This window comes from Streptomyces sp. NPDC058812 (assembly GCF_042744565.1).
Taxonomy (GTDB): domain Bacteria; phylum Actinomycetota; class Actinomycetes; order Streptomycetales; family Streptomycetaceae; genus Streptomyces; species Streptomyces thinghirensis.
Map to the genome: position 1 here is coordinate 167,591 of NZ_JBHYOB010000005.1, position 113,535 is coordinate 281,125.

The following is a 113,535-nucleotide window of genomic DNA, read 5'->3' on the forward strand; positions in this document are numbered from 1 at the left end:
CCCGCTCGTACGGAAAGTAACCGACCGGGAACCCGTCCTCCCGCAGCACCGCGACCCCGGCCCGCGGCCTGACCAGTCCGACCGCCGCGGTGAACGCCGGGTCCAGGAACGGATTCGCCGGGGCTCCGGAGGCGGCCCTGATCTCCCGCCAGATCTTCCGGTCGTCCACGCCGAGCTCTGCCGGCCCGACCACGTCTATGCGCTTATCGGACATTCGCCTGCCTCCTGCGTCATCGGAACTCCGGACACACGAAGGCCTGCTGGACACCGCGTCTCGGCGGGCAGTACTCAGGCCGCGCGGCGCAGGCCTTGTCGGTACTGCGTTGCTCAGCAGCGAAACGTCTGCAGCTCGGGTGCGCCGCGGGCACCCCCGCCCGCTCCCGGCCCGCCCGCCGGTCCCCTCGGGCCAAGGTCCGTGCCGCCCGGCCACGCGGCGCAGTCCGGCGCCGGGGCGCAGACGACGGCGCCGTCGTCGGCCCCGACCGCTTCCGCGGCCCTCGGCGACCGGACGGCGACATGGCGGAGCACGGGGTCCTCTTCGCACGGGCCCGGCTCCCCGGCCTCTTCGACCGTCACTGCCACCGTCACCGCTGCCGATACCCCCGCGGAGTCCCGGGCCGGACCCGGCTCCGCGGGCCCAGGCGGCCGAGGGGCGACGAGATGCAGCAGCGCCCATGCCAGCAGAACTGCCGCCGCTGCCCATCGACGCCGCACTGTCGCACTCCTGACCTGCGTCCCGGTCGGGGGCTGGCATACGGGCCGGCACTGGACCAGTCCCCCGAATTCGCCCAGTCGTGCCTCCAGTAGGCCGAGCGTGAACCGCTCAGTCAAGCCCGCGTGACACGAACCGGTACGCCTGGCCGGGCTCGGGGGACGCAGTGCTCTGTTGCCGCTTCGCACCGGGCGTCCACGGCGGGTGGACGCCCGCCGGGGCCGCGCTACCGCGTCAGGACCGACTCGGGGCCCATGACGACGACCGGCTCCTTGTCCGGGTCCAGGGCGTTGAGCAACGCGCGCATGTGCTCCTCGCTCAAGGACACGCAGGCGTTGGTCGGCCCGTCGTGGTCCACGTGGATCCAGACGCCGCCGCCCTTGTCCTCTCCCAGCGGGCGTGTCTTGTCCAGCGGGGTGGTGCCGGGCACCCGGTTGTAGTCGATGGCGATCACGTAGTCGAAGGAACCCTCCAGCGGTTCGCCCAGATGCCCGGTGCCCGACACGGCGAACTCGGGATCCTGGTCGTAGGGGAGCCGGCTCCCCGGGTCGGGCAGCCGGCCCCCGGCGTCACTGAGCCGGAAAACGCCGATGGGTGTGTGCAGGTCGCCCGCCTCGTGGTCGTCGGTCCAGCCGCGCAGACCGTTGTGGGCGGGCCAGGGACCGGCCACGGCGCGCCAGCCCTGTGCGGGGTACCGCTCGTAGAGCACCGTCTGCGCCTCGTACGAACTCTCCGTGGCGCCCGTGACCACCAGCGCCTGCCGGGAGGCGTCGGGGACCCGGGCCCGCATCGCCGGTCCGAGCCCGGGAAGAGGGCGTGGAAAGGAGCGCGGGGGAGCGGGCCGCGGGGAGGCCGGCTGTGACGCGGATCTGCCGGGCGTCTGCGCGTCCTGGGAGGAGGCGCCCGACTGCTGCTGGGCGCAACCGGTCCCCAGCACGCCGGTGCACATGACAGCGCCGATCACCAGGGCCAGCGCTTTCCTGACGGTCATATCGATCTCCGACTCCGTGTGTGGACTACTCATTGCTAGACCACTTACGGAACCGGGTTGTGCGGCCGCCTCGCCGTCTCCCCCGTTTGGCGCAGGGAAGTGAGGACGCGGCCGCCCCCACGGATCACTGCGGCGCGGCCGCCGCGGCTGCCTGCTCCTTGGCCTCCAGGCGCAGAACGGGAAGCTCCCGCCGGAACCCGCGGGTGAGTACGCCCAGAGAAGCGATGCCGAGGACGAGCCACGCGCTGCCGAGCAGTACGGCGGCGCGGTCCGGCTTGGTCAGCAGGTACACGTCGGCGGCGGCGCCGAGGACCGGCAGGACGACGTGGGTGAGGACGGGCCGCGCCCGGCAGCGGACCTTCGTCGCCCAGCAGACGGACCTGTACCGGCGTGTCCTCGACGAGGGCGCGGACAGCGGCGAGTTCCGTCTCGCCGCCCCCGCGGAGCAGGTCGAGGAACGACTCCTGTGCCATGCGCGGCTGATGACCGGAATGTGACGACACTCCGGCACGCCGTCACGGGCCCCGGCTCGCAACATCGTTGCCGCTCACACCCCTTACTCACTGGTGGGGCTCGGACATGCCGTGTAGCGTCAGTAGCAGATGTCGTGGTTCGCCCAGACCGCCCGCGCCGGAGTGCGGGCGGTTTGCTGTGCAATGCCGGAGGACCAGGACGACCACCTCCGGGTTCGCACGGTGCGGATCCGATATCGGCTGAAAGGCAAAGGCATGGCCAGCGGAACCGTCAAGTGGTTCAACTCTGAAAAGGGCTTCGGCTTCATCGCGCAGGACGGCGGCGGTCCCGACGTCTTCGCGCACTACTCCAACATCAACGCCTCCGGCTACCGCGAGCTGCAGGAAGGCCAGGCCGTCACCTTCGACATCACCCAGGGCCAGAAGGGCCCGCAGGCGGAGAACATCACCCCCGCCTGACCGGGAGAGCGCCGAACACGGGCACGGTGTGGGGAACCGATCGGTTCCCGGCACCGTGCCCGTTGCGGCGCCCCTCGCGCCGCGGCCCTCAGTGCAGGTGCCGCAGGAAGGCGAGCAGCGCGGCCGTCAGCTCGGAGGGCGCGTCCTCCTGGACGAGATGGCCCGCGTGGGCGATCGGCTCCCATCGGGCGCCGGGGACGGTGGCGGCGAGTTCGCGTCCCTTCGCCACGGGAATCCACGCGTCGTCCTCGCCCCAGCAGATCAGCGTCGGGACACCGATCCCGGAGTATCGGTCCTGGATCTCGTCGGTGTAGCACTGGTCGGCCTGGGCGATCTGCCGGTAGAAGGCAGGCTGCCCCGACTCGCCGAGCCAGGGCTCGACGAGCCGGTCCAGCACCGTGGGATGCAGCCCAGGGCCGCTGGCGGAACCGACGTACTCACGGACGAGAGCCCGATGGAGCGCCGGCGGCAGCTCCTCGAAGACCTCCGCGTGGTCGCGGACCAGCCGGAAGAACGGCGACCCCCAGGGCGCCAGCGCGACCGGATCGACCAGGGCGAGGGCCCGGTAGCCGACGCCGTGCAGCAGGTGGGCCCGCAGGGCGACGGCGCCGCCGAAGTCGTGGGCGACCACAAGAGGATCCTCCAGGCCCCAGTGGTCCAGCAGCTCGGTGAAGACCCGGCCCTGGGCGGCGAGGGACACGTCCTGGCCCGCGGACTTCTCCGACATCCCGTAACCGGGCATGTCCCAGACGAACACCTGATGGTCACGCGCCAGCGAACGGGCCACCGCACGCCAGACGTACGAGGAGAACGGCGTGCCGTGCAGCAGGACCAGCGGCGGCCGGTCCGCTCCGCCCAGCCGGTTCCAGCGGACGGTCCCGGAAGCGCTGGGGAACGTCTCGGGCAACGGCCATTCGGCCATGGGTACCGCTCCTCTCGGTGGCGTCGGTCGAGCGCCGGTGCGCGGCGGCGCACCGGCCCCGATCCTTTCAGGGGGGGACCGCGGACGGGTGTCAGGGCTTGCGGGCGAGGCCGCCGTGTTCGCCGATGAGCTCCGGGGCCGCGGAGCCGGCTTCCGGACGCCAGCGGGTGACCGGGACGACCCCGGGCTCCACGAGTTCCAGGCCGTCGAAGAACGCCGTGATCTGATCGACGGTGCGCAGCACGTAGGGAGCGGCGCCGCTCTCGTTGTAGGCGTCCTGGGCCCGGTCGAATTCCGGATCGATGCCCCGCGAGCCATCGTTGACGGAGAGGTAGCTGCCGGACGGAAGCGCGTCCATCAGCCGGGTGACGATGGAACGGGCCTGGTCGTAGTCCGCCACGTGCCCCAGGATGTTGCTGAGGATGAGGGCGATGGGCCGGTCGAAGTCCAGCGTCTTGGCGGCGTCCCGCAGAACGCTGTCGGGGTCGAGCACGTCGGAGTCGATGTAGGCGGTCGCCCCCTCGGGGGTGGAGTAGAGCAGCGCGCGGGCGTGGGCGAGCACCATCGGATCGTTGTCGACGTAGACGATCCGGGTCTCGGGGGCGATGCGTTGTGCGACCTCATGGGTGTTGTCGGCGGTCGGCAGACCGGTCCCGATGTCGAGGAACTGCCGGACACCCGCCTCGGCGACCAGGTACGTGATGTTCCGGCGCAGGAAGGCGCGGCTGCTGCGGGCGATGGTGACGATGCCGGGGAAGACGGCGGTGTACGCGTCGCCGGCCTCCTCGTCGACCGGGTAGTTGTCCTTTCCGCCCAGCCAGTAGTTCCAGATCCGGGCCGAGTGCGGCACCGAGGTGTCGATCTTCTGGTGCGCTGCGTTGCCGGGTGTCGTCACAGGGTCGCTCATGGGTACGGTCCGTCTTTCAGCCGAGGCGTGGGTGCTTGACCACAACCTACGTCGCAACGGCCTTCTCCTGTACACCGGTTCGGAGCCCGGCGGAAAACGGGGCGCGGAATGCCGGCGGTTGTGCCAGGGTGGCCGGTCGGTAGACCGTCGTCCCCCCGGGGCTCGTCCCGCTCGTGTCAGGAGTGTCCGATGACACCGTCTCGTCTGGTTCCGTTGCTGGAACAGTTCGACTGGGCGTGCGAGCGCCTCACCGGCCGCATGGCCGGGCCGGTCATGGACAGCGGGGACGGTTCGCGGACCGGGGTGGGCCCCCTGACGGACGAGGAGTACTTCTGGGAGCCGGTGCCGGACTGCTGGTCGGTCCGGCGGCGGGCGGACGGTCCGGGACGGCACGCGACCTCTCTGGCCGGCGCCGGTGACTGGGGCAGGGACACCGCGCCCCACCCGCATCCCTCACCGCCGCCCTTCACGACCCTCGCGTGGCGGCTGAGCCACCTCAGCGAGATGCTCTTCCTGCGGGCCGATCACACGGTGGGCACCCACAGGCTCACCCGCGACGACCATGCCGTCAGTGGAGGCGCGGCGGAAGCGGTCGCGGCCTTCGACACGGGCGCGAAGGCCTGGCGGAACGCGCTGCTGAACATCGACGACGCCGCGCTGGACACCGTCGGCCGGTGCACGTACCCCCACGGCAGTGACGCCGAGGACCCCTTCATCGACATCGTCTGGTGGGTCAACCAGGAGGTACTGCACCACGGAGCCGAGATCGGCCTGTTGCGCGACCTGTACCGTGCCGGAACGTCGTCCGGCACCCCCTAGAGGCGCGGCGCGCCCGTCACCGACATCATCAGTGAGTACAGGGACGTGGTGGCCGTGATGAACAGGCGGTTGTTCTTCGGGCCGCCGAAGGCGATGTTGGAGACGGGCTCGGGCACGCGCAGCCGGCCGATGAGGGTGCCGTCGGGGTCGTAGCAGTGGACACCGTCGTCCAGCGCGGCGGCCCACAGGCGGCCCTCGTCGTCGAAGCGGATGTTGTCGAAGTGCACGTCCCCGCGGGCCTCGGCGAAGACCTTCCCGTCGGAGAGTGTGCCGTCCTCGCGGATGTCGAACGCGTGGATCCGGGCGGCCCGGGAGTCGGAGACGAACAGCCGCTTCTCGTCCGGGGACAGGATGACGCCGTTGGGCCCCTCGAAACCGTCGGCGGCGAGCCGCACGTCACCGGACACCGGGTCGATCCGGTACACGTTGCACGCGCCGATCTCGGACTCGGCGCGGTGGCCCTCGTAGTCGCTGGTGATGCCGAAGTCCGGGTCGGAGAACCAGACCGTGCCGTCGGAGCGTACGACGGAGTCGTTCGGGCTGTTGAGCCGCTTGCCGTCGTAGCGGTCGGCGAGGACGGTCACGGTGCCGTCGGGTTCGGTGCGCGTGACGCGGCGGTTGCCCTGCTCGCAGGTGACCAGGCGGCCCTGACGGTCGAGGGTGTTCCCGTTGCTGTGGCCGGCCGCAGTGCGGAAGACGCCGACCGTGCCAGTGGCCTCGTCCCAGCGCATGATGCGGTCGTTGGGGATGTCGCTCCAAACCAGCTGGCGCCAGGCGGGGAGGTACAGCGGGCCCTCGGCCCAGCGGCAGCCGTCGTGCAGGACCTCCAGCCTGCTGTCGCCGTTCGCGCAGCGTCCGGTGCGGAAGCGGTCGTCCAGGATCTCGTACGGGCCGTCGGTGGACATGGTGTCCTCTCAGCGGAAATGATCAGGATTTCATTCAACCTAACATGGCTATTACCGAATCAGATACTGTTCATACATGAAGTCGGTAGATGAGATTGACCGTCGGCTGATCGCGTTGCTCCAGCGGAACGCCACCCGGCCGTACGCCGCTCTGGGCAAGGAGGTCGGCCTGTCGGCGGGCGCCGCCCACGAGCGCGTCCGCAAGCTGCGCGAACAGGGCGTCATCAGGGCCACCACGGTCGACGTCGACCCCGAGGCGCTCGACCGCGGCGTCCTCGCCTTCGTGCTGGTGGACTCCACGGCGTGGATGGGGGACCGGGCCGAGGACTTCGCCGCCGTGCCGGAGATCCAGGAGGCGCACGTCATCGCCGGCAGCGCGGCCGTCCTGGTCAAGGTACGCACGGCCACCACCGAACGGCTCCAGGACGTGCTGCGTCGCCTCTACGCGATCGACGGGGTCAGCGGGACCCAGGCGACGGTGGTCCTGGAGACGTTCTTCGAACGGCCGTTGGACGCCGGTTAGAGACCTGTGCGCGCCCGCTCACGGGGCCGCGCCGACGCCGCGGAAAGCGCCCCGAGCCAGTCGGCCAGGGCCTCCGGCACGATGGGTGAGGCCAGCTGACCACGCGGCACGGCGGCGGCCTCCGGCACGGCCGGTGCCAGGCCCATGCGGTCCCAGATCTCAAGAGTGCGTGGCTGGACACCTGCGGCCCTCGCGTACGGGAGGCGGGCCGGCAGCCGGTCGACGATCCGGCAGCGCACTCCGCGCCGGCACGGTTCGGCGGCCGCGCCGGGGCCGGCCGCGCGCTCCCACGGCCTCCGGAGAGCCGGGACTTCCGGTCAGCCGAGCGCGAAGGGGAGTCCTGCGGCCGGCTCCCCCAGTGCCGCCGCCTCCGCTTCGGTCGGAACGCGCCGGCCGGTGCCGATCAGCAACGCGTCCTTGTCGGTGAACGACGGGGCAAACGTCACGCCGACGATCTTCTCCAGCAGCTCGCGCGACCGGGCGAGCCCTTCGGCGGGCGGTTCCACCGGGTCCGGGAGGTGGGCGATCGGGTCGAGGTGGTGCAGTGTCCATTCCAGGACGTACGCGGAGAGGTAGTCGCCCGCGGTGAGCACCTCGTCGCGGGTGCCGACCCGGGCCGCGGGATCCGCGAGTCCGGCGGCGCGACCGGCGGCGGAACCCACGTCGTCCAGATGGAACCTGAGCAGCCACGGCTCCTCGTACGCCGCGGCCAGGCGGACGATCAGCGCGTCGAGCGGGTCGTCGCCGGTCGGGGCTTCGACGATGTTCCAGTAGGTCACCGCGTCCCGGGTCGGTTCCGTGGCGGCGGGGGTGGCGAGGGTGATCAGGACGTCCTGGGCGTCGATGATCAGGTGGCACACCAGGTCGCGTACGAGCCAGCCGGTGCAGCCGGACGGCCGCGCGAAGTCCTCGTCGGGGACTTCGGCGACCGCGGTGCGCAACGCCGTCCAGGAGCTGGAGAAGAGATCCACGGCCGCAAGCTGGAAGGGCCGACCGTTCGGCTGCGACCGACTTCGTTCGCCCGAGATCGCGCCGCGGTACTCAGACCCGGGCCACGAAGCTGACCTCGACCAGCAGTTCACGGAAGGCCAGCCGCGGGGTGCCGATCATCGTGCTGGTCACCTGTGGGTCCGGTCGGCCGTAGGCTTCCTTGCGCACCGGCCCCGCCGCGGCGTCGGCCGCGTCGACATCGATCGCGTAGATGACCTCTTCGACGACGTCGTTCATCGACGCGCCGAACCGCTCGAGCAGCACTGCCGCGTTGGCATAGCATTGGCGCAACTGTTCGCCCGTGCGGGAGAAGTCGGTGACCAGCCCGGAGTCATCCACCGGAGCGGGGGCGATGAGATCCGTCCCGTCGTGCGCGACCTGTCCGGAGAGGTGAATGGTGTCGCCGCGCTTGACCGCCTGAACGTATCCGTAATCCCTCTCCCAGGGGACTCCGAAGTTTTCCACCTGACGTGCGTTGCTCATGGGCACTCCCATCATCAAAAGCGGGTCGAAGAGTGAGACTGCCGAAACCGTAGGAGAACCGGGCCCGACCGAACCAGACTCGGTCGTGCCACTTACGGCAAGGATCGTGCCAGGACCCCGAACCAGGCCGAACGGCCGTGGACGTAAGCTGGATGAGAAGCAGGGGAGGGAGGGGGCGTCATTGCGATCCGAAGGTGTGCACACGGTCGTCGCGATCCTCGCGGTGCCGCGGTCCTATGCGCTGGACGTCAGCATCGCGGCGCATGTATTCGGCCGGCACCCGGGTTATCGCGTACTCGTCTGCGGAGGCCACGATGCGACCGCGGAAGTTCGCCCGACTCACTCGCCGGCTGAGACCGAATACGCCGATATCGTCGTCGTTCCAGGCTACGAGGACCCACTTCGCCCGGTCCCGGAGGAATACCTGGAAGTGCTGCGGACGGCCGCCGAGCGAGGTGCTCGTGTCGTCGCCGTCTGCACCGGTGTATTCGCTCTCGCCGCCGCCGGAATACTGAAGGGAAAGGCGGCTACGACTCATTGGCGCCACACGGACGAACTTCGAGTGGCGTACCCCGAAATCGACGTCGTGGAGAATCGACTGTTCGTCGAGGACGGGTCGATTCTCACGTCCGCGGGCGCGGGCGCGGGAATCGACGCGTGTCTCCATGTCGTCCAAGCGGATTTCGGGACCACGGCCGCGGACGGTGTGGCGAAGGACGTGGTCTTCTCCTCCGTCCGTGGCGCGGACGAGCCGCAGTACAGGGACGGGCCAGCCCCTCCTCGGGACAGTCTGCGCGCGACTCGGGAATGGGCGGTCGAGAACATCGGGTCGTCGATCACCGTGCAGCGGATGGCGGACCACAGCCTGCTGTCGCGGAGGACCTTCATCCGGCGTTTCGTGGGTGAGACTGGAATGCCTCCCATGCAATGGGTCGCCCGGCAGAGACTCCTCCGTGCGCGCCGACTCCTCGAGACCTCCGACTGGTCGGTCGAGAGGATCGCCGCGGAGACCGGGTTCGGTACGTCCGCCAATTTCCGGGCCATCTTCCGCAGAGAGGTGGGGCCGGCCCCGACCGCCTACCGGAAAGCGCACCGCGCGGAGACGGCGCCGGCCGGTGGTGTGGACCGACCCGCCTCTCAGGCGTCGGCGGGCGCGGGTTCCTCCGGCGGGTCGCTGAGCTGCTCGCGGACGTAGTTCCAGACCACCGCGATCAGCGCGGCGACCGGCACGGCGAGCAGACTGCCGACGATCCCGGCCAGGCTGCCGCCGAGTGTCACCGCCAGCAGGATCACCGCCGCGTGCAGACCGAGTCCGCGGCTCTGGATGATGGGCTGGAACACGTTGCCCTCCAACTGCTGCACCACGACGATGATCGCCAGCACGATCAGTGCGTCCGTCAGGCCGTTCGACACCAGGGCGATGAGTACCGCGACGAAGCCCGCGAACAGGGCACCCACGATGGGCACGAACGCGGACACGAACGTCAGCACCGCCAGGGGCAGTACGAGTGGCACGCCCAGGATCCACAGTCCGAGGCCGATGAAGACGGCGTCGAGCAGCCCCACGAGTGCCTGCGAGCGGACGAAGGAACCCAGGGTCTCCCAGCTGCGCAGCGCGACGGTCGGGACATCGGTGGCGAGCCGGCCGGGCAACTGGCGGGCGAGCCACGGCAGGAACCGCGGCCCGTCCTTGAGGAAGAAGAACATCAGGAAGACGCCCAGGATCGCGGTGATGAGGCCGTTGACCACGGTGCTCAGGCCGGTGGCCACCGTGTTGACCACGCTGCCGATGCTGTCCTGGACGCGCGCCATCGCGGAGTCGAGCGCACTGGTGATCTGGCCGTCGTCGATGTTCAGCGGCGGCCCCGCGGCCCAGTCGCGCAGCCGGTCGATGCCTTCCACCACGCCGGCGGTCAACTCGTCGGTCTCGGAGGACATCGGCACCGCGATCAGCGCCACGATGCCCGTGACGGCCAGGAGGAACCCCACGGTCACCACCGCCGCGGCCAACGCGGGACGCCACCCGTGCCGCCGCAGGAAACGGGCCGAGGGCCAGGTCAACGTGGTCAGGAGCAGACCGACTATCAGCGGCCACACGACCGACCACATGCGGCCGAGGAGCCACAGGACCACCGCGAGCATGACAAGTATCAGCAGCAACTCGGCAGAGGTGCGCGCGGTGGTGCGGAGCGCGGCGCGGGTCCTCGCGGAACTCAATCTGGCAGACATGGGATCACCTTATGGCGACGCCTGTTGCCCTCCGCGCCCGAGTCCTTCCTTCAAGGTCCTTCCTTCAAGGGCGAAAGCCGGTTCAGGAAACGTTGACCCAGTCGAGCGTGCGCTCCACCGCCGCCTTCCATCCGGCGTACCCTTGCGCGCGCCGGTCCTGCGGCCACTGCGGTTCCCAGCGCCTGGACTCGTGCCAGTGGGTGCGCAGTTCATCGGTGTCCCGCCAGAACCCCGTGGCCAGTCCCGCCGCGTACGCCGCGCCGAGTGCGGTGGTCTCCGCGACGACGGGACGGCTGACCGGTACGCCGAGGACGTCTGCCTGGATCTGCATGCAGAGGTCGTTGGCGGTCACACCCCCGTCGACCTTGAGCACGTCTAGGTGGACACCGGAGTCCTGTTCCATGGCTTCGACGACGTCGCGGCTCTGGTAGCAGATGGCTTCCAGGGTCGCCCGGGCCAGGTGCGCGTTGTCGTTGTACCGGGCGAGGCCGACGATCGCCCCCCGGGCGTCGGAACGCCAGTAGGGGGCGAACAGGCCCGAGAAGGCGGGGACGAAGTACATGCCGCCGTTGTCGTCGACGGTACGGGCGAGCTCCTCGCTCTCGGCCGCCGTCTTGATGATCTTCATCTGGTCGCGCAGCCACTGCACGGCGGACCCCGTCACGGCGATGGAGCCCTCGAGCGCGTAGACCACCGGGCTGTCGCCGAACTGGTAGGCCACGGTGGTGAGGAGGCCGTGCTGGGAGCGGACCAGTTCCGTGCCGGTGTTGAGCACCAGGAAGTTGCCGGTGCCGTAGGTGTTCTTGGCCTCGCCGGGCGCGAAGCAGACCTGTCCGACGGTGGCCGCCTGCTGGTCGCCCAGGACCCCGCCGATGGGAATGGCGGCGCGCAACGGCCGGGAGGTCCGGGCCGCTCCGTACGCCTCCGCGTGCGACGAGGCGTTGATGGTGGGGAGCATCGACCGGGGGATGCCGAAGAAGCCCAGCAGTTCGTCGTCCCAGTCGAGCGTCTCCAGGTCCATCAGCATGGTCCGGCTCGCGTTGGTCACGTCGGTGGCGTGGATGCCGCTGTCGGGGCCGCCGGTCAGGTTCCACAGGACCCAGGCGTCCGTGTTGCCGAAGAGGGCGTGCCCCGCTTCCGCCGCTTCGCGGACGCCGTCGACGTTCTCCAGGATCCACTGGATCTTTCCGGCGGAGAAGTAGGTCGCCGGCGGCAGTCCGGCCTTGCGGCGGATGACGTCACCCCGGCCCGAACGGTCGAGGTCCGCGGCGATGGCGTCGGTGCGGGTGTCCTGCCACACGATGGCGTTGTAGTAGGGGCGGCCGTTGCGCCGGTCCCAGACCACGGTGGTCTCCCGCTGGTTGGTGATGCCGATGGCGGCCAGGTCGGTTCCCGAGAGTCCGCTGTGGCGCAGGGCGTTCTGCATCACCGAGTTGGTGCGCTCCCAGATCTCCACCGGGTCGTGTTCCACCCATCCGGAGCGGGGGAGGATCTGTTCGTGTTCCAGTTGGTGCTTCGCCACCTCGTTGCCGCCGTGGTCGAAGACCATGAATCGGGTACTGGTGGTCCCCTGGTCCACCGCGCCGATGAAGTCCGCCATGCTGTGCCGCCTCTCCGGCCGGTGTCAGTCTTCCGGCGCCGGTACGCGCCCCGTGGGCTCCGGCTCCGCCGCGGGCAGGAACCGGCCGATGAGAACCTTGTACAGACCCGCACCGAGCACGCCACCGATCAGCGGGCCGAGGATGGGCACCCAGAAGTAGAGGTTCCCGTACTGATCCCGCCATGCTCCGCCGTATCCGGTGAGGAAGCTGGCCAGCCGGGGGCCGAAGTCACGGGCGGGGTTGATGGCGTAGCCCGCGTTGGTGCCGAAGGCCATTCCGATCGCGACCACGACCAGGCCGATGACGAACGGGGCCAGGTTCGCGCCCGGCGGTGTGTTCAGCATGTCCGTGATGGCCATGATGAGCAGCAGCAGGATGGCGGTGCCGATGACCTGGTCGCGGAAGGCACCCCACTCGTGGACCGGGAGAGCGGTGTTGCCGTTGGCGGGCAGCGTGGAGAACACGGTCTGCGTCTTGATGGTGTGACCGGGGTCGGCCTTCGCCAGCGCTTCGGTGTAGTTCCAGCGGACGAGGAGAGCGGCGACGAAGGCACCGGCCGTCTGGGCCAGCGCGTAGGGCGCCACCTTGCGCCACGGAAACCCCTTGAACGCCGCGAGCGCGACGGTCACCGCGGGGTTGATGTGGGCGCCGCTCAGCCTGGCCGCCACGTAGACGCCCAGGGTGACGCCGAGACCCCACGCCCAGGAGATGCTGTCGTGGTCCCCGAGGCCACCTTCCGGATCCGTGAGGGCGCCGCCCGCGGTCACTTGGGCCACCACGCCGCAGCCGAAGAGGATGAGGACCATCGTGCCGGCGAATTCGGCCGACAGTTCACCGATCAAGCCGGACCTTTTGAGCCGTTCAGCCATGGAAGCTCACCTTCCGCCGGCTGAACCGGCCTCGACTGTCCGAGCCTCTCATTCGGAAGATTAGGGTCGTGAGCGGCAAGTCGCACATAGAGTACGACCGTCTGCCCGAACGTTCGCCGTCAGCCGGCGTGGTCCAGGGCCGGGGCGATCACGGCGAAGGCGCGGTCGGTCAGTTCGAGGGGGTCCTCGGCACCGTCGCTGTCGCTCCAGCGCCGGAGCACGGTGTTGAACGCGGTCAGTGCCATCCCGGCGGCCAGTTGCGGGTGGAGATCGGTGCCGGGGGGGAGTCCCGGGCGACGCGCCAGCTCCGCCGTCAGGTCGTCACGCCACTGCTCCTGACGCTCCAGGAAGCGGGCGTGCAGGGCGGGAGTGCGCAGGATCAGCTGAACTACCCGCAGCGCCCTGTCGGAGTGGTCGGCGCAGTCCGCGATGGGAACCGAGACGGCGTTTCGCAGCGCCGCGGAGGGCGGTTCCCCGCCGGGGCGGGACGCCAGCTCCGTGCGCATGCCGGCGCCCATGTCGGTCAGGAACTGAACGACCACGTCCTCCTTGGACGCGAAGTACCGGAAGAACGTTCGCTTGGACACTCCGGCGGAGGTCGCGATCTCGTCGATGGTGACCGCGTCGAAACCCTTCGACGCCAGCAACTGCAGGGCTGCTTCGGTCAGTTCGTCCGAGACGAGTTGACGTTTGCGCTGGGCCAGGCTGCCTTCGGGGCGAGTGCTCACCATGTCATGGTAACTCAATGCCTTTCATGGCACCAAGAGGCGTATTGACACTTGGTGACACAGACGACAGTCTGTGTCGCATGACCCAGCAGCAGCATTGGACTGCCGAGCGGATTCCGGACCAGACCAAGCGGGTGTTCGTCGTCACCGGAGCCAACAGCGGCCTCGGCCTGGCGACCACCCGGGCGCTCGTCCGCAGGGGCGGGCACGTGATCCTCGCGGTACGTGACGAGGAGAAGGGCAGGCGGGCGGTCGCGGAGATCACCGCCGAGCAACCGGACGCCCGCCTTGAAGTGCGCCGGCTCGACCTGGCCGATCTCGACTCGGTCCGGTCCTTCGCCCGCCAGGTGCACGCCGACCTCCCACGGTTCGACGTGCTCGTCAACAACGCCGGCATCATGGCGCCGCCTCGACGCCTGAGCGCGCAGGGACACGAGATGCAGTTCGCCTGCAACCACCTCGGCCACTTCGCGCTCACCGGACTGCTGCTCGACCTGCTGGCCGCGGGGGACGAGCCCCGTGTGGTCACGACGACTTCGACCAACCACCGGCAGGGACGGCTCTTCTTCGACGACCTCGCCGGCGAGCGCCACTACTCACCCATGGCCTTCTACAACCAGTCCAAGTTCGCCAACGCGGTTTTCGGACGGGAACTCCACCGACGGCTGACCGAGGCCGGCAGCCCGGTGCGCAGCCTGCTCGCGCATCCCGGCTACACCGCCACCAACCTTCAGACGAGTGCGCCGACCGGCATGGTGAGGATGCTGTTCGGCCGCATTCTCATCCCGCTCGCCCAGCCCCCGGGCCGGGGCGCGCTGCCGCAGCTGTACGCGGCGACCGACCCGAGTGCGCAGGGCGGGGAGTTCATCGGGCCGGACGGCCTGGCGGAGCTGCGCGGCGGACCGGCGCGGGTAGGGCTGTCACCCGCGGCGGCGGACGCCGAGACCGGCCGGCGCCTGTGGGAGTTGTCGGAGCGGCTGACCGATGTGCGCTTCCCGCTCCGGACCGTGCCCGACTGAACCCGCCGTCCCGTTCGGTCGGACGACCGCCCCCGCTGCGGCCCGTGCAGGCTGTGCGACGCACGTCTTCGTCACCGGCGCGAGGGCGGACCGATGGGCAGCCGGCGCTTGTGGTCGGTCAGCCGGTAGCGGGTGACGATCTTCTCGAAGGCCTGCTCGTCCACCGGCTTGCCCTCCAGGAAGTCGTCGATGTCCTCGTACGTGACTCCGAGCGCCTCCTCGTCGGCCTTGCCGGGGTCGAGGGTCTCCAGGTCGGCCGTCGGGACCTTCTGCACCAGCTCAGCGGGCGCGCCCAGCGCGTCCGCGACGGCGCGCACGCGACGCTTGGTCAGGCCGGTCAGCGGGACCAGGTCGGCGGCCCCGTCGCCGAACTTGGTGAAGAAGCCGGAGACGGCCTCGGCCGCGTGGTCGGTGCCGACGACCAGTCCGTCGTGCGCGCCGGCCACGGCGTACTGGGCGATCATGCGCTGCCTGGCCTTGACGTTGCCTTGCACGAAGTCCTGGTGCCGGGCGTCGCGGAAGGTCACACCACCGGCGACCAGCGCCTCGAGCGCGGCGTCGCTCGCCGGCTTGATGTCCACCGTCAGCACGTGGTCGGCCTTGATGAAGGAGAGCGCGAGCTGGGCATCGTGCTCGTCGGCCTGGACCCCGTGAGGCAGCCGCATCGCGTAGAAGCCCGCCTCGTGTCCCTCGGCCCGCGCCCGTTCGACGGCGAGCTGGCACAGCCTGCCCGCGGTGGTCGAGTCGACACCGCCGCTGATGCCGAGCACGAGCGTGCGCAGACCGGTGGAGGTCAGCCGCTCGGTAAGGAAGGCCACCCGGCGTTCGATCTCCTGTTCGGCGTCGAAGGTCTCCGCGACCTCCAGTTCCCGGGCGATCTCCAGTTGCAGAGTGATGGACGCCGGCTCGCTCAATTCCGCTCCTCGTTCGATTCCCTGGGGGCTTCTCAGCCACCCTACCCAGGGGGCGCACATCCCCTCCGGCCGGTCCGGCCCCGGGTCAGCGGCCCCTGCGTACCCGCGCCGCCGCACGGGCTTCCGCGGCCTTGCGGGCCTCGGCGGTCTTGCGGGACTCCTTCGCGGGGCGGCCCGAACGGGCGCCGAGGCCGCGGAAGGGAGCGTTGCCGCCGCTGGTCTGCGGCCCGGTCGGCGGGCGTTTGGCACCGGTGATGGTGGTCAGCTTCTGTTCGCCGGAGCGCACCGGGGTGACGGTCGGCCGGATTCCGGCGTCGGACATCATCCGGTTCACCTCGCGCCGCTGGTCGGGGGTGACCAGGGTGACCACGCTTCCGGACTGTCCGGCGCGCGCCGTACGCCCGCCGCGGTGCAGGTAGTCCTTGGCGTCGGCCGGCGGATCGACATTGACGACGAGGTCGAGGGCGTCGACGTGGATGCCCCGCGCCGCGACGTTGGTGGCCACCAGCACGGTGACCCGGCCCTCCACGAACTGGGCGAGCGTGTGCGTGCGCTGTGGCTGGGACTTCCCGCTGTGCAGGGCGGCGGCCCGGACGCCGCTGGCCCGCAGGTGACGGGTGAACCGGTCGACCCCGGCCTTGGTGTCCAGGAACATCAGCACCCGGCCGTCGCGTGCGGCGATCTCGGTCGCGGTCGCGTACTTGTCGGCGGGGTGGATGGTCAGTACGTGGTGTTCCATCGTGGTGACCGAGGCCGACGCCGGGTCGACCGATGCGTGAACCGGATCGTGCAGGTGGCTCCGCACCAGCTGGTCGACGTCGCGGTCGAGCGTGGCGGAGAACAGCAGCCGCTGCCCGTCGGCGGGCACCTGGTCCAGGATCCCCGAGACCTGGGGCAGGAAGCCCAGGTCACACATCTGGTCCGCCTCGTCCAGCACCGTGATCCGCACGTCGTTCAGGTGGCAGTCACGACGGGACACCAGGTCGGCCAGCCGCCCCGGTGTCGCGACGACCACCTCGGCGCCGCCGCGCAGCTGCGCCGCCTGCCGGTTGATCGCCAGCCCGCCGACCACCGTCGCCAGTCGTACGTCCAGCGCCTGCGCGTACGGGGTGAGCGCGTCGCTCACCTGCTGTGCGAGTTCCCGCGTCGACACGAGGACCAGCGCGAGCGGACGCTTCGACTCCGCCCGCAGGCCCGCGGTCCGGACGAGCAGGGCCAGGCCGAAGGCCAGCGTCTTGCCGGAGCCGGTCCGCGCGCGGCCGAGGACGTCGCGGCCGGCCAGCGCGTCGGGCAGGGTCGCCGCCTGGATCGGGAAGGGCTCGGTCACCCCCAGGCCGGTCATCGTCTTCAGCAGCGCCGGCGGAAGACCGAGCGCGTCGAAAGACGCGACCGGCGGCTGGTCCGCCGACTCCGGTGGCGCTGTCGTTCGCTGGGGCTCGCCGGCCCGGGGGGCTCCGGTGGCCGACGACGGCTTCGCGTTCATGGGGGGACCTTCCTGATCAGGCGCCCGGAACGCGACCGGGTCCGTACCCCTCGGTACGGACCCGGGCGCCTCAAAGCGTGGCCCCAGTTTACCAGCGGGCACCCGGAGGCCCGGCGGTCCGGGCCTGCCCCGGTGCCGCGCCCGCCTACTTGGTTTCGACCCGTCCGAGCGGGCCGGGTCCGGTCGTCAGCTCGTCACGCGCCGCCTGCCAGGCGGAATCCCCGGGATACCGCTCGCTGCGCAGATAGGCCCAGGTGAGCCGCTGGACCGCTGACACCCGCTCGGGATCCTCGTCGGTGGTCTCGGCGACGTCGTAGCCGGCGACCCCGCCGAGCCCGTGCTCCGCGTCGAACAGGGTGCGCAGCGACTTGGGGCCGGGGGACAGGAAGTACGGATCGGTGTGCCACTCCGGCCCACGAACGCCACGGCGACCCTGCCGCGGTCCAGGCGTCCGAGGAGCTGCGTGCGGGACGGCGGCTTCCAGCACGTCGAGCTGGTCGAGAACGCGCGTCATGTCGTTGGCGAGGGGAGCGTAGCCGTTCAGTGAGGAGAGGTGGTTCGAGTGAGGACCGGCAGGACGACCGGCCCGACCGAGAGGGCGGGAGCGGGGGAGCCGGCGATGTCGGCTGTGGGGTCAGGGCCTGTTCCGTCAAGGGCTGCGACGCCCGGGGTCATCCCGAAGTCGACGGTGAGCGGTGACGCGCCGCTTGAACGCGGCGGTGGCTCCAGATGAGCAGGGCGAACAGAATGAAGCCGGAGATGATCAAGCTCGCCCCGGTGGCCCATCCGGAGTACGGCACCTGGGGGACGAGTCCCCAGACCACGCCCGCACCGACGAGGAAGAGTCCCGCCAGGACCGAGCCGGCGATACGCCAGGGTGAGGAGACGCTCTCCTCGGCCGCACGCATCGCCTGCTCGCGGACGGGGGCCACGAACCGGTCCAGTGCCGGGACGGCACGCGCCAGCAGCACCACCCCGGCGAACACGAGCAGCAGGCCCGGCCCGGGCAGTACCAGCAGGGCGACGCCGACCAGGACCAGCGCGGCGCCGAGGGTGCCCAGGGCGGCTCGCCGGATCGATTCGACACTGCGCGCCATGTCGCCCCGCCTTTCCGCGGTCGGCAAGAACTCCGGTTCCCTTCGGCCCGCCCAACCATAGGCAGTCATCGTGGCGCGGGCGATCCCGCCGGGTGTTGTTCACCGCTGAGTTGTTCACCGCTGCCGACCGGGTGGCTGAACAATCCGGGCCGCACTGGACTGGACCCACGGTGCGCACGCCGGTCACGCGGAGTAAGGGGCGGACCGCGGCATGGGGAAAGGTCATCGCATGTACAAGAGGCAGGGCGTCGCCGTGGCGGCCGCCGGGCTGCTCGCCGTCGGCGGCTGCGGAGGCGGCGCGGACGAGAAGGCCGACGATTCTGGCAAGGGGCCGGCCGCACCCGCACCGGCACGGCCACCGTCCGAGGAACTGGTGGAGTGGATCGGCGGCATGTGCGCGTCGACGACCGCGCTCCGGACCGTCCGAAAGGACAGCGCGGCGGACCTGGCGGAGATCCGGAAGCCCGACAAGGCCGGCCCGTCTGCCGAGTTCCTCGCCGTCAGTTACCTCTCCCGCACCCCGATGGGGGTGGAGGACGTGGAGCGCGACCTGGAGGACCTGGGGCCGTCCGGCGTTCCCGCGGCCGACCGGCTGCGCGACGCCTGGCTGAAGAAGCTGAACGGCGTCGTGCCCGAACTCGACAAGGTGTCCCCGAGCGCGGCCTTCGACGACGCCGAGGGCAGTGCCGCGGACGTCGACGGACTCGTCCAGTCCCTCACTCCACCCGAACCGGATCTGCCCGCGCTGGCGAAGAAGGACCCGCGGCTGGCGGCCGCGCACCGGCGCGCCGAGCAGTGCGCCCCCGGCTGGAAGCCCCCGGAGGACCCGGCCACGCCCGCGCCCGCCTCCTCCGGTCCGCTGCCCAAGGCGGCGGACGGCAGGAACACCGGCGCCTGCTCGGACGGGGAGTGCGAGGTCCTGGTGACCTCTGCGGTGGACATCACGGCGAACGGGCTCGGCGTCCATGTCACCGCGGGCGACGACTCCGTCACCTTCCGCACGGCCGACACCGTGATGCAGTTGGGCGGTTCGGGCGGCGTGGCCGAGTTCGGCGACGACCTCACTGTGACCGTCGTCGCGCAGAACGAGGACGGTGCCGTACTGAAATTCACCTCTCCCTGAGTCCGGAGACGGCGGTGGCGGCTCGGCCGCCGCCGCCTGATCTGTACGAACACCCTGAGCGTGCTGCCCGAGGCGCCGGGCATGTTCGAGCGCGCGAGCGGGCGCCCGCGTGCTTCGCCTCCCGGGGAGCGGCCCACGCCGGTGCAACCGTTCCGCCTCCTCGTGCTGCGAGCGGACGGCGCCGGGCGTCTCGGCGACGAAGAGACCGCGACGACCGCGCTCGCCGACGCCGCCGCGGTCCCACTCGACGCTGACGAAGGGGAAGACGAAGGGGAATCCGTTCGGGGCGGCCTCCAGCGTCTCGGAGAGCTGCGTGGCTGAGGGCTGCTCAGGCACTGCCGACCGATGTGGACGGTACCCCGGGCGGTGGTCGGCATGACAAGCTGTGGTCCTGTTGTCCGAACCCAGGAGGTCATCATGACTGCAGAGTCTTCATCGCAAGCAGGTTCGGAGTCGGCTGACGACGAGAGCCCTTCCGTTGCGCCCGACGAGAACGGCGAGTACGACCTGAAGGGCAAGTTCCGGGAAGCTCTGGCACGCAAGCGCGGCAAGCAGGCCGAGGCCGCGGCCCTCGCCGGGCACACCGACGCGTCGAAGATCCGCGGCGCGCATGGTCCCGCTGCGAGTCAGCGGTCGTTCCGGCGCAAGAGCGGCGGCTGATCGCCCGGCCGGCCGCTTGGCGGCCGGCAAGACCGCGTCTCTCCGGCCGGGGCCTCGGCACCGACCGGAGAGGCCGCGAGCAGGGTCGAGGCCGACGTGATCACACGCCTGCCCCAAGGGCGGGGTACCGTCAGGGCCGGCTGGTCAAGTAACCGCCCATGGAGGTGAAGTACTCCGTCGCGGACAACTCCTGTCCGTCCTCCGTGCGTACACGCGTGATGGCGAGGCCCCGGTTGCGGCCGGTGCGCGCGTCGGCTCCGGCGACGATCACCACGCCGTCGCCCTCGCGGTAGAAGACGCGGCCGGGCGTACCGCCGTAGCGGCCCTGGGACACGACGGCGGCGAGGACCTCGAGGCGCCTGCCCCTGTGGAAGGTGAAGGCGCTGGGGTAGGGGTCGGACTGGGCGCGCACCAGTCGCTCCAGGTCCTCGGCCGGCCAGGACCAGTCGATGCGGATGTCCTCGACGGAGCGCTTGTGGAAGAAGCTCGCCCGGGACCGGTCCTGCTTGGTGAACTCCGTCTGGCCCGCGGCGATGAGGCCGAGAGCGCCGATGGTGACCGGAGCGATGAGGTCGACCGTCTTGTGGAAGAGGTCGGTGGCGGTGTCCGCCGGTCCGACCGGCACCGCCTCCTGCCGGACGATGTCGCCGGCGTCCAGTTCCTCGTCCATCATGTGCGCGGTGACGCCCACTTCGGTCTCCCCGTTGATCAGGGCCCAGATCAGCGGGGAGAAGCCGGCGTACTTCGGCAGCAGTGAGTCGTGGACGTTGAGCGTGCCGTGGCGCGGGAGGCCGAAGATACGCGGGGGTATCCACGTCCGCCAGTTGTTGGCCACGATGACGTCCGGGTCGGCCTCCTTGAGGCGTTCGAACAGCTCGTCGTCGTCAGGGCGGTTGCGGATGAGTACCGGCACGCCGTGCTCCTCGGCGAGGTCGGCGACGGAGTCGCTCCAGATCTTCTCGTAGGCGTGCTCGCTCTTGGGGTGCGTCACGACCAGCACCACGTCGTGTTCGGAGTCCAGGAGGGCTTGGAGGGTGCGGTGCCCCCAGGTCTGGTAACCGAACATGACGACCCGCATGTGGTTCCTCCTCAAGACAGGGGATGGCCCGGGCAAGTAAAGCAAGCCTTACCTTGGTCCGCAACGGCTGTGCGACGCACCCCAGTTGACCAACCCGCCCGCCGGGCCGCCCTATCGACAGCTGCACGGCATTAGCTTAGGCTCACCTAAGTTTCCGGCGGTGGCTCCGTCGGCATGTCCCATTTCGGCAATCCCCCACGCCCGACAGGTGACTGTCCCGCACGATGGGAGTGACATGTCACAGGTTCTTCCTGATGACGCAACACTGGTCCACGACCTCATTGGCATCGGCTTCGGACCGTCCAATGTCGCCATGGCGATCGCGATCGGCGAGCACAACGCGCGTGTCGGCCGGCAGGAGGCGATCACCGCTCGCTTCTTCGAGCAGCAGCCGCGCTTCGGCTGGCACCGCGGCATGCTGATCGACGACGCGACCATGCAGGTGTCCTTCCTCAAGGACCTGGTGACACTCCGGAACCCGGCCAGCGAGTTCAGCTTCCTCTGCTACCTGCAGAGCAAGGGACGGCTGATCGACTTCATCAACCACAAGAACCTCTTCCCGCTGCGGGTGGAGTTCCACGACTACTTCGAGTGGGCCGCGGCCAAGGTGGACGACATGGCCTCCTACGGTCACGAGGTCGTCGGCGTCGCGCCCGCCGTCCGTGACGGAGCCGTGGAGCACCTGGAGGTGACGGTCCGTTCAGGGGAGGGGCTCGAGGTCCACCGGGCGCGCAACGTCGTCATCGGAACCGGACTGCGTCCCCTCGTGCCGGACGGCGTGGAACGCGGCGAGCGCGTCTGGCACAACTCCGAACTGCTGGCGAGGGTCGACGGGTTGGAGGGCACCTCACCGTCCCGGTTCGTCGTGGTCGGCGCCGGGCAGAGCGCCGCGGAGAACGTCGCCTACCTGCACCGCCGCTTCCCCGAGGCCGAGGTCTGCGCGGTCTTCACCCGCTACGGCTACAGCCCCGCCGACGACAGCGCGTTCGCCAACCGGATCTTCGATCCCGCGGCGGTGGACGAGTACTTCGCCGCGCCCGGCGGTGTCAAACGCCGGCTGATGGACTACCACGGCAACACCAACTACTCCGTGGTGGACATCGACCTGATCGACGACCTGTACCGGCAGATGTACCGGGAGAAGGTCCTCGGTACCGAGCGGTTGCGCTTCCTCAACGTGTCCCGGCTCACCGAGGTCAAGGAGACGCCCGACAAGGTCCGGGCCACCGTCACGTCCCTCGTCACCGGCGAGGAGACTCTCCTGGACGCGGACGTCGTGGTCCTCGCCACCGGCTACCGCCCGGCCGACCCCCTCGGCCTGCTCGGCGAGGTCGCGGATCGCTGCCTCCGGGACGACGAGGGTCTCGTCCGAGTCGAGCGCGACTACCGCATCGCGACCGACCCCGACCTGCGCTGCGGCATCTATCTGCAGGGCGGCACGGAGCACACCCACGGCATCACGTCGTCCCTGCTGTCCAACACCGCCATCAGGGTCGGGGAGATCCTGGAATCACTCCTCGCCCGGGGCCTCAAGTCCGCTTCCGACGAGGCCCGAACGGTCGCCGACGGAACCGGCACCACCGCCCGTTAGTGTACGTCGCCATGACCACGACTGCGGTTGAGCGTCCCCTGCCCAGGGGTACAACGGAGGCCCGCCGAAGGCGGGTTGCGGGTTTGGGTGCACTTGCGGTGATACTCGTGGTCGCGGCGGCGGCGTCACTGGCCGTGGGTGCGCGCGCGTTGAGTCCTGCCGAGGTGTGGCACGGGCTGTTCGCGGCGCCCGATTCCGATCAGCGGCTCACCGAGATCAGACTCATCGTGCGGACCGTGCGGGTGCCCCGGACGGTGCTGGCGATCGTCGCGGGCATCGCCCTGGGGGTCGGTGGGGCGCTGATCCAGGGGTACACGCGTAATCCGATCGCCGACACGGGCCTGCTGGGGGTGAACTCCGGCGCCTCGTTCGCCGTGGTGTCGGGGATCGCCCTGTTCGGGTTCACCAACCCGTTCCAGTACGTCTGGTTCGCCTTCCTCGGCGCGGCGGTCGCGGGTGTCGTCGTGTTCGGGCTGTCGAGTATCGGCCGGGGCGCGGGCAACCCGTTGACGCTCGCACTGGCCGGGCAGGGCGTCACCGTGTTCCTCGCGGCGATGACCACGGCGGTCGCACTGACGGACAAGGCCTCGCTGAACGCGCTGCGGTTCTGGAACGCGGGCTCGGTGGCCGGTGTCGGGTTCGACGTCATCTGGCCGGTGACCGGGTTCATCGCGGTCGGGTTGGTGCTGGCGCTGACCACGCTGCCCGCCATCAACCTGCTCAACCTCGGTGACGACGTGGCGCGGGGGCTGGGCGTGAACATCGCGCTGAGCCGGACCGTCGGCATCGTCGCCATCACCCTGCTGGCGGGCGCGGCGACGGCCGCGTGCGGCCCCATCGCGTTCATCGGCCTCATGGTGGCCCACGTGGCCAGGTATCTGGCCGGGCCGGACTATCGCTGGCTGGTGCCGTACGCGGGGCTGCTGGGAGCCGTCGTGCTGCTGGTCTGCGACATCGTGGGACGCCTGGTGGTGCGGCCGGGGGAGCTGGACGCGGGTGTCCTCGTCGCTCTCCTCGGCGCTCCGTTCTTCGCGGCTCTGGTGTGGCGCGGAAAGTTCAAGAACGCGTGAACGGGGCCGATGTGAAGGTGAACGGGGCCGACGTGCGGCCATCCCTGACGCCCGGCGTGCGGCTCGGACGCGTGTCGTTCGTATGGCGGCCCTGGATCGCGTGCGTCACGCTGCTGCTGACGGCGGCGGCCTTCCTGGTGTTCTGCCTGTCCATCGGCGTCGGGGACTTCCCGATCAGCCTGCCCCGGGTGGTTGCCACGATCCTCGGCCGGGGCGAGCAGGTCGACGAATTCGTGATCATGGATCTGCGGATGCCGCGTGCCCTGGCCGGCCTCGTCGTGGGGATCGCGCTGGGGGTGTCCGGCGCGCTCACGCAGTCCATCGCGCGCAACCCGCTGGCCAGCCCGGACATTCTGGGCATCACCAGCGGCGCGAGCGCCGTCGCCGTGTTCCTGGTGACCGTCTCGGGCGGCACCGCCGCCGCGATCGTCAGCGCCGTGGGCCTGTCCGCGGCGGCGCTCGTGGGCGGTCTCGGTACCGGCCTGCTGGTGTACTTCCTGGCGTGGCGGCGCGGGATCGACGGCTTCCGGCTCATCCTCATCGGCATCTCGGTGAGCGCCGTGATGCAGGCGATCACTACCTGGCTGCTGGTCACGGCCGACATCAGGGACGTGGCCCGGGCCCAGGCGTGGTTGGTCGGGTCGCTGGACAACCGGGGGTGGAACGAGGTCTGGGTGGCGCTGTGGGGGACGCTCGTCCTCCTGGCCGTCGTGTCCTGTGTCGCGTTCCAGTTCAAGCCCATGCACTTCGGCGACGACGTCGCCGCGGGACTGGGTGTCCGGTACTCGATGGTGCGGGCGGTCCTGCTGCTGTGCGCGGTGCTGCTGGCGGGCGTGGCGGTGAGCGCGGCGGGTCCGGTCCCGTTCGTCGCGCTAGTGGCGCCGCAGGTGGCGATGCGTCTGGCGAGGTGCCCCACACCGCCCTTGGTGGCCTCCGGCATGGTGGGAGCGCTGCTGTTGATCGGCTCGGACCTGGTCGCGCGAACGGCACTGCCGGTCTCCCTCCCGGTCGGCGTGGTCACCGCGGCGATCGGCGGCCCCTTCCTCGTCTACCTGCTGGTGCGGGCGAACCGCAGATAGCTGGTACAAAGTAAGGCGAGCCTAAACAAGGGGGCCTTGTGGTCGTTCAGTCCATCACCGCGGCCGAATCCGGAGTTGACGGCGCCTCACGGCTGGCCGCCAGGGGTGTCTCGGTCGGCTACGGTGCCCGGACCGTCATCGACGAACTCGACGTGGCGATCCCGCCCGGGGTGATCACCACCATCATCGGGCCCAACGGCTGCGGGAAGTCGACCCTGTTGCGGACGCTGTCGCGGTTGCTCAAGCCGACCAGGGGCACGGTCGTACTGGACGGCGAGGACATCGTCACGCTCAGGACCAGGGACGTGGCGAAGAAGCTCGGCCTGCTGCCGCAGGCGCCGGTCGCACCGGACGGGCTCACCGTGTCCGACCTGGTCGCCAGGGGCCGCCATCCGCACCAGAGCTGGCTGCGGCAGTGGTCGTCGGACGACGCCGCCGTCGTGGAGCGCGCGCTGGCCATGACCGGGGTGTCCGACCTCGCCGACCGCCCGGTCGACTCGCTGTCCGGCGGCCAGCGCCAGCGCGTCTGGATCTCGATGACCCTGGCCCAGGGCACCGACCTGCTGCTGCTGGACGAGCCGACCACGTACCTGGACCTGGCGCACGCGATCGACGTGCTCGACCTGGTGGACGACCTGCACGAGTCGGGGTGCACGGTGGTCATGGTGCTCCACGACCTCAATCTCGCCACGCGCTACAGCGACAACCTCGTGGTGATGCGGGAGGGGGCGGTCCTGGCACAGGGGCACCCGCGCGACGTGATAACCGCCGAGCTGCTGCACGAGGCGTTCGGGCTGCGCGCCAAGGTGATCGACGACCCGGTGGGCGATCGCCCCCTCATCGTCCCGATCGGCCGGGCCCACGTCGAACTCGACCGGGCAACAACAGAGTTGTAGGGGTGAGGGTAGGCTAACCTCACCCAGGCGCGGTAAGGTTTGCTGCCCTTAGACGGGGGCGCAGTGGACAGCGCGACAGCAAGGGATCTCCGGATGCTCCTCCACAGAACGACGCGTATGAAGACCCGGCAGCGGTTGGCGGCGGTACTGTCCGCCGCCGCCCTCGGCGCCGGCCTCCTCGCGGGCTGCGGTTCCGACTCGAACGACTCGGCGGACAAGGCGGGCGACGACACCTCGGCCGCCGCCTCCGGCGCGTTCCCGGTCACCGTGGAGCACGCGTTCGGCACCACGAAGGTCACCGAGGCCCCCGAGCGGGTCGTCTCCGTCGGCTACACCGACGACCAGACCGTCCTGGCGTTCGGCATCAAACCGGTCGGCATGGTCGACCAGTACCCGAACCCGCCGGGCCAGAGCCCCGACATCAACACCCAGTGGCCGTGGGTGAAGGACGAGTGGGGTGACACCAAGCCCGAGGTCGTCATGAAGAACGGCGACTCCGGCCCCAACTTCGAGAAGATCGCCGCCCTGCGGCCGGACCTGATCATCGCTGTCTACTCGGAGATCGACCAGGCCGCCTACGACAAGCTCTCCAAGATCGCCCCGACGGTGGGCCGCACCAAGGCCGAGAAGGAGCCCTTCAGCGCTCCGTGGCAGGACAACGCCCTCCACATCGCCAAGGCGCTCGGCAAGGCCGAGGAGGGCGAGAAGAAGGTGGCGGACATCGAGGGCAAGCTCGACGCGGCCAAGAAGGCTCACCCGGAGCTGGCCGATCAGACGGCCGTCGCCCTGTCCTGGTACGAGGACTCGGTGGCGCCGTTCACCTCCACCGACGTGCGCGGACGGCTGGTGACGGGCATCGGCTTCAAGTACCAGACCGAGATCGACAAGGTCGCCGACGGCAGCTTCTACACGAAGCTCTCCCCCGAGCGTGTCGACCTGGTCGACGTCGACCGCATCTTCGTCATCAACGACAAGGCGGACCAGGACAAGCTGAAGAAGTTCAAGCTCTTCACCAACCTGGACGCCGTCAAGAACGGCAAGGTGTCGTACCTGCTGGACAGTGAGGGCCCGGCGGTCGGCGCCGCCATCTCCCAGGGCACCCTGCTGTCCATGCCGTACGCGATCGACGAACTCGTCAAGTCGGTCGGGTAGGTGTGAGCAGCACCGACACACGCGTCGCCCCGGCCGTCCTGCGCACGGCGACCGGACGCGAGGCCGGCCGATGGATCGGGGCGCACTGCCGCGAGGTGCCGTGGCTGACGGTCACCACCGTGCTCACCACGGTGGCCGGCGCGGCGCTCCAGGTGCTCCCGGTGCTTCTGCTCGGCCGGGTGGTCGACGGGGTGGTCGAGGGCGAATCGCGATCGGTCCTGGTCACGATCGGGACCCTGATGGTGGCCGCCGCCCTGCTCGGCGCGGTGGCCACCGCGGTGTCGACGTACCTCATCGGGCGGCTGGGCGCCGATCTCCTCGCGCGGCTGCGGGAGGGCGCCGTCCGGGCGGTGCTGGGGATGCCCAGCACTCGGATCGAGCAGGTCGGCCGGGGAGACGTGCTGTCCAGGGTGGGTGACGACGTCGCCGTGATCTCCAAGGGCATCCGGACGGCCGTCCCCACGGTGTTCTCCGCGGGGGTCCTGGTCGTCATCGCAACGGCGGGCATGTTCGGGCTGGACTGGCGGCTCGGTCTGGCGGGCGCCGGCGCGCTGCCCGCGTACGCGTTGGCCCTGCGCTGGTACCTCCCCAGGTCCGCGCCGCTCTACCGGAAGCAGCGGGTGGCGCAGGCCGACCGCGCGCAGGCGCTGATCAGCGGTCTGAACGGGATCGACACGGTCCGGGCGTACCGACTGGAGGGCGCCTTCCGGGAGAAGGTCACCGCCGAGTCGTGGAGAGTGCGCGATCTCGGGATCGAGGTGTTCCGCTTCTTCGGCCGGTTCGTCGGCAGGGAGAACCGCGCCGAGTTCATCGGGCTGACCCTGATCATCGTGGTCGGGTACGCCCTGCTGGAGGCCGACGCGGCCAGCCTGGGCGAGGTGTCGGCGGCCCCGCTGCTGTTCCACCGGCTGTTCACACCGCTGGGCGCCATCATGTTCACCTTCGACGAGGCGCAGAAGTCGGGCGCGAGTCTGACCCGCCTGGTCGGGGTGCTGGGGGAGGACGCGGAGGCCCGGCTGGTGGGGGACGCGTCGGTGGCGGTGGCGGACGCCGCGCCGTACCCGGTGACGGTTCGGGGGCTGACGTTCGCCTACCCCGGCACCGAGGAGCCGGTCCTCAGAGATGTCGACCTGACGATTCCGGCGGGTGGTTCGCTCGCCCTGGTGGGGGCGACGGGCGCGGGCAAGACGACCCTGGCCGCGCTGGTCGCGGGCATCGGGACACCGCGGGCCGGGTCGGTGCGCGTGGGGTCGACCGATCTGGCCGGACTGGACGAGGCGGGGGCACGGGCCCTGGTGAGCATCCTGACGCAGGAGACGCACGTGTTCTCCGGGCCGCTCGCCGACGACCTGCGGCTGGCCGCACCGGAGGCGACCGACGCCGAAATCATGGACGCCCTGCGCACGGTCGGCGCCGACGCGTGGGTCGACGCGCTGCCCGACGGACTGAAAAGCCTGGTCGGCGAAGGCGGCGAGCGCCTCGACGTCACCAAGGTCGCCCAGGTCGCCCTGGCCCGGCTGGTGTTGAGCCGCTCGCCGGTGGTGGTGCTGGACGAGTCGACCGCGGAGGCGGGCAGCGAGGGCGCCGCCGAGCTGGAACGGGCCGTGCTGGCCGCCTGCGCGGGCCGGACCACGCTGTTCGTGGCGCACCGGCTGACCCAGGCGATGGCGGCGGACCGGATCGCCGTGCTGGACGCGGGGCGCGTCGTGGAGGAAGGCACCCACGAGGAGTTGGTGGCTCTGGGCGGCCGGTACGCACGGCTGTGGCGGGCCTGGCGAGAGGGTAGTTAGGTATGCCTAAGTTAGGTTAGCCTGCCGTGATTCCTTGGAAGGGGCGTTGAGTCTTCGATGATGGAACCGACCGCTCGTCTCGTACTGCTTTCTCCCGGGCACCTGACCGGCATACGCCGCCGCACCGGCGACTTCTCCGACAGGACCATCGCCGAAGCGTGCGCCATCGGGCTGTCGTACTGGGCGACGGGCCACAGTCCCGACGGCATCGACCTCGCCCCCGGCACCCTGTTCACCGACGTCCTCGGATGGGTCGCCAACGGCGGTGCGGCACCCCGAGGTTGGGACGTCGCAGCGGACGTACGGAGCATCTGTCTCCCCGAAGGCGTCGTACCGGACGACGCGCAGCTCGCCCTGGACGACCTGGCCGACTTCCCGGACCGGCCCATCGGCACCATCCGTCCGTCCAGCGGGGAGGCGCGGCTGAAGGACCTGGCCGAGTGGAACGACACCGACGCCGACCGGGCCCGCCCGACCCTGGTGGAGATGTTCCGCGAACAGGCGCGGAACAGGCCGGACGCCGTGGCCGTCGTCGACGAGCACCGGACGCTGACCTACCGTGAGACAGCCGTGCTGGCCGCCCAGTTGGCTCACCACCTGATCGAACGAGGACTCACCGCCGAGCAGGTCGTCGGCATCTCCCTGGAGCGCTCCGCCGACATGGTGATCGGGCTGCTCGGCGTGCTCCAGGCGGGCTGCGCCTTCGTGCCGCTCGATCCGCACTGGCCCGCCGCGCGCCGGGCCGTCGTCATCGAGGACGCCCGGGTCGTGGTGCAGCTCAACGCCTCGGGCGAGCACGCGGCGGGCGAACCGGAAGCCGTGGCCGTGGACCTCGGCGACTGGCGATACGCTTCCCTCCCCGCCGAGGGAGCCCCGGTCGGCGTCCTCGGCGACTCCCTGGCCTACGTGATCTTCACATCCGGTTCGACCGGGCGGCCCAAGGGCGCGATGATCCGGCACGAGGCGATCAGCGAGCGCCTGCTGTGGCAGGTGCACGAGATCCTGGGCTTCGGCCACGACGACGCGTCCCTGTTCAAGGCGCCGCTGTCCTTCGACATCTCCATCAACGAGATCTTCCTGCCGCTGGTGTCCGGTGCCCGGCTGGTGGTCCTGCGTCCCGGCGGCGAACGCGACCCGCACCACCTGCTGAGCGTGATCGCCGAGCAGCGCGTCACCTTCACCTACCTCGTGTCGTCCATGCTGGACGTGCTGCTGGAGATGTCGGGCGACTCCGGGCGGCTGGACAGCCTGCGGCACGTCTGGTGCGGCGGCGAGGTGCTGACCCCCGAACTGTACGAGCGGTTCCGCACCCGGCTCGACATCCCCATGTACCACGGCTACGGCCCCGCCGAGACGACGATCGGTGTCTCGCACGTCATCTACCGGGGCGCGGCGGAACGCCTGTCGACGTCGATCGGCAGGGCCAATCCCAACACCCGGCTGTACGTGCTGGACGACGCGCTGCGCCCGGTCCCGGTCGGCGTCGGCGGCGAGCTGTATGTGGGCGGGCTCCTCCTGGGACGCGGGTACGTGGGAGCGCCCGGTCTGACCGCGTCCCGATTCGTGGCGAACCCCTTCGCCGGTGACGGATCCCGGCTGTACCGGACCGGTGACCTCGCGCGCTTCGCCCCCGACGGTTCGCTGGACTTCCTCGGCCGGGCCGACAACCAGGTCAAGATCCGCGGTATGCGGCTGGAGATCGAGGACGTCGAGGCCGCCCTCGCCGAGCACCCCGGGGTCCGGCACACCTGCGTCGTGGCGAAGAAGAACGCGGCGGGCGGCACCTACCTGGTGGGGTACGTGATCCCGGCCGCGGGGCACGACGGCCTGCGGGCGGCCGACGTCAAGGCGTGGGCCGGCGAGCACATGGTGGAGTACATGGTGCCCGCCCACATCGTCGCGATGAAGGAGTTCCCGCTCACCGCGAACGGCAAGCTGGACCGGCACGCGCTGCCCGAGCCCGCGACCGGGCAGGCCCCGGTCGTCCCGCCCGCCACCGAGAACGAGCGCGCGGTGTGTACGGCGGTCGCGGCGCTGCTGCAACTGGACGAGGTCGGTGTCGACCAGGACTTCTTCCAGCTCGGCGGAGACAGCATTCTGGCCATCTCGCTGCTGAGCGCGCTGCGCGACGCGGGGCTCCACGTCACGGCACGGCAGATCTTCACCCACAGCACCCTGGGGGCACTGGCGGCGGTGGCGAGCCGCGAGGACACCTCCACCGTGGACCACCGCGACGTCGCGACCGGCCCCGTCGTGGGATCGCCCGTCGTGCAGTGGCTCGGCGAGACCACCGACGCGATCGACGGCTTCGTGCAGTCGGTGGTGCTGAGCACCCCGGCGGACCTGACCGCCGGCGCCCTCGACGAGATCCTCGCCGCCGTGGTCGGGCGGCACGACATGCTGCGGGCCAAGCTGGTGTGCGGCGACCGCTGGGGCTTCGACATCCCGGACGCGGACCAGCCGCAGCAGGCGGACCGTGTGGTCGCGCGGTGGCAGGAGAGCGACCGGCCGCTCGACGAGTGCGTCGCGCTCGCCACCGACGGGCTGGACCCCACGGGCGGCGTGATGCTGCGCGCCGTCTGGCGCCGCGAGGCACGGCAACTGGTGCTGGTGGCCCACCACGTTGTGATCGACGGCGTGTCCTGGCGGGTCCTGATGGACGACCTGGCCACGGCATGGCGGCAGTTCGCCTCGGGCGACCCGCTGGAACTGCCCCGGGCGGGCACGTCGTTCCGGCGCTGGACGCAGTTGCTGGAGCGCGCGGCGTTCGACGCGGACAGCGCCTACTTCCGGCGCACCCTGCCGGGAGCGGACGAACCGCTGGGCAGGCGCGCCCTGTCCGACTCGGACACCGTCGCACGGGAGCGGGTACGGACCGTCTCCGTCGGCGCCGAGACCACGGCCGCGCTGCTGAGCGAGATACCGGCGAAGTTCCACGCGGGCGTCAACGACGTGCTGCTGACCGCGCTCGCCGTCACCCTCGCCCGCCGGCGCCGCGACCTCGGCCAGGGCCAGACGTTCGCGCACATCGAGCTGGAAGGGCACGGCCGAGAGGGACGGTTCGTCGCGCGGTCGGCCGGCTTCGAGCCGGAACTGTCGCGGACCGTGGGCTGGTTCACCACCCTGTACCCGGTGACCGTGGACCCCGGCGCGGCCCCTGACTTCACCGCACCCGAGTACCTGGCCGCCGCGCTCAAGGCAGTCAAGGAAGACCTCTCCCGAGTGCCGGACAACGGCATCTCCTACGGCGCGCTGCGGTACCTGGCCCGTACCGAGTTCGCCGCGCCCGCACCCCAGGTGCTGTTCAACTACCTGGGCCGCTTCGACGCCGGCGCAGCGGGTGACTGGAAACTCGCGCGGACCACGGGGCAGTTGGGGGAGAAGCGCGATCCGAGGATGCGCCTGCCCCGCGCCCTGGAATTCAACGCGATCGCGGAACCCGCGTCGACCGGCGAGTACGAGCTGGTCACCGCCATCTCCTGGCCCGACGGGATGTTCACCGACGAGGACGTCGCGACGCTCGGCGAGTACTTCCGCCAGGCCCTGTCCGGGCTGGCCGCGCTCGACCGGGGCGGCCACTCGCCCAGCGACTTCGCTCCGGTGCCGCTCACCCAGGCCGACGTCGACGCGCTGGACGGTCCGGCGCTGCGGGACATCCTGCCGTTGACCCCGTTGCAGGAAGGTCTGTACTTCCACTCGGTCTATGACGACGACTCGACGGGCAGCTACGTCGAACAGCAACTGCTGACACTGGACGGCGAGGTGGACGCCGAGCGGCTCGCGGCGGCGGCCACCCGCCTGCTCACGCTCCACCCGAACCTGGCGGCGCGGTTCGTGGCCCTCGCCGACGGCCGTGTGGTGTCCGTGCTGGAAAGCGGTGTCGAGGCTCCCTTCACCACGCTGGACCGCCCCGGCATCACCGACGACGAGATCCGCGAACACGCCGAGCGGGACCGCCGTGCCGGCTTCGACCTGGCCACCGGCCCGCTGATGCGGTACACGCTCATCCGCGGGGGCTTTGGCCGGAACGTCCTGGTGCAGACGGTGCACCACATCATCGCCGACGGCTGGTCGGTGCCACCCATGCTGCGCACACTGCTGGCCGAGTACCACGCGCCGGGGAGCGTGCACGTGCTCGGCGGCTTCCCCGACCACGTCCGCCGGCTCGCCGCACGCGACGACGACGCGGGCGACCGGGTCTGGCGCGAGCAGCTCGCGGAGCTGCCCGGCCCCTCGCTGGTCGCCGAGGGACACACCCCGTCGGACCGGTTCGCGGACACCGCAGTGGAGGCCGAGGACGACATCGACGCCGCCGCCCGGTCAGCCGGCGTACCGCTGAGCGTGGCCGTGCACAGCGCCTGGGCGGTGACGCTGGGCGGCATCCTGCACGGCAGGGACGTGGTGTTCGGCTCCACGGTGTCCGGGCGCGACGCGGATGTGCCCGGTATCGAGGACATGGTCGGTCTGTTGATCAACACGATCCCCGTGCGCGTCCGATGGGCCGGTACCAGCACCGCACGCGACCTGCTCGCCTCGGTCAGGGCACACCAGAGCGCCGTGCTGCCCCACCAGCACGTCTCGCTGGCGAGGATCGCCCGCCAGACCGGCACCGTCCCACTGTTCGACACCCTGGTGGTGTTCGACGTGGCGACCGACGTGGCCGCCCTGCGGCGGCCCGACGACACGCTGGCCATCACCGGCATCGTGAACGAGGGCGCTCCCCATTACCCGTTGACGCTGGTGGTGGAGCGCACGCCCGGCGGCCGCCCGCGCTTCAACCTGATCCACGACGCCGAGCTCCTGCGGGAGGCGAGCGCCCAGGAGATTCTGCACACCTTCACCCGGACCCTCACCGGCCTGCTCACCCGGCCGGACGCCCTGGTCGACGATCTGACGTCCGAGGGGACCCCACGGCGTACGGAGCCGATCACCCCGACGACCCTGGCCGGTCTGTTCGACGCCGCCGCGCACCGGGACCCGGCCGCCACCGCCGTCACCCAGTGCGGTCTCGACGGCGGGACCCGGTCCCTGACCTACGGCGAACTGGCGGACGCCAAGGGCGCGCTGGCCTCGGCGCTGCGCGCGTCCGGTGTCGGACCGGGCAAGCGGGTCGCCGTCGCGGTCCCGCGCTCCGTCGAGCAGGTCGTCGCCCTGGTCGCGATCGTCAGTGCGGGGGGCGCGTACGTGCCGCTGGACCTGGCGTACCCGGACGAGCGACTGGAGTACATACTCGCCGACTCCGCTCCGGAGGTCGTATTCGTGGCCCCGGAGCAGCGTGAGCGCTTCACGCGGTTGCTGGCCCGGGCGGACGTGCCGGCCGGTGTGCTCGTGCAGGGGGAAGTGCCGCCCGCCGCAATCACCGATCCGGGACCCGGGGCCGGTTGGGCAGATCCCGCCTACGTGATCTACACATCCGGGTCGACCGGCAGGCCCAAGGGTGTCGTCGTCCCGCACTCCAGCGTGGTGACGCTGCTCGCGAACACCCGGTCCGACATGGGCTTCGGTCCGCACGACGTATGGGTCCAGTTCCACTCCTTCTCCTTCGACTTCGCGGTCTGGGAGCTGTGGGGAGCGCTGGTGCACGGCGGTGAGCTGCTGGTCCCGGAGTACGGGCTGACCCGTTCCCCGGTCGACTTCCACCGGCTGGTCCGCGAGCGCGGGGTGACCGTGCTCAACCAGACCCCGTCGGCGTTCTACCGGTTCACCGAGGCCGACCGGCAGGCCGGCGAACCGCTGCCCGAACTGCGGCGGGTCATCTTCGGAGGCGAGGCACTGGACCTCGGGCGACTGCGCGGCTGGGTCGAGCGGCACGGCACGGCTTCGCCCGAGCTGGTCAACATGTACGGCATCACCGAGACCACCGTCCACGTCACCCACCGGGTGCTGACCGACGCGGACTTCGGGCCCGGCGGCGACACCAGCCCGATCGGCGGTCCGCTTCCCGGTCTGGTCACCTACCTGCTCGACGACCGGCTCCGGCCGGTGCCGCCGGGCAGGGTGGGCGCCATCTACGTCGCCGGCGACCAGGTCTCGCTCGGGTACCTGGGCCGGCCCGGGCTGACCGCCGGCCGGTTCGTGGCGAACCCGTTCGCGGGCGACGGATCCCGCATGTACCACACGGGTGACCTCGCCCGCCGCACGCTCGACGGCGAGCTGGAGTTCACCGGCCGTGCCGACGACCAGGTGCAGCTCAAGGGCTTCCGTATCGAGCTGGGCGAGGTGGAGTCCGCGATCAGGGAACTCGACGGGGTGACCGACGCGGCCGTCACGGTCGCGGGCAGCGGCGACCACCTGGTGGCGCACGTCGCGGGCCGGGTGCCCGAAGACCTCACCGAGCGGCTGTCCACGAAGCTGCCCGCGCACATGGTGCCGGGCCGGGTGCTGCCGGTGGACGTCCTGCCGCTGACGGTCAACGGCAAGCTGGACCGCAGGGCCCTGACCGAGCGAGCGGGTACACCCCTGAGTGACGCGGGGCCGTATCAATCCGCGGTCCCGCCGCGGGGTGCGACCAGCCGCACCGGACCCGCGGACGACGACGCCACCCATGATTCCGCGCTCGCCGCCCTCGTCGCGATCTTCGCCGACACGCTCCCTGGCCACGACGCCGACCCCGACACCGACTTCTTCCGCGCCGGAGGCGACAGCATCGTCGCCATCACCGTGATCAACCGGGCGAGGGCACTCGGACTGCCGATCACGCCACGGGACGTGTTCCTGCTCAGGACTCCGCGCGCCCTCGCCGAGCAGCTGGGGACGAGCACCCCGCGGACCCCGGTGCCCGCGCCCGCCCGCCGCGCGGACGGCCCGCTGCCGCTGACGCCGATCGTTCTGCGGCAGCGCGAAATGGGCGGCTCACTGGCCCGGTTCGCCCAGGCCAGGACGCTGGTGGCCCCCGAGGGCACCGGCTTCGCCGACGTCGAGCGCGCCGCGCGCGCCGTCGTGGCCGCGCACCCGGCCCTGCGCCTGCGACTGAGCGTCGAGCACGGGGTGTGGTCGCTGCGCACCGAACCCGCGCGCGAGACCACCGTCACCCGGACGGACGCCACGGACGCCACGGACGTCACGGACGTCACGGATGTCACGGATGTCACGGACGCCACGGACACCACCGACGCGACGACCGCGGCCGAGGAAGCCGCCGGACGGCTCGATCCCGAGTCCGGGGACGTCATCGCGTTCACGTGGCTGGAGAAGAGCCGGACCCTGGTGGTCACCGTGCACCACCTCGCCGTCGACTCCGTCTCCTGGCTGGTCCTGCTGGACGACCTGGCCACCGCGATGCGCGGAGCGCCCCTGGCGCCCCCGACCACGTCCTACGCCGAGTACGCCGAAGCACTGACGCTCCAGTCCACCCGCGCGATCGGCGACCTGGACCACTGGATCATCACCCTCCAGGCGCCCGCGCCGCTGCCCCCGGCGAAGGGGCCCCGCGAGACCACGGTCGTACTCGCACCCGAGGCGAGCGACCTCGTGACGCGCACCGCGCCCGCCGCACTCGGCGTCGGTCTCACCGAGTTGCTGTGCGGCGCGCTGCGTGCCGCGCTGACACACATCCAGCCGTCGCCCACCGACCTCGCGATCGATCTGGAGCGGCACGGCCGGGTGCCGGCCCTCGAACACCACGACTACAGCCGTACGGTCGGCTGGTTCACCTCCATCGCGCCCGTACGGCTCACGGCGCACACCGACCCGCTCGCCGCCGCGCGCGAAGTGACGGAACGGCAGCCGGACGAACGCGCGCACGTCGCCTACGGACAACTCAGGTATCTCAACCCGCAGACGGCCCCGCTGCTGACCGCCCGCCCGCAGGTGCTGTTCAACTACCTCGGCCGGGGCGGCGAGTCCCAGGCGCCGCACCTCACGGGCGGCGACCAGGGCAGCCCGTACGCCGTCGAGGTCAACGCGTGGACCGACGCGGCCACCGGCAGCGTGCACGCGGCCTTCACCCTCGCCGAGGGCATCCCCGACGAGATCACCGGGCACTGGCACCGCGCTCTGGAACACATCGCGGACGCCGCCGCGACGGCCGAGCGCACCGCACCGGTCACCCCGCTCCAGCGAGGCCTGTACTTCCAGGCCCAGATGGCGGGCTCGGCCGGACACTACGTCGCGCAGAGCTACTTCACCTTCGACCGGCGCCTGGACACCGACGCGCTGGCCGAGGCGATGGCATACGTGATCGCGCGCCACCCGGTCGTGGGCGCCGGCTTCACCACCGACGACGAAGGAAACCCCGTACAGGTCCTCGCGGCGGGCCGACGAGTCGACGTCCGCACCGTCGAACCGGCGACGGACGCGGAGATCGAAGCCGTACGAGCCCGGGACCGGGACCGGGGATTCGACCCGGGCGAGCCACCCCTGCTCCGATTGACCGTGGTGCGTCTGCCCGACGACCGCGACGGCCTGCTCCTCAGCTACCACCTGCTGCTGTGGGACGGCTGGTCCCGCGAGATCGTCCTGCGGGAGCTGTTCGACGCCTATCAGGCCGTCCTGGCGGGTGAGCCGCCGACAGCGGTTGTGGCCACGCCGAGTTTCGAGGACCACGCCCGAGCGCTCGACGCCAAGGACCCGGCCGAATCGGAACGCTTCTGGGCGCGGTACCTGGCCGGCCTGCCCGGCCCGACGCTGCTCGCCGGCCCGGCACCGTCCCTCTCCGACGACCTGCCGCGCGCGCTCGTACACACGCTCTCCGCCGACCGGTCGGACCTGCTGAGGGAAACCGCCAGGGCACACGGTGTCACTCTGAACTCGGTGCTGACCGGCGCGTTCGGCCTCCTCCTCGGCGCGCACACCGGCCGCGGCGACGCCGTGTTCGGCGTGACCGTCTCCGGCCGGGAGGGCGAGGGACTCTCCGACATCGTCGGCGTACTGCTCAACACCGTGCCCATGTGGACGCGACCACGGCCGGACCAGACGGTCCGGGAGTACCTGACTGCCGTACAGACCGCCAGGGTCGAGGCCATGGAACACGAGCACCTCGGTCTCGGCGAGATCCAACGGGCCGGCGGGCACGACACCCTCTTCGACAACCTGTTCGTCCTCCAGAACTTCCTGGACATGGACGCCTTCGCCGACCTGAACGCCAGGCACGGCATCACCTCGGTGAAGGCCGACGACTCCACCCACTATCCGTTCACCTGGGTCGTCACCCCCGGCGACCGGCTCACCGTCAAGCTGGAGTACCGCGACGACGACACGGACAACGCCCGTCGCCTCCTCGACGACTACCTGCGCGTACTCGACGACCTGGCCCGGTCGACCGGGCCGGTCGGCGGGCTGCGGGGCCCGGGACCGGAACCGGAGTCCGCAGCGCGCACCGACGTCGGCACGGACACCGTCGTCGACCGCTTCGACCGTGCCGCGGACCGCGACCCGCGGCGCGTCGCGCTCGTCGCCCACGGCTCGAAGATGACCTTCGCCGAACTTCGGGACCGCAGTCGCGCGGTGGCGGGTGTGCTGGCCCGGCGCGGCATCGGCCCCGAGGCGACGGTGGGCCTCGCGATACCGCGCTCCCCCGACTCGATCGTGGCGCTGTTCGCCGTACTGCGCGTCGGCGCAGCGTACGTGCCGCTGGAACTGGACCACCCGGACGAGCGGATCGCCGCGATCGTCGCGGACGCCCGCCCGGACCTGATCCTCACCGTGAGCGCCGTGTCGCCCCGGCTGACCGGCGACCTGATCGAGCTGGACCGCCCGCTGCCCGCGGCCGAGCCGTTCGTGACGTTCGCGCCGGACGACCCGAACCGGCTGCGGCACCCCGCGTACACGATCTACACCTCCGGATCGACCGGGCGGCCCAAGGGCGTGGTGACCGAGTACGCCGGACTCACCAACATGCTGGTCAACCACCAGCGCCGGATCTTCGAACCGGTGCTGTCGGCACACGGGCACCGGGTCTTCCGGATCGCGCACACCGTGTCGTTCGCGTTCGACATGTCGTGGGAGGAACTGCTGTGGCTCGCCGACGGCCACGAGGTGCACATCTGCGACGAGGAGCTGCGCCGTGACGCGCCCAGGCTGGTCGCCTACTGCCTCCAGCACGGGATCGACGTGATCAACGTGACCCCGACCTACGCGCAGCAACTGGTGGCCGAGGGCCTGCTCGACGACCCGGCACGCCGGCCGGCGCTGGTGCTGCTGGGCGGCGAGGCCGTCACCCCGGCGCTGTGGCAGCGACTCGCCGAGACCGAGGGAACCGTCGGCTACAACCTGTACGGACCCACCGAGTACACCATCAACACCCTCGGTGTCGGCACCTTCGAGTGCCAGGACCCGGTGGTGGGGGTGGCCATCGACAACACGGACGTGTACGTCCTGGACCCGTGGCTGCGACCCCTGCCGGACGGTGTTCCCGGAGAGCTGTACGTGTCGGGCATCGGCATCGCACGGGGCTATCTCGGGCAGCCCGCCCAGACCGCGCACCGGTTCGTCGCGTGCCCGTTCGGTGAACCCGGCGAGCGCATGTACCGCACCGGGGACCTGGTCGTCCGACGACCCGACGGGAACCTGATGTACCTGGGCCGCACCGACCAACAGGTCAAGATCCGGGGGCACCGGGTCGAACCGGGCGAGGTCGAGGCCGCTTTCGCGGCGCACCCGGCGGTGCGGTTCGTCGCCGCGGTCGCCCAGCCCGACCCGCAGGTCGACGGTGCGTACCGGTTGGCCGCCTACCTCGTGCTGGACGGCTCCGACCTCGCCGAGGTCGCCGCCGAAGTGGGCGCCGGGCTGCCGGACTTCCTGCGCCCGACGCACTACGCCCAGGTCGACGGCATCCCGCTGACGGTGAACGGGAAGGCCGACGCCAAGGCGTTGCCGGAGGCCAAGCCGCTGGGCGCGCTGACCACGGCGGGGGAGCGGAGCCCGGAGACCGAAACCGAGATCACCGTGTGCGAGTTCTTCGCCGAGGCACTGGACCTGGACGACGACGAGGTGAGCGCGGTGAGCGACTTCGTCTTGCTCGGAGGGCACTCCATGCTGGCGGTGCGGCTGACCGGGCTGCTCCGCCGGGAGTACGGTCCTGTGATCACGATCCGCGATCTGTTCACCCTGCGAACCCCGGAAGCGATTGCCCGCCACCTCGATGACAACTCCTGACACCCAGCGGCCCCGCCCGGGGTCCGACATCCTGCGCACCGCGCTGCGCCGCAACGTCGGCGCCATGGCCTGGGGCACCGTCCTCATGGGCCTGTACCAGGCCGGTGAGACCGCCTTCCCGATCGCCCTCGGCCTGATCGTCGAACACACGATGCGGGACCGGAGCCCCGCCTCGCTCGGCGTCTCGATCGCCGCGTTGGCCGTGATCATCACCACCGTGTCGCTGTCGTGGCGGTTCGGGATGCGCGTCCTGCAGAAGGCCAACACGACCGAGGCGCACCGCTGGCGGGTACGCGTCGCGGCCTGCGGACTCCAGCCGGTGGCCAGGGACGTCGACCTCAAGTCGGGCGAGGTGCTGACCATCGCCACGGAGGACGCCGACCAGACCGCCGACATCATCGAGGTGGTGCCGCTGCTGATCAGCTCACTGGTCGCGGTGGTGATCGCGGCGGTCGCGCTGGGCCTGGCCGACCTCCGGCTCGGCCTGCTGGTGATCGTGGGAACCGTCGCGATCCTGTCGATCCTGAGCGTGATGTCCAGAAGGATCGGCTCCAGCACCCGCGAACAGCAGGCCCGGGTGGCACGGGCCGGCGCGAAGGTCGCCGACCTGATCATCGGCCTGCGCCCGCTGCACGGCTTCGGCGGCAACAACGCGGCGTTCCGGTCCTATCGGGAGGTCAGCACGGAGGCGAAGCACCAGGCGATCACCGTCGCCAGGGTGAACGGCGCGTACGCGGGCACCGCACTGGCCCTCAACGCGGTCCTCGCCACCGCCGTGACGCTGACGGCGGGCTGGCTGGCGTTCGAGGGCCGGATCAACATCGGCGAACTCGTCATGGCGGTGGGACTCGCGCAGTTCATCATGGAACCGCTCAAGCTGTTCTCGGAGATGCCGAAGTACGTGATGATCGCGCGCGCGTCGGCCGAGCGGATGGCGCTGGTCCTGACCGCGCCCCCGGTGACGACGCCGGGCCAGGAGCACCCGGCCGCGGGCCGGGACCTCGAGGTCGACTGCGTGCGCCACGGATCCCTGCGCAAGGTGAGGTTCCGGGTGGCCGCGGGCGAGTTCGTGGCCGTCGCCGCCTACCGGCCGCGCGCGGCGGCCGACCTCGCGTCGATCCTGGCCCTGAACGTCCCGTCCGACGCGTACGAGGGAGCGGTGCGGGTCGGCGGCCGGGACCTCGCGGACCTGTCGATCGAGGCGGTTCGTGCGCACATGCTGGTGAACCCGTACGACGGGGAGATCTTCGCGGGCACACTCCGTACGAACATCGACCCGTCGGGCACCAGCCGGACGGTCCCCGAGGCCGTCGAGGCGTCCATGCTGACCGACGTCGTCGCCCTGCACCGCGAAGGGCTCGACCATCCCGTCCGCGACCGCGGCGCGAACCTCTCCGGCGGGCAGCGCCAACGGCTGTCCCTGGCCCGCGCCCTCGCCGCGGACACCGACGTCCTCGTGCTGCGCGACCCGACGACGGCCGTCGACGCGGTCACGGAGCAGCTCATCGCGCGCAACGTCGCGAAGCTGCGCCGGGGCCGCACCACCCTCGTGATCACCAGCAGCCCCGCCCTCCTGGACGCCGCCGACCGTGTCCTCGTCCTGGACGACGGCGTCATCACCGCCGAGGACACGCATCGCAACCTGCTCGCCACCGACGAGGACTACTGCAAGGCCGTGGCCCGGTGATCCGGGCCCTAGGCGAGAGCCCAGGCGACATCCCGGAGCAGGGCGTGCCGCCAGCCCGCCCGGTCGTGGTCCGACGCCGACCGGGAGACCCGCACGGTCGCGCCGGCCTGTTCGGTCAGCGTCTCCACCAGGGCGCAGTGGGGGAGCATCCGCGTCTCGTGCTCCCCCACGTCGAACGCGACCCGCAGACCGGACAGGTCGGGACGCCCCCGCAGCCGCGCGGCGACGGCACCGCCGACCGGCCCGCCCAACGGGTCCGCCAGATCCTGTGCGTCGGGCGACCACCACAACGACGCCGACTGGCAGACGACGCGGGACACCAGGTCCGGGAACTCCAACGCCGCGTACAGCGCGCTCAGCCCGCCGAGGCTCTGCCCCGCGACCACCAGCCGGTCACGGTCGGCGGGCACGCCGGACTCCGCGACCAGCGGCAGCAGTTCGTCCCGGACCGCCTCCCACAGTTCGGGCCGGCACCCGAACTCGCCCTTCCTGTCCCTGACCGGAAGGAAGACGAGTGTGACCGGCGGCAGCTCGCCACAGGCGACGGCCGAGTCGAACGCGGTCGTCGCGGGGTGCAGGTACAGCCAGTCGTCCCCGTCGAGCAGCAGGACCACGGGCCCACCGCCGCCCGCCGGGTGGACGCGCACGGTACGCCGCCCGCCGAGCCGTTCCGCGACCCAGCGCAGCCGGGTGCGGGGGAGGGGCAGGACATCGGTGGCGGTGACCGCCGGCCAGTGCGGCTGGGCCGGCGCGTCCGGGGTCGCGGCGATGGACCGGTCACCGCCCGCACCGACCGGGTTGAACGGGTCGGCGTACGCCGCGTCTCCGACGAGGAACCGATACGTCACCCGCAGCCGCGCGGGCATCCGCACCTCGGCGTACCAGCAGTCGGTGTCGCCCCACCGGCGCAGGGGTACCGGCTCCGACCAGCTCTCGAATTCGATGCTCGCCGCTTCGGACCCGCGCCGCAGGAACAGGGTCGCCCAACCGTCGCCGTCGGCCACCGACGCGGGTGTCCTCGCACTCGCCCAGAACGCGTCGGAGCCGGGCTCGCCGGACAGGCCGAACGCGGCGAAGGTGTCTTCTCCCACCGACCTCATCAACGTCTCCTTGTGGAGCGGAAAGTGAGAAGGCTAAGCTCATTTCCCATTAGGCGAGCCTATCCTAATTCTTCGGGAGGCACCGCAGATGAGCACCAACCCCTTCGACGACGCCGACGGCCGTTTCCTCGTCCTGGTGAACGACGAGGGCCAGTACTCGCTCTGGCCGTCCTTCGCCGAGGTGCCCGGAGGGTGGACGATCGCCTTCGGGGAGAACGGCCGGGCCGCCTGCCTGGAGTTCGTCGAGGCCAACTGGAAGGACCTGCGCCCCCGTTCCCTCGTCGAGTCCATGGGCGCCTGACACCCCGTGCTCTGCACCAGACTGACGAACGCCCGCTTCCTCACCATGGATCCCGACCACTCCGTCGCCCACGACCTGGGTGTCTGGCGGGGCCGGATCGTCGGCCTGGACGAGGCGGCGACCTCCCTGCCCGCGCGTGAGGTGGTCGACCTCCAGGGCGCCACCGTGCTGCCCGGGTTCATCGACGCCCATGTCCACCTGGCCTGGACCGGGCTCAAACAGAACACCCCGAGCATCGCGGGCCGCACGCGGATCGACGACGTGCTCGCCGTCGTGGAACAGGCCGTCACGCAGAAGGGCTCGCCCGGCGCCTGGGTGAGCATCGCCGGCTACGACCAGCGGGCCCTGGGCCGCCACCTGACCGCCGCCGAACTGGACAAGGTCAGCCACGGACACAAGCTCTACGTGACGCACGACTCAGGGCACGGCTGCGTAGTCAACTCCGCCGTCCTCGACCTGCTCCCCACCGACATCCCGCACGACCACGGCTTCCTCGCCGAGGGCGCCATGGGCGCCGCCCGCGCGCTGCGCCTGCCGTACTCCCAGGAGGAGTTGGCCCAGGCGATCGGACGGGCCGCCCGCACCTGCCTGGACGAGGGGGTCACCGCCTGCGCCGAAGCCGGTATCGGCGGCACCCTCCTGGGCCACAGCCCCGTCGAGCTGGGCGCGTACCAACTCGCCCGCGAAAAGTCCCTGTTGCCCCTGCGCGTGCAGCTCATGGTGTCCGCGGACCGGCTGCACTCCGTCGCCGCCCACGAAGCCGACGGCATTCCCAGAGCCCTCGACCTCGGTCTGCGCACCGGGTTCGGCGACGACCGGCTGTCCGTGGGCGCGCTGAAGGTCTTCACCGACGGCGGCATGATGGCCCGGACCGCCGCGCTCACCAGTCCGTACGAAGGGCTGGACCACGCCGGCCAGTTGCAGGACGACCCGGACGTGCTCGCGGACACGATCGTGGACGGCCATCTCGCCGGGTGGCAGCTCGCCGTCCACGCGATCGGCGACCGCGCGGCCGACGTCGCCCTGGACGCCCTGGAGCGGGCCCAGCGAATCCTGCCGCGCCCCGGAGCCCGGCACCGCGTCGAGCACGCCGGCCTGATCCGCCCCGACCAGCTCCCCCGCTTCGCGCGGCTGGGCGTCAGCGCGGTCGTACAGCCCAACTTCCTGCGCCACTTCGGCGACGACTACGCGGCGATCATGGGCGAGACCCGGGCCCCCTGGCTCTACCGGGGCAGGGCCTTCCTGGACCACGGCATCACGCTGGTGGGCAGCTCCGACCGCCCCGTCACGGACGGATCCCCGCTGCGCGCCGTCCAGTTCATGGTCGAGCGCTCCTCCGGGTCGGGCCGGACGATCGGCCCCGACGAGGGCATCACCGTCGAGGAGGCCCTGCGCGCCCACACGGTGGCCGGCGCCTTCGCCTGCCACTGGGAGGACGACCTGGGCAGCCTCACCCCGGGCAAGCGCGCCGACCTCGTCGTGCTCGGCGACGACCCCCGGCGCGTCGAACCCTCGCGCATCGGAGACATCGAGGTGGTGGCGACGTACGTCGACGGCCGAGTGCCGGCTTCGTGACCGGCAGCGGCAGCCGGCGGTCGCGGGACCGCGGCCCAGGGCGGCGCCGGTGAACTCCCGGGTGCCGTCTCCGACCTCACCGGCCCCCGGACCGTCAGCCGAAGCTTCCGGCGGACCCGGGAACGCGTCGCGGGTCGCGGGCGGGTCGGAGCCCCGGAGAGAAGCCGGCCGGAGCGGAAAAGCAGTCGACAGACGAGCGCACGACGCACTGTGATGGCCTCGACCGCCGGCCGCGCACAACGGCCCGACCCCAGGAGCTGTCTTTGACAACCGAGCGAACCCCGGACAGCCCCTCGATCGACTCCTCACTGGTCGCCCGCCTGGTCGAGAGGCAGTTCCCGCAGTGGGCGGAGCTGCCCCTGCGGCCGCTCGAACAAGCCGGCTCGGACCATGTGATCCACCGGCTGGGCGAGGAACTGACCGTCCGGCTACCGCGCCATGCCGGCGCCATCGGACAGGCCAGGAAGGAACTCGAGTGGCTGCCCCGGCTCGCCCCCCACCTGCCGCTGGCCGTCCCGGTCCCGGTGGCGGTGGGAGAACCCGATCTCGGCTATCCCTGGCCGTGGGCGGTCTCCCGCTGGCTCGACGGCGAGGTGGCCACGGTCGAGACCCTCGCCGAGTCGTCCGAGGCCGCCGAAGAACTGGCCGGCTTCCTGACCGCACTCCAACGGTTCGCGCCCGGGGAGGCCTCGGACCTGGGCACCGGCGAGGACCTCACCGTCCGGCCGCTGGCTGCTCGGGACGAGGCGACGCGCGCCGCCATCGCGGAGGCGGGCGGCGTGTTCGACACGGCGGCCATGACCGAGCTGTGGGACGCGGCGCTCAACGCGCCCGCATGGGACCGCCCCCCGGTCTGCTTCCACGGCGACTTCCACACGGGCAACCTGCTGACCGTCGACGGCTGCCTCAGCGCGGTCATCGACTTCGGCGAGTTCGGCATCGGCGACCCGGCCCGCGACCTGACCATCGCCTTCACCCTTATGTCGGCGGCGCCGCGAGCCGCCTTCCGCGCCGCGCTCGGCGTGGACGACGCCACGTGGACCCGAGGCCGGGGGTGGGCCCTGGCCACGGGCCTGAACGCGTACGCCTCCTACGCCGCCGTCAACCCCAGGGTCGCCGCGCAGACCACACGGCAGATCACGCAGGCCCTCGTCGGCTAGGTGAACGAGGTTTCGGACGCCGCACCGCTTCGCCCGAGCGTGCGGCCGGCCCGCCGGCAACGCCTCGAAGGCGAGCCCCACCACCGGCCGCCCAGCAGCTGAGGTTGCCGCCGGACTCGACGTCGAGGAGTTGATGGCGCGTACAGGGCGGCGGCCGCGCCGGTGGCTCCTCCAGTCGATCTGTCAGCCGCCGACGTTGACGTCGACGCAGGCGTAGAACGCGTTGTCGGTGTCGGCGACGTTCCCCACGGCGAGAACCTTCTGCTGTCCGGTGAGACGCGTGTCTCTCTCCCGACGGCACCGACACACCGTTCGACGGTACTGGTCAAAGCAGTGCGGAACCGAGGGATGGCTTGCGCCACACGGAGACGTGCGACCTGCTGGACGCGGTGAACGGCGCCTTGTTCCAGTCGGCCCATCGCCCGGACGGGGTCAGGCCGGCGAGCCGGGCCATCAGGTCGAGTTCGGAGGGCCAGACATAGCGGTGCGGTGAGAGGAACGTGGAGCCTCGTCCCTCCACGACGGAGTAGTGGTGGGAGACCAACCGCTGGTGCACCAGGTCGTAGGTGTCGAAGCCGACGTGCCGTTCGCCGACGTGGAACGGGCGCGGTCTCGCCCGGCGGCAGACGCTGCAGTTCGGGGACGAAGACCTCGACCACGAAACGACCTCCTGGCTCGAGATGTTTCGTGGCGTTGCGGAAGCACGTGACCTGCTCGTCCTGGGTGAGCAGGCAGGTGATGGCGTTGTAGACGAGGTAGACCAGGCTGAACGTGCCGGGCGCCGTCGAGGTCGTCATGTCCCCGATGGTCACGGTCACGTCGTCACCGCCGGGCTTCCTGGCGAGCTCCCGCGCCATGGGCTCCGACTTCTCGATCCCGGCCACCCGAACGCCGCGCGCGCTCAGCGCAAGGGCGACGCGCCCTGTCCCCACCGCGAACTCCAGGGCCGCGCCGCGGCCCACCAGGTGCTGGAGGAAGGAAACCGTGGGTCCCAGGACTTCGGTCGCGTACATGTGCGCGGACGACTCGTCGTAGCCCAACGCCACCTGCTCATTCCACACGTCGGCAGTCATGACGTCGAAGGCTGGCACGGTCCCGGTCGGCGAACCAATGGATTTCCCCCCACCGGCGATCTCGCACACCCGGCGAATCCGTTCCGAAGCCGACGAAACCCGAGAAGGCGGCCACCCCCTTGTCCTCACGGGCGAGCCCGAGCGGGATCGCCATCGCGAAGAGGACGGGCAGGAACGTGAAGGCGACCAGCCCCGTGTTGGCCATCCACGTGAAGACGAGGTGCCAGCCCTCGCCCTTCAGGAAGGCAACGTTGTCAGTGACGGCCTCGCTGGAGAGTGAGGAGCCGACGCCCAGCATGATGCCGCAGAACGCGAGCAGGGCCACCGGCAGCATGAACGTCTTGCCGAGTCCCTGGAGGAATTCCCAGAGCGCGGCCTTGGTCTTCTGCATGTGTACGGAACTTTCGAGCCTGGGGGGACGGACCCGCACGCTCGCCGTGGCGATGCGGGGCCCATGGGCGCAACGAGCGGCGGAGGACATCACGTGGGGGTCGGCCGGCCTCGCGCGGTGTACATGGGGGTCGCCCGGTGACCACGCCCAGCAGGGCCGTTCCGCCGGAGGGATCACATCACAGCGGGTCGGCGACTGTCCATGGAGGCTGGTCAAGGCCAGACGTTGGCCTGTGCTTCGAAGACCGCGGGAGCTCCCTCCACGGGGAGCACGCACACCAAGTGCCCACCGGGTACTCGTAGCACGTGACACTCCTGCCACTGGGCGCTCTGCTCCGCCCCCAGGGCGATCAAGCGAGTGGTCTCCGCCTCGATGTCATCGGTTTCGATGTCCAGATGGATACGGGGTGCGTCGTTGACCGCCTGGACGGCAGTGACGAGCCCTGGCAACGCCTGGTGGAGGGTGGTGAACTGCGGTGCCGGCGCGAACGGTTGCGCTTCGACGCCGAGAGCCGCTGACCAGAAGCGAGCCGCCTGGCCCACCTCGGCTTCGGGTGTGTCGATTATGACGGCGTACACTCGACTTCTGTGCATTTCAGCTACCTTCCATCGTGAGATCACGAATCGCCGTGAATGCCACGGTCGTTGGCTGAGCGATCAGCCTCTCAGGCGGTGCTGCACGATGGCGTCGTCGCGGGCGCCGTCCTTGTGTCGCGCCGTGCGGTGTTCCGGTGGCAGCCGGTGCTCCAGGCGCAGCATCAGTGCCGTGCCCAGTGCGGCGAGGACGCCCACGGCGAGCCACGGGAGCAGACGGTTGTGGCTGAAGAGCAGTCCGAAGAGCCCGGGGGCGAGGATGTTCGCGCCGGCGAAGGAGTACTGGAACGCCGCCAGGTAGCTGCCCCGCGAACCGGCAGGTGCCGCGGCCGCGGCGAGCGCGTTCGACGCGGGGCCGTAGACCATCTCCGCGGCGGAGTAGCACACCACCACCGCCACCAGGAACGGCACCAGCGTCTCGGACGGCACGAGAACGGCCGCCGCGGACGCGGCGCACCACACGACCCACAGCCCGCCGGCCCAGGCCATGGCGCGGGCACGGGTGCAGCGGCGACGCACGAACCGGGTGATGGCTGCCGTGCAGGTGGCCAGCAGGAGAGTGTTCAGGGCCAGCAGGGGGCCGGACAGCCAGTCCGGTCCGGACAGACCCTGAACGATGTAAACGGGCAGCGACAGGGCCAGGAACGAACTGCACAGGGCGAAGATCGTGCACGTCCCGATCAGCGCGAGGTAGGGCGGGTCGCGCAGCAGTGCCCGGTGTCCGGAGCGGCCCTCGGCCGGAGGCGGCGCGTGCGGGACGGACGGCACGGCGAGGACGACCAGCACCGCGGCGACCAGGAAGGCCAGTGCGCTGCCGAGAATCAACCCGTCATAGACGAGAGCGGAGTCGACGGCGAGCACAGCGCCCGCGATCACCGCCCCACCGCCGCCGCCGGCTTCCCTGATCATCCCGGTCCGTGCGAACCAGTGGTCCTTGGCGTCGACCCCCTCGGTGCCCGTTCCCTCGGCGTCCGCCTGGTCGGCGACGAGTGTGAAGACGGACGACCAGTACACGCGCAGGCCGACCGTCGTCACCAGGACGGCGACCACCAGCGAACCCGCTCCGGAAACTGCCAGGTAGAGCAGGAAGCCCGCTCCTTGCAGAGCCTGGCCGCCGGCGACCACCAACCGCGGCCCGATCCGGTCGACCAGGCGTCCGACCAGCAACGGCAACGGCAGGGTCAGGGCGGTGGTCACGCTGACGAGCACACCGAGCGTCGCCAGATCGAGATCAGTGACCTTCACGAAGTACAGAAGCGACAGCGGCAGATACAGGCCCGTGCCCAGTGCGTCGACCGCCACCGCACCAGGAGCGGCCAGCGCCACGTCGTGCCCCGCTCTCGTCGCACCCGCCCACCCGATGACCAGCCCTCGTTTGTAGCAAGGGACGGTGCCGGCCCTCAACTGCTTATGGCTGCCGGAAGCGCTCCTCAGCGGTCCGTGTGGTCCCCCGCCCACACGGTGGGGGTTCGGCCCGACCACGGGTTTGCCCGTTCGAGTTGTCCGGCGAGGCGGAAGAGGCGGCCTTCGAGCCCGTAACCGGCGGCGAACTGCATACCGATCGGGAGTCCGCTCTCGGCGTCGGCCGTCACCGGCACGGACATGGCGGGCGTGCCCGCCACATTGAACGGCATGGTGAACGGCGAGAGGTCGTTGAGGCGGTTGATCCAGCCGAGGCCGTCCAGGGCCTCCGCGCCCTCGGCACAGGCGCCCAGGGGCAAAGGAAGCTCCGGCAAGGTCGGGGTGAGGAGTATGTCGTGCGTGGCGAAGTGTCGTGCCAGGCTTCGAGCGACCCGGTTTCGGATCGTGAGAGCGGTGACGAACTGGGCGCCACTGACCCGCTGCCCGTAGTGGTAGCCGGCGAGGGTCACCGGCTCGAGGGTCGAGGAGTCGACGGGCCGGCCGAAGGCGGCGGCCAGCCCGTCGGCCGAGGCCGCGAGGTTCGCCGCCAGCAGACGGGCGTTGGCCAGCACGAACTCCTCCCAGTCGGCCCCGAGGGCGACCTCGACCTCTTCCACCCGGTGGCCGAGGGATTCCAGCAGACGTACGGTGCGAGCGAGAGCGTCGGCCACTGGCGTGGTGGTGCGGCGGCCACCCCATGCCCGGGTGAGGACACCGATCCGCAGCGAGCCCGGGTGGCGGGTGACTTCCTCCGCGTAGGGCCGGGACGGCTGCTGGGCGAAGTAGGGATCACCCGGTTCGGGGCCGCGGATCTGGTCGAGCAGTGCCGCACTGTCGCGAACGGTACGGCTGACGCCGCCGTGCACGGCGAGGCCGCTGAACACCTCGTCGGCGTCGGGGCCCATCGAGACCCGGCCGCGGGTGGGCTTCAACCCGAAGAGGCCGTTGTGGGCGGCGGGTATGCGGAGCGAGCCGGCCGCGTCGGTGGCGTGTGCGACCGGGACCACCCCGGCAGCGACAGCCGCGCCCGCGCCCCCGCTGGATCCGCCCGCGCTCCGCGCCGGGTCCCACGGATTGCGGGTCGGACCGTACAGCTCTGGTTCCGTCGTGATGCTGTAGGCCAACTCCGGAGTCGCGGTACGCCCGAACGTCACGAGGCCTGCCTGACGGAAGCGCAGCATCAGGGAGGAGTCGGCGCCGGCGACGTTGCCGGCCGCGAGGCGGCTGCCCAGCTCCATTCGCCTCCCGGCCATGGAAACTCCGATGTCCTTGATCAGGAATGGCACTCCGGCCAGCGGTGAACTGCCCGGGTGGGGCTCGTCGTCGGCCGGCCATGTCTCCACGACGGCGTTGATCCGGCCGTTGACCGCCTGTGCCGCCTCGAGTGCGGCTGCCGTCAGTTCGGCGGGGGTCACCTCGCCTTTGGCCACGAGCTCCGCGAGCCCGACCGCGTCGAAGTCCACGTACTCGGCAACTCTCACTGTCACTCCCGGTGGAAACTGGAACGATACCGTTGGGTACCTAGTGATACCCAACGGTATCGCATGGAACGGACTGGTACCGTAACAGCGGATGGGGAGCCCGCAACCGACGGGACGTCACGGAGTAGTCATGGCATCGACCGGCAGAAGGCCGAGCAGGGTGGCGAAACTGCCGCCTCGGGAGCGCATCCTCGACGCGGCGGAAGAGCTGTTCCAGAGCGAGGGGATCCGGCGGGTGGGCGTCCAGGCGATCGCCGAGCGGGCCGAGACCACCAAGATGGCGATCTACCGGCACTTCGAAACCAAGGACGCCCTGGTCGCCGAGTGGTTGCGCATCGTCGCCGCCGACTACCAGGCGGCCTTCGACCGGGCCGAGGCCGAACACCCCGGCCGGCCCGGAGACCAGATCCTGGCCCTGGCCCGCTTCATCGCCGAGGGCCTGCCGGCGATCTCCCACCGGGGCTGCCCGTTCATCAACTCCATCGCCGAACTGCCCGACCGCTCCCATCCCGCACGGCAGGTGATCGAGGAGCACAAGGCCCGTCAGACCCGGAGACTCGTCGGCCTGTGCGCCGAGGCCGGACTGCCCGACCCCGAGCAGACCGCGGCCGAGATCACCTTCCTGCTCGAAGGCGCTCAGGTCAGCACACAGAACGGAAGCATCGATCAGACGGGGGCTCGACTGATGAGCATCGTCGAGGGAATCATCGGCCGGCACCGCTCCGCCTGCGGCTCACCCCGGACGACCACCGACTGACCGCTCCGGCTTCAACTCGGCGTGGACGTCGGCGGTGTCCCCACTCGCGATGAGCGTTGCGCCATTGCCGCGCAACGCTGCGAGGGCGGCTGTGTTGTGCGCTGTGGTGTCCGCGACCACGACCTGCGCACCGGCCCTGGCGGCTTCACCGAGGAGTACGCGGAGTGCGGCGCTGCCTATCCCGCGGCCGCGTTGGGAACGGGCGAGCCACATGCCCGTCTCCAGGACTTCCCGGCTACCCCGGACAGCCAGCCGGGCCGACCCCACTGTCTTCCCCTCGTGGGTGATCGCGAAGGTGGATTCCCGGAGCGGGCCGGCAAGTCCAGGGCGCCGGGCGCGGTGCCACGCCCGGAAGGCTTCCCGCCGTGTCGGCGTCCAGCCGGGTGGACCGGCCACTGGAGGCATGACCTCCTCGGGCTCGGCGTCCTCGACGGCCACGGCGAGGAGTTCCTCGAGGCTCACCTCGTCCATCTGCCGCAGTTCCACCCGACCGACCACGTTGGTTCCCTCCGGTGCGTGTTGGACGCCGCTTGCCGATCCTGACGTCGGCGGCGAGAGGTTCCGGACGGGTCAGCGCGCGACCCGAGGAATACGCTTCTCCCAGGTGCGCCGGAAGACGATGTCCTCTCCGTCGCGGCACACCACCTCGTTGGAGGTGACGAAGTCATCGGCGTCGCAGGTGATCTCCGACCGGGTATCGACCCGCACATCCCAAGCGCGTTCCGGCCGGTGCAGGCGGACGGTCCAGTCGGACCTGGCCCGCGCCGAGAGCGGGTCGTCCTCCCTGATGGTGTAGGTCTCCAGCGCGTCCTCGGTGAACTCCAGGCCGTCCGGGTACACGCGGGTCCCGCCGTAGCGCGGATCCACCTCCAGCCGCCACTCGCCCTCGGCCACGTCGCGCACCACGAGTCGCTCCGGGCGCTGCTCCTCCTGGGCCGCCGGCACCGCGACGCGCAACGGCTCGGACTGCTCGGGCGGCTCGAAGCGGATGCCGGTGTCCTCGGGGTGTTCCCCGGCGTCGCGCACCGGCAGCGCGAGTGCCGAGCCGGCCGGCTCCAGGACGAAGCCGTCGGAACCCGCCTGCGGCCAGATCCACGGCCAGTAGGCGGAGGAGACGGCGAGCCGGATGCGGTGTCCGGCCGGGAAGGTGTGGCCGATGCCGTTGAGCTGGAAGGCCACCGTCTCGGTGGCGCCGGGCTGCCAGGGAACGTTGCGGTCCCGGCCCTGGCGCGCGGCCAGGTTGAGGGCGCCGCGGGTCACCAAGGTCGAAGATCCGTCCGGCGCGACGTCGCAGAGCCGGGCGACGGCCTGCCCGTACGGTACGTCCATCCGAAGGCGCAGGGTCACTTCGGGACGCCCGAGGATCTCGATGGGGCCGTCGGTGACGGGGAACTCGAAGCACGCCGAGCGGGCGTCCTCCTCGCGCTGGTCGGGCGGCAGGTCGGCGTCGTTGCCGAAGGGGAAGAACCGTCCGGCGTCGACGCCGGTGTGCTGGGGAGAGCGTACGACGACCGGGTCGCCCCCGAGGGCGTGCGGCGTGGGGGTGATGTACGGGGACGGCCAGGCCGGGTCGCCGACCCAGCGGCCCGGCAGTTCGGGGTAGACGGTGGCCGGCCGGTGCGACTCGCTGATCCAGGAGCGGAGCAGCGGTTCGTCCATGACGCCGTTGTCCACCCCCTTCAGGTGCCGGTCCCACCAGCGCAGCGTCTCCTGGAGGAAGCCGATCGGCGGGCCCGGCGGCAGTCCGCGGTCCGGGTACTGGTGGGACCAGGGCCCGATCAGCCCGCGCACCCGTTCGTTCGGCAGGTGCTCCACGAGCCGGAGAACGGTGTCCCGGTACGGGTCGTGCCAGCCGCCCACGGCGAGGACGGCGGCGTTGATCGCGGAGTAGTCCTCGCAGACGCTGCCGTGCCTCCAGTAGTCGTCGCGAAGCTGGTGGGCGAGCCAGGTGTGGATGAACGGGTCGACGGCCTCCAGCCGTCGCAGCCACATCTCCCGCCACTCCTGACCGGCGTACTCCGGGTCCGGCGGGCGGCAGACGAACGCCAGCATGGTGGAGGCCCAGGCGTGCATGTCGACGCCGAGCACCGAGCCGCCCATGTAGTGCACGTCGTTGTCGTACCGGTCGTCCGCGGAGCAGACGGTGACGACGGCCTTCAGCGGTTCGGGAGCGAGCGCGGCGATCTGGAGCGAGTTGAAACCGCCCCAGGAGATGCCGAACATGCCCACGTTGCCGTCGCACCAGGGCTGCGCGGCCAGCCACTCGACGACCGCGACACCGTCGGCCAGCTCGGTGGCGTCGTACTCGTCGCCCGGCAGGCCGCCGCTGTTGCCGTGCCCGCGCACGTCGACGCGGACGGAGGCGTAGCCGTGCCCCGCGTACCAGGGGTGGCGCTGGCTGTCGCGGGGCGCGGTCCAGTCGCTGAGCCGGTACGGCAGGTACTCCAGCAGGGCCGGCACCGGCTCATCGGTGACCGGCCGCCAGATCCGCGCGTAGAGCCGGGTGCCGTCCGGCAGGGGGATACGGATGTCGTCGTGGGTCGTCTCGTACGGGAAGTCCGTGCGGATGTGCATGGGGCGGTACCTTCCGGCGGGCCGGGTGCTCAGTGGACGGGGTGCATCGTGCGCCGCAGCCACGGCGCCAGGGCTACGACGACCAGGCCGAGGACGACGGCGATGGAGCCGTTGACGCCGAAGTACACGGGGTGCGAGACGTCGTCGTAGATCTTCACCACCTGGGCCTGGATGCCGTTGGCGAGGGCCAGGGAGAGGAACCACAGGGCCATGGTCTGGCTGGAGAACGCCTTCGGTGCCAGCTTGCTGCTGGCCGAGAGGCCCGAGGTCTCCAGGAGCACGTCGCCGAGACCGAGCAGCAGGTAGGAGCCGACGATCCACCAGGCGGCCATCCGGTAGTCGGTGCCTTCGTGCCCGGAGGTGGGCACCACCATGAGCAGGAACGACAGGCCACCGAGGATGACCCCGAGCGCGATCTTGTTCGAGGCGTGCGGCTGGCGGCGGCCCATCCGTACCCAGACGGCCGCGACCACGGGGGCCAGCGCCACCTCGAAGGCGCCGAGTGCGGAGGCGTACCAGCTGGACGGGAAGTCGAAGCCGAGGATCGTGGTGTCGGCGTTGGTCGACGCGAGCAGGATCATCGTCGAGTACGCCTGGAAGAGGATGAAGTTGAAGACCACCGAGGCGAGGAAGAGGACGATGTAGGGACGCAGCCGCCCGCGTTCCTCCGCGGTGACCCGGGGGCTGGTGAACATGACCCAGAAGTAGACGACCGGTGCGATCACCGAGACGACCGTGAGCACGTCGACGAACCGGTCCATGGTGAGCCAGCCGGCGCCCGCGAGCACGCCGCACAGCACGGCGAAGGCCAGGCCCCCGGCGACCATCAGCCACACGGCCCGGCGCATGGCCGCCGGGGCCAGTGCGAACTCGGCGGCGTGCTTGCGGCCGGCGAGGTGACGGCGCCCGGCGATGTACTGGATCAGCCCCAGCGTCATCCCGAACGCGGCGGCGGAGAAGCCCCAGTGCCAGCCCTGGTGCTCGCCGAGCCAGCCGGTGATCAGCGGACCGGCGAAGGCGCCGATGTTGATGCCCATGTAGTACAGGGCGAAGCCGGCGTCCCGGCGGTCGTCGTCGGTGCGGTAGAGCTTGCCGACCATGGCGGCCACGTTGGGCTTGAGCAGGCCGGTACCGGCGCTGATCAGGCCCAGGCCGACCCAGGTCATGGCGGCGGTGGGCACGGCCATGGAGTAGTGCCCCAGAGCGATGAGGATGCCTCCCCACAGGACCGCCCGGTACGAGCCGAGGATGCGGTCGGCGAGCCATCCGCCTCCGACGGAGACCAGGTAGACGAGGGTCCCGTAGGCGGCCGACACGGACGCGGCGGTGCCGGCGTCCATGCCCAGGCCCTCGTTCGCCACCGAGTCGGCGAAGTACAGGACCAGGATCGCCTGCATGCCCAGGAACGAGAAGCGCTCCCAGACCTCCAGGGCGGACAGCGTGAGCAGGCCCTTCGGCTGCCCGAAGAAGGCGCGGTCGTCCTGCGCCGGAGGCTGCTCGTCGTCGGCTGCCTGGGGATGAGCACGTTCTGTCATGAGTCCTGTCGCCGGTCGGGGGGTGCTGGACTGCTGCACAGCAGAACTGGCGCATACGGAACATACCGGCACCTGTTCGCGACGCGCACAGCGACATGACAGTCAGTCCCACGTCGCCGCTCAGGAGATCAGGGATCACCCCTACTTCGCAAATGCGTACGTCGCCGCCGTCCCCGCTCGAGCCGGGCGACCCGCCGGCCCCGGGCGGGGCCGGCGCGTAGCCCACCCCCTACGGAGGTATCACCTCCGACTTGGCTCCTCAGCGTGACGCCCTGCCTCCCACCGCCTTCCTACCTTCCTCCCCGGCACCACGGACGAGACAGAGGGAGAGGGACGGATGCGCCGCTTCAAGAAGACCCTGACCACTGCCGTACTGACCACACTGCTGGTCGGCAGCACGGCGGGCTGGGCCTCGGCGGGCAGCGAGAGCGCGCCGAGCGGTCCGCTCCCCGGCACCGCCGCCTGGCTGGCGGACGACTTTCCGGGGCAGGGGCTACCGGACCCCACCACGGCCACGCCTTCCGAAGTGGCGGCCTTCTTCGCGGACCTGACCGACGCTCAGCAGCAGCGACTCGTCGAGGACCACCCCACCGTGGTGGGCAACCTCGACGGCGTTCCCGTGCACCTCCGTTACGAGGCCAACGTCCCGGCAGGCGACCAGGTCCTGGCGTACGACCCACGCGGCCGCGGCCTGATCGCGCAGGTCGCGGGCGACCTGGAGAACGCCACCCACGTCTCGGTGATCGTCCCCGGCTCGGACATCGACGTCTCGACGTTCGACCGTACGGCACAGTGGGCCGCCGACCTCCAGGCGGAGGCGGGTGACGACACGGCCGTCATCGCCTGGGCCGGCTACACCACCCCCTCCGGCATCGGCCCCGACCTGGCGACGGGCCGGCTCGCCGAGACCGGCGCCGAGCGCCTCACCCGTCTCACCGACGGCCTGGACGCGGCCGGCCTTCCCGACCCCTCCCTCTTCTGCCACAGCTACGGCTCGGTGGTCTGCGGCCTCGCCGCCCCCGACACCGACGCGAGCGACATCGTCGTCATGGGCTCGCCCGGCATGCGCGCCGACAACGTCACCGCACTCGGCACCGAGGCCGACGTCTGGGCGGCCAAGTCCCCGGACGACTGGATCGACCGCGTCCCCAACGTCGAGGTCCTGGGCCTGGGCCACGGCGCGGACCCCACCTCGCCCGGCTTCGGCGCGACCGTCCTGCCCGCCGACGACGTCCCCGCGCACGACGAGTACTTCACCACCGGCACCTCCACCCTGACCGCGTTCGCGGCGATCGCCGGCGGAGACCTGTGATGAAGACCCCCACGAAGCTCGCGAGGCTCACCGCCAAGATCGACGACCGGACCCCCGCCCACCGCGACCGCGCCGTCGACGGCCTGCGCGCGCTGGCGCTCCTGGCCGTCCCGACCGGCCACTGGCTGCTCGGCGGCTTCACCCTCGACACTGGCGGCGGCCTGCACAACGCCAGCCCGCTGGCCACGTTCGGCGCGCTGGCCCCGGCCGGCTGGTTCCTTCAGATGCTGGGCATCTTCTTCCTGGTCGGCGGCTACTCCTCGTACCTCTCCCACCAGCGCCGCAAGGGCTCGGCCCGCGAGTGGATCACCGGCCGGCTCACCCGCCTGGGCCGCCCGGTCCTCGGCGTCACCGCCGTATGGGCGCTGCTGCTCCCCACCCTCCATTACGGCCTCGGCGTCCCGACCGCCACCCTGCACACCGCGTCGACACTGGTCGTCCAGCCCCTGTGGTTCGTCGGCGTCTACGCCGTGATCACGGCCCTCACGCCGTACTGCCTCCGCGCCTCGCGGCGCCTCGGCTTCTGGTCCGCGGCCCCGCTGCTCGGCTCGGTCGCGGTGGTCGACTTCCTGCGTTACGGGCCGTACGCGGACGCGATGCCGACCTGGCTGAGTCTGCTCAATCTGCTTCCGGGCTGGATGTTCGCCTACCAGTTGGGCGTGTCCTGGGCGGACAAGCGGCTGGGCCGCCGCGAGGCGTGGCTGCTGTTCGCGGGCGGCGCGGCCCTGTTCGCCACCTTGCTGCTCGCCTTCCACTACCCGGCGTCGATGGTGGGCGTGCCCGGCGCGTCCCGTACCAACTCCCACCCGCCGTCCCTGCTGGTCCTGGCGCTCGCGGCCGCCCAGTCCGGTGCGGCGATCCTGCTGCGCGACCGGCTGGCCCGGCTGCTCCGGCGCCCCGCCCTGTGGGCCCCGGTGGTGATCATCAACGTGGCGGCGATGACGATCCTGTGCTGGCACCAGACGGCGATGCTCGCCGCCGCGGTCCCCGCCTCGTACTTCGGCGAGATCCCCGGCCTGACCACCGCGCCGGACACGGCCGGATGGATCCTGGCGCGGATGGCCTGGATGCCGCTCCTCGCGGGGCTGCTGGTGGCGATCACGAAGTTCGCCCGGCCCCTGGAGACCCCGTGGGACCGCACCGGCACGACCCGCCGCGCGGCGGCGGGCGTGCTCGCGGCGGGCTTCGCCTACTTCGCGCTCGCCGCGTGAGTGACGTAGAGGCACCGCCGTACCACCGTGGCCGGATGACGGCTCCACGGCCCGCCAACACGCCGGATCCGTACGTCCGTCCAGCCCGGGCTGACGAACCACCTGCCCCACCGACACCATCCACCGAACACCGGAGTACACCCATGTCCTTGGCCGGCGAAACCGCTCTGCCGCACCCCGAGAAGGCCACCGCCAGGCAATCCCCAGCGGACACGGGCAGCGAGTTCACACCCCTGCTGCGCGACGTCAAGGGACAGGAGCTGCTCGAACGGCGCACCGGCTGGTACGCGCGCACCATAGTGACCAACGCCTTCAGCCTGGCCGCCGTCGTCACCGGCATGGCACTCATCGGCGCTTCGTGGTGGGTGCTCGCCCTCGCTCCCGTCCTCGCCGTCCTGAGTGCCCGCACGGCGTTCATCGGCCACGACGCGGGCCATGCGCAGATCAGCGGCGACCGCGCCACGAACCGCCGCATCGGGCTCATCCACGGCAACCTGCTGCTCGGCATGAGCTACGCGTGGTGGAACGACAAGCACAACCGCCATCACGCCAACCCCAACCACATCGACAAGGACCCCGACGTCGCCGCCGACGTCCTCGTCTTCACCAGCGAGCAGGCCGCCACCCGCACGGGCTTCCGCGGCCGGCTCACCCTCCTCGAAGGCCTCGCCCTGAAGCTCTACGGTTTCCAGGACCTGCGCCGCCAGACCGGCCGTGAACGCCTGGTGGAGGGGGCGCTCCTTGTCGCCCACATCGCCGGGTACGTCACCCTGCTCCTGACGACCATGCCGCTCGCGCACGCGCTCGTCTTCGCCGCGCTCCATCAAGCCCTGTTCGGGCTGCACCTGGGCATGGCCTTCGCGCCCAACCACAAGGGGATGGACATGCCCGACGCTGACGGCGAGAAGTGGGGACACCTGCGGCGCCAGGTCCTCACATCCCGCAACGTCAAGGGCGGCGTCCTCACCGACTGGTTCCTCGGCGGCCTCAACTACCAGATCGAGCACCACCTGTTCCCCAGCATGCCCCGCCCCCACCTGAGGCTCGCCCGGTCCATGGTGCGGGCCCACTGCCGCGACCTCGGAATCCCCTACGCGGAGACCGGTCTCATCGACTCCTACCGTCAGGCCCTGCGGCACATGCACGAAGTGGGAGAACCGCTGCGTGCCGACATCTGAGGATCCGCCGAGTCCGCCTGACAGCTGTGTGTCTCCGGACGCCGTCCCGCCGCACATAAGGTGGGGCCCATGACCTCAGTGGAGGAGGAACGCCCCCGCGCGCTGTTCGCGGGGGCTTCGCGGCGGTGGGTGCGACTGCTGCCGTGGGGCGTGGCGTTCGTGCTGTGCGTCGCCCTGCTGCCCACCACCATCCAGGTGCTCAGCGTCGACTACGGGTTGCACGGCGGCATCGCGAGCGGGCTGGCCATCGCGCAGTCGGCACCGCTGCTGCTCGCGGTCGTCCGCCCGCTGCAGGCCTGGTACGTGATCTTCGTCGCGGACGTGGCCGGGGCCCTCGCCCTGCTCACCGTCGACCTCGGCGAGCGGCAGGTGTGGCCGTTCCCGCCCATGGAGATCGTCGGGTACGTCGCCCTCTGCCTCGCCCTCGGCCTGCGCGAGCGGCGCCGGACGCTGCTGCTGGTGTGGCTGGCGACGGCGGCCGCCAACGTCGGCCTGGGGTTCGTCTCGCCCGACGGCACCAGCGGCAGGAGCGCCCTGCTCACCATCCTCAGCGGCGTCGCACTCCTCCTCGCCGGCGCGCTCCGCGAGCGGTACGAGGTGCAGCGCAGGCTGGCCGAGCAGGAGACGATCAGCGAGGCCGAGCGCGGCCGGCGGACGCTGCTGGAGGAACGCGCCCGCATCGCGCGCGAACTGCACGACGTGGTGGCGCACCACATGTCCGTCATCACGGTGCAGGCGGACACCGCGGCGTACCGCATCGACGGGCTGCCACCGGACGTGCAGGAGGAGTTCACGTCCATCGCGGCGACCGCGCGCGAGTCGCTCGGCGAGATGCGACGGCTCCTCGGCGTACTGCGGAACGAGGAGGCGCACGGCGAGCTCGCGCCCCAGCCTGGCCTGACGCGGATCGGGCAGATGGTGGAGGCGACGGTAAGAGCGGGCGTGCCGGTGGAGTTCACCCCCTGCGACGCCGACGTGCCCGAGGCGGTGGGCCTCTCCGCGTACCGCATCGTCCAGGAGGCCCTGGCCAACGTCGTGCGGCACGCGCCGGGCGCTCCGACGCGGGTGTCGGTGTCGGAGTCCGGTTCGCAGGACAGCGCGCGGCTCACCGTCCTCGTCGTCAACGGGCCGCCGCCCGAGCCGCCCGCCGCGCCGCTCGAGGAGGGCGGCACCGGGCACGGACTCGTCGGCATGCGCGAACGGGTGCGGCTCGCCGGCGGCACCCTCGACGCGGGGCCACTGCCGGCCGGCGGCTTCCGGGTCGCCGCCCAACTACCCCTGACTGAAAAGGACATCACGTGACAACGCGCGTCATCGTCGTCGACGACCAGGCCATGGTGCGGGCCGGTTTCGCCGCGCTGCTGGCCGCCCAGAGCGACATCGACGTGGTGGGCGAGGCCCCCGACGGTGCGCAGGGCGTCGAGCTGAGCCGGCGCACCCATCCCGACGTCGTGCTGATGGACGTCCGCATGCCCGAGATGGACGGCCTCGAGGCCGCGCGCCGCCTCCTCGCGCCCCCGCCTGGCGTGACCCACCGGCCGCGCGTCCTGATGCTCACCACGTTCGACGTCGACGACTACGTCTACGAGGCGCTGCGGGCGGGCGCGAGCGGCTTCCTGCTGAAGGACGCGCCGCCGGCCGACCTCATCGCGGCGGTACGCGTCGTGGCCTCGGGCGACGCGCTGCTCGCCCCCTCTGTCACGCGCCGCCTCATCGCGGACTTCGCCCGGCAACGTCCGGCCGCCCGGGGCAAGCCCGCGCTGCGGCTCAAGGCCCTGACGGAACGCGAGACCGAGGTCCTCACCCTGGTGGCCCGCGGCCGGTCCAACGCGGAGATCGCGGAGACTCTGGTGCTGGCCGAGCAGACGGTGAAGACGCACGTGAGCCGCGTCCTCACCAAGCTGGACCTGCGCGACCGTGCCCAGGCGGTGGTCTTCGCGTACGAATCGGGGCTGGTGGCCCCGGGCGAGTAGGACGGCCCCTGCCCGGGGCTGCGACCCGGAACCCTGAGCACCTTGCCTCGGAGGCGGAGGCGGAGGCGGAGGCGGAGGCGGAGGCGGAGGGGCCCTGCGGCCTCTGGTGCTCGCACGGTGCCGACGCCGGCCTCTGAACCGCGTCGGGCGGGCCGGGCGGGCCGGGCGGAACGGACAGAACGGGCAGGACGGGCAGGACGGGCAGGACGGGCAGGTCAGGGTCTCGTTGGGGGCGACTCGCTCCACAACCTCGTACGGCGCAGGTGGCACCCCGCCACCCACCCGGCGAAGCGGCTCCCTCGCCGGGGCTTCACCCCAGACCCAGGGCGGCAGCCCCGGGCGGAAGGCAGGGCCGGCCTCTCCTCCACCCCCTACCGCGGTAGCACCTCCACTTTGGCTCCCGGGTATGACGCCCGGCGCACAGCCGTCCCCGCACGCTTCACCTCGTCGGCAAGAGAAGATCGCGAGAGGGCGGAACATGAGGCTACGCAGCAACAGGCGGCAGAAGGCGGACCACCGACCGGAGGCCCCGGCCGCCACACCCGGCCTCGCCGTCGAACTGCGGGGAGTCCGACGGCAGTACGGCCGCGGCGCGGGCGCCGTGCACGCCCTCGCGGGCGTCGACCTCGCCCTCCCGCGCGGCACGTTCACCGCGGTCATGGGCCCGTCCGGGTCCGGCAAGTCCACGTTCCTGCAGTGCGCCGCCGGCCTCGACCGGCCGTCGGCGGGATCCGTGCGCCTCGGCGGTACGGAGATCACCGGTATGAGCGAGGACAAGCTCACCGAGCTCCGCCGCAGCCGCCTCGGTTTCGTCTTCCAGGCGTTCAACCTGCTGCCGTCGCTGACCGTGGAGCAGAACGTACTGCTGCCCATGCGCCTCGCCGGGCAACGCCAGGACCGCCGCCGTGCGGCCGCGATGCTCGCGCAGGTCGGGCTCGCCGACAAGGCGCGGCGCCGGCCCGGCGAGCTGTCCGGCGGCCAGCAGCAGCGCGTGGCCGTCGCCCGCGCCCTGGTCACCAGCCCCGACGTGGTCTTCGCGGACGAGCCCACCGGCGCCCTCGACACCGGCACCGCGACCGAGGTCCTCGGCCTGCTCCGGCAGGCGGTGGACACCCTCGGCGCCACCGTCGTCATGGTCACCCACGACCCGGCCGCGGCCGCCTGGGCCGACCGTGTGTTGTTCCTCGCCGACGGCACCTTCGCCGGCGGCCTGGAGCGCGGTTCGGCGGAGCAGATCACGGCGCGGATGGCGCTGCTGGCCGGCCGCACGGGCGCGATGGCCGGGGCCGCGGCATGAGGAGCTTCGCCCCGAACGGCCTCGCTCGCGCGGCCATACGCTTCAAACCCGCTTCGTTCGCGGGCACGTTCGTCGCGCTGATGATGTCCGCGCTGATCGTCGCGGCCTGCGGCACCCTGCTGGAGACAGGCATCCGCGCCTCGGTGCCGGCGGAGCGGTACGCGAAGGCGCCGGTCGTCGCGGCGGCCGACCAGTCCGCGCGACTCGTCTCCGACACCATCGACGGTCCCGAGGAAACCGCGTACCCGCTGCCGGACACCGCCCGCGTGGACGAGGGGCTCGCGGTGAAGGCGGCCCGGGCGCCGGGCGCCGCGGCCGCGGTGCCGGACTTCACCTTCCCGGTGCGGCAGGGCGACGGGGCGCTCACCGGCCACGGCTGGGGCTCGCACGCCTTCACCGGCAGCGCGCTGTCCGCGGGCGCCGCGCCGCGCGCGGGCGAGGTCGTGCTCGACGCCGCCGCGGCCCGTGCGGCGAAGGCCGGCGTCGGCGACACCGTCGCGCTCGAAACGGCCGCAGGCCGCGCGGAGTTCCGGGTGTCCGGGCTGGCCAAGGCCGGGGCCGGTGACACCGCGGCGGCGGGCGCGGCCGGCGGCAAGGCCACGGCCTGGTTCGCCGACGCCGAGGCAGCCACACTGGCCGGGCACCCCGGCAAGGCCGACGCCATCGCCGTGCTGGCCGCGGACGGCACCGACACCAACGCCCTCGCCGCCGCCGTCGAGACGTCCCTCGCCGGCTCCGGCGCGCAGGTGCACACCGGCGACGGCCGCGGCGAAGTCGAGGAGCGGGGCCTGGCGTACGCCAAGGAGACGCTCACCGCACTCGGCAGCTCTTTCGGCGGGATCGCCACCCTGGTCGCCGTCTTCACCGCGGCCGGCACGGTGGCCCTGTCCGTCGGCCAGCGCATGCGCGAGTTCGCGCTGCTGCGCGCCGTCGGCGCCACCCCGCGGCAGATCCGTCGCGCGGTCGCCGCGGAGGCGCTGCTCGTCGCGCCCGTCGCCGGGCTGGTCGGGTGCCTGCCGGGGATCGTGCTGGCGAGCTGGTGGTTCGGGCAATTGAAGGACCGCGGCGCCATCCCGGAGGCGGTCGATCTGCACGTCTCGTGGCTCCCGCTGCTCGTCGCCGTCGGGACCGGACTCCTCACGGCGCTCGGCGCCGGCTGGATGGCCGGGCGCAGGCCCGCGAAGATCAAGCCGGGGCAGGCGCTCACCGAAGCCTCGGTGGAGCGGCTGCGGCCGGGCATCATCCGTACCGTCCTCGGGCTGGGCGCCCTGGTCGGCGGCGCGGTTCTCGCCGGCGTCGCCGCCTCCGCCGCCGGTGCCGACGCGGCCAACGCCTCCCTCGGCGTCGTCATGCTCTTCATGCTCGCCGTCGGCCTGCTCGGCCCGCTGGTGGCCCGGCTGTGCGCGGCGCTCTTCGGCCTGCTGCTGCGCGGCGGCGGCGCCTCGGCGTCGCTGGCCGCCGCCAATTCCCGGACCAACGCACGCCGGTTGGCCTCCGCGATCACCCCCATCGTGCTGGCGATGGCCTTCGCCTCGACGCTCGTCTTCATGCACACGAGCGAGAGCCATGTCGCCGCGGAACAGCTCCGCGACGGCATCACGGCGGACCACGTCGTGACCAACCCGGCGGGCCTGCCCTCCGGCGCCGCCGACCGGGCCGCCCGCGCTCCCGGCGTCGACGCGGCCGTGAGCCTGCTCGACACGCAGGTGCTGGTGCCCGTCGACTCCGGCGGCGAGACGTCGCTGCAGGGGTGGGCGACCCAGGGCATCTCGGGCTCCGGCGCCCAGCTCGCCGAGGTGCAGGACCTGGACGTACGCAGCGGCAGTCTGGACCGCGTGGGAGCGGGCCGTATCGCCATCGACAAGACCCTCGCCACCGCGGCGAAGGTCAAGGTCGGCGAGAAGCTGCCGCTCCACCTCCCCGACGGCGCCGAGGCCCGCCCGGAAGTCGTCGCGGTCTACGGCCGCGGACTGGGCTTGGCGGCGGTGACCATGGACCGCGCGTCCCTGGCCGGCCACGTCACGTCGGGCTTCGACAGCACGCTGCTGGTACGCGGCGGCGACGCGGAGCCGCTCGCCGCACTCGGCGAGGTCACCGACGCCTCGGGCTACGCCGTCAAGCAGAATGTGGACCGCGAACTCGGCGCCTGGGCCAACTACATGATGGCCGCCGTCCTGGGCGGCTTCGCCGCCGTCGCCGCAGTCAACACCCTGGTGATGACGGTCCTGGACCGCCGCCGCGAACTGGCCACGCTCCGCCTCGTCGGCTCCACCCGCCGCCAGGTGCTGCGCATGCTCCGCTGGGAGAGCCTGCTGGTATCGGCGGCGGGCGTGGCCCTGGGCACAGCCATCGCCCTGATCACACTGACCCCGATGATGCGCGGCCTGACGGGCGAGCTTCCGCACGTACCCCCACTGCTGTACGCCACATTCGCCGCGACCGCGGTATCCCTCGGCCTCGCCGCCGTGACTCTCCCGGCCCGCGCGGCACTGCGCGACCGGGAAACCTGAGACCACGACGCGCAACGGGCACTTCGTGCCCGGAGGCCGAGCGCGGCCGCGCGGGGAAGCGCATCACCCCCTGGCAGCGGCCGCCCCTGTTCCAGTCGACAACCCGTCAGACCGTGCCGGCACCGTCGCGCGCCCGTAGTACCCCGTAGTGAAGGAGTCCTCAATGCAGCAGAGCAGGACCGGAAGCACAGACGCCGGACCGCACACGAGATGGAACGGGCGGCTCATCGGCCTGGTGGCCGTCCTGGCCTTGGTGAATTTCGTGGTCGACTCGGCCATCACCGCGCCGCTGCTCGTCCTCCCGGAGATGCTCGACCACTTCGGCACCGACCAGGCGGCGTGGCTCAACGCCACCGCGATGCTGGCGGGAGTGATGTGGGCACCCCTGCTCGGCAAGAGTGCCGACATCTACGGCAAGCGCAGGGTGCTCGTGGCGACGTTGCTGATCAGCTGCGCGGGCGCCCTGCTGTGTGCCGTGGCCCCCAGCATCTGGGTGTTCGTGCCAGGCCGCATGCTTCAGGGAGCCTCTCTGGCCGCCGTGTTCCTCTCCGTCGCGATCGTTCGAGGTGTCTGCGCACCCCGCATCGCGATGGTCACCGTGGGCATCGTCACCTCCAGCTCCGCGGTGCTCAACATCGCGTCCCGTTTCCTCATCGAGAAACTGGCCGTGGAGTTCGGCTTCCAGATCTTGTTCGTCCTGTCGGCCGTCGTCGCGGCCGCGATGGCGGTCTGCGTGCACAACGTCATCCCCGAATCCCCGGTCAGGGCACCGGGCAGGATCGACATCGGCGGCGCCCTCCTCCTCGGCGGAGGCCTCGCCGGGGTGCTCAGCTACGTCAGTCTGGGCGCGGACCTCGGCTGGCTCACCGCCGGCCCGCTGGCTCTCCTCGTCGGGGGCGTCGTGGCATTGGCCAGGTGGTTCCTGGTCTCGAGTCGAAAGCCCGACCCCCTGATCGACGTCAGGGACCTCGATGGGCCATTGGTGCTCATGCTCCTCGTCGTCTTCCTCGGAGCTGGTTCGTACCAGAGCATGCTTCAGCTCATCCCTCTCATCGGTGACGTCTCGGCGGATCAGCAACTCGGGTACGGGCTGGCCGACCAGGGGTCGGTGGCGCTCTTGCTCGCGGCGCCGGGACTCGGAGTCATGCTCGGAGGTCCGGTGGCCGGATGGTTCGCCGCACGTTTCGGACCGGCCTCGACGCTGGCCGGGGCGGTCATGCTCGGAACGGTGGTGACCATCGGGATGTTCCTGGGCGCTTCCCAGCTTCCCGCCGCCCTCTGCTTCGCATTCCTGCTGGGTGTCACGGTAGGAGCGCTCGGGACATCCGGCTTCAACATGGCGGGTGCCTTGGCGTCCGCCGAACGGCAGGGCATCGTGTCCAGCCTGGTCATGGTCATGGTCTCGATCGGGTCGGTGGTGCTGAACTTCGTGGGCGCAGCCGTGCTCAAGTCGACCGCCGTGGTCGTCGACGGCGAGACGACGAATTCGGCCACGGGCGTGTTCAGCTACATCGCGATCGCTTCCGGCGCGTTCGCGACAGCCGCAGTGCTGGTCGTCATGCTCGTGCGAAGCACGCGCCTCAGCCGCAACTCGCCGTCGCCCGAACTCGAGCGGGACGCGGTGTGATGAACCCTCTGAAGAGGTTGACAGAAGTCGGCAGTTTCCTCGCGGCAGGACAAGCCGATTCGGTTCTCGAATGCCGCACAACAGAATGGGGAGTCGGCGAATGGGCTTGAGAAGCGCATCGAAGGGCACAGTCCTGATTTCCGGCGCGAGCATCGCGGGTCCCGCCGTGGCGTTCTGGCTGCACCGGTACGGATTCGCGGTGACGGTGGTGGAGAAATCCACCGGACTGCGAGGCGGTGGGTACCCGATCGACGTGCGTGGCACCGCGGTGGAGGTGGCGCGCCGGATGGGAATCCTGCCGCGGCTCCAGGCAGCGCATATCGATTCGCGCCGGGTGACCTTCCTCAATGCCGATGGCAGTGAGGCGGCGGTGGTTCATCCACAGGCGGTGGTCGGCGGGGTCGAGGGGCGTGACGTCGAGGTACCTCGCGGGGATTTGGCGGAGGTCCTGTACGAAGCCGTCCGTGACGAGGTGGAGTTCGTGTTCGACGACTCCATCGAAGCGCTCACGGAACACGAGCACGGTGTCGACGTCACCTTCCGCAGCGGTGTCCAGCGCGGCTTCGACCTGGTCCTGGGCGCGGACGGGCTGCACTCGCGTACCCGGGAGCTCGTGTTCGGCCCCGAGCGGCAATTCCATCGCGATCTGGGGTACTGCTTCGCCATCTTCACCATGCCCAACACCTTCGGACTCTCCCATGAAGTGCTCATCTGGAACACTCCCGGGCGGGCCGCGGCGCTCTACGCGGTCGGAGACAGCAAGGAGTTGTACGCGTTCCTCAACTTCGTTCACCCCGAACCACCGGGCGAGGTCCTCCGCGGCCCCGAGGCGCAACGTGATCTCGTCGCCACCACTTTCGCCGACGACGGATGGGAGATCCCGGCCATGGTCGCCGCCATGCGCCACGCGAACGATCCGTTCTTCGACACCGTGAGCCAAGTCCACATGCCGTGCTGGTCCAGCGGCCGGGTCGCGCTCGTCGGCGACGCCGCCTACGCCCCGTCGTTCCTGACCGGGCAAGGGTCCAGCCTCGCCCTCGTCGGCGCTTACATGCTCGCCGGCTCGCTGGCCGCCCATCGCGACCACACCGCGGCCTTCGCCGCCTACGAGCGCGACATCCGCGGATTCGTCGAACTGAACCAGGCACAGGTCGGTGAAGGCGACGCGGCACTCTTCCCCACGACCGCCGAAGCCCTGGAAAAGCGCAACAACAAACTTCGCAGTCTCACGGCCCTGCCACCGGAAACAGGGCGCCCGGCCCACACAGCCCTCACATTGCCCGAACACATCGGGGACCGACCCAGGAACGGTCAGTGGAGGGTGGGTCGATAGATGAGCTCCTGAATGTGACCGTCGAGCGTCCGACTCTCGACCAGTTCCAGGTCGAAGTCGGCCGCACCCTGGAAGATCGGGTCCAGCCCGGTCCGACCGGTGACGACAGGGAAGAGCGTCACCTGCAAGCGGTCGACCAGGCCGGCGGCCATCAGCGCCCGGTTCAACGACAGGCTTCCGTGCGAGCGCAACGGCACCTCGGACTCCTCCTTGAGCCGGGCGACGACGTCGACGGCGTCTCCGCTCGCGACGGTCGCGTTCGGCCAGTCGAGAGGGCCTTCCAGCGTCGTCGACACCACCGTTGCCGGCAGGTTCCTCATCCGAGTGACCCATGGGTCACGCACTTCGGACTCCTCGGTGCTTGCGGCCAGCATCCGCGCGAACGCCCGGTACGTGTTGGCCCCGAAGACCATCCGCTGCTCCGCGCCGTACAGGGCAAGACGGTGGTCGAGCAACTCGGGTCCTTGCTTGCCCCAGTAGCCGGTCCAGTCGGCACCGGCGGCCCCGTAGCCGTCGAGGCTGGAAAAGATGTCGAAGGTGTAGGTGGCGGTCATGTCGTTCTCCTCGACTCCGGTTGATCGCTGCGGGGGTACAGACCGGTGGTCTTCTCCGGGTGCGCTTCGGAGACCGTCACATCCATAGACTCAGCACGCTCGCGAAACTCATCGTCATGCCGACCACAAGTGGCCCCGACCACTCGAACGGCATGTGATCAGCGATCGATGGCACGAGGCGGAGACCACGGCCATGACGGAGATCGCGCCCGCCGTCGGCGCGGGACCGCGGCGCGCCGGCGGATGCCTACGTCGACCGAGCCGGGGGCGAGCTGGCGAGTGATCTCGTCCATCGGCGTCGGCGTACTCGCCGCCGGAGGATTCGCTCTTGACGCGGCGCCGGAGTCCTCACATACTGGCGGCCAAATCGATTTGGCCAAATCGATTTGGCTCTCCGTCCAGGGCCGGTTCACTGCTTCACCCCGAGCGTGCTGTATGCCCGAACGGAGTCCATCGTGTCCAGTGCCCACCGTGGCCGGCCGCCGCAGGCCGGCCCTACCGACCAACCCGCGTCGCCCGGTCACGCGGAGCCCGCGCGCCCGGCCCACGGGCCCGCCGACCCTCCCGCCGTGCCCCGCCCCGGCGAGCCTCACCGCCCCGCGGAGACAACCACCGGCAGCACCGGCTCCACAGCCGGGGACGGCGAACGGTCCCGCGTCCACCCCGTGGACGAGTCGCGTCCTCTCCCGCGGATCCTGCTCTTCGGTGTCCAGCACGTCCTCGTGATGGCCGCCACGCCGATATCCGCGATCTTCCTGATGAGCGCCACCCTCGGGCTCGACCCCGGCCTCACCGTCGACCTGCTCTCGGCGGCCTTCGTTCTCTCCGGCATCGGCTCTCTCATCCAGTCGCTCGGTCCCTGGAAGTTCGGGCCGCGACTGCCGTTCATGATGCTGCCGGGCGGGGCCCCGTTGATCCTCTTCCTCGCGATCGCCGAACAGCACGGCCTGCGCACGGCCGGCGGTGCCGTGATCCTGACGGCGGTGTTCTGCTTCGTCGTGCTACCGGTGTTCTCCCGGCTGCTCAGGTTCTTCCCCGCCCTCGTCATCGGCACCATGATCGTCATCGTGGGCGTCAACCTGGTGAAAGTCGGCGCGGTCCTCGTCACCGGACACCCCGGCTCGCCAGGCTTCGCCGATCCGGGCGACCTCGGTCTCGGCATGGCGACGATCGGATTCACCGTCGTCTTCTACCTGCTCTTCAGCGGCGTTCTGCGCCAACTGGCCGTGATGCTCGGCCTGCTGGCCGGCACCGTGCTCGCCGCGGTGACCGGCGCGATCGACTCCGGCCGGCTCGCCGACGGACAGTTGGTGAACCTTCCGCAGTTGATGCCCTTCGGCACGCCGGAGTTCAACCTCGTCGCCGCGCTGCCCCTGATGCTCTACAGCCTGGCCTCGATGGCCGAAGCCACGGGCCAGACCGTCATCAACGCCGAGGCCGTCGGCAAGAGGATCGACAAGCGCACCGACGTGCCGAAGACCGTCCGGGGCGACGCGATCACCTCGCTCATGGGCGGCTTCGTCGGCCTGCCGCTCATGGTCACCAGCGGCGAGAACATCGGCATCGTGCGCGTCACCGGGGTCCGCAGCCGATACGTCACCGCCGTGGCCGGGATCGTACTCATCGTCATCGGACTCCTGGCGCCCGTCACCCGTGCGATCAGTGTGATTCCCGCCGCGGTCGTCGGCGGCACCGCCATGGTCGTCTTCGCCGTCATCACCGTGCTCGGCATTCAGATGCTCGGCCGCTCGGACCTCGACCGACACACCAGCACCTTCATCGTCGCCGTAGCTCTCGCCCTTGGGCTGCTGCCCATCCTGGTGCCCGGCGTCTACGGCGGGTTCCCGCCCAACGTCCGCATCCTCCTCGAAAGCGGCGTCGCCGTCGGCGCCTGCGTCGCGGCCGTCCTCAACGTCCTCTTCCACCACGTCAGGCCCGGCATCGCCGCGCGGCTGGCCTTCACCCGTACGGAAAGCGAACGATGAACCGAATCGACCGCGACGCACTCGCCGCCCCCGGGCCGCTCCTGCTCGCGCCCGACACCGTCCTGCTGCCCGAAGGCCCGGTCGGCGGGTGGGCCGTACTGGTGGACGGCGGACTCTTCGAGGCCCTCGGACCGGTGGACGAACTCGAGGCCCGGTACCCGGAGTTGCGGACCGTACGGCTGCCCGGTCATCTGCTGATGCCGGGATTCGTCGACGCCCACCACCACCTCACCCAGAGCTTCGGCGCCGCGCTCGCCTTCGGTGAGCCCTCGGAGATCTTCCGCCGGGTCTGGGTGCCGCTGGAGGGGACGCTGGACGAGGAATCGGCCTACACGGCAGCAAAACTGGCGGCGCTCGAGGCCCTGCGCGGAGGGTTCACCACCGTCACCGACGCCGGAACGCGCGCCGACGTCGACGTGGACGTGGTCGCGTCGGCCGCGCGGGACGCGGGAATCCGCTGCGTACTGGGTCTCGTCTGCAACGACGCCGACGGGGGAGACGAAGCGGATCACCGGACCGTACTCGAGAACGCCGAGAAACACCTCGCCCGCTACGACGGCGATCCGCTCGTCCACCCCTCCCTCGCCGTCTCCATCCCCGAGGCGGCCACCGAGAGAACCCTGCACCACACCGCCCGCCTGGCCGCCGAGGCCGGGGCGGTCGTGCAGATCCATGTCAACGAGCACCTGGCCGGTGTGGAGCGTTCCCTGGTACGCCACGGGCTGCGGCCCCTCGAACACCTGCACAGCGTCGGCGCCCTCGGCCCGCAGTTGCTCGCCGCGCACGCCACGCTCCTCACACCACGCGAGCTGTCCCTCCTCGCCGACACAGGGGCCGCCGTCAGCTACAACCCGGTCGCCAGCGCGTGGAAGGGCAACGCGGTCGCGCCCGCGACCGACATGACCGAGCGCGGTATCCGTGTCGGGCTCGGTACCGACGGCACCCGGGGCGACGGTTTCCGTCTCACGGAGGCCGCCGAGTTCGCCCAGCGGCTGGCGTACGGTCTGGTCACCGGGGACTCGTCGTGCGGCGCCGGCTGGACCTGGCTGGAACACGCCACAGGTGGGGGAGCGGACGCCGTCGGGCTCGGCACCCGCACCGGTACGGTCGCACCGGGCAGGGCCGCCGACTTCCTCCTCGTCGACGTCGACACGCCCGAGTTGGCGCTCTCCTGGGACCTGCCGTGGGAACTCGTCCGGCGCGGCAACCGCGACCAGATCGCCGCCGTCTTCGTCGCCGGCCGCCTACGCGTGTGGCACGGCCGGCCCACCGACTGGGACGGTGACGCGCTGGTGCGGCGCGCGACGGAACTGGCCCGCACCGCCGTCGCCGAGGCGGACATCGTCCGGGTGCATCCCACCTCCACAGCGGCACGGGCGCTGCGCCGACCACACGAACGGAACGTGATCCGGTGAGCTGGCAGCCACTGATCGTCCTGGCCCTGACGGTGACCGTCGCCGCGTTCGTCCAGGGCAGCAGCGGGCTCGGTTTCGCGCTGATCGTCGCGCCCGTGGCCGGCATCCTCGCCCCGGGCCTGGTCCCGGTCTTCGTACTGGCGTCGATGATCCCGCTCAACCTGTACGTCGCCTGGCGCGAACGGACCTCGCTCGACCTGCGCGGCGCGGGCTGGATCATCGGGGCTCGCCTCGCCGCCACCCCAGCCGGGTTGGCACTGCTCTGGCTGATCCCGGAGCGCAGCCTCGGCGTGTTCGTGGGCGTCGCGACGGTGCTCGCGGCCGTCGTGAGCCTGGCCGCGCCCGTGTTCACGCCGGGCCGGGCCGCCTACGTCGGTGCGGGCGCGGTGACCGGGCTGACGGAGACGGCGACCGGCGTCGGCGGGCCACCGCTCGCCCTGGTCTACCAGCACCGGACACCCGCCGAACTGCGCTCCACCGTCGCCGCCTGCTTCCTCGTCGGCGAGGTCGCTTCCCTGGCGCTGCTGTTCGCGGCAGGGAAGGCGGAGGTCGCGGAGCTCGGCTGGGCGGTCGCACTGCTGCCGGCGGTCGCGGCGGGCGCGTGGCTCAGCCGTCTGGTGCACCACCGTCTGGACGCACGCCGGATGCGCCTGTGCGTGCTGGTGTTCGCCCTGGTCTCCGGGATCGTCCTGATGCTCGGATTCTGAACGGGGCCGGGCCGGCGTCAGGCCCGCGAAGCTCGTACCGACGAGGCACGGGCGATCACCCGCGGCTCCGGGGACACCGCCACCGACGGCGTGGCGGTGTCCCCGCGCAACCGCCCCAGCAGCAATTCCACCGCGTCGGACGCCGCCCGCTCCAGATGCAGATCGACCGCGGTCAGAGGCGGTTCGCAGGTGCGGGCACGCAGGCCGTCGTAGCGGGTGACGACCATGACGTCGTCCGGTACGGAACGCCCGCTGTCGCGGATCGCCCGGACGGCGCCCACGGCGAAGGCGTCGACCAGCGCGCACACCGCGTCGATGCCCGGATGACCGGCGAGCAGGGCGGCGCAGGCCTCGGACCCCGCCTGCTCACCACCCGACTCGGCGACCCGTGCCACGATCGGCGTCCAGCCGTGCTCCTGCGCCATGCGCTCATAGGCGGCGAGCGCGTCGACGGACGAGTGCCGCGAACCGGAGCCCACGATCAGCGCCGGTCGCCTCGCGCCCTGCTCGTGCAGGTGCCGCAGCAGCAGCTCCGCCACCCGCCCACCGCGCAGATCCACGTACGGGACGTCCTCGTCGGGCGACATCGGCCTGCCGAGCGCCACGTACGGCAGGCCGCGTTCGCGCAACTGTGCCGCCGCCGCGTCCGCCGCGTCCGGCTCGACCACGATGGCCCCGTCGATGTCCACGGAGTACAGCGCCGACCCCGACTGCACGGGCGGAACGAGCACGAGGGCGAAGCCGTGCGACAGCGCGCTCTCCGCGGCTGCGGCCGCCACCTCCATGTAGAACCCCAGCCGGGACGGCCCGCCCGCCACAGCGAACGGCATCGAGGACGCGAGCGCGATCGCCTTCGCCTGCCCGCGGCGCAGTCGCTGCGCCCGGAGGTTGGGCCGGTACCCGAGCTCTGTCGCTGCCTGCCTGACCCGTTCCCGGGTCCGGGGGTCGACCTTGCCGAGTCCGTTGAGGGCGTGGGACACGGTCGTACGGGAAACCCCGGCGACGCGTGCGACGTCGGCGATCGTCGGCTGTTTCGGGCCGGGAGCGGAAGCGGACATCCGCGCGGACTCTCCTCGCTGGCGGGAAAGAGTGGACTCGACCATCTTCCCCGACCGGAGCCCACAGGTGTGCACCGGTGCGGCCCTCCGCGGCGACGGGAATTCGGTGCTCAGTCCACCGCGGGACCGGCCGACAGCCGCCCCACTGGCCTGCGGAGGGGCCCCGGCCGCAGGAGCCTCTCCGACGTGGCCCGCCGCCGCGCGTGGACGGTGCTGACCCCCGAGGCCCTGACGGAACCGGTGACCAATACGACCGGCAGTTCTCGCCCCCTTGGCATCGCGCGGCACCGAGCGCCGTAGCGGACGGGTGCAGGAGCGCGGACGGGGAAGCGCCTCCCCGGCTCTGAGCGGGGAGGCGTTCCACGGGCTCGGTTACCTGCCGCCGGACCGCCCGGGTCAGGCCCGTTGCAGTCTCCAGATCTGAGGGTGCAGACCATTGCACGTCCACTGCTGCACGTTGCCGCCAGGTTCCCGCGAGCCCTCCGCCACGTCCAGGCACTGCCCGCTGGAGCGGGCGATGAGCCGGTAGTAACCCCGGCCCACGTTCTCCAGCCTCCAGTCCTGCGCGGAGAGACCGTTGCAGTACCACTGCCGGACGTTCGTACCCGGCACCGTGGAGCCGTTCTCCACGTCCAGGCAGTGGCCGCTGTTACGGCCGGTCAGCGTGAAGTGGCCGCCGTCACGGGCGCGCAGCCTCCAGTCCTGCGGGCCCATGCCGTTGCAGCTCCACTGCTGGACATCGCCGCCGGCCGAGCGGGAGTCGCCGGCGACGTCAAGGCAGTGCCCGCTGTTGGCGTTCACCAGTCGGTAGAGCGCGCCGTCGACGATCCCGGCCGCGTCTTGGCTGCCGGTGAGACCGCCGGTCCCGTAGTAGGCCCGGCACGTCGTGCCGTCGAAGTCGGTGGCGATCTGGAGGACCCGGCGGCCGTCGGCCGACGGAAGCAGCGGCGAGCTGTAGTTCTGGCAGTAGTTCACTTCCGGGTTCGGCACGGCCACCGGTGACTCGATCTCGTACCACGGACCGCTGCCGTTCTCCGTGTTGACGAGGATCGTCCGGCCGCTGTCCACCGCGGGAGTGCCGTCGCGGTTGAGAAGCCGTTGCCCGATCAGCAGCAGCCGTCCGTTCGGAGCGCCGTCCGGCGACGGTGCCCAGGCGATGGTCGGTGCGGCGCGGAAGTACTTGCCGTCGACGGTCTCCGGGCGGAACCCGAGCGATGCGGGATTCCCCCAGTCCCAGCCGTCGGCGGAGGTCCGGAAGTGCACCACGCACTGGTACTGGCCGCCGGGGTTGCAGATCTCGTAGCTCATGAAGTAGGTGCCGTTCGGCAGCTTCCGCACCACCGGCATACCGGGGCGGTCGGCCGACCAGCCACTCGCCACGGTGTTGTGGTGTCCCTCCCAGTGAACCCCGTCATAGCTGCGCGCCGCGACGAGTTTCTGGCTGTGTCCGGGGTCCGTCTCATCGGCGTAGTGGCAGACCAGCGCGCCGTCCTCGGCCACCGAGAACTCCGGTTCCCACAGGCCGCCGGTGCCGCTCGCGACGGCGCACGAGGACAGGTAGGACCAGGTGCGTCCCACGTCGTTGCTGCGCCAGACCCGCAGCGCCATCCGTCGGTCCTGTTCGTCCTGGCCGGCGGAGGAGGCCCAGAGCAGGGTGCCGGCCGGCATCGAGCCCACCTGCCGCGGCAGCTCGAACAGCGTGGCGCAGCACAGCCCTTGGCCTGCGGCGGACTCGGGATCGGACACCCTGCCGACCTCGCGGAAGGAGATCCCGGAGTCGGTGCTCTCGTGAATGGCGCCGACGCCGTTGTCGCCGTCGAAGGTGACGACACTGGCAAGGACGCGTCCGTTCGCCGTACCGCTGTGTGCGAGCCGGATGGCACGCGGGTACAGCCCCGTACCGTCGCGCAACGGTGTGCCCGTTGCCGCGGGGGAGAAGCCGTCAGGGGTCGCTACGGCGGCCGATGACGGGACGGGAGGCGGGGACGAGGTGGGCGCCGACGGAGCGCTCGCAGCGGCCGGGACGGCGAGTCCCAGGGCCAACAGGCCGGTCAGGGCCAGAAGCACGACTCGCGCGCATGAGCCGCCTCGACGTCTGAGGGAGTGTGACAGGCGGAGGAACATCACGGTCTTCCTTCCTGCGGGGAACGAATCCGCGCCAGGCTAGAGCGGTAGTACATCGATGTAAATGGAGTGGGAGTACATCGATGTAAATGGGTCCGCCGGAGTGGTCCGGAAGGTGTAGGGCGCAGCGGTCTCGTGTCATGAGAAGTGCGAGGACGTGCGCGATGAGTTTTGGTGTCTTTGGCTGTCCGTAAGGAGAAAGCATCTCTACCCATGACGGGAGCAGGTGGATTCCATGGACGTCTCGCGCGTGCTGATGGTCGCGCCGGTCGGGGACGTTGACGTGGCGGTGGCTTGGTACGAACGGCTGCTGAGCCGTCCGGCGGACACCCGGCCCATGCCGTCGTTGGCCGATTGGCACCTCACCTCGGGCGGCTGGCTTCAGGTCTTCGAAGACCCCGAGCGGGCTGGGTCAAGCCTGCTGAACCTGGAGGTGCCCGATCTGGACGCGGCTTTGGCCGGGCTCGTGGAGCGCGGTCTGACAGCGGGGCCGGTACAGACCGGCGGGGAGCGCACCCGCTTTGCCGCGCTCGACGACCCCGACGGCAATCGGATCACCTTGATGGAGAACCCGGTGGTCTGACCGGTGGGCCTCGCCCTGTTCCGCCGTCAGGCGCGGCCACGGTCGGCGCGCCGCGCCCGCGGCTGGCGAACCGGCTGCCGAGCCGAGGGCCGACACCCACGACGCTCGCTCTCTGTCAGCAGCCAGTCCTGAGCGCCGCCGGGCCGGGCTGCGTAGCCTTGGCCACAGGAAGAGGGGAAGGAGTTCTGGCATGACGCCCAAGCAGCCCAAGACCGAACTCGACGCCCGCTACAGCTCCGCGCTCAACCCGCGCCCCGGCGCGGAAAGCGTCACCGCCACCGACTGGGACGAGGCCCAGCGCCGCCTGCGGGCCGCCGAGGTCTTCTGGATCACCACAGTCCGGCCGGACGGCCGACTGCACGTCACGCCGCTGATCGCCGCCTGGCACGACGGGGCGCTGCACTTCAGCACCGGACCGGGGGAGCAGAAGGCGAAGAACCTGGCCGGCAACGCCAACTGCGTCCTCACCACAGGGCACAACTCACTCACCGAAGGCGTGGACATCGTGGTCGAGGGCGCGGCGGAACGGGTGACGGACCCGACACGTCAGGACGAGGTCATCGCCGCGTTCGAGGCGCAGTACGGGGATCACATCGTCTCGCCGGAGGGGACCTTCTACGGCTTCGGCGACAGCATCCGAAAGGGCAACGACCTGCTGTTCGCGGTGGCACCCGGCACGGCGTACGGCTTCGGGCACGACGGCCAGGTGTTCAGCCACACCCGCTACACCTTTACCGACCCCGACAGAAGCCGTTGATCACGTGACTGTCGGGCTGCTTACTCGTCGGCGTGACCGTGGGAGAGCGACAGTCGCGCCCGTGGATTGTCGTCCGGTCAGTCGCCGAGTGCTTCGGTCATGGCGTCGAGGTCGGCGAGCAGCGCGGTCAGGCGATCCGGGGGGAGCCCGCTGATCATGCGTTCCTCGATGGCGTAGACGGCGCTGCGGGCGGCGTGCTCAAGCAGCTGTCGGGGCTGACGTACCGCGAACTGGAGGAGCAGGCCGCCCGCAACGGCGAGGTGTTGGCGCGCAGCACGCTGGCCGATGCCATCAGGCGCCCCAGCCTGCCGCGGCCCGACGTCCTGGCCGTGTTCGTGCGTGCCTGCGGGGACGGGCATCGGGTCGGCGATTGGCTGGACGCAAGGGAGCGGATCGCCGAAGCGAAGCCGGAGCCGCACCCAGCCGCCTCCGCGTCCGCGGGGGCGGCTGCGGCGGACGGGGAACCCGCGCCCCCGCGACGACGACAGGACCGGGTGCCCCTGTTCGCGCTCGCGTCCGTGCTCGCGGCTGTCCTGCTCGCCGTGGGACTCTGGACCCTCCTGCCCGACGGGTCCGGCGACTCCGCCGGGCCGGGCCGGCCGGCGGCGGCGGCCAACGCCCTGCCCACCCCCAGCGACGGGTGGGTCACCATCCGCCCGGCCCACGAGACCGACCTGTGCCTCACGGACGGACGGGACCGCGACGGCGCCTACGACAGCGCGGTGGCTGTGCACGTCCCCTGTGCCCGGGCTCCCGTACCGCGCACATACCTCGAACCGGCCGGTGCGGGCCTGTACCGCATCCAGTGGCACCACCCCCAGCAAGGCAAGGGCTGCCTGACCGTCATGGGCGGTGGACCCGTCAGGGGCATGATCGAGCCGCGCGACGACTGCACCCGGGCGACCCCGTTCCGCCTGGAGCCCGCCCCAGACGGCTCCGCCGGGTTCCGGTTCCGGCCGACGCAGAGTGGCCAGTGCGTCGGCACCGCCGGCCGCACCGCCGCCGAGGGAGCCGAGGCCGTTCAGGAACCCTGCGCGTACACTCCCGACCAGTACTTCGTCGTTCGGGCGGGCGGAGCGGTCAGCCGTGCAGTGAGCGGTAGGCGGCGACCGTCCTGAGTGCCGGGGGGCGGCTCCCCGAGGACGGCGTGATGCGCGCTGTCCTCGGGTCCCTCTCCGACGGAGTAGCAGTCGTGGAAGTAGGTGGTGCCGTGGGTGCGGCGGAACGCCGCCGGCAGCCGGTCGGGCCTGGCGCGGTCGCTGAGGAAGCGCGGTATCAAGCCGATGATTGCCCGACGCGGCGTTCTGAAAAGACCAGTTAGCAGGACAGGCTGCGAGTTACCTCCAGTTCACGTGCAGGTGCCAGAGGTGTTCCGCCTCCTCCTCACACATGAACTGGAGAGCGTTGCGGTCGTTCCGCAGCAGCTCACTCCCCGCGGCACTGCAGTTGGTGAAGCTGAAGTACCAGTTGTAGTACTCCCAGCCGGAAGCCTGCGCCTGGACGCCGGTTCCGGAACTGCTCGACTGCCCGGTGTGCTGAGCGGTCCCGGCCTGAGCCGCACTGGCTCCTGCCAGCATGGCGGTACTCAACGCCAGAGCGGAGATTGCCGCCGTGAATGCCTTACGCATGGGTCGTCTCCTGTCGTTGGTGGACGCTTCCCACGAGTACAACCCCGTGGGCGTTTGTTCAGCAGCCCGCTTCAACGGTGTGAACAATGATTGGTGTGCACCGTGAAGTTGCTGGTCACCTGGTCGCGACGGGAATCGGAAGCAGTCCGTGGAGCCCGCGAACCGGCCTTCTCAGCGCAAGGCGGCCCTGGCCGGGGCGGCCCGTACGGAGCTCGTCCCTGACGAAGTGAAAACTGCCCTGAGTAAGGTTCTGGCCTGGGCCTTCGACGGCCTCTGAAGAGGAAGGACCGACATGAACGAAGCAACCAAAGCCGAGGTTCTGGCGGAACTCGACGCGATGCGGCGCGCGAGCGGTGTCGCCGCCGGCCACGCCGACCTGGTGCGCGAGTACTCGGCGGATGGCTCGGAGTGCCGGATCGTCTTCGCCGACCTGGCGGACGGCGAGGTCGGTGAACTGGTCCGCGGGGAGCGGGAGCTCGCCCGGTCCGGCGGCTACACCCTGGAGTGGAAGGTCTACGGCCACGACAGGCAGCAGGGCCTGGCCGCCGCGCTCGAAGCAGCGGGTTTCGAGCCCGACGAGGAGGAGCAGGTGCTGGTGCTCCCGGTCGCCGAGGCATCATCGGCCCTCTTCGACACCTCGGGCTACGAGGTGCGGCAGGTGACCGATGGCGCCGAGCTCGACGACTACGCCGAGATCTCCCGCCAGATCGGTCGGCGTAACGCGGACGAGGAGCATCGGCAGCTGGCTCGGTTGCTCGAAGAGCAGCCTGACGTGATGAGCGTGCACATCGCCTATGCCCAGGGCGAGCCGGTCTCCTGCGGACGGGTCTACTTCCAGGCCGGCAGCCCGTTCGCCGAGTTGGCGGGCGCCCGGACCAAGACCACCCACCGTCGGCGGGGCTTCTTCACCGCGGTGGTCGGCTCCCGGCTGCGGCAGGCCAGGGAGCGGGGCTGCGGGCTGCTGGTCACCGATGCGCTGCCCACCTCCGAACCAATCCTGCGCAAGCGCGGCTTCGAGGTGGTCACCTTCACCCGGCCGTACATCTTCGAGCCCACCGTCGGCTCCGGCTGGGTCCGCCGATCTACGTGATCCTGGACAACCCGTGACTCGTGGGCCAACCCGGTCGAGGCCCACTTCGGACCTTTGCGGCAGTCCACCATCGCCAACTCCAACCACCTGAACCACGCCGTCCAGACCCTCGCCCTGCACGCCCACCTGCGCTGGCGCAACGCCCATGCCCGACACCGCGACGTCCTGGCCGCTGAACGCAAGGAACGCGCTCGCATCCGCAGCGAGAAGGGCATCCGCTGGGGGCGTGCTCTCGCAGCCGTCCCAAGCAATCCGGCGAACCTATGCCGCTCCCCCCCCAGCAGTCGGCGGGGCCAAAGTGCCGGACTGGGCCTCAACGCCGGGCGTGGCGGATCTTCAAACGTCCGAATCCCATGGTCCCGGAGATTCGGATCGTTGGCCCGCCGGGCCGGGAACGCCGCGGCACCTTGTAGCGCAGGTCCTTCCACCCAGTGCTCAAACCCTCGACGTCAACCACCGCGTCACGAGGCACCGTGATTCTGGCCCCGCCGGTTCCGATGTGCAGCTCGATGTCGACGACCGGGTGCTCGATGATCGCCCGGGACAGATTCAGGCGCACCCTTCCATATGCTGACCCGACCTTGAGGACCCGGGGCACCCGCCATGCGCCGCGCCGCTGGATCCGTCCGCCGGCGGCGGCGATCGTTGAGGTGCTTCCCGGGTCCTCCTCCGGGAGCGAGAACAGAGCCGACGCGAGCTCGCTGTGCGCCTTGGCGGTGAGCACCTGATGAAGGCGTTCGTCCAACTCCTCGTGCGAGATGAGCCCTTCGGCGTACGCCTCCTGCAGGCGCTGCACGGCCGTATTGCGGTCGTCTTCACCGATCAGCGGCGGCGAGTCTTCCGGTAAGGAGGTCACCGTTTCACCCTACTGCCGAGCCGGCGATGCGAACCCGTCGAGGTCCATAGCGGGCAACGTATTCGATGGGGAGGCCGACCGCTCGTCATCTGCGGATGACCGCCGCCCAGCGTGCGGACTGGACCGGCGCCCAGCCGCAGAGGCTTCCGGTCCGAACGTGATGTCCGCCGGGTCGGTGTCCGCGCTGTTCACCGAAGAGCCCTCGCGGGTGGGGATGCCTCTACCGCCTCCTCGGACGAGTGAACCCCGTGATCGCCACGCCGGTCAGGGCGCGGCACCGCGGTTCGCCTTCCGGCCCCCGCGGCGGGAAGATGGGACCATGACCGAGATCCGAACACCTCGTCTTGTCCTGCGTCGCTGGCTGGACGATGACCTCGTCCCCTTGTCCGAGATCCATGCTGATCCGGTGGTGATGCAGGGCATCGGCGACGGCAAGCCGCGCTCCCTGGAGCAGACGGCCGAGGACATCGAGGCGTGGGAGGAGGAATGGGACGAGGAAGGGTTCGGGATGTTCGCGGTCGAGCTCCTGGGCTCCGGTGAGGTGGTGGGCGCCGTTGGCCTGTCCGTCGCCGACGCTCCGACCGAGGTCGCTGGTCAGGTGATGATCAGCTGGCGACTCGGGCGGGTGTTCTGGGGGCAGGGATACGCCTCCGAAGCAGCGCACGCGACACTGGAGTTCGCACTGCAGGATCGTTGCCTCGACCGTGTGGTCGCCGTCTGCCGGACGGGCGACCGAGCGTCCGCGAACGTACTCGACAAGCTCGGCATGCAGGCGGAAGGGACGGCACAGCATCCGGTTCACGGCTACGACCTCGCGATGTTCGGCATCGACCTGACGCAGTACCAGGAGTAGCACCCGGACGACTGACTTAGGTCGGGGACAGGGCCGCGACCGCCACGGGGACAGCAGCCGCCAGGTCCGACGCCGGCGACGTCCCGGTCCTGGCGAAGCTCCCTCGCACCGGCGCGGCCTACGTCGTCGTCGGCTACCTGCCGGCGCCACCCGGCGGCCCCCTGTCGCACGGTGCGCAGCGATCGTCGGACTTCGTTCCGGACGCGCGTCGCCCTGGAAGTCCGCGAGCATCTGGACGAGAAGGAGACATCCGTCGTCCGCTCCGGGGCACTTGGCAGTCACGACAACTCGCTGAAACCAGACAAGAGATGAGCGTGACGACGTGTCCTTCCCGGAACATCCCGCGACACCGAACGGGACCTCACAGACGCATCATGACACCGGCATCAAGCGGAGTAACGGACTGGCCATAGCCGCACTGGTTCTCGGCATTCTGGCTGTCCTTCTCTTCTGGACCGTCGTCGGCGGTGTGGTGCTCGGACTCCTGGCCCTGATACTCGGCATCGTCGGAGCCCGCAAGGCACGAGGCGGAAGAGCGCCACACGGCAAGATGTCCATCGTCGGCGCGGTGCTCGGTGTGCTGGGAGTGATCGCATCCGCCGTGATCATCGCGATCGGTGCATCGATCCTCAACTCGGACGAGTTCAAGGACTTCGACGACTGCGTCCAGCACGCCGACACGCAGAGCGAACGGGACGCCTGTGCCGAAGACTTCAACAAGGACGTCAACAACTGACCGGAGTACATGTCGCAGCGGGGGTGGGTTGCCCGCCGCCCCGACAACGCGGCGTCCTGGGTCACCGGCTGATCCGGTCCCGCACATCGCGGCAGCAGGCCTGGCACGTCCTCGGCGGACCCGTAGTAGGACACCGCCGTACGGCACTTCACCGGTATGGCCGGCTGTTCCTCGTCGCGGCCCTGTCGCTGCCGCAGACCTTCAATACCGGCGCGGGCCGCACGCGGAGCTGGTTGCGCGACCCTTATACGCCGACGGGGAAGCGTCCGTACTCCTGCCCGGGCAGCCCGCGTGAAGCGAAGGAGCAGTGGAGTCCGCCGTGCCCACACAACACCGGAGCCACTGCACGGCCCACGTGTTCCGCGGGCGTAAGCCTCCGCGTCCGGCCCCTGCCACTGAGCAAAATGCGACCCGTACGCTGAACGTACGGTGAAGGTACGCAGTTCGTACGCTGCGCCGAGTAGGGTGTCGGTCAGGAGGTGCTCCATGTCCGACTTGTTCGACGCGGTCGACGCGCTGGTCGCGTCCCGCGCTCCGCTGCCACCCGCAAAGGAGCGTAAGCGGTTGCGTACCGCGCACGGCCTGACGTTGGATCAAGTGGCCGCCGCGCTGAAAGTGCGCAGGGCGACGGTGTCGGGCTGGGAGTCGGTCAAGAAGCCGACCGAGCCGCGAGGCCAGGAGCGTGAGGCGTACGCACGACTGCTCAAGCAGCTCGCGGAGCTCTACCCCGCGCCCAGTGTGAAGGAGGAACCGGCCCCCACGGTCCCAGTGCCTGCCGTGTCCACCGGCACGCCCGCCCCTGCGGATTCCCGAACTCCGTCCCCAGGGCCGGCGCCCGAGGGCGAGGCCCCGACGGCTACCGGAAGCACCAGGGTCGCCCCTGGCCGCTCTCCCCTTGGTGCCCCGCCGGCCGCGCCGCGGCCGGCGGGGTCGACCAGGCCGCCGTCGAAGTCGCGCCGCCCTGGCGCGAAGAGGGCGGCCCCGGAGGGTGGCACCGACCCGCGGTTCGAGAACGGACCCCTGGCGGTCGTCGACGTCGAGGACGGGCAGGTACGGGCGTACTGCGTCGGCGGCCTGGTCCTGGACGTGCCCGCCAAGTCGATCCCGGCCCTGGTGGACTGGACGCTGCGCGAGGCGAAGCTGGGGCAGCCGAAGTTGTCCGGACCGGGCAAGGACGCCGATCCGCTGCTGGTACTCACCGAGGCCGCGCTGGAACGATACGGCCTCCCCACCACCCTCTCGGACGAGGAGCGGCTCGCCGGCCGGATCCCGGAGGGCCACAAGGTCATCGGACAGCTGGCCCGCGCCGACTGGAAGCTGACCAAGCGCGGGTTCGGTCCGTGGGCGCGGATCTACCGCCCCGCCACCGGCTCGGAGCGGGCCTGCGTGCAGCTGTGCATCCCGTCGTGGGACGCTCTGGACGTCCGTCACTGGGGAAGCGCCGGGCAGCTTCCGCCGGCGGAACTCGCCCGCGTGCTGGGCGTGTACGCGTCGCGGGTGATGACGCCGCGCGGTTCCACGGCCGTGACCGGCCTGGAGCTGATGACCGCGCTGCACCCGCCGACCCGCGCCTCCGGGCCCGACGCCGACGGCAACCGGCACTCCGAGCACAATCCCGGCTCGTTGGGCAAGGAGCCGGTGGACTGCGCGCCGTGCGAGGCCCCGGACGGGCACCCGCTCCTGGCGGATCTGCCACGGTTCCACGTGCGTGGCCCGGACGAGAAGCTGTTCGAGGAAGCGTATGACTGGGCGCGGCCGCTCACCGACGACGAATGCATGCGCCGTAACCTCGTCGGCATCGACGTGAACATGGCCTTCGCCGCCGGCGCCAACGGCCTGGTCGTCGGCCTCTCAGCGCCCACGCACGTCAAGGCACCGGTGTTCGACCCGAAGCTGCCCGGTTCCTGGCTGGTGGACCTCTCCCACGTCGACCTGTCCCGCGTGAGGATCGGCAAGGACAAGTGGGCGGACCTGGACGCCAGTCTGCTGCCCAGCCCTTTCACGCCGAAGGGCGAGCACCCCGAGGGCCCGGCCTGGTACGTGACGCCGACCGTCGCCTACGCGGTGGAGCTGGGCTACGCGGTGCGCCCGCTTGAGGCGTACGTCCGCTACGAGAACGGCCGCTATCTCGACAACTGGTACCAGCGGCTGCGTGACGCCTATCTCGCCACGATGGCCGACCTCGGCGTCGACGCCGACCTGCCACCGGAGGACTTCCTGACGGCGATGGACGACTACCGCACCCGTGACCCCGAACTGGCGATCATCGTGTCCGCGGTGAAGGCGACGGTGAAGGGCGGCCTGGGCAAACTGCGCGAGCGCCCCCGCGGGGAGGGCTGGCGGCCGGGCGAGCCGTGGCGGGCCCTGTCCCGTCCGACGTGGCGGCCGGACATCCGCGCGGCGGTCATCTCCCGCACGAGGACCAACCTGCACCGCAAGATCGTCAAGCACGCGGCGTTCACCGGTCAGTACCCGGTCGCGATCCTTTCCGACTGCGTCGTGTACGCGGCCGACGGCGAGTCGCCGCTGGACATCCTCCCCTACCGGGACGGCAAGCCGCTGCCGGGCGGATTCAAGCTCGGCATCAACCCGGGGCTGGTCAAGCACGAGGGCACCCAGACCGTCCTGTGGGGCGAGGAAGTCCGCGACCGGTTCAACACCCCGGAGCTCAACCTCGCCCGGTACATCAAGGACGGCACCGTCACCGACGTCGACAACGGAGAGTAGGAGCGGGCGACGATGACCCTGTTCGGGGACGGCCTGGACGCCGCGGTACAGAAGGCCTTCACCCGTCCGGCACCCAAGACCGCGGGCGCGCAGATGCGGTACCTGGTCAAGCAGCTCAAGGGCACCAGGGCCGTCGCCCAGATGCTGCGCGTCTCCCAGCGCACCGTCGAGCGGTACGTGAAAGGCCAGCTCAGGAAACCGCGCCCCGACCTCGCCGCGCGCCTGGAGCGCGAGGTGAAGGCCCGGTGGCAGCCGCAGATCCGGGCGAAGGCCAAGGAGAAGGCGGCAACGACCGACGGCATCGTCATCGACACCCGCGCCCGGATCGGTTACAAGGCGCCGATCGGATCGACCGACGAAGACCGGGTCCGGCACCTGACCGTCGCGCTGCCGCCGCGGTACGCCGCCCGCCTCTTCGACGCGCAACAGCAGGGCGCCGGCGACCGACAACTGCAGCAGATCGCCGCCGAAGCACTCAAGGAAACCTACTTCCAGGACGGCGGCCGCCGCGCCGGCTCCCTGGAAGAGGTGCGCTTCACCGACATCGAGCACATCGAGTTCGACCTGTAGCGGACGCACCCCGAACCCCGGTCGATGGGCGGCCGGGCGGCGGACGGGCATGGGTGTTGCAGACCGGGCATCAGATCAGCGAGGCCGCGGTCAAGGCGATGGCGCAACAGGCGAAGACCGCCGTGTTGCGGGGGTGGGTCTGCGGACGCACCCAGCCGGGGGGAGGCACCCTCGGCGGTCTCGAGCACTTCGTTCAAGTGGGGCGACAGTGACCACTTCCTGGCAGTGCAAGAAGCCGCGGGTTTCACCCCCGACCAAGCCGACCTGGCCGCCGCCGTCTTCACCTACGTGCGCGGGAACGCGCGGCCGGCACCGCCGCGACCGCGACGACCAGAGGGCCACCGCCGAGCAGCGACTTAAGGACGTGATGGCCATGTGGCGTCGCGCTGTTGGCGCGGCCTGGAGCGTGTCTCTTCGGCGCATGAAGCGGGGTCGCTTGAGGGGTGGTTGTGCACGACGCGCAAAGGTTACGGTGGCGGTAAGCGATCGCTTAGCCGTTCGGGTGGGGTATGGCCGGCGGCGCCGGGAGAGAGGCAGGGCGTTTGATGCCGGTCATCGATGCGTGGATGCAGCACCCCACGCTGCGTCACTCCAACCACGAGATGTTCGAGTCGTTGCGCCGGTGGACGGGGCTGGGCCTGTTGGAGGAGCCGTTGCCGCTCAAGGCCACAGTGGCCGCGATGGCCGCGGCGGACGTCGAGATCGGCCTCTCGGCGGCCTGGTACGGGCCCCAGGGGCCGCTGATCAGCAACGACGAGGTGGCCGAGTTCGTCTCCCAGTCCGAGGGACGGCTGCGCGGGGTGGCCGGCGCGGATCTCACCCGCCCGGTCCAGGCGGTGCGGGAACTGCGTCGCGCCGTTGAGGAACTGGGCTTCGTGGCCCTGCGGATCGTGCCCTGGCTGTGGCAGCTTCCGCCCACCGACCGGCTGTACTACCCGCTGTACGCCGCCTGCGTCGACCTCGGCGTCCCCTTCTGCACCCAGGTCGGGCACACCGGCCCGCTGCGTCCGTCCGAAACCGGCCGCCCCATCCCCTACATCGACCAGGTCGCGCTGGACTTCCCCGAACTGGCCATCGTGTGCGGGCACATCGGGTATCCGTGGACCACGGAGATGATCGCGGTGGCCGACAAGCACGCCAACGTCCATATCGACACCAGCGCCTACACCGCCCGCCGTTACCCGACCGAGCTGGTCGACTACCTGCGCGGCCGGGGCCGCAGGAAGGTGCTGTTCGGCACCAACTACCCCATGATCACTCCCGGCCAGGCGCTGGAGCACCTCGGTGAACTGAGACTGGACGAGGAGGCCACCGAGCTGTTCCTGTCCGGCAACGCTCGACGGATTTTCAACCTCTGAGCTCGTCGGGTCAGCGCCGGGCCCACCCGACCGCGCCACTGCTTGAGCCGGCAAGGAGACACGCTCCAGGCCGAAGGTCGGTCTGGAGCGTCCCGCCTCCGTCGGAGAGGACCGCGCTGGCCCACGGACGTGGAACAGCACTGGCTTCCGTACCGGGCAACGCGCTCGGCGGCTACGTTCTGGTCGTGGCGTTGCTCTGGGGGTGGGGAGCGTGGTCGAGCGGTCGGTCCTGACCGCGGTGCTGCCGCAGTTCGTCGACCGCGAGACCGGCCACGTGGGCGCCCAGATGCTTCTCCTCGGCCTGGCCGGCGCCTTGTCGCAGTTGCTCTCCGACGGGATCCGGGGGCTGACCGCCACCACCGCGCGGGACTGGCTGGGCCGTTCCCCCCGCCAGACGGCACTGATCGGTGGCACGGGTGGGCTGGCCATGATCGGGCTCGGCGCGGCGGTGTCGTCACCGGTCGCGCCGACTAGGACTCGTCCGGGGGGATCATGCGTCTCGCCAAGGTACCGGGGGAGGGGGTCGACGGGTGCAGCGGGAATGAGTTCGGCCGAGGAGACAATTGCCCTCACGCAGAGAACGGAAGCCGACACCTCTTGCCGTCGCCTCAGCGCGTAGCATGCATCTACTCGGCAGTAACCTTTTCTCTTCCCGGCCGGAGGCAAGGCAGTGGCTCGTAAATTCACCGTGAGCGGCAGCATCGTCATCGACGTCTCGCCAGACGCCGCCTACCTCGCCGTGAGCCGTCCCGGAGACATGGGCCGCTGGAGCCCGGAGAATCTGGGCACGACGACCGACTCGACGGACGGGAGCGTCACCTTGGGTGCGACGTTCGTCGGGCGCAACAAGCGTGGCGCGTTCAAGTGGGTCACGCGGTGTACGGTCACGGCAGCAGAGCCGGGGAGGCGCTTCGCTTTCCGCGTCCACGCGATCGGGCTGAGCCGCCCGCGCCTGCCCGGCCCGATCGCCACCTGGGAGTACCGCTTCGAGCCAGTGGGCGACGGCACGCGCGTGACGGAGACGTGGACCGACGACCGGCGCGCGTGGCCCGCGTTCGCGGCGAACGCCTTCGACCGGCTCGTCACCTCGGGTAAGACGTTCGCCGAGTTCCAGGTCCGCAACATCGAGATGACCCTGCGCAACCTCAAGCGTGAGCTGGAGCAGGCCCATACCCCGTGACGTCCGCACAGGAACGGTAGTCCAGTTGGCACGCGTGAGCGGATGCCCATGACCGCGCATCGCCCTCGCCGTCACCCTTGGCTCGTGCGTCCGCGCTGCCGATGGCCCGCTCGGCCTGCGCCACCGTCAGTCGTCTGCCCGGGAGGCGAGGAGCGATCGGGAGAGGCGCCGCGCGTGCACCGTCCATCAGGGGGCACGAGGAAGGCACGGACAGCAGCCCGAGGCCCGAAATCAGGAGACATCACATGGTCATCGCAGGCATCATCGTCCTTTGCGTCGTACTGGCGGCACTCGCCTTCCTGCTGCCCCGACTGTCGCGCCATCCGCAGAACGGTGCGCAGCGCACCATGGGCGTCGGTTCCCGGGCAGGCTCGAAGGCTCCCGGCCCGCTGGGACGGTTGTTCAGCAAGCCCTTCCGCTCCAGCTCGCGCGCTCTGGGGCGCAGCGGTTCCGCAGGCCGTCGGGCCAGGGGACGCATGCCGTTCTGAGTCCGGCGCACGAGCATGCCGGACGCCGGACCCGGCCTCGTCGGCAAGGAGCCCACGGGTTCTTCTTGGGCGCGGTCGCCCCTCCCTCCTCCCGGAGCGCACGGCGCATCGCACGGTTGCCGAACAGGCTCGCCGAGTCCTGCCCTGCCCCCGCCTCACGACGGCGCCGGTGTCGTGGACACGACCCGAGGGCGGTAAGGCGCGACGGACTCGGGAGGGGCCAGCGGATCCACAGTCCGGGACCCCGGCGCACTTGGGGAACGGCGGAACCAGGTAGACGTCCACCAGCCGAGCGGCGGGCGTGGGTGTCAGCAGCGCATCGTCGGCCCCCACGAACCGGTGGTCCGCCCGCGCGCCGTCGGTTCGGCGCAGTCGGCGCAGTTCGTGCGGCGCGCCCACGACGCCGGACTCCTCGCCGCGCCGGCGGGCAGCGTCAAGGTCGGTGACCTGGGAGAACCGGCCCGTATCGAGACGGACATCGGCGGGGTGCGCGGTGCCGTCTGCGGGGCGGCGGCCGCAATGCCAGCCGGATCCAGGTGACCGGACCGGTCCCGCGACGTGCCCGTCGTCCTCCCGGGCGAGCGACAGCCGCACGGGCTCGCCGATCGTGCCGCAGGCGCATCGCGGCGATCGGTCCGCAGCCGCATCCGCGGAACGAGACGGCCCGGCAGCGCCTGGAGGGATACCGCAAGGCCCTCGAGCCCGCCGGGCTGAAGCCCGACCCCGCCCTTGAGCAGCCCGTGACGACCCTGCACCGCAAGGACGGAGCGGAAGCGATGACCGTTCTGCTGGACGCGGGCGCCCGGACGGACGACGCGGGGCCCGGCCGGACGCGGTCTTCGCGTTCACCGGCGAACTCGCCCTGGGCGCACTGCACGTCGCTCACGCGCGTGGTCTGAGCGTCCCGGGGGAGCTGGCCGTGGTGGGCTTCGACGGCATCGAGGTCAGGCAGTACGCCAACCCGCCGCTGACGACCGTGGTGCCGGACAAGCGACAGATCGCCGAGCGGGCCCTGCAGTGCCTCGCCGATCGCATATACAGCCCGGTCTCCAATGTGGCGCACCTCGACATCGTGACCCCGCACCACCTCGAAGTGCGCGCGAGCAGCGGCCGCCGCACCGGCTGACGACCTCACGAAGCGCTCAGGAACTCCCCGCACCGTTGGCGGCTCACTCGTTCCATTCCTTGCGCGCGAACGCGGCCGGCCCGGTCACCAGGGTGTTGGGGGGAACATCCTTCGTGACAACGGCTCCGGCGCCGACCACGGCACCGCGTCCGATCGTGACGCCGGGGAGAACCGACACCGCCGCGCCGAGCCATGCGTTGGCTTCGATCGTGATGGGCGACCGGGTGATGAATTCGCTTCGCTCGGTCGCCGAGAGGGGGTGGTCGGAGGAGATGAGATTGGTCTTCGGACCGATCAGAACGCCGTTGCCCAGGTAGATGCCGCCCTGGTCCAGGAAGGTGCAGCCCTGATTGACGAAGACGTGCTCGCCGAAGTCGATCCCGAGCCCGTGGTCGGTGTAGAAGGGCGGGTAGACGGTGACGGAGTCGGGGACCTGCTCGCCGACGATCTCGGACAACAGGGTCGCCCGGGCGGCCTTGTCGTCGAAGGGCAGGACGTTGAACCGTGATGTGAGCGCGGTGACGTGCTCGATCCGCTCGGCCACCCGCGCGAACTCGGGAGTGCGAACGTAGAGTCGGTTTTCATCAGGCATGAGGGTTCCTCACGACGGGACGTTCGGGCCGTAGCCCGTTGGACGGCACCCGCCGAGAACGGCGGTCGACCAACCGGAAGGTGACCGCAGTCATGAAAGCGACCGGAGCACGCCGGAATCAAACAACGATCGGGACAGTCACGATCAACGCCTGGTTGTCTGCGCAGGTGGCGTCGTCCTCAGTCCGCAACGGTTCGACGCCGGGGACGAGTTCGCAGAAGCGCTCGCCGCGAAAGGCGATCCGGACGGGGAGGACCGCATCCGGGTGTCCACCTGGGCGGGACGGGATCAGGGACTACTACCGCCCCGAGAAGTCCGGTGTCCCTGGCGATCACCTGGTCCCGGCCGAAAACCGGTAGCGCCGAGAGGGCCGCGGCGCACCTGGTGGACGTGATGAGCACGGACCAGTGCTCCCGAAGCGTTCAGGGACCGAACGCCGCAGCGCTGACACATGCCCGGGCACTCCTCGGAGCACCCGAACCCCCCGTCAGCCCCAGTCGCCGTTGACCCACGCCAGCAGGCGGGCGCGTTTCTTGTAGGAGCAAGGAGCGTAGGTCGCGCCGGACGTGACGTGCGGTTCGAACTCGCCCTGCAGGTCGTATCCGTAGTCGCTGGGACCGTATTCGCCGTCGCGGTAGCCGTCCATGTCGTCTGCCCAGTCGAGGAGTCCGAAGTCGAGGTCGAGGCTCGTGAGGTACCGGCTGGGGTCAGCCGGCTCCACGGATGTGAGACGACCGTCCGCCCCGGCGGTGAACCGGTCCTCGAGGCAGCCGTCGGAGCGTACGGGCTGGCCCAGCCACCACCCGGCCAGGAAAACGGCGTACAGAGTGGTGGCGGCGCCGAGACGGCGCAGGGTTGTCCAGGCAGGCATCCGGGGAGTGTCCCACGACACGAGGCCGCCGCCCGCGTCGGCGGAAACACCGGGCCACGCCACCGCATTACCGCCAGTGGCCCTCGAACCACCCTTGAAGTCGGGGCCGTTCGCTCGTGTCGTCGGTGCAGGCGACGGCGTAGGGGGGGGGCGGCCCCGTTCCAGAGCACGGGCGGCGTCCCGCAGCGCCTCGACAGCGGCTTCGGCGCCTTTGGCCGGGGACCGGCGTACGTCAGGAGGTGTCGTGCGCATGCCGGTGGACCCGACCCGCATGTCGACCTGTCTCGGCCCCGTCGCAACCTTGTCGGGCACCTCTGCGCCGGGCTCCGGCCATGGGTGTTCGGTCGCTCCTCCGGCCTTCAACCGGGCTTCACGGCCAGTGGAACGCCGGTGCGTGGCGCCGGGGGTGCCGCAGTACGTGGGGAGTCAGGGCGCGCGCCACACGTTGTCGTAAGCATCCTGTTCGATCTGGCGTCGCTGTCGTTCGGCCTCGAGCTCCATCAGCGCGTCGCTCACCACGGCGAGAATGAGGCCGACGTCGTCCGCCTGGTCGGCCGGGGTCGTGTCGGTGGGTTCCGGCGGCACGGCTTCCCCGATTCCGAGAGTGCCCGCAAAGGCGGCCAGAACGGAATCGTCCAGTAGCTGACGGTCTGTGGCTTCGTGGCGTGGCCGGACGGGGGGCTCCTGGGAGCGGGAGAGAGCGAAGTGGCGTAGGAACCGGGGCAGGAGACCGCCGCGGGCGGAACCCGCTGTCTGCGCGGCGAGGTCATCGGCGTAGGAGCCGGCCAGCCCGCGGCCCCGCCGCCAGAGCCATTCTTCCACCGTCTCGTACGGTGGCTCCGTGACGAGTTGGGCAGTGGCCTGCGCCGTGAGGGCGTTCGTGCCGTCGGCGTGATCCCCGAGGGGGACGATGAGGTCGCCGTCCAGGCGCAGGGCGTGCGCGTCGCGGAGGTCGACGAGTTCGGCGCCCGCGAGAACCAAGGAGACGTCGCCTTGCGTGATCGGTCGACTGGACGGCACTTCCAGGGTGATGACGAACAGATCCCGAGCAGTGTTCATGCTCGCTATTGTGCTGCTCGAACCGGGCGGCCGTGTCCCGCCACGACTCGCCGGTCAGCAGGTGCCTCGCCACGGCCCACCACAACGGCCTGCCCAAGCGTGCGGCGCGGCTGCCACGGTACGTGGCCACCGGACGTTAAACGACTGATCCTCGGGTACTCGCCTCGGCGTACCGAGGCCGCGGGCCGGTCGTCGGCGCTGGTTGCGACGAATTCAGTAGAGAGGAAGGCTGCCAGATGAGCACGGTCAAGGAAGCGGTGGAAGTCGACGTTCCTGTGCACACCGCCTACAACCAATGGACCCAGTTCGAGAAGTTCCCGCAGTTCATGGAGGGGGTGGAGGAAGTCAGGCAGGTCGATGAGCGCCGCAACCACTGGACCACCAACGTAAGCGGAGTGAAGCGCGAGTTCGACACCGAGATCGTCGACCAGCTCCCCGACGAGCGGATCACGTGGCGCACCACCACGGGCGACACCAGGCAGAAGGGCACAGTCCGCTTCCAGCGCCTGGACGACACGCACACTCGAGTCGAGCTCGTCATGGACGTCGAGCCCACCGGCGTAGCGGAGAAGACCGGTGACATGCTGGGAGTGATCGACCGGCGGGTGAAGGGCGACATGCAGCGTTTCAAGGAGTACATCGAGGGCCGCGGCGGCGAGTCCGGAGCCTGGCGCGGGCGCATCAGGCCCGGTGAGTGACCGCTGTCCTGCCCCTGAAGCGCAGCGCTGTCGGCGCCGGTGCCGGCGAGGCGACCGCATGGTGCCTCCGCGCCGGCACCGGCGCCGTGACCGTGTCGCGGCCACAGCGCCGGCCTGCTCCCGTATGCGCGCCTCCGGTTCGTCCCGTACTGCCACGCAGCGCCCCTGATCCAGTACCAAGGAGCCCCCGGGGTTTGCCCGAGCCGCGCGAAGGCGCCTCCTGTCCAAGGTCGAAGACCTGGAAGGGCTCGAAGGGCAGGCCCCGACTACGTGACCAGGGCTGAATATCCCACGTACTGGCGAGGACACCGCGTTCCAAGGGCGCGCAATACAGTTGCCGGCATGAGACCCCGAATCGCCGTGGTCGGGAGCGGCCCCGCCGGCCTTGCCTTCGCCCGCGTCATGTACCGCCACGAATGCCCCGTGACCGTCCTCGAACGCGATCCCACCCCCGACGCCCGCCCCCCGGGCGGCACGCTGGACCTGCACGAAGGACTGGGTCAGCTCGCGCTGGACAAGGCGGGGCTGCTGGCGGAGTTCCAGGCGTTGTCCCGCCCCGAGGGGCAGGCCATGCGAATCCTGGACACGGCCGGGACCGTCCTGCGCGATTGGCGGCCCCGCCCAGGTGACACGGCGAATCCCGAGATCGACCGCGGGCAACTTCGCGACCTGCTGCTCGGCCCTCTCGACGTCCTGTGGGGGCGGGGCGTGACGCAGGTGGAGCCGGGGGCCCGGGACGGCGTGCTGGTCCATTTCGCGGACGGGCGACAGGAGACGTTCGACCTCGTGGTCGGCGCGGACGGCGCCTGGTCCCGGGTGCGCCCCGCGGTCTCGTCGGTGACGCCGCACTACACCGGCGTCACCTTGGTCGAGACCTCTCTGGACGACGTCGACACCCGTCACCCCGACCTCGCCCGGTTGGTGGGCGACGGTTCCCTTGCCGTGTACGGCGTGAACCGGGCGCTCGTCGCTCAGCGCAACAGCGGCGGCCACGTGAAGGTGTATGCCCAGTTCCGCGTACCGCTGGACTGGCACACGAACCTGGACCTGGCAGACGTCGAGGCCGTGCGATCAAGCCTGCTGGCCCTGTTCGACGGCTGGGCCGCTCCCGTCCTCGAACTCCTCCGTCACGGCAGCGCTTTCGTCCACCGCCCCCTCCACGTCCTGCCCGTGTCCCACACCTGGACGCACGTCTTCGGGGTGACGCTACTGGGCGACGCCGCCCATCTGATGCCTCCATTGGGGGCGGGCGCGAACCTCGCGATGCTGGAAGGCGCCGAACTCGCCGAGTCAATCGCCACCGGCCCTGGAGATATCGACGAGGTCGTCCGCGCCTTCGAAGAACGGATGTGGGCACGGGCCGGCACGTGGGCGGAGATCACGACGGCCGGTCTGGAGCGCCTCGTGAGCCCGAACCCCGCCGAGGCCCTCGCCCTCTTCGACGAAGTCCAGCCATCCTGACTGCCAAGCGCGAGGGCACCAGAACCAGAACTAGCATCAGCACCAGAACCAGCATCAGCAGCCCGACCGCGGCCGGCACTGTGCGGCGGTCGGGATCGGCGTCGCCGACGCACACCAGGCCGGCGGTGCCCCCGCGGTCCGAGACCCGCGCGTGCCGCAGTATGAGCAGGCCGACGTGCGGCGCCGGCGCGGCCCTGTCCGGACACCGCCGTGTCGACCCGCGTCGTGGTCCGTCCTCGCTCGCTGCCGGTCACCGCTGCATCCTCGGGTCCGTGGTGGGGTCGGCATACATGGTCGGGCAGCCGTCGTCGATCGCTTCGGGGCGCAGTTCGTAGTGCCAGGGCTCGTTGCGGTAGATCTGGCACAGCCCGTACTCGGCGCCGTGCTCGGACAGCCAGGCCGTCGCATCGGACGGGCCGAGGTCGACCGCGTCCCCCGACACGTGAGAAGACGTGTCCGCGGTGGCCACCCAGCGGGCAGCCTCGTCCTCGGAACCGTACGTGGAGACCGCCTCACGAAGAAGCCGCTCCTGGTGCGCCGGGGAACGCCAGCCGCTGTTGTCGTAGAACGTGACGTTGTCGTCCGCGGCAGCCGTCGCAGCCCGGCGGAGGGCATCGAGGAGATCGGGGTGGAGCTTCGCCACCGCGGGAACCTCGTCGTCGAGGACAGTCACGCCGTCGTGGACGACACCGTCGGCGGCTGCTGGACCGCGACGGGCGGGGCGGCGCGCACGTACCGATCACAGCGGGAGTCCTTGTGGCGCAGCGCCACCTTGCGGGTGCCGTTCCAGCCGGTCGCCTCGTGTCCGGCGCAACACCAGGAATGTCCTGGCTCTGCGAAGTCGGTCGTCGGGGAGGCGGAACGGCGCGGAGCAGATCCCACAGTGGGCGCGAACCGGCCGCCCACACGGCGACCGTCTGTCGGTCCACGACGTGCGGTGCCGTTCAGGGACCGCGTGTCAGGTCACCGGGGCGCCGGTAGGATCAGCGCTCTCAGGGGGAGTGCAATGCGAACGTCGGGGCGGGGCGGTGAGGGGCGGAAGTACGCGCTGGCCTCGGATGAGGACGACGCTGACTTCTGGGGCTTCGCTCGCGAGGCCGAGGGGTTGTTCACGCCGCTACCGGACGAAGCGGAAGCACGCCGAGTGCACCTCACGGGCTGTCTCCCGCAGGGTGGTCTACTGAGGAGCGTAGGCCACGTCGGCAGTCGTCGCGCCTTGGCGGGAAATGCCTGGTTCGAGCTGCTTGACGGTGACGGTGCCACCATGGGGTCCTACTTCGTCAACGAGGTCACGGTCATCGACGTCAAGCCCTCCATCTGCGGGGCCGGCCTCGTCGACCTCACGATGACGCTGTGGTGCGAGAACGCCGTGGCCGGAGCGGAACGAGTATGGGACCTGATCCGCACGGGTCGTCTGAACCGCACCGGCATGTGGCACGAGCTTGCTTCCGAGGACAGACGCGCATGGCTGTCGGTGACGCTGTGGTCCCGGGAGTACCAACGTCAGGGAAAGGTCGACGCGCCTGCGGGCAAGGTGTTCACCCTGGACGGTCGGCACATCGTTGACCGAGACAGCTTCTACTGCGCGATCGGTGAAGCCATCAACGGCCCCGGCGGATACTTCGGCTGGAACCTCGACGCTCTGGACGACTGTCTGAGAGGCGGCTGGGGCGCCACCACGCCGTTCACCTTGCACTGGGATTTCTCGGCCCAGACCAGGGCACGGCTGCGAGAGCGTGTGCCCATCGGAGAGCGCGAGGTCGCGCTGTTCGATCTGCTCCTGGAGATCTTCGAAGAACAGGGAGTGAGCGTCACCCTTCGGTGACAGCCTGATCAGTCCGGAGAACGCCTGCTCGGACAGTCACGGCGGCGCGGATGGCGATGCGCGGCGACGGGTTCCACGAGGTGTTCCTCGGCAAAGTCGCCAAGACGATGCAGGGCGCCGGCGCGGACATGTCGGTGAGGTGCGAGGAGACGGCGCGGGGCGGGCTGGCGGTCGGCATCATCGAGTGCCGAGCCCCGGCCCCGCTCCCGCGCCGGTCACGGTGACTCAGATGCCGCAGGTGGGAGCCGACCAGTACGGAGACGGGTCGAAGGCCACGTGGGTGTGGTCGTTGTGGCCGGGGTAGCCCGGGCCGAGGATCTCCGAGAAGCCGTGGGTCCTGGACTGCTGGGCGAGCCGGCACAGACTCGGCGAGCCGACGAGGTCGGCGGCGTCGCCGTACAGATGACGGCTGGTCGCGGAGCCACCGACCGCGTTGTTGCAGGCGCGGGAGCGGAAACCGCTGGAGATGGTGATCGGGACGTCACCGAGGGCGTGCCGCATCGCCTCCAGCTTCCACATGGTCTTGAGCGCGTTCGACTTGGCGGTGGCCGCGGAGACCGCGCCGCCGGACCAGTCGGAGTTGCACTTGTTGAGCTCGGCGTAGCTGAAGTGGACGGGCGTGCAGTCCGCGTCCTGGAGGGCGTAGATCTTGCTGAAGGTAGCGGGTCCGGCGACACCGTCCGCGCTCAGTCCGTACGCGGCCTGGAACTTCTTGACGGCGGCGGCGGTCCGCGCGCCGTACTGGCCGTCGTAGGAGAGCCGCTCGCCGGAGGTCACCCAGCCGGCGACCCGGATCTGCAGTTGGGTCACGTCGCTGCCGGAGGACCCCTGGGAGAGGGTGCGATTCCAGGTGAAGCAGGAGTCGGCGTGCGCGGCGCCGGCGGTGGCGCCGACCCCGACGACAGCACCAGCCATGAGCATGACAAACGAGAGAAGCAGACGTGACACGCGTCTGAACATCCCGGCCTCCCGACCGTTGAGTCGACAACATCCGACGCCCAGCGTGCGGCAACGGGCTACGCGCGTCAATGGCGCCCCAGAGGGACGCGAAGTCGACGTTTCCGCGTCCGGCGGGGACCGCGCGTGCCATGGCAGGGAACGTCCAACTCTCCGACCACCGCGAGCCTTTCGGGGGAGGCTTTACGGTGTGTGGCATCGATGCCGGTGCACCGGCGCCGTCGGCCGGCCTGGTCCGCGAACTCGTCGCGACCCGCCGGGGCTAGGCCAAGATCGGCACTCCGAAGGCGTCCCGTGTCTGTGCCCGGGAGGCCCGCCGAACCTGTCCTGATACCAGAGGCGAACTCGCGCCTGGTTGTCGATCCCTACCTCCGCGGGCAGGCCGGCGAAGACTTTGAGGGAGCCGGCTGATCATCGGCACTGCCTACCGCAGCCCGTCCGCCGGACGGGTCCGTTCTGCCTCGAGGACTCCTCGGTGGAGGCCAGGCGCCGCCCGCCCTCCACCGACTCCGAAACATCGCCCTGGGGCTCCGGAGGCCTGTACCTCGGGCTCGTTTCAGGGCCGAGCCTCAGCTCTTGGTCAGGGTGCGGGCGAGTAGGGGCAGCAGACGGTCCCAGTGACGCTGCAGTGCGGCGGCGTTGAAGGCATCGGTGTCGGACATGGTGAAGCCGTGGACGGTGCCGGGGTAGATCTCGGAGCTGTAGCCGACTCCTGCCACGTCCAGTGCCTGGTTGAGTTCACCGAGGGCCTCGGGCGTCAAGTCGCCCTCGGCGTGGCCGAAGTGGACCTCGGCGGTGACCTTGGAGAGGCTCTCGGGTCCGTCGACTCCCACCGGGCCGTGGAATGCGGCGAGGGCGGCTACCTGGCCGGGGTGGGCCGCGGCGGTGCGCGTCGCCAGGAGGCCGCCGATGCAGTAGCCGGTCACCGCGACCGGCCCGACGCTGACCTCGGGCTGAGAGGTGAGGAACTCGACATAGGCGTCGGCGTCGCTCAGGACGCGTTCTGTCGTGTGCGCCTCGAGCAGGGGCATCAGCTGGGCAAAGAGCGCGGGCCGGACCTCTTCTCCAATGTGCTCGGGAAGTTCGATCACCGGTGCCGGACCGTGCCGGTAGAAGAGGTTGGGCACGAGTACGTAGTACCCGTGCCCGGCCAGTTCGCGGGCCATTTCCCGCAGTACGGGCCGGATCCCGAAGCCGTCCGCGTACATGAGCACCCCTGGGTGCCGCCCCCCGCCACCGGCGAAGGCAGCGAACGCGTCGGCCTGGCCGTCCGCGGTGGGAATGCGCAGCGTCTTGGTGGGCATGAATTCTCCTGTCGTGGTTGATGCGTGTCGAGCCTGTGATCAACACGACGGAGGCGGAGCCCGCGCAGCAGCGCAAGAGACTCGATTGACTCGATTGGACAGCGGGCCGGCACCGGCCCGTACGGCGCTCAGAAGAGCACCGGGTCACCAATCCGTGTGTGGCGCGATGCCGTCCCGGTAGTCATGGCTGCACAACTTAGCCCACCGGATGAAGCCGATGCCAGCCCACCAGGCCCACAGTGCTGTTCGCGGCTCTTGCGGCCGTGGAGATCCTTGTTGGACGGACCGCCGGGATGCTGGCGGAGAGGTCCGGCCTTGACCCGCCGCCTGCGCAACCATGCGATGAACCTCGTGGCCTCGGAACTCGTCGCCGAGGGCACGCTCGCCTCCCTCGTCGCCGGCGCCGACGACACCGCGCCGCACGCACCTGGCCACCGCCGAACCGGGTTGGCTCACGGGGTGGACCAACTGGCTGGGCGGGCCCGCCGTCATCGCGACCCGGAACCCGGCCCGTTGAGCCGGCTTCAGCTCTGCGAAGGCGAAGGCGTAAGCGATCCCGCCCAGGAGCCGCCGGTCAGGGGAGCGCGGTGGCAGTGCGGCCGCCTGTGACGCGAAGAAGATCCAGTTTCCCCGCGTCGCCGCTTCCGCTCGCTGCCGTGTAGGTGACCATGCGCAGGTCTGCGCCGGGGACGATGAGGACGTCGCAGTCGAGCATGATGTCGCCGATCTCTGGATGCCGGATCGTCTTGCGGTCCGTCGTGTGCTGGGCGGCGGCCGTCTGCGTGGCCCAGAGATGGGCGAAGGCATCGGAGGCTCCCCGCAGTTCCTGCACGAGACGATCGAGCTGGGCGTCCCTGGGATAGCGGGACACGGCGTCCTTGAGGTCGGCGACGATCGACTCCGCGAAGGCGTCCTGTCCGCGCTCGGATCGGACGGGAAGCATCGAGTCATGTGCGGCACCGTCGCCGAAGAGCGCGCGGGCGAGGTTGCGTTCGGCGGTCGGGAGGGCGGCGGGGTCGCCGTGCAGGGCGCTCCACGTGGTGTTCCACCACACCAGGGTCCAGTCGGCGGTGAACACCCCGATCGGTACGTCGCCCAGGCGCGCGGCGAGCCGTTGGATGCCCGGGGGCACATGGGCGCTGACCGTCCCGTCCTGGGGCGGAAGGAGCCCGGCGCTTCGGTACAGCTGGTCGCGCTCGGCGCGGGACAGCTGAAGGGCCCGGGCGAGGGCGCCGACGACCTGGGCCGAGGGGTTCTTCGCGCGTCCCTGTTCCAGGCGCAGGACGTAGTCGACGGAGAGCCCGGCCAGCTGTGCGAGCTCCTCGCGGCGCAGCCCAGGGGCACGACGGCCGTCCGTCCTCGTGAAGCCGGCGTCGGCCGGGGACAGCCGGTCGCGCCAGGCGCGCAGGAGTGCGGCGAAATCGGAGCGGGAGGAAGCCATGGGTTCATTCTCGCTGCGCGGCGCCGGACGAGCCTGGGTACTGCCAGTCCTAGTGACGGGGACGGCACTGGTTGGCGGTGGCGCCACCGGCGAACGTGGGGATGCGCCCGAGCCGGGCGCCATCGGTTGACCAGTTGAGGAGCCTTCCATGAAGCAGACCATCGTGATGACGGGCGCGAGTCGCGGGATCGGCCGCGTTGCCGCGGAATCCATCCTGCGCCAGTCGCCGGACGTCCACCTCCTGGTGGTGGCCCGTGGCTCCTCCGGCACGCAGCTCGCTGCGGAACTCGGCGCGGGCGGGCACACGGTCTCGCACGTCTCGGCGGACCTCGGCTCGCTGGCCGGCGTCCGCTCGGCTGCCGACGAGATCCGCGGCCGGCTCGACCGCGGTGACCTGCCGCCGCTGCGCGGCTTCGTGGGCAACGCCGGCATCCAGTACACGAACGCGCTGACTGAGGGACGCGACGGGTTCGAGGCCACCTTCACCATCAACGTGCTCGCCAATCACCTGTTCGTCCGACTGCTCCAGGACCGCTTCACCGCTCCCGCCCGGATCGTGATCACCACCAGCGACACCCACTTCGGCGACTTCAGGCACAACATGGGCATGGTGCCCGGCCCGGCCTGGAAGTCCCCGGGCGTCCTCGCCCGCACGGGCGCCTTCCCCAAGCCGGACACCGCGGCCGGCGGGCGTACCGCGTACTCGACGAGCAAGCTGGCCGCGATCTACCTGGTTCACGAGTACGCGCGCCGGCTGCCGGCCGGGATCGGCGCCGTCGCCTACAACCCGGGGTTCGTCCCCGGCACCGGCCTCGCCCGCAACGCGGGACCCGTCTCCCGGTTCGCGATGCGCCGCATCATGCCGGTGATGACCCTCACCCCGTTCGCCACCAGCCGCGGTGCCGCGGGCCGCTGCCTCGCCGACGTCGTCCTCGGCACAACCCATGCGCCGACCGGCTCCTATGTCGACCGCAGCCGTGCGGACCGCTCGTCGCAGGAGTCCTACGACCCGCAGCGCGAAGGCGAACTCTGGGCGGCCGTCGAGCGGTTCACCGCGGCGTACGCGGCCAGGGAGGACACGTTCTCAGGCGACGTGACGAGCGGTTCATCCCGATAGATCGGGACCTTCCTGCCCCTCTTCTCCAGCGCCTTCGTCCCGGTCGACTCCACGCCCGGCCGGTTCCGGCCGATCGCCGAGTACCAGCCCTTCACTCCGGCCATCGAAACCCTGCGTGGACTCCTCCTCGGCACCGAGATCGGCCACAACGGGTGGCTCACCATCGGCTGGTGCCTGGGCCTCACGGTTCCGGGCTACTTCTGGCCGACTGCGAAGTTCAACCGCGATCCGAAGAGCTGACGTTCCGCCGACCCTGCGAGACCGGGCCCAGGCCGTCGTCCGCGCCTACGGGACAGGACTGGTCTCACCGGGCGAGTCCGCTGACACCGCCCACCCCTGCTGTCAGCCGGCGTTCTGGGGATCAAGTACGAATCAGCCAGAGTGTGCGGTCCGGGTCGGTCGTCGACGGTCACAGGGTGAACGGCGCGGGCAGCGCCGCGTCGGCGAACAGGATCCCCAGGGCGGTCCGGTGCTGTCAGCGCCGTGGCAGGGCGAGCGTGCACAGGGCGAACGTGACGGCGAATGCCGCCTGGACGAGCATGCAGATCGCCAGCGCGCTCGTGTAGGCCTGACCGGTCGGGGCCGTGGAACCGGCCAGGGCCGCGCCGAGCAGACCTCCGGCAACGGCGACGCCGAGGCCCATTGCGGCTTGCTGTGTGGTTTGCAGCACGCCGGATGCCGCTCCCGCAGACGCTGGAGGGACATCGGCGATCATCGCTCCGACGAGCGGCCCGAACATGAAGGCCTGACCGACACCGACTCCGACGAGGAGGGCGGCGAACGTCCACGAGTTCAGGCCGGCACCCTGGAGGAACACGGAGACGGCTGTGATGCTCAGGAACGCGGCTTGGACGAGTCCGCCGATGGCGAGGAGCCGGCGGAACCCGAAACGGGGCGCGAGCTTCCCCGACCAGATCGACACGGTGAGGAAGCACAAGGAGAACGGCAACAGCACGAGGGCCGCGTGCATGGGAGACCAGCCGAGCCCCGTCTGCGTGGAGATCGCGTAGAGGAACGTGAACCCACCGAACGCGGACTGGAGCATCAACGCCATCACCAGCCCGATCCGGTAGGAGCTGAGCCGGAACAGGGGCGGCGGAACGAGCGGAACGCGGTCACTACGGTGCAGCCGCAACTGCCACCGCCAGAACGCTGCGAACAGTACCGGCGCTGCCCCCAGCAGCGCCCAGCACCAGACCGGCCAGCCCAGCGCGCCGCCCTGGGAGATCGGCATCATGAGTGCCAGCAGGGCGAGCCCGAGCAGTGTCGTCCCGATCAGGTCGAGCGACCGGTGGCCGGGCGCACTGGTATCGGGCAGCCAGCGCAGCGCGGCGCCGAACGCGATCACGCCCATGAGCACACTCATCGCGAAGATCATTCGCCAGGGAGCACCGAGCAGGGGAACGGACAGCAGCACGCCGCCGAGGACCTGACCGATCGCCGTGGCCCCGCCCGCGGTCGCTCCGAACAGCGCGACAGCACGGGCACGTTCGGGCCCCTGGGTGGACGCCGTGATCGTCGCCAGCACCTGGGGAACCATGGCCGCCGCAGAGATTCCGGTGAGGGCCCGCGCGGCGATCAACACGGTGATGCTCGGGGCCAGGGCTGCGACCAGGGAGAACAGGGTGAACCCGGCCATGCCGAGCAGGAAGAGGCGGCGTCGCCCGTACAGATCCCCGAGCCTGCCCCCGAGGACCATCGGAATGGCGAACCCCAACGCGTACACCGACACCACCAACGACTGCTCGGCAGCCGTGGCCCCCAGAGAAGCACCGATGTCGGGCACGGCGATACCCGCCGCCGCGAAACTGACCACCGACAACAGCAACGCCGACAGTGTCGTCAGAAGCCGGCCCGTCCCCAGCCCCGGAGCCGGAGCCGGAGGCTCGGACAGACCTCGTGCAGGCGGCGGCGCGGCGCGGTCGTCCTCTCCGCCAGGTTCGCCCGTACGGGAGGAAGGACTGTCATGCGGTGCAGAAGATGTGGTCATGCCGTCGATCATGAAGCGCCGCTTATCCTGGAACCAGGAGCCTATTTATGGGGGTACTGCCACCACCTGGATACCGGGTTCTCCGTGCGGGAGGATGAAGACATGACAGAGACCAGGCCCGCCGCGATCCGGCGCGAGGTCGGTGACTTCCTCCGCAGTCGGCGCGAACGAGTGACCCCGCAGCAGGCAGGTCTTCCGTCCACGGGGCGACGGCGGACGCCCGGACTACGGCGCGAAGAGGTCGCCGTCCTCGCGGGGGTCGGCGTCACCTGGTACACCTGGCTCGAACAAGGCCGGCCCATCAACGTCAGCACTCATGTCCTGCAGGCGGTCGCCCGAGCCCTGCAACTGGACGACACCGAGAGGCGGCACCTGCACCAGCTCGCCGGATCAAGTACGCCGAAAGCCGAGCCCCCCGAATGTGACCCGGGACTCACCGCAGCGTTTCAGCCCGTCCTGGACAAGCTCGACCCGTTCCCCGCGTGCCTGCAAACCCCGCTGTTCGATGTGGTGGCATACAACCGCGCCTACCGGTTCCTGTTCACCGACATGGACCTCATTCCACCTGGTGAACGCAACTGCGCGGTGCAGTTCTTCACCGATCCTGACTGGCGCAGCCGCTACGTCGACGGTGACCTGGTTGCCGCCCGGATGGTCGCGAGACTGCGCGCCGAGGTCGGCGCCGACATCGGCGCCCCTGCCGCTGCCGGAATCGTTGACGACCTCCGGGAACGATCGAAGATGTTCGCCCGACTGTGGGCTCGGCACGACGTACTGCCCCAGCAGTACGAGACAAAACGCCTCGACAGCCCCCTTGTCGGGCAGCTCCAGCTGAACTTCGTCTCCACCAGTGTCTCGGAGACGGGACACCGGATGACCGTGATGACGCCGGCCGATGAGTCCACCTCCCTACGTCTGACCCGGATGGCAGGCCTCACTGACGCGACTACGCGGGCGTAACACCTGAAGAAGAACGCCGCTCGGCTGGGGGCGGCGCACCCAGGCTCAGCTGGGCCGTTGAGGCGTCGCCGCGGGCCCGGAGATGATTCACCTCCTCCCGCGTGAACTGGTCCTCGTGCCCTGCCGGATACGGCCGAGGCCGACGAGAGCACAGTGCGCGTCGGACGGCGGGGAAGAGGTTGGCGTCCAGAGTCCGGCCTGATGGCGGAGGGGGCGACGTAGGACGAGCCGGGCTGGAGACGGCGCGCGCCGTTCAAGGCCGCGGCCTGGGTGTCGGTGGCGTAGGGTCCATGGCTCTGTCGGACCCTGGCGTGCCTCAACGCACGTAGTAGGCGCCGACACCTGAATGCGGGTCATCGAGGATGCTCCGCAGCAGGAGGAGAAATGCCTGGTACAGCCGTTGTCCACCTTCAGAGGACGTGGCTTCCATCGGGCTCCTGAAGAACTTGGCGCAGGAGATCGCACCGTCGGCAAAGGGTGCCGCCTCTCCAGACGCCAGGTCATGGCCCGTCCCACGCAAGCCGTCCAAGATCGCTTCGTGTAGGGGTCGCGACGCGGCCAGAGAGTCCGCGACCCTCCCGGCAAAGACCCGCTCGGCAGGGCTGGGCGTCCACGCGCCACGGTCAAGGTCAGCATGCAGCCCCTGAATCTGTTCCGTCAGCTCATCAGTACTACGCGGCATGCTCAGACGGTACTGAGGCCCCGGTCCACTTCGCAGAAGTTGCCTCGGGCGGCTGGTTGACGTTCGGCTCTTGCTGCCGTGAGTGCGGCTCTTGACCCTCACGTGGCGTCAGGCTGCATAGTCGGTGTCGTGGATGATCACTGGACCGTGGGACGCGTGGCCGAGCTGGCGCACGTGAGTGTCCGCACGCTGCATCACTATGACGAGATCGGGCTCGTTCGGCCGTCGGCGCGGACCGCGGCTGGGTACCGGGCCTATTCGGAGGAGGACGTGGAGCGGTTGAGGGAGGTGCTGGCCTATCGGCGGCTGGGGTTCGGGTTGCGGGAGGTTGGGGAACTCGTCGGCGACCCGTCCATCGACGCGGTCGCGCACTTGCGCCGACTGCGTGGCCTGCTGGTGGAGCGGCGTGATCGCGCTGACGCCATGGTGGCGGCCATCGACAGGGAACTCGAGGTACGGGCGAAGGGACTGAAGGTGACACCGGAGGAGCAATTGGAAGTGCTCGGTGCACGGCTGTACGACGCGATCGGTGGCGCTTACACCGCGACGCGGCGTACGGAGCCGCGGATCGCCGCGCAGCTCTGGGACGCGCTCGGGGACGCGCAGACGGTTCTGAACGTCGGTGCGGGCACCGGCTCCTACGAGCCTACTGATCGCGACGTGACCGCGGTGGAGCCATCCGCGGTCATGCGGGGGCAGCGGCCTGCCGACTCGGCGCCGTGCGTGGCCGCGGCCGCGGAGAGCCTGCCGTTCGAGGACCAGTCCTTCGACGTGGCGATGGCCGTCTCCACCGTTCACCACTGGGGAGACCCGATAACTGGGCTGCGTGAGATGCGGCGCGTGGCCCGCCGCGTGGTGGTGCTCACGTTCGACACCGACGAGCCCGGATGGCAGGACCGGTTCTGGCTCACCCGCGACTACCTGCCCGAGTTCGCCACGGTCCTCGCGGATTTTCCCTCGCTTGCCGGGATGGCCGACGCGATCGGCGCCCGCGCTGAGCCGGTGCCCATCCCGTGGGACTGCGCTGACGGCCTGTTCGAGGCGTACTGGCGCCGGCCGGAGGCGTATCTGGAGGATCATGTGCGCCGTGCGTCGTCGGTGTGGACGAGGGTTGGACCGGAGGCGGAGCAGCGGACGGTGCGAAGCCTGAGCGACGACCTCGGTTCCGGCCGGTGGGCCGAGCGCAACAGGGACCTCGCCGACCTCGACGCGGCAGATCTCGGCCTTCGCCTGCTCGTTGCTTGACCCGCGTCGCAGGTTCAGCGTCATGGCGGCTCCTGCGTCTCAACTCATCAGCGCAGGAGCCTCGTTGGTTCCGCGTCCTGCCGTACTCGACCTGCCTCACGCCCTGGTCGAGTGGGTAACGCGCGGAACAGCCACATGATCGGCCGGACCGGTCAGAGAGGCTCGGGCGGTGAGTCTCCACAGGGTACGGCGGTTGCGGGGGCGCATACCGGCTGCTCCTCGCTGACGCGTCACCGAAGGCGGTCCTTTGGCGAAACGGCGCACGATTGAACACTCGTAAACCTTTGCACTTTCGCTCCTGTGCAAACATGTTGCACTGCAGGATGCGAGCAGGGCCGCCACGAACGCTTGTGCGGCCTTTGAGTGAGAAGAAGGCGCAAAGGAGAGTCGCGTGACGAGTCCGGCAGACGCCCACTCCGGCGGAGGGGCGGCCGCGCGGCAGAAGAAGCCGCAGCTACTTGCAGTGACCGCCTGCCCCACCGGCATTGCACACACATACATGGCGGCGGAGAAGCTGCAGCAGGCGGCGGACGCCCTCGGCATCGAGATGAAGGTGGAGACGCAAGGGTCCATCGGGGCCGAGAACGTCCTGACTGACAACGATGTCAGAGGTGCCGACGGCATCATCATCGCTGCGGACAAGGACGTCGACCGCAGCCGGTTCGTCGGCAAGCGGGTCCTGTCGGTCGGGGTGTCCGAGGGCATCAGTCACCCCGAGCAGCTCATCGAGCAGGTGCTTAGCGCGCCCGTGCATGGCGGCGGCGACGGCGACGGCGGCGTCGCCCCCGCCGCATCCTCGCCCGGTAGCGGCAAGGAGCGCAGCGCGGCGTACAAGGCGCTGATGAACGGCGTGAGCTTCATGATCCCGTTCGTCGTGGTCGGCGGGCTGCTCATCGCGGTGGCGTTGGCGATCGGCGGGCAGACCACGCCGGACGGTATCGAGATCCCGAAGGACTCCTTCTGGTACGACATCAACGCCCTGGGTGGCCTGGGTTTCAAGCTGATGCTGCCGATCTTCTCCGGTTACATCGCCTTCGCCCTGGGCGACCGACCCGCGCTCGTTCCGGGCATGATCGGAGGCTTCCTGGCTTACGACGGCGTCGGCATCTACGGCGCTGACGCCAACGCCGGCTTCCTGGGCGCGATCGCCACCGGTTTCCTCGCGGGCTATGTCGTGCTGTGGATACGTAAGATCAAGGTGCCGAAGTTCGTACAGCCGATCATGCCGATCATCGTGGTCCCCATCGTGTCCACTTTGATCGTCGGCCTGTTCTTCATCTACGTGATCGGCACACCGATCTCCTGGGTGTTCACGCACCTCACCAGCTGGCTGAACGGGATGACCGGGTCGAGCGCGATCGTGCTCGGCGCCGTCATCGGTCTGATGATCGCTTTTGACATGGGTGGCCCGGTCAACAAGACGGCGTTCCTGGTGGGCGCCGGTCTGATCGGCACCAACAACGCGGTCATGGGCATGGCCGCGGCGGCGATCCCGGTGATGCCCCTGGGACAGGGTCTGGCGACGCTGCTGCGCCGAAAGCTCTACACGCAGCAGGAGCGGGACACCGGCGTCGCGGCGCTGTTCATGGGCTTCTTCGGAATCTCGGAGGGCGCCATCCCCTTCGCGGCGGCGCGACCGGCGCAGGTCATCCCGGCGAACATGCTGGGTGGAGCGGTCGCCGGCGCCGTCGCGGGCCTCGCAGGGGTCGAGGACTCGGTACCGCACGGCGGGCCGATCGTCGCCGTGTTCACGGCGATCGACGGTGTGGCCATGTTCTTCGTGGCGATCGTCGCGGGTGTGCTCGTCACCGCCCTGGCCACGAACGCGCTCCTTCAGCTGAAGGCGAGCCGCGAGTCCGCCAAGCAGGAGAAGCAGACTGGACCGGCCTCCGTGCCGCACCCCGCCACGACACCCGAGGGGGCCGGCCTCGCCCCCGCCGGGGCCGGTGCGGCGGTACAGGACTCCGTATCCGCCACCCAGGTCGCCGCGCCCGCGCCCGCGCCGACCGCCGGAACGGCCGAACCCGAAGTGCTCTCCGGGTACCTCACCGGGCAGACGGTGAAGCGGCAGCTGGACGCGCACGACAAGGAGGCGGCCATCCGTGAGATGGCGGGCCTGCTCGCCTCCACCGGCAAGGTCGCCGACGTCGAGGAGCTGGTGCGGACCGCGCTGCGGCGCGAGGAGCAGGGCACGACCGGGCTCGGCGAGGAGATCGCCATTCCGCATGCCAAGACGGACGCGGTCACGGCACCGATCGTCGGGTTCGCGCGGTCCGCGGAGGGGATCGAGTGGGGTTCGCTCGACGGAACGGAGGCGAAGCTCGTCTTCATGATCTCTGTGCCGGAGGCTGCCGCCGGTGACGAGCATCTGCGGATTCTCGCCCTGCTGTCGCGGAAGTTGATGGACACCGACTTCAGGGCGCGGCTGCAGACCGCTCAGGACGAGGCCGCGATTCTGCGCGTGCTGGCCGACGTTCAGTAGCGTCCCGCACCCGAAGGCGTCCCGCACCCGAAGGGGCCCCCGCGTCGACGGGGGCATCCCACGAACGATGCCCCCGAGGCGCAGGGCCAGGCGAACCGCCGCGCCAGATCTGGGAGTGGGGCACATGATCCGACTCATGAGCGACCGCGCGTTTTCGCCCTCCTGGCTGACCTCGTGCCTGCCGGAGCCTCGAGGGAGTGGGCCGGACGCCCGGTTGATCACCTGGCCGGTCCGATGACGGGTGGAGGTGGGTTCCGTCGATTGCCCCCACGGGCTGATCGCGTGGTCCAGGCCGGGTATCGGGGTGCATCGGTGCACCTGTCGACGGCGCGGGCCTTCTTCTGAGTGGTGTCGTCAGGTCGGGGTCTGACATTGTTCTGACAACTCACGTGCGAGGGCGGGCCCGGCGACTCCGGGCCCGCCCTCGCACGTGCGGTTGCGTGCACAGTGACCGTCACTGGTGGGCCGACTCCTCGCTCCGCGTCTGCTTGGAGCTGTCCGCGAGCTTGAGCCAGACGACGCCGCCGATGATCACGGCGAGCCAGAGGGCTTTGACCGGGGTGAGGGTCTCATCGAAGAAGACCGGGCCGAGCAGGGCCGCTCCGACGGCGCCGATGCCGGCCCAGACTGCGTAGCCGATGCCTACGTCGATGGTGCGCAGGGCCAGGCTCAGGGAGAACAGCGTCAGCAGGAAGAAGGCCACCGCGATCAGCGACCAGGAGAGCACGGTGAAGCCCTGGCTGCCTCCCACGGCCAAGGCGTAGGCGATCTCGAAGGCTCCGGCGAGGAGGAGGACCAGCCATGCGCGGGCTCGGTCGCTGCGGGCGGTGACGTTCTCGGTGGTGGCAGTGGTGGCAGTGGTGGCAGTGGTGGTGGACATGTGAGTTCCTTCCTCGGGGACGTTCTCGGCAGGGGGCGGGGCGGGGGCGGGGTTGGGGTCGGTTCCGGTGGCGTCAGGCTGCTCCGCTGAGCTGGAGGCCGACGACTCCGGCGATGACGGCGGCGATGCCCAGGAACTTGCGCCAGTCCAGACGCTGGCCGAAGAGGAGGGCGCCGAGTACGACGATTCCGACGCCGGAGACGGCGGTCCAGATCGCGTAGCCGACGCCGACCTCGAAGGTCAGCAGCGCCTGGCTGAGGAGGTAGGTGGCGATGCCACCGCTGACCAGGGTGGCGACGGTCCAGCCGGGCCGGGTGAAGCCCTGGGCCTTGCCTGCGGTGAGGGCGACGGCGATCTCGAAGACGACGGCGATGGCGAGGTAGAGCCAGTGCATGACGGGTGTCCTTACGCGGTGGTGGGTTACGAGCGGGTGGTGAAGTCGTGGGGGTGCAGCTCGAGGTAGCGGACGAAGGGGGCCAGGCCCCGCTCCACGGGGAGGTGCCGGGCCGCTGCCGCCAGGGGCAGCCGGTCGGTCGCGTCGGCGTCGTAGCCGGCCCGGTAGTCGAAGCCCCACGCGGCGGCGGTGTCGCGATCGACGGCGAAGCGGACGGCGGCGATGCCGTGAGCGGCGGCGACGCGGTAGCACAGTGCACACGGCTCTCCCGTCGCCAGCAGGGTGGCCCCCTCCAGAGCGGAACGGCCGCGGGTCCGGACGGCCTGGCGCAAGGCGACGATCTCCGCGTGGGCGGTGGGGTCGCCGGTCTCGTCGACGAGGTTCACGCCAGGGTCGGAGACCCACCCGTCGTCGGCGACGAGCAGTCCGGCGAAGGGAACCCCGCCGGACTCGACCCGGCGGACGCAGGTCTCCACGGCGTCGGCCATCAGAGCCGTGAGCCGGGTCGTGTCCGCGGTCATGCGGCGGCCGCTTCGTGCAGGGCCCGGCGAATCACGCCTTCGGTGGCGACGCCTTCGATGCGCCGGGTGCCGATGATGATCGTGGGTACGACGGTGATGTTCATCCGCGCCGACTCGGCCAGTGCCTGCCGGTGCCGCTCGGCGTATTCCTGCTCGTCGAGGGCCGCCGCGTAGGCGGCCGGGTCGAGTCCGGCCTCCTCGGCCAGCCGGGCCAGGACCGCGCGGTCCCCGATGTCGAGGTCCTCGCGGAAGAACGCCGTCATCACGCGACGGTGGTAGGCGTGGGCCCGGACCTGCTCCGCGGCGTACTGGGCACCCCGGAAGGCCAGCTCGGTGTAGGGCTGCGGCGAGATGGTCGGCAACCGCATCGGTACCTGATGGTGGCGTGCCATCGGGTACACGGCACGCTCCCAGATATGGGGCAGGTACGGGTCCTCCGGCCGCAGGGTGGGCGTCGGCCGGGAACGCAGCTCGTGAGCGTGGTGGACGACTTCGACGTCGGGCCGTTCGGTGATCGCGCGCTCAATCAGCTCATCGGCTATCAGGCAGAACGGGCAGACGTAGTCCGACCACAGATGGATCTGAGCAGTCACGGCGACCTCCGGTTCCCCGAGGCACCCCCTGTGGGTGCGACACCTAGATCGTGTAACTTCACGCCGGTGTCAACTTCAAGGAACGGAAGTCGGCGAACAGTTCAGGAGGTCTTGTGCGCATCGGTGAGCTGGCGGCTGCCAGCGGCGTCAGCACCCGGTCCCTGCGGTACTACGAGGCGCACGGGCTCATCCGCTCCGAGCGCACCCCCGGCGGGTGGCGCGACTTCGACAGCTCCATGGTGGAGCGGGTCGTCATGATCCAGCACCTGTTCGCTGCCGGCCTGGGCAGCACCACCATCGACGAAGTGCTGCCCTGCATGGAGGCCCCGCTCGAAGAGCGCAACGGTGTCATGGAGCAGTTGTTCGCCCGGGAGGCTGAGCGTCTGGAGGCCAAGCGACGCGACATCGAGCGCGAACTCGACACCCTGCATGCACTCCGCATCGACACGGCCTTGCCCGGCGAAGCCCCGTGATCACCAGCAGCGCGCGTCCTGCCGGCCGCTCGCGCTCCGCCGGACGCCACTCGCTACGCAGCGCCGTGGCCGTACGCGCCCCGGGCGGCGACCAGCCGGCCGGGAACAGTGTGTCCAGCACCGCGATCACGACCTCGCCCAGTCCCAGCAGGAGCGGCTGAACAGGCTGGTACACATCGAGGACCGGCGACGGCAGACGGGCGCGTACGGCACGCCCCGTCACCGGCATGACGAGGGCGTGCAGTGCGTACCGGCCCTCGGAAAGCATTCGAACGGAAAGTAGCCGTAGGCGTCAGGTGATGAGTGTCGGCAGGAGATCCTTTGGCGCTTCCGTCCCCCGGTCGTCAGCCGGGACGCTTGGCCATGACGACTAGACCCGGGCCGCTGTATTCCTCGGGAGGGAGCCGAAGTTCGGCGACCGGGTGCAGGCCTGCCTGTTCAACCAGGTCCACAAGTTGTTCCGGCCGCCATTTGTGTGTCGTCCAACGCACGGGCACGCCCCCGTAGGCCTCGGTGCGCACCGCGTCTTCGCCGCCGACATGTGTGGCGGTGATGAAATGTCCGCCCGGCTTCAACGCGTGTGCGAACAGGGCGAGAACCTGGGGCAGGATGTCACGGGGGAGGTTGAACAGTGACCACCGTGTGAGCGTGATTGTCGGCCACGCGGTCATAGGACTCACGAACCACGTCGAGATCGGCCGGGCGGTCAATGGGCTGTGCGCGCATCAGCCAACGATAGGTCCGGGTGACGGGACTTGGGACCGGAAAGCGGACAACGCCAAGCCGTTGATCACAGCCCGGCTGTACTCGTGAGGGCGTCGACGCGGTTCTGGTACTCGCGGCGGGCCTTGCGCTGCGCCGTACGGTCACTTCCTGGTGGCGGAGGCACGACGGGTCCTTGCCCGGGCGGCAGGTCGTCCTGGTCGGTCAGGACTGGGACGCCATCACGATCGACTCGGATGACGCGGCGCTCACCGCACGATCGTGCACGTCCGCGCCGACCACCTGGGCACGCCCCGCGCCGGCCGCCAGTACCGCAGCCTGCTCCTGGCCGGCGGCTCAACGATGTCACGGTCGAGGTACACACCAGCGTGTTCACCGCCCCCGCGATGCTGTCGCTGCTCGCGAGGCTCGCCGAGCCGGCCCGCGCCGGCGGCGCCGTCGGCCGTGACCAGGCGGACGAGTGGCTCGCCGAACAGCGCCAACGCGCCGAGGCCGCCCGCTTCCTCATCGCCATTCCGCTCTTCGTGGCCTCCGCCTCCGCCTGACTGCTGTCCGACCACCTGCGTCCGAAGCCGTTCGGGAACTTCGTGGAACCACTGCCCTGATGTGACACCACATCTAGTGCTTGATCTAGTGCTTGTCCGGCGAGTGATCTTGACGGCTCGTGCGCTGGCCGGGTCCTGCGTCAAGTGGTGGGGCGGGTGCCGGGGGTGTGGCCGAAGGTTCGGCGGAAGACGTCGATGAAGGTGCTGGCGGAGGACCAGCCGCATCGGTGGGCGACGGCGGTGACGGGGGTGTCGTCGGCCAGGAGGATCAGGGCGTGGTGGAGCCTGATCTGGGTGCGCCATTGGGGGTAGGTGAGGCCGAGGTCGTCGTGGAGGCGCCGGGAGAGGGTGCGGGCGCTGGCGCCGATCTGGTGTCCGAGGTCGTCGAGGGAACGGTTGTCGGCAGGGTCGGCGCGCAGGACGTCGTGCAGGTCCCGGAGCAAAGGGTTCGTAGGGGCCGGCAGGTGCAGTGGCTGCTCGGGGGAGAGGGCGAGCTGGTCGAGCATGACGGCGCGCAGGCGCAGGTGGGGTGGGCTGTCGTTGTCGGGGTCGCAGGTATAGGCGACGATGAGTTCCCGCAGGAGGGGACTGACGGCGAGGACGGCCGGTTTGTCGAGGCCGAGGGGGTTCTCGGTGGTGGGCAGGCCGACGAGGTGGAGGTCGAGTTCGCCGTGGGCCTGGTGCCGGTGGACGGCGCCGGCGGGGATCCAGAGCGCGCGGGTGGCGGGGGCGACCCAGGAGCCGGCGTCGGTGGTCACCGCGATGGTGCCCTTGCTGGCGTAGGCGATCTGGTGGTCGTCGTGGCGGTGCGCGTCTATCTCGCCGCCGGACGCGAGACGTTGGGTCCGGGTCGGCGCGACGGGGGTGTGGCGGATTTCCTGCATCATCTGTCAATCTACCGAAAGCGCGACAGTGGTGCTTCTCCCAGCATGGGAGGCGTGCGAAGGAATACATCGATCTCCCTGCTGGCCGTGGGGCACGCCTGCGTCGACATCTACCAGGGCGCCGTCGCGGCACTGATCCCGTTCTTCGTGGCCGAACGGGACTACACCTACGCGGTGGCCTCCGGCATCGTGCTGGCCGCGTCCCTGCTGTCCTCGGTGGCCCAGCCGCTGTTCGGTGCGCTCACCGACAGGTGGGCGATGCCGTGGCTGCTGCCGGTCAGCACCCTGCTGGGCGGTGTGGGCATCGCGCTGAGCGG

Annotated in this window: 97 protein-coding genes and 12 pseudogenes (2 of these 109 only partly in view); 60 read left to right on the forward strand and 49 right to left on the reverse strand. The window is 70.6% G+C overall.

What is annotated here, in order from left to right:
* The 3 genes and pseudogenes from ACFW48_RS12600 to ACFW48_RS12610 all read right to left on the reverse strand — a co-directional run.
* A pseudogene (locus tag ACFW48_RS12600) lies at positions 1–214 on the reverse strand (GNAT family N-acetyltransferase) (it extends 872 nt beyond the left edge of the window).
* 724 nt (positions 215–938) lie between these two features.
* Complete coding sequence (locus ACFW48_RS12605) at positions 939–1,703, reverse strand: L,D-transpeptidase family protein (protein WP_386313435.1); 765 nt, start codon at positions 1,701–1,703, stop codon at positions 939–941.
* 124 nt (positions 1,704–1,827) lie between these two features.
* Positions 1,828–1,995 (reverse strand): hypothetical protein, encoded by a 168-nt coding sequence (locus tag ACFW48_RS12610; protein WP_386313437.1) that lies wholly within the window; start codon positions 1,993–1,995, stop codon positions 1,828–1,830.
* A gap of 37 nt (positions 1,996–2,032) precedes the next feature.
* Between ACFW48_RS12610 and ACFW48_RS12615 the strand changes: the two genes are divergently transcribed.
* Complete coding sequence (locus ACFW48_RS12615; RefSeq protein ID WP_386313440.1) at positions 2,033–2,200, forward strand: hypothetical protein; 168 nt, start codon at positions 2,033–2,035, stop codon at positions 2,198–2,200.
* Between the two features lie 231 nt (positions 2,201–2,431).
* Positions 2,432–2,635 (forward strand): cold-shock protein, encoded by a 204-nt coding sequence (locus ACFW48_RS12620; protein WP_028964611.1) that lies wholly within the window; start codon positions 2,432–2,434, stop codon positions 2,633–2,635.
* Positions 2,636–2,723: 88 nt separating this feature from the next.
* On the opposite strand, the gene ACFW48_RS12625 is transcribed toward ACFW48_RS12620, so the two are convergent.
* Both ACFW48_RS12625 and ACFW48_RS12630 read right to left on the reverse strand, forming a co-directional pair.
* On the reverse strand, positions 2,724–3,557 hold the full coding sequence (locus ACFW48_RS12625; RefSeq protein WP_386313443.1) for an alpha/beta fold hydrolase: 834 nt from the start codon (positions 3,555–3,557) through the stop codon (positions 2,724–2,726).
* 91 nt (positions 3,558–3,648) lie between these two features.
* A complete protein-coding gene (locus ACFW48_RS12630) occupies positions 3,649–4,464 on the reverse strand; it encodes an SAM-dependent methyltransferase (protein WP_386313444.1) in 816 nt (271 codons plus the stop codon).
* A gap of 189 nt (positions 4,465–4,653) precedes the next feature.
* Here ACFW48_RS12630 and ACFW48_RS12635 point away from each other — a divergent pair, with 189 nt between their 5' ends.
* Complete coding sequence (locus tag ACFW48_RS12635; RefSeq protein ID WP_386313447.1) at positions 4,654–5,283, forward strand: DinB family protein; 630 nt, start codon at positions 4,654–4,656, stop codon at positions 5,281–5,283.
* Here ACFW48_RS12635 and ACFW48_RS12640 read toward each other — a convergent pair.
* A complete protein-coding gene (locus ACFW48_RS12640; protein ID WP_386313448.1) occupies positions 5,280–6,188 on the reverse strand; it encodes an SMP-30/gluconolactonase/LRE family protein in 909 nt (302 codons plus the stop codon). The genes ACFW48_RS12635 and ACFW48_RS12640 overlap by 4 nt on opposite strands.
* A 76-nt stretch (positions 6,189–6,264) precedes the next feature.
* On the opposite strand from ACFW48_RS12640, the gene ACFW48_RS12645 reads away from it, so the two are divergent.
* Positions 6,265–6,711, forward strand: a complete 447-nt coding sequence (locus ACFW48_RS12645) for an Lrp/AsnC family transcriptional regulator (RefSeq protein WP_121745305.1) — start codon at positions 6,265–6,267, stop codon at positions 6,709–6,711.
* A 92-nt stretch (positions 6,712–6,803) separates the two neighbouring features.
* Here the strand turns inward: ACFW48_RS12645 and ACFW48_RS12650 are convergent.
* The 3 genes and pseudogenes from ACFW48_RS12650 to ACFW48_RS12660 all read right to left on the reverse strand — a co-directional run.
* A pseudogene (locus ACFW48_RS12650) lies at positions 6,804–6,986 on the reverse strand (FAD-dependent monooxygenase); the annotation flags it as partial.
* Positions 6,987–7,028: 42 nt separating this feature from the next.
* Complete coding sequence (locus tag ACFW48_RS12655) at positions 7,029–7,682, reverse strand: maleylpyruvate isomerase N-terminal domain-containing protein (RefSeq protein ID WP_386313450.1); 654 nt, start codon at positions 7,680–7,682, stop codon at positions 7,029–7,031.
* Positions 7,683–7,752: 70 nt separating this feature from the next.
* Entirely contained in the window at positions 7,753–8,184 is a 432-nt protein-coding gene (locus ACFW48_RS12660) for a Rid family hydrolase (protein WP_386313451.1), read from the reverse strand.
* 196 nt (positions 8,185–8,380) lie between these two features.
* On the opposite strand from ACFW48_RS12660, the gene ACFW48_RS12665 reads away from it, so the two are divergent.
* The gene (locus ACFW48_RS12665) at positions 8,381–9,379 is read left to right on the forward strand and encodes a GlxA family transcriptional regulator (RefSeq protein ID WP_386313454.1); all 999 of its coding nucleotides are present in this window, start codon (positions 8,381–8,383) and stop codon (positions 9,377–9,379) included.
* Here ACFW48_RS12665 and ACFW48_RS12670 read toward each other — a convergent pair.
* The 4 genes from ACFW48_RS12670 to ACFW48_RS12685 form a co-directional block, all read right to left on the reverse strand.
* On the reverse strand, positions 9,322–10,413 hold the full coding sequence (locus tag ACFW48_RS12670; protein ID WP_386313457.1) for an AI-2E family transporter: 1,092 nt from the start codon (positions 10,411–10,413) through the stop codon (positions 9,322–9,324). The genes ACFW48_RS12665 and ACFW48_RS12670 overlap by 58 nt on opposite strands.
* An 82-nt stretch (positions 10,414–10,495) precedes the next feature.
* Positions 10,496–12,013, reverse strand: a complete 1,518-nt coding sequence (gene glpK, locus ACFW48_RS12675; RefSeq protein ID WP_386313460.1) for a glycerol kinase GlpK — start codon at positions 12,011–12,013, stop codon at positions 10,496–10,498.
* Positions 12,014–12,037: 24 nt separating this feature from the next.
* Positions 12,038–12,883, reverse strand: coding sequence for an MIP/aquaporin family protein (locus ACFW48_RS12680; RefSeq protein ID WP_386313463.1), 846 nt, complete (start codon positions 12,881–12,883; stop codon positions 12,038–12,040).
* 119 nt (positions 12,884–13,002) lie between these two features.
* A complete protein-coding gene (locus ACFW48_RS12685; protein ID WP_386313467.1) occupies positions 13,003–13,614 on the reverse strand; it encodes a TetR family transcriptional regulator in 612 nt (203 codons plus the stop codon).
* Positions 13,615–13,691: 77 nt separating this feature from the next.
* Between ACFW48_RS12685 and ACFW48_RS12690 the strand changes: the two genes are divergently transcribed.
* Entirely contained in the window at positions 13,692–14,630 is a 939-nt protein-coding gene (locus tag ACFW48_RS12690) for an oxidoreductase (protein WP_386313469.1), read from the forward strand.
* A gap of 71 nt (positions 14,631–14,701) precedes the next feature.
* On the opposite strand, the gene nadE is transcribed toward ACFW48_RS12690, so the two are convergent.
* The 4 genes from nadE to ACFW48_RS12710 all read right to left on the reverse strand — a co-directional run bounded on the left by nadE (position 14,702) and on the right by ACFW48_RS12710 (position 18,124).
* Positions 14,702–15,544 (reverse strand): ammonia-dependent NAD(+) synthetase, encoded by an 843-nt coding sequence (gene nadE, locus ACFW48_RS12695; RefSeq protein ID WP_386313472.1) that lies wholly within the window; start codon positions 15,542–15,544, stop codon positions 14,702–14,704.
* Positions 15,545–15,629: 85 nt separating this feature from the next.
* On the reverse strand, positions 15,630–17,027 hold the full coding sequence (locus ACFW48_RS12700; RefSeq protein WP_386313475.1) for a DEAD/DEAH box helicase: 1,398 nt from the start codon (positions 17,025–17,027) through the stop codon (positions 15,630–15,632).
* 145 nt (positions 17,028–17,172) lie between these two features.
* Entirely contained in the window at positions 17,173–17,541 is a 369-nt protein-coding gene (locus tag ACFW48_RS12705; protein ID WP_386313477.1) for a hypothetical protein, read from the reverse strand.
* Positions 17,542–17,698: 157 nt separating this feature from the next.
* Positions 17,699–18,124 carry a PGPGW domain-containing protein gene (locus ACFW48_RS12710; RefSeq protein ID WP_386313480.1) on the reverse strand — a complete coding sequence of 142 codons (426 nt, stop codon included), beginning with the start codon at positions 18,122–18,124 and terminating at the stop codon, positions 17,699–17,701.
* A gap of 229 nt (positions 18,125–18,353) precedes the next feature.
* Between ACFW48_RS12710 and ACFW48_RS12715 the strand changes: the two genes are divergently transcribed.
* The 3 genes from ACFW48_RS12715 to ACFW48_RS12725 all read left to right on the forward strand — a co-directional run bounded on the left by ACFW48_RS12715 (position 18,354) and on the right by ACFW48_RS12725 (position 19,907).
* Positions 18,354–19,247, forward strand: coding sequence for a hypothetical protein (locus ACFW48_RS12715; protein WP_386313482.1), 894 nt, complete (start codon positions 18,354–18,356; stop codon positions 19,245–19,247).
* Positions 19,248–19,307: 60 nt separating this feature from the next.
* Entirely contained in the window at positions 19,308–19,568 is a 261-nt protein-coding gene (locus ACFW48_RS12720; protein ID WP_386313485.1) for a hypothetical protein, read from the forward strand.
* Positions 19,569–19,664: 96 nt separating this feature from the next.
* Entirely contained in the window at positions 19,665–19,907 is a 243-nt protein-coding gene (locus ACFW48_RS12725) for a DUF5302 domain-containing protein (protein ID WP_386313488.1), read from the forward strand.
* A gap of 130 nt (positions 19,908–20,037) precedes the next feature.
* On the opposite strand, the gene ACFW48_RS12730 is transcribed toward ACFW48_RS12725, so the two are convergent.
* On the reverse strand, positions 20,038–20,985 hold the full coding sequence (locus tag ACFW48_RS12730) for a methionyl-tRNA formyltransferase (RefSeq protein ID WP_386313491.1): 948 nt from the start codon (positions 20,983–20,985) through the stop codon (positions 20,038–20,040).
* Between the two features lie 235 nt (positions 20,986–21,220).
* Here ACFW48_RS12730 and ACFW48_RS12735 point away from each other — a divergent pair, with 235 nt between their 5' ends.
* The 8 genes from ACFW48_RS12735 (at position 21,221) to ACFW48_RS12770 (ending at position 41,344) form a co-directional block, all read left to right on the forward strand.
* The gene (locus ACFW48_RS12735; protein WP_386313493.1) at positions 21,221–22,576 is read left to right on the forward strand and encodes a lysine N(6)-hydroxylase/L-ornithine N(5)-oxygenase family protein; all 1,356 of its coding nucleotides are present in this window, start codon (positions 21,221–21,223) and stop codon (positions 22,574–22,576) included.
* A gap of 11 nt (positions 22,577–22,587) precedes the next feature.
* Complete coding sequence (locus ACFW48_RS12740) at positions 22,588–23,646, forward strand: FecCD family ABC transporter permease (RefSeq protein WP_386313496.1); 1,059 nt, start codon at positions 22,588–22,590, stop codon at positions 23,644–23,646.
* Between the two features lie 17 nt (positions 23,647–23,663).
* Positions 23,664–24,725 (forward strand): FecCD family ABC transporter permease, encoded by a 1,062-nt coding sequence (locus ACFW48_RS12745; RefSeq protein WP_386313973.1) that lies wholly within the window; start codon positions 23,664–23,666, stop codon positions 24,723–24,725.
* Between the two features lie 38 nt (positions 24,726–24,763).
* Positions 24,764–25,621: an ABC transporter ATP-binding protein gene (locus tag ACFW48_RS12750; protein WP_386313499.1), complete on the forward strand. Its 858-nt coding sequence runs from the start codon at positions 24,764–24,766 to the stop codon at positions 25,619–25,621.
* A gap of 93 nt (positions 25,622–25,714) precedes the next feature.
* Complete coding sequence (locus ACFW48_RS12755; RefSeq protein ID WP_386313502.1) at positions 25,715–26,773, forward strand: iron-siderophore ABC transporter substrate-binding protein; 1,059 nt, start codon at positions 25,715–25,717, stop codon at positions 26,771–26,773.
* A gap of 2 nt (positions 26,774–26,775) precedes the next feature.
* A complete protein-coding gene (locus ACFW48_RS12760; protein ID WP_386313504.1) occupies positions 26,776–28,563 on the forward strand; it encodes an ABC transporter ATP-binding protein in 1,788 nt (595 codons plus the stop codon).
* 57 nt (positions 28,564–28,620) lie between these two features.
* On the forward strand, positions 28,621–39,657 hold the full coding sequence (locus tag ACFW48_RS12765; RefSeq protein WP_386313507.1) for an amino acid adenylation domain-containing protein: 11,037 nt from the start codon (positions 28,621–28,623) through the stop codon (positions 39,655–39,657).
* A complete protein-coding gene (locus ACFW48_RS12770) occupies positions 39,644–41,344 on the forward strand; it encodes an ABC transporter ATP-binding protein (RefSeq protein ID WP_386313510.1) in 1,701 nt (566 codons plus the stop codon). The genes ACFW48_RS12765 and ACFW48_RS12770 overlap by 14 nt, the downstream gene beginning before the upstream one ends.
* Before the next feature lie 8 nt (positions 41,345–41,352).
* Here the strand turns inward: ACFW48_RS12770 and ACFW48_RS12775 are convergent, their stop codons facing one another.
* On the reverse strand, positions 41,353–42,444 hold the full coding sequence (locus ACFW48_RS12775; protein ID WP_386313512.1) for an alpha/beta fold hydrolase: 1,092 nt from the start codon (positions 42,442–42,444) through the stop codon (positions 41,353–41,355).
* Between the two features lie 88 nt (positions 42,445–42,532).
* On the opposite strand from ACFW48_RS12775, the gene ACFW48_RS12780 reads away from it, so the two are divergent.
* The 3 genes from ACFW48_RS12780 (at position 42,533) to ACFW48_RS12790 (ending at position 45,480) form a co-directional block, all read left to right on the forward strand.
* On the forward strand, positions 42,533–42,745 hold the full coding sequence (locus ACFW48_RS12780) for an MbtH family protein (RefSeq protein ID WP_386313514.1): 213 nt from the start codon (positions 42,533–42,535) through the stop codon (positions 42,743–42,745).
* Positions 42,746–42,751: 6 nt separating this feature from the next.
* Positions 42,752–44,320, forward strand: a complete 1,569-nt coding sequence (locus ACFW48_RS12785) for an amidohydrolase (RefSeq protein WP_386313515.1) — start codon at positions 42,752–42,754, stop codon at positions 44,318–44,320.
* Positions 44,321–44,583: 263 nt separating this feature from the next.
* Positions 44,584–45,480: an aminoglycoside phosphotransferase family protein gene (locus tag ACFW48_RS12790; RefSeq protein WP_386313518.1), complete on the forward strand. Its 897-nt coding sequence runs from the start codon at positions 44,584–44,586 to the stop codon at positions 45,478–45,480.
* 183 nt (positions 45,481–45,663) lie between these two features.
* On the opposite strand, the pseudogene ACFW48_RS12795 reads toward ACFW48_RS12790, so the two are convergent.
* From ACFW48_RS12795 to ACFW48_RS12820, 6 genes and pseudogenes are all read right to left on the reverse strand, one after another.
* Positions 45,664–45,756, reverse strand: a pseudogene (locus ACFW48_RS12795) (chitin-binding protein); the annotation flags it as partial.
* Between the two features lie 49 nt (positions 45,757–45,805).
* A pseudogene (locus ACFW48_RS12800) lies at positions 45,806–46,553 on the reverse strand (methyltransferase domain-containing protein).
* Positions 46,531–46,944 (reverse strand): PTS transporter subunit EIIC, encoded by a 414-nt coding sequence (locus tag ACFW48_RS12805; protein ID WP_386313520.1) that lies wholly within the window; start codon positions 46,942–46,944, stop codon positions 46,531–46,533. Before ACFW48_RS12805 ends, ACFW48_RS12800 begins: the two are co-directional and overlap by 23 nt.
* A 212-nt stretch (positions 46,945–47,156) precedes the next feature.
* On the reverse strand, positions 47,157–47,522 hold the full coding sequence (locus tag ACFW48_RS12810) for a VOC family protein (protein WP_386313522.1): 366 nt from the start codon (positions 47,520–47,522) through the stop codon (positions 47,157–47,159).
* A 78-nt stretch (positions 47,523–47,600) separates the two neighbouring features.
* A complete protein-coding gene (locus tag ACFW48_RS12815; protein WP_386313525.1) occupies positions 47,601–48,839 on the reverse strand; it encodes an MFS transporter in 1,239 nt (412 codons plus the stop codon).
* Between the two features lie 128 nt (positions 48,840–48,967).
* On the reverse strand, positions 48,968–50,419 hold the full coding sequence (locus ACFW48_RS12820) for an amidase (protein ID WP_386313527.1): 1,452 nt from the start codon (positions 50,417–50,419) through the stop codon (positions 48,968–48,970).
* A gap of 130 nt (positions 50,420–50,549) precedes the next feature.
* Here ACFW48_RS12820 and ACFW48_RS12825 point away from each other — a divergent pair, with 130 nt between their 5' ends.
* Complete coding sequence (locus tag ACFW48_RS12825; protein WP_386313529.1) at positions 50,550–51,176, forward strand: TetR/AcrR family transcriptional regulator; 627 nt, start codon at positions 50,550–50,552, stop codon at positions 51,174–51,176.
* Here the strand turns inward: ACFW48_RS12825 and ACFW48_RS12830 are convergent.
* From ACFW48_RS12830 to ACFW48_RS12840, 3 genes are all read right to left on the reverse strand, one after another.
* Positions 51,153–51,674: a GNAT family N-acetyltransferase gene (locus ACFW48_RS12830; protein ID WP_386313532.1), complete on the reverse strand. Its 522-nt coding sequence runs from the start codon at positions 51,672–51,674 to the stop codon at positions 51,153–51,155. The genes ACFW48_RS12825 and ACFW48_RS12830 overlap by 24 nt on opposite strands.
* A gap of 72 nt (positions 51,675–51,746) precedes the next feature.
* Positions 51,747–53,750: a CocE/NonD family hydrolase gene (locus tag ACFW48_RS12835; protein WP_386313534.1), complete on the reverse strand. Its 2,004-nt coding sequence runs from the start codon at positions 53,748–53,750 to the stop codon at positions 51,747–51,749.
* Between the two features lie 29 nt (positions 53,751–53,779).
* Entirely contained in the window at positions 53,780–55,285 is a 1,506-nt protein-coding gene (locus ACFW48_RS12840; protein ID WP_386313536.1) for a peptide MFS transporter, read from the reverse strand.
* A gap of 337 nt (positions 55,286–55,622) precedes the next feature.
* On the opposite strand from ACFW48_RS12840, the gene ACFW48_RS12845 reads away from it, so the two are divergent.
* The 9 genes from ACFW48_RS12845 to ACFW48_RS12885 all read left to right on the forward strand — a co-directional run bounded on the left by ACFW48_RS12845 (position 55,623) and on the right by ACFW48_RS12885 (position 67,726).
* The gene (locus ACFW48_RS12845; protein ID WP_386313538.1) at positions 55,623–56,597 is read left to right on the forward strand and encodes an alpha/beta hydrolase; all 975 of its coding nucleotides are present in this window, start codon (positions 55,623–55,625) and stop codon (positions 56,595–56,597) included.
* Positions 56,597–57,808 (forward strand): acyltransferase, encoded by a 1,212-nt coding sequence (locus ACFW48_RS12850; protein WP_386313541.1) that lies wholly within the window; start codon positions 56,597–56,599, stop codon positions 57,806–57,808. The genes ACFW48_RS12845 and ACFW48_RS12850 overlap by 1 nt, the downstream gene beginning before the upstream one ends.
* Before the next feature lie 143 nt (positions 57,809–57,951).
* Complete coding sequence (locus tag ACFW48_RS12855; protein WP_386313544.1) at positions 57,952–58,986, forward strand: fatty acid desaturase family protein; 1,035 nt, start codon at positions 57,952–57,954, stop codon at positions 58,984–58,986.
* A 69-nt stretch (positions 58,987–59,055) separates the two neighbouring features.
* Positions 59,056–60,288: a sensor histidine kinase gene (locus ACFW48_RS12860; protein WP_386313546.1), complete on the forward strand. Its 1,233-nt coding sequence runs from the start codon at positions 59,056–59,058 to the stop codon at positions 60,286–60,288.
* Complete coding sequence (locus ACFW48_RS12865; RefSeq protein WP_386313548.1) at positions 60,285–60,959, forward strand: response regulator; 675 nt, start codon at positions 60,285–60,287, stop codon at positions 60,957–60,959. Before ACFW48_RS12860 ends, ACFW48_RS12865 begins: the two co-directional genes overlap by 4 nt.
* Positions 60,960–61,437: 478 nt before the next feature.
* Positions 61,438–62,256: an ABC transporter ATP-binding protein gene (locus tag ACFW48_RS12870; RefSeq protein WP_386313550.1), complete on the forward strand. Its 819-nt coding sequence runs from the start codon at positions 61,438–61,440 to the stop codon at positions 62,254–62,256.
* The gene (locus tag ACFW48_RS12875) at positions 62,253–64,766 is read left to right on the forward strand and encodes an FtsX-like permease family protein (RefSeq protein WP_386313553.1); all 2,514 of its coding nucleotides are present in this window, start codon (positions 62,253–62,255) and stop codon (positions 64,764–64,766) included. Before ACFW48_RS12870 ends, ACFW48_RS12875 begins: the two co-directional genes overlap by 4 nt.
* A 163-nt stretch (positions 64,767–64,929) precedes the next feature.
* The gene (locus ACFW48_RS12880; RefSeq protein ID WP_386313555.1) at positions 64,930–66,393 is read left to right on the forward strand and encodes an MFS transporter; all 1,464 of its coding nucleotides are present in this window, start codon (positions 64,930–64,932) and stop codon (positions 66,391–66,393) included.
* Between the two features lie 100 nt (positions 66,394–66,493).
* On the forward strand, positions 66,494–67,726 hold the full coding sequence (locus tag ACFW48_RS12885; RefSeq protein WP_386313558.1) for an FAD-dependent monooxygenase: 1,233 nt from the start codon (positions 66,494–66,496) through the stop codon (positions 67,724–67,726).
* Here the strand turns inward: ACFW48_RS12885 and ACFW48_RS12890 are convergent.
* Complete coding sequence (locus tag ACFW48_RS12890) at positions 67,705–68,280, reverse strand: dihydrofolate reductase family protein (protein ID WP_386313560.1); 576 nt, start codon at positions 68,278–68,280, stop codon at positions 67,705–67,707. The genes ACFW48_RS12885 and ACFW48_RS12890 overlap by 22 nt on opposite strands.
* A 665-nt stretch (positions 68,281–68,945) precedes the next feature.
* Between ACFW48_RS12890 and ACFW48_RS12895 the strand changes: the two genes are divergently transcribed.
* The 3 genes from ACFW48_RS12895 to ACFW48_RS12905 are packed head-to-tail and all read left to right on the forward strand — an operon-like array spanning position 68,946 to position 72,387.
* Entirely contained in the window at positions 68,946–70,265 is a 1,320-nt protein-coding gene (locus ACFW48_RS12895) for a uracil-xanthine permease family protein (RefSeq protein WP_386313976.1), read from the forward strand.
* Entirely contained in the window at positions 70,262–71,680 is a 1,419-nt protein-coding gene (locus tag ACFW48_RS12900) for an amidohydrolase family protein (RefSeq protein WP_386313562.1), read from the forward strand. Before ACFW48_RS12895 ends, ACFW48_RS12900 begins: the two co-directional genes overlap by 4 nt.
* Positions 71,677–72,387, forward strand: a complete 711-nt coding sequence (locus ACFW48_RS12905) for a TSUP family transporter (RefSeq protein WP_386313564.1) — start codon at positions 71,677–71,679, stop codon at positions 72,385–72,387. The genes ACFW48_RS12900 and ACFW48_RS12905 overlap by 4 nt, the downstream gene beginning before the upstream one ends.
* 17 nt (positions 72,388–72,404) lie before the next feature.
* Here the strand turns inward: ACFW48_RS12905 and ACFW48_RS12910 are convergent, their stop codons facing one another.
* Together ACFW48_RS12910 and ACFW48_RS12915 are read right to left on the reverse strand one after the other, a co-directional pair.
* On the reverse strand, positions 72,405–73,445 hold the full coding sequence (locus ACFW48_RS12910) for a substrate-binding domain-containing protein (protein WP_386313566.1): 1,041 nt from the start codon (positions 73,443–73,445) through the stop codon (positions 72,405–72,407).
* 396 nt (positions 73,446–73,841) lie between these two features.
* Positions 73,842–75,569 carry an RICIN domain-containing protein gene (locus tag ACFW48_RS12915; protein WP_386313569.1) on the reverse strand — a complete coding sequence of 576 codons (1,728 nt, stop codon included), beginning with the start codon at positions 75,567–75,569 and terminating at the stop codon, positions 73,842–73,844.
* A gap of 235 nt (positions 75,570–75,804) precedes the next feature.
* Between ACFW48_RS12915 and ACFW48_RS12920 the strand changes: the two genes are divergently transcribed.
* The 3 genes from ACFW48_RS12920 (at position 75,805) to ACFW48_RS12930 (ending at position 78,027) form a co-directional block, all read left to right on the forward strand.
* On the forward strand, positions 75,805–76,152 hold the full coding sequence (locus ACFW48_RS12920) for a VOC family protein (RefSeq protein WP_386313572.1): 348 nt from the start codon (positions 75,805–75,807) through the stop codon (positions 76,150–76,152).
* 190 nt (positions 76,153–76,342) lie between these two features.
* Positions 76,343–76,909, forward strand: coding sequence for a pyridoxamine 5'-phosphate oxidase family protein (locus ACFW48_RS12925; protein WP_386313575.1), 567 nt, complete (start codon positions 76,343–76,345; stop codon positions 76,907–76,909).
* A 194-nt stretch (positions 76,910–77,103) separates the two neighbouring features.
* Positions 77,104–78,027: an RICIN domain-containing protein gene (locus tag ACFW48_RS12930; protein WP_386313578.1), complete on the forward strand. Its 924-nt coding sequence runs from the start codon at positions 77,104–77,106 to the stop codon at positions 78,025–78,027.
* Positions 78,028–78,246: 219 nt separating this feature from the next.
* Here the strand turns inward: ACFW48_RS12930 and ACFW48_RS12935 are convergent, their stop codons facing one another.
* A complete protein-coding gene (locus ACFW48_RS12935; protein ID WP_386313581.1) occupies positions 78,247–78,537 on the reverse strand; it encodes a hypothetical protein in 291 nt (96 codons plus the stop codon).
* A gap of 292 nt (positions 78,538–78,829) precedes the next feature.
* On the opposite strand from ACFW48_RS12935, the gene ACFW48_RS12940 reads away from it, so the two are divergent.
* Positions 78,830–79,627, forward strand: a complete 798-nt coding sequence (locus ACFW48_RS12940; protein WP_386313583.1) for a GNAT family N-acetyltransferase — start codon at positions 78,830–78,832, stop codon at positions 79,625–79,627.
* Between the two features lie 9 nt (positions 79,628–79,636).
* Positions 79,637–79,852, forward strand: a pseudogene (locus ACFW48_RS12945) (IS630 family transposase); the annotation flags it as partial.
* Positions 79,853–79,940: 88 nt separating this feature from the next.
* Here the strand turns inward: ACFW48_RS12945 and ACFW48_RS12950 are convergent.
* A complete protein-coding gene (locus ACFW48_RS12950; protein ID WP_386313585.1) occupies positions 79,941–80,483 on the reverse strand; it encodes a DUF1707 domain-containing protein in 543 nt (180 codons plus the stop codon).
* 319 nt (positions 80,484–80,802) lie between these two features.
* Here ACFW48_RS12950 and ACFW48_RS12955 point away from each other — a divergent pair, with 319 nt between their 5' ends.
* From ACFW48_RS12955 to ACFW48_RS13000, 10 genes and pseudogenes are all read left to right on the forward strand, one after another.
* Complete coding sequence (locus tag ACFW48_RS12955) at positions 80,803–81,336, forward strand: GNAT family N-acetyltransferase (protein ID WP_386313588.1); 534 nt, start codon at positions 80,803–80,805, stop codon at positions 81,334–81,336.
* A 322-nt stretch (positions 81,337–81,658) separates the two neighbouring features.
* A complete protein-coding gene (locus ACFW48_RS12960) occupies positions 81,659–82,072 on the forward strand; it encodes a DUF4190 domain-containing protein (RefSeq protein WP_386313591.1) in 414 nt (137 codons plus the stop codon).
* 486 nt (positions 82,073–82,558) lie between these two features.
* On the forward strand, positions 82,559–84,799 hold the full coding sequence (gene tap / locus ACFW48_RS12965; RefSeq protein WP_386313594.1) for a telomere-associated protein Tap: 2,241 nt from the start codon (positions 82,559–82,561) through the stop codon (positions 84,797–84,799).
* Between the two features lie 12 nt (positions 84,800–84,811).
* Complete coding sequence (tpg, locus tag ACFW48_RS12970) at positions 84,812–85,369, forward strand: telomere-protecting terminal protein Tpg (protein WP_386313597.1); 558 nt, start codon at positions 84,812–84,814, stop codon at positions 85,367–85,369.
* A 566-nt stretch (positions 85,370–85,935) separates the two neighbouring features.
* A complete protein-coding gene (locus tag ACFW48_RS12975) occupies positions 85,936–86,727 on the forward strand; it encodes an amidohydrolase family protein (RefSeq protein ID WP_386313600.1) in 792 nt (263 codons plus the stop codon).
* A 38-nt stretch (positions 86,728–86,765) separates the two neighbouring features.
* A pseudogene (locus tag ACFW48_RS12980) lies at positions 86,766–87,201 on the forward strand (hypothetical protein).
* Positions 87,202–87,397: 196 nt separating this feature from the next.
* Complete coding sequence (locus ACFW48_RS12985; RefSeq protein ID WP_386313603.1) at positions 87,398–87,907, forward strand: SRPBCC family protein; 510 nt, start codon at positions 87,398–87,400, stop codon at positions 87,905–87,907.
* 245 nt (positions 87,908–88,152) lie between these two features.
* Positions 88,153–88,395: a DUF6411 family protein gene (locus ACFW48_RS12990; RefSeq protein ID WP_121745263.1), complete on the forward strand. Its 243-nt coding sequence runs from the start codon at positions 88,153–88,155 to the stop codon at positions 88,393–88,395.
* Between the two features lie 375 nt (positions 88,396–88,770).
* Positions 88,771–88,931 (forward strand): annotated as a pseudogene (locus tag ACFW48_RS12995) ((5-formylfuran-3-yl)methyl phosphate synthase); the annotation flags it as partial.
* Between the two features lie 335 nt (positions 88,932–89,266).
* Entirely contained in the window at positions 89,267–89,521 is a 255-nt protein-coding gene (locus ACFW48_RS13000; RefSeq protein ID WP_386313979.1) for a substrate-binding domain-containing protein, read from the forward strand.
* 43 nt (positions 89,522–89,564) lie between these two features.
* On the opposite strand, the gene ACFW48_RS13005 is transcribed toward ACFW48_RS13000, so the two are convergent.
* From ACFW48_RS13005 to ACFW48_RS13015, 3 genes are all read right to left on the reverse strand, one after another.
* Positions 89,565–90,113: a DapH/DapD/GlmU-related protein gene (locus ACFW48_RS13005; protein WP_386313606.1), complete on the reverse strand. Its 549-nt coding sequence runs from the start codon at positions 90,111–90,113 to the stop codon at positions 89,565–89,567.
* Between the two features lie 487 nt (positions 90,114–90,600).
* Complete coding sequence (locus tag ACFW48_RS13010) at positions 90,601–90,984, reverse strand: hypothetical protein (protein WP_386313608.1); 384 nt, start codon at positions 90,982–90,984, stop codon at positions 90,601–90,603.
* A 426-nt stretch (positions 90,985–91,410) separates the two neighbouring features.
* Entirely contained in the window at positions 91,411–92,043 is a 633-nt protein-coding gene (locus ACFW48_RS13015; protein ID WP_386313611.1) for a GPP34 family phosphoprotein, read from the reverse strand.
* 236 nt (positions 92,044–92,279) lie between these two features.
* On the opposite strand from ACFW48_RS13015, the gene ACFW48_RS13020 reads away from it, so the two are divergent.
* Both ACFW48_RS13020 and ACFW48_RS13025 read left to right on the forward strand, forming a co-directional pair.
* Positions 92,280–92,741, forward strand: coding sequence for an SRPBCC family protein (locus ACFW48_RS13020; RefSeq protein WP_386313614.1), 462 nt, complete (start codon positions 92,280–92,282; stop codon positions 92,739–92,741).
* Between the two features lie 342 nt (positions 92,742–93,083).
* Positions 93,084–94,202 carry an FAD-dependent oxidoreductase gene (locus tag ACFW48_RS13025; RefSeq protein WP_386313617.1) on the forward strand — a complete coding sequence of 373 codons (1,119 nt, stop codon included), beginning with the start codon at positions 93,084–93,086 and terminating at the stop codon, positions 94,200–94,202.
* Between the two features lie 250 nt (positions 94,203–94,452).
* Here the strand turns inward: ACFW48_RS13025 and ACFW48_RS13030 are convergent.
* A pseudogene (locus ACFW48_RS13030) lies at positions 94,453–94,902 on the reverse strand (M15 family metallopeptidase); the annotation flags it as partial.
* A gap of 130 nt (positions 94,903–95,032) precedes the next feature.
* Positions 95,033–95,137 (reverse strand): annotated as a pseudogene (locus ACFW48_RS13035) (restriction endonuclease); the annotation flags it as partial.
* 71 nt (positions 95,138–95,208) lie between these two features.
* Here ACFW48_RS13035 and ACFW48_RS13040 point away from each other — a divergent pair.
* A complete protein-coding gene (locus ACFW48_RS13040) occupies positions 95,209–96,027 on the forward strand; it encodes a barstar family protein (protein ID WP_386313620.1) in 819 nt (272 codons plus the stop codon).
* A 29-nt stretch (positions 96,028–96,056) separates the two neighbouring features.
* Positions 96,057–96,251, forward strand: a pseudogene (locus ACFW48_RS13045) (hypothetical protein); the annotation flags it as partial.
* 1 nt (position 96,252) lies between these two features.
* Here ACFW48_RS13045 and ACFW48_RS13050 read toward each other — a convergent pair.
* The 3 genes from ACFW48_RS13050 to ACFW48_RS13060 all read right to left on the reverse strand — a co-directional run bounded on the left by ACFW48_RS13050 (position 96,253) and on the right by ACFW48_RS13060 (position 99,729).
* Complete coding sequence (locus ACFW48_RS13050; RefSeq protein WP_386313622.1) at positions 96,253–96,987, reverse strand: D-Ala-D-Ala carboxypeptidase family metallohydrolase; 735 nt, start codon at positions 96,985–96,987, stop codon at positions 96,253–96,255.
* Positions 96,988–97,553: 566 nt separating this feature from the next.
* Entirely contained in the window at positions 97,554–98,288 is a 735-nt protein-coding gene (locus tag ACFW48_RS13055) for a dienelactone hydrolase family protein (RefSeq protein ID WP_386313625.1), read from the reverse strand.
* Positions 98,289–98,862: 574 nt separating this feature from the next.
* Positions 98,863–99,729, reverse strand: coding sequence for a helix-turn-helix transcriptional regulator (locus ACFW48_RS13060; RefSeq protein ID WP_386313628.1), 867 nt, complete (start codon positions 99,727–99,729; stop codon positions 98,863–98,865).
* Positions 99,730–99,877: 148 nt separating this feature from the next.
* Here ACFW48_RS13060 and ACFW48_RS13065 point away from each other — a divergent pair, with 148 nt between their 5' ends.
* Both ACFW48_RS13065 and ACFW48_RS13070 read left to right on the forward strand, forming a co-directional pair.
* Positions 99,878–100,846: an SDR family NAD(P)-dependent oxidoreductase gene (locus ACFW48_RS13065; protein WP_386313630.1), complete on the forward strand. Its 969-nt coding sequence runs from the start codon at positions 99,878–99,880 to the stop codon at positions 100,844–100,846.
* A gap of 12 nt (positions 100,847–100,858) precedes the next feature.
* Positions 100,859–101,086, forward strand: a pseudogene (locus ACFW48_RS13070) (ABC transporter permease); the annotation flags it as partial.
* Between the two features lie 235 nt (positions 101,087–101,321).
* Here ACFW48_RS13070 and ACFW48_RS13075 read toward each other — a convergent pair.
* Positions 101,322–102,848: an MFS transporter gene (locus ACFW48_RS13075; RefSeq protein ID WP_386313633.1), complete on the reverse strand. Its 1,527-nt coding sequence runs from the start codon at positions 102,846–102,848 to the stop codon at positions 101,322–101,324.
* A gap of 90 nt (positions 102,849–102,938) precedes the next feature.
* Between ACFW48_RS13075 and ACFW48_RS13080 the strand changes: the two genes are divergently transcribed.
* A complete protein-coding gene (locus ACFW48_RS13080; protein WP_386313636.1) occupies positions 102,939–103,796 on the forward strand; it encodes a helix-turn-helix transcriptional regulator in 858 nt (285 codons plus the stop codon).
* Positions 103,797–104,112: 316 nt separating this feature from the next.
* Here the strand turns inward: ACFW48_RS13080 and ACFW48_RS13085 are convergent, their stop codons facing one another.
* Positions 104,113–104,478, reverse strand: coding sequence for a hypothetical protein (locus ACFW48_RS13085; RefSeq protein ID WP_386313639.1), 366 nt, complete (start codon positions 104,476–104,478; stop codon positions 104,113–104,115).
* Positions 104,479–104,625: 147 nt separating this feature from the next.
* Here ACFW48_RS13085 and ACFW48_RS13090 point away from each other — a divergent pair, with 147 nt between their 5' ends.
* The gene (locus tag ACFW48_RS13090) at positions 104,626–105,723 is read left to right on the forward strand and encodes a MerR family transcriptional regulator (RefSeq protein ID WP_386313982.1); all 1,098 of its coding nucleotides are present in this window, start codon (positions 104,626–104,628) and stop codon (positions 105,721–105,723) included.
* A gap of 391 nt (positions 105,724–106,114) precedes the next feature.
* Positions 106,115–108,205: a fructose-specific PTS transporter subunit EIIC gene (locus ACFW48_RS13095; protein ID WP_386313642.1), complete on the forward strand. Its 2,091-nt coding sequence runs from the start codon at positions 106,115–106,117 to the stop codon at positions 108,203–108,205.
* A gap of 454 nt (positions 108,206–108,659) precedes the next feature.
* Here the strand turns inward: ACFW48_RS13095 and ACFW48_RS13100 are convergent, their stop codons facing one another.
* The 4 genes from ACFW48_RS13100 to ACFW48_RS13115 form a co-directional block, all read right to left on the reverse strand.
* Positions 108,660–109,085, reverse strand: a complete 426-nt coding sequence (locus tag ACFW48_RS13100; protein ID WP_386313645.1) for a DMT family transporter — start codon at positions 109,083–109,085, stop codon at positions 108,660–108,662.
* A gap of 73 nt (positions 109,086–109,158) precedes the next feature.
* Complete coding sequence (locus ACFW48_RS13105) at positions 109,159–109,479, reverse strand: DMT family transporter (protein WP_386313647.1); 321 nt, start codon at positions 109,477–109,479, stop codon at positions 109,159–109,161.
* A 26-nt stretch (positions 109,480–109,505) separates the two neighbouring features.
* Positions 109,506–110,000, reverse strand: a complete 495-nt coding sequence (locus tag ACFW48_RS13110) for a nucleoside deaminase (protein ID WP_386313649.1) — start codon at positions 109,998–110,000, stop codon at positions 109,506–109,508.
* The gene (locus ACFW48_RS13115; protein WP_386313651.1) at positions 109,997–110,593 is read right to left on the reverse strand and encodes a DsbA family protein; all 597 of its coding nucleotides are present in this window, start codon (positions 110,591–110,593) and stop codon (positions 109,997–109,999) included. Before ACFW48_RS13115 ends, ACFW48_RS13110 begins: the two co-directional genes overlap by 4 nt.
* Positions 110,594–110,706: 113 nt before the next feature.
* Here ACFW48_RS13115 and ACFW48_RS13120 point away from each other — a divergent pair, with 113 nt between their 5' ends.
* Positions 110,707–111,066, forward strand: coding sequence for a MerR family transcriptional regulator (locus tag ACFW48_RS13120; protein ID WP_386313654.1), 360 nt, complete (start codon positions 110,707–110,709; stop codon positions 111,064–111,066).
* A gap of 344 nt (positions 111,067–111,410) precedes the next feature.
* Here the strand turns inward: ACFW48_RS13120 and ACFW48_RS13125 are convergent.
* Positions 111,411–111,704: pseudogene (locus ACFW48_RS13125) on the reverse strand (SAM-dependent methyltransferase); the annotation flags it as partial.
* 453 nt (positions 111,705–112,157) lie between these two features.
* Here ACFW48_RS13125 and ACFW48_RS13130 point away from each other — a divergent pair.
* Positions 112,158–112,334 carry a hypothetical protein gene (locus ACFW48_RS13130; RefSeq protein WP_386313656.1) on the forward strand — a complete coding sequence of 59 codons (177 nt, stop codon included), beginning with the start codon at positions 112,158–112,160 and terminating at the stop codon, positions 112,332–112,334.
* Between the two features lie 140 nt (positions 112,335–112,474).
* Here the strand turns inward: ACFW48_RS13130 and ACFW48_RS13135 are convergent, their stop codons facing one another.
* On the reverse strand, positions 112,475–113,218 hold the full coding sequence (locus tag ACFW48_RS13135) for an AraC family transcriptional regulator (RefSeq protein WP_386313985.1): 744 nt from the start codon (positions 113,216–113,218) through the stop codon (positions 112,475–112,477).
* 54 nt (positions 113,219–113,272) lie between these two features.
* Here ACFW48_RS13135 and ACFW48_RS13140 point away from each other — a divergent pair, with 54 nt between their 5' ends.
* A protein-coding gene (locus tag ACFW48_RS13140; protein ID WP_386313659.1) for an MFS transporter crosses the window boundary here: on the forward strand, positions 113,273–113,535 show its 5' end (the start). Its footprint extends 925 nt past the window's final position; 263 of the gene's 1,188 nt are visible here — the first part of the coding sequence; its start codon is at positions 113,273–113,275; its stop codon lies off the right edge, out of view.

Bases quoted from the DNA above. Each gene is read 5' to 3' on its own strand.
- ACFW48_RS12715 (WP_386313482.1), top strand. From the start codon at position 18,354: ATGTACAAGAGGCAGGGCGTCGCCGTGGCGGCCGCCGGGCTGCTCGCC.
- ACFW48_RS12735 (WP_386313493.1), top strand. From the start codon at position 21,221: ATGTCACAGGTTCTTCCTGATGACGCAACACTGGTCCACGACCTCATT.
- ACFW48_RS12705 (WP_386313477.1), bottom strand. From the start codon at position 17,541: ATGACGCGCGTTCTCGACCAGCTCGACGTGCTGGAAGCCGCCGTCCCG.
- ACFW48_RS12710 (WP_386313480.1), bottom strand. From the start codon at position 18,124: ATGGCGCGCAGTGTCGAATCGATCCGGCGAGCCGCCCTGGGCACCCTC.
- ACFW48_RS12825 (WP_386313529.1), top strand. From the start codon at position 50,550: ATGGCATCGACCGGCAGAAGGCCGAGCAGGGTGGCGAAACTGCCGCCT.
- ACFW48_RS12645 (WP_121745305.1), top strand. From the start codon at position 6,265: ATGAAGTCGGTAGATGAGATTGACCGTCGGCTGATCGCGTTGCTCCAG.
- ACFW48_RS12910 (WP_386313566.1), bottom strand. From the start codon at position 73,445: ATGTCCGCTTCCGCTCCCGGCCCGAAACAGCCGACGATCGCCGACGTC.
- ACFW48_RS12880 (WP_386313555.1), top strand. From the start codon at position 64,930: ATGCAGCAGAGCAGGACCGGAAGCACAGACGCCGGACCGCACACGAGA.
- ACFW48_RS13080 (WP_386313636.1), top strand. From the start codon at position 102,939: ATGACAGAGACCAGGCCCGCCGCGATCCGGCGCGAGGTCGGTGACTTC.
- ACFW48_RS12805 (WP_386313520.1), bottom strand. From the start codon at position 46,944: ATGCAGAAGACCAAGGCCGCGCTCTGGGAATTCCTCCAGGGACTCGGC.
- ACFW48_RS12955 (WP_386313588.1), top strand. From the start codon at position 80,803: ATGACCGAGATCCGAACACCTCGTCTTGTCCTGCGTCGCTGGCTGGAC.
- ACFW48_RS12900 (WP_386313562.1), top strand. From the start codon at position 70,262: ATGAACCGAATCGACCGCGACGCACTCGCCGCCCCCGGGCCGCTCCTG.
- ACFW48_RS12840 (WP_386313536.1), bottom strand. From the start codon at position 55,285: ATGACAGAACGTGCTCATCCCCAGGCAGCCGACGACGAGCAGCCTCCG.
- ACFW48_RS12835 (WP_386313534.1), bottom strand. From the start codon at position 53,750: ATGCACATCCGCACGGACTTCCCGTACGAGACGACCCACGACGACATC.
- ACFW48_RS12850 (WP_386313541.1), top strand. From the start codon at position 56,597: ATGAAGACCCCCACGAAGCTCGCGAGGCTCACCGCCAAGATCGACGAC.
- ACFW48_RS12765 (WP_386313507.1), top strand. From the start codon at position 28,621: ATGATGGAACCGACCGCTCGTCTCGTACTGCTTTCTCCCGGGCACCTG.
- ACFW48_RS12780 (WP_386313514.1), top strand. From the start codon at position 42,533: ATGAGCACCAACCCCTTCGACGACGCCGACGGCCGTTTCCTCGTCCTG.
- ACFW48_RS12730 (WP_386313491.1), bottom strand. From the start codon at position 20,985: ATGCGGGTCGTCATGTTCGGTTACCAGACCTGGGGGCACCGCACCCTC.
- ACFW48_RS12940 (WP_386313583.1), top strand. From the start codon at position 78,830: ATGAACGAAGCAACCAAAGCCGAGGTTCTGGCGGAACTCGACGCGATG.
- ACFW48_RS12620 (WP_028964611.1), top strand. From the start codon at position 2,432: ATGGCCAGCGGAACCGTCAAGTGGTTCAACTCTGAAAAGGGCTTCGGC.
- ACFW48_RS12915 (WP_386313569.1), bottom strand. From the start codon at position 75,569: ATGTTCCTCCGCCTGTCACACTCCCTCAGACGTCGAGGCGGCTCATGC.
- ACFW48_RS12990 (WP_121745263.1), top strand. From the start codon at position 88,153: ATGGTCATCGCAGGCATCATCGTCCTTTGCGTCGTACTGGCGGCACTC.
- ACFW48_RS13060 (WP_386313628.1), bottom strand. From the start codon at position 99,729: ATGGCTTCCTCCCGCTCCGATTTCGCCGCACTCCTGCGCGCCTGGCGC.
- ACFW48_RS13085 (WP_386313639.1), bottom strand. From the start codon at position 104,478: ATGCCGCGTAGTACTGATGAGCTGACGGAACAGATTCAGGGGCTGCAT.
- ACFW48_RS12670 (WP_386313457.1), bottom strand. From the start codon at position 10,413: ATGTCTGCCAGATTGAGTTCCGCGAGGACCCGCGCCGCGCTCCGCACC.
- ACFW48_RS13100 (WP_386313645.1), bottom strand. From the start codon at position 109,085: ATGTCCACCACCACTGCCACCACTGCCACCACTGCCACCACCGAGAAC.
- ACFW48_RS12870 (WP_386313550.1), top strand. From the start codon at position 61,438: ATGAGGCTACGCAGCAACAGGCGGCAGAAGGCGGACCACCGACCGGAG.
- ACFW48_RS12605 (WP_386313435.1), bottom strand. From the start codon at position 1,703: ATGACCGTCAGGAAAGCGCTGGCCCTGGTGATCGGCGCTGTCATGTGC.
- ACFW48_RS12975 (WP_386313600.1), top strand. From the start codon at position 85,936: ATGCAGCACCCCACGCTGCGTCACTCCAACCACGAGATGTTCGAGTCG.
- ACFW48_RS13025 (WP_386313617.1), top strand. From the start codon at position 93,084: ATGAGACCCCGAATCGCCGTGGTCGGGAGCGGCCCCGCCGGCCTTGCC.
- ACFW48_RS12700 (WP_386313475.1), bottom strand. From the start codon at position 17,027: ATGAACGCGAAGCCGTCGTCGGCCACCGGAGCCCCCCGGGCCGGCGAG.
- ACFW48_RS12685 (WP_386313467.1), bottom strand. From the start codon at position 13,614: ATGGTGAGCACTCGCCCCGAAGGCAGCCTGGCCCAGCGCAAACGTCAA.
- glpK (WP_386313460.1), bottom strand. From the start codon at position 12,013: ATGGCGGACTTCATCGGCGCGGTGGACCAGGGGACCACCAGTACCCGA.
- ACFW48_RS12660 (WP_386313451.1), bottom strand. From the start codon at position 8,184: ATGAGCAACGCACGTCAGGTGGAAAACTTCGGAGTCCCCTGGGAGAGG.
- ACFW48_RS12640 (WP_386313448.1), bottom strand. From the start codon at position 6,188: ATGTCCACCGACGGCCCGTACGAGATCCTGGACGACCGCTTCCGCACC.
- ACFW48_RS12920 (WP_386313572.1), top strand. From the start codon at position 75,805: ATGGACGTCTCGCGCGTGCTGATGGTCGCGCCGGTCGGGGACGTTGAC.
- tap (WP_386313594.1), top strand. From the start codon at position 82,559: ATGTCCGACTTGTTCGACGCGGTCGACGCGCTGGTCGCGTCCCGCGCT.
- ACFW48_RS12725 (WP_386313488.1), top strand. From the start codon at position 19,665: ATGACTGCAGAGTCTTCATCGCAAGCAGGTTCGGAGTCGGCTGACGAC.
- ACFW48_RS12635 (WP_386313447.1), top strand. From the start codon at position 4,654: ATGACACCGTCTCGTCTGGTTCCGTTGCTGGAACAGTTCGACTGGGCG.
- ACFW48_RS12625 (WP_386313443.1), bottom strand. From the start codon at position 3,557: ATGGCCGAATGGCCGTTGCCCGAGACGTTCCCCAGCGCTTCCGGGACC.
- ACFW48_RS13075 (WP_386313633.1), bottom strand. From the start codon at position 102,848: ATGATCGACGGCATGACCACATCTTCTGCACCGCATGACAGTCCTTCC.
- ACFW48_RS12845 (WP_386313538.1), top strand. From the start codon at position 55,623: ATGCGCCGCTTCAAGAAGACCCTGACCACTGCCGTACTGACCACACTG.
- ACFW48_RS12860 (WP_386313546.1), top strand. From the start codon at position 59,056: ATGACCTCAGTGGAGGAGGAACGCCCCCGCGCGCTGTTCGCGGGGGCT.
- ACFW48_RS13105 (WP_386313647.1), bottom strand. From the start codon at position 109,479: ATGCACTGGCTCTACCTCGCCATCGCCGTCGTCTTCGAGATCGCCGTC.
- ACFW48_RS12680 (WP_386313463.1), bottom strand. From the start codon at position 12,883: ATGGCTGAACGGCTCAAAAGGTCCGGCTTGATCGGTGAACTGTCGGCC.
- ACFW48_RS12875 (WP_386313553.1), top strand. From the start codon at position 62,253: ATGAGGAGCTTCGCCCCGAACGGCCTCGCTCGCGCGGCCATACGCTTC.
- ACFW48_RS13040 (WP_386313620.1), top strand. From the start codon at position 95,209: ATGCGAACGTCGGGGCGGGGCGGTGAGGGGCGGAAGTACGCGCTGGCC.
- ACFW48_RS12885 (WP_386313558.1), top strand. From the start codon at position 66,494: ATGGGCTTGAGAAGCGCATCGAAGGGCACAGTCCTGATTTCCGGCGCG.
- ACFW48_RS13015 (WP_386313611.1), bottom strand. From the start codon at position 92,043: ATGAACACTGCTCGGGATCTGTTCGTCATCACCCTGGAAGTGCCGTCC.
- ACFW48_RS13065 (WP_386313630.1), top strand. From the start codon at position 99,878: ATGAAGCAGACCATCGTGATGACGGGCGCGAGTCGCGGGATCGGCCGC.
- ACFW48_RS12630 (WP_386313444.1), bottom strand. From the start codon at position 4,464: ATGAGCGACCCTGTGACGACACCCGGCAACGCAGCGCACCAGAAGATC.
- ACFW48_RS12855 (WP_386313544.1), top strand. From the start codon at position 57,952: ATGTCCTTGGCCGGCGAAACCGCTCTGCCGCACCCCGAGAAGGCCACC.
- ACFW48_RS12770 (WP_386313510.1), top strand. From the start codon at position 39,644: ATGACAACTCCTGACACCCAGCGGCCCCGCCCGGGGTCCGACATCCTG.
- ACFW48_RS13020 (WP_386313614.1), top strand. From the start codon at position 92,280: ATGAGCACGGTCAAGGAAGCGGTGGAAGTCGACGTTCCTGTGCACACC.
- ACFW48_RS13005 (WP_386313606.1), bottom strand. From the start codon at position 90,113: ATGCCTGATGAAAACCGACTCTACGTTCGCACTCCCGAGTTCGCGCGG.
- ACFW48_RS12740 (WP_386313496.1), top strand. From the start codon at position 22,588: ATGACCACGACTGCGGTTGAGCGTCCCCTGCCCAGGGGTACAACGGAG.
- ACFW48_RS12755 (WP_386313502.1), top strand. From the start codon at position 25,715: ATGCTCCTCCACAGAACGACGCGTATGAAGACCCGGCAGCGGTTGGCG.
- ACFW48_RS12890 (WP_386313560.1), bottom strand. From the start codon at position 68,280: ATGACCGCCACCTACACCTTCGACATCTTTTCCAGCCTCGACGGCTAC.
- ACFW48_RS13135 (WP_386313985.1), bottom strand. From the start codon at position 113,218: ATGCAGGAAATCCGCCACACCCCCGTCGCGCCGACCCGGACCCAACGT.
- tpg (WP_386313597.1), top strand. From the start codon at position 84,812: ATGACCCTGTTCGGGGACGGCCTGGACGCCGCGGTACAGAAGGCCTTC.
- ACFW48_RS13050 (WP_386313622.1), bottom strand. From the start codon at position 96,987: ATGTTCAGACGCGTGTCACGTCTGCTTCTCTCGTTTGTCATGCTCATG.
- ACFW48_RS13110 (WP_386313649.1), bottom strand. From the start codon at position 110,000: ATGACCGCGGACACGACCCGGCTCACGGCTCTGATGGCCGACGCCGTG.
- ACFW48_RS12925 (WP_386313575.1), top strand. From the start codon at position 76,343: ATGACGCCCAAGCAGCCCAAGACCGAACTCGACGCCCGCTACAGCTCC.
- ACFW48_RS12775 (WP_386313512.1), bottom strand. From the start codon at position 42,444: ATGAGGTCGGTGGGAGAAGACACCTTCGCCGCGTTCGGCCTGTCCGGC.
- ACFW48_RS13055 (WP_386313625.1), bottom strand. From the start codon at position 98,288: ATGCCCACCAAGACGCTGCGCATTCCCACCGCGGACGGCCAGGCCGAC.
- ACFW48_RS13010 (WP_386313608.1), bottom strand. From the start codon at position 90,984: ATGCCTGCCTGGACAACCCTGCGCCGTCTCGGCGCCGCCACCACTCTG.
- ACFW48_RS12935 (WP_386313581.1), bottom strand. From the start codon at position 78,537: ATGCGTAAGGCATTCACGGCGGCAATCTCCGCTCTGGCGTTGAGTACC.
- ACFW48_RS12690 (WP_386313469.1), top strand. From the start codon at position 13,692: ATGACCCAGCAGCAGCATTGGACTGCCGAGCGGATTCCGGACCAGACC.